The organism is Kribbella sp. NPDC048837 (assembly GCF_055586945.1).
On the sequence record NZ_JBVJHF010000005.1, the window covers coordinates 334,348 to 447,435 of the forward strand.

The window sequence follows — 113,088 nt, forward strand, 5'->3', positions numbered from 1 at the left end:
GCCGGCCCTCGACGGAGATAGGCCCAGATGATCAGGCCGTAGAAGACGGCCACCAGGGCGTTGCCGACCCAGCGCAGGGTGCCTGCTGCTCCGGGCCCGGTCGAATGAGTGAGGATGATGGCGTCCGCACACAGCATCAGGGTGGCCCCGGGCACCATGATCAGGCGGCCGGCGTCCAGCCGGCGGTGGGCGGGCTCGAGGATGGTCATGGTGGGCTACTTCCCGAAGAAGACGTGGACGATGCTGATCGCGCCCGGGCCGATGATGACGATGAACATCGACGGGAACAGGCAGAACACCAGCGGGAAGAGGATCTTGACCGGCACCTTCTGCGCCTTCTCCTCCGCACGCTGCCGGCGGCGCAGCCGCATCTCCTTGGCCTGCTCGCGCAGGACGTCCGCGATCGTGATGCCGAGCTCGCCGGCCTGCACGAGGGCCGACACGAACGAGCGCAGCTCGGGCACCGTCGTCCGCTCGGTCAGGGAGCGCAGCGCCTGCGAGCGGGACTTGCCGATCTGGATCTCCTGCAGCACCCGGGAGAACTCCTCGGCCAGCGGGCCGGTGGTGTTGCGCGCCACCTGCGCGAGCGCGGCGTCGAACCCGAGCCCGGCCTCGACGCAGACCGTGAGCATGTCCAGCGCATCGGGCAAGGCCTTCTGGATCTTCTCCTGGCGCTTCAGACCGGCGTTGTACAAGAGGATGTCGGGCAGGAAGAACCCCGCGGTCGCGGCGACGGCGGCCGCCACGACGAGCAGTCCGATCGTGCGTACGCCGTACAGCGCGCCGAGCCCACCGAGGATGAACAGGCCGAGCCCCTTCGCCGCCAGGATCCGGTCGGGAGTCCACCCCGACGGGTTGCCCGCCAGATCGAGTCGGCGCTGCAGCGTGGCGCCGATTCCCGTCGGGGACAGGCGCACCGCGAGGGAGCGTAGCCATCCGGGGAGGGACGCGAACGGATCGCGATTGGCCTCGACGTCGACCGGTGTGTGCCGCGTGTAGTGATTGTCGATCGTGGCGAGTGCTCTGGCCACTCCGCCGTCGGCGGGGCGCGCGACGATGCTGACGACCGCCAGCACGATGGCCAGGCCCAGCGCGGCGAGCCCGCCGATCAGGAACACGGTTGCGGTCATCTCACGCCTCCACCTTGATCAGGGCACGGATCCAGAACGACCCCACGACGATGAGCGCGGCACCGCCACCGACGAGCATCACGCCGATCGGTGTGGTGAACAGCGGACTCATGTACTCCGGTTTGCTGAACGTCAGCCAGGCACCGAGCACGATCGGCAGACCGACGATGATGTAGCCGGACAGCCGGCCCTCCGCACTGAGAGCCCGCACGTGCCGGCGGGTCTGTGCGCGTTCACGCATGGTGTCGACCGTGTTCCGCAGAACCTCGGCCAGGTTGCCGCCGACCTCCCGCTGGATCCTGGTGGCCATCACCACCCAGCGCAGGTCGTCGCACTCCATCCGGTCCGCGACGTGGTCGAGCCCGGTCTCGAGGTCGACGCCGATCCGGGTTTCCGCCAGCGCGCGGGAGAACTCGCCCGCGGCCGGTTGGGTGCCGTCCCGGACGACGGCGTCGACGGCCTGCGCGAGCGAGAACCCGGAGCGAAGCGATCCGACGATCAGCTGCAGCACATCCGGGAGCTGCTCGCCGAAGGCAGCGCGGCGACGCCCGATGCGGAAGCTGAGGTACACGCGCTGAACGAGCCACCCGGCAACGAGTCCGATCGGCACGCTCAGCAGCCCGTTGACACCGAGGAGCATCAGCGTGGTCACCAGCGCGGCCGCGCCGCACAAGACCAGTACCACCCACTCGGCCGGCTTGCGCTTCAGATCCGCGAGATCGAGTCGATGCGCGAGGCCTTGCTCGGCACCACTCGACCGCAGGACCTGGCCGACGAATCCGACCGCGGTCCGCGCGGCGGCGCCCCCGGAGTCGTTCGCAAGGTGCTCGTCGCGCCGAGGTCCGTAGTGGCCCATCTGCTGGAGTAGCCGGCGCGTCCTGTCCTCCCGGACACCCTGCCAGCGCAGGAGAACCACGGCGAGCAGCACCACCAGGAAGACGCTGCAGAGCAAGGCGAGAAGCTGCCAGGACCACACTGTCCGATGAGAGGTCGCGGACTGGCCGGTGTGCGTCGGCGTCGGGGTAGCTGTAGCCGGTGCGACGGCGGCGAAGGTCACCGCAGTCGTTGCGCTGACCGAGCCGATGGTGACGCGCAGCATGACGCGACGACCGGCCAGTGCCTCGGGCACAGTGACGTCGATCTTCGTCCGCGCGGTGAAGTTGCGTGCCACGGCCGCGAAGGCAGCCGTCAGCTGACCGGCGTTCTGGGCTGTCAGCGTTCGCCCGCCCGCGGCCGCCGCGATGTGCTGAGCGGCTGAGGCGTCACCGCTCCCGTACCGGAAGGCAACCACGTCAGCCGGGATGCGTTCGGCGGCAAGCCGGCCGGTCACCGACTCGAGCGATGCCTTGCTCGACGTGTCCACACCGTCGGACAGCACGATCAACCTGCGCTGAGCCGACGGGCCGAGCCGAGCGGCATCGAGTGCCGCGACTGCTGTCTGCACTGCGTCGTACAGAGCTGTGTCTCCGGTGGCCTCAACCTGCGCCAGTGCGGTGCGGATCTGAGTGCGGTTCGTGGTGGGCCGGACGACGAGTCGAGGCCGGTCCGAGAAGGTGAGCAAGCCCGCCTGTACGTCGTTCGGCAGATGTGCGAGGTAGCTCAGTGCGGCCTGACGCGCGGCAGTGATTCCCGAGCCGGCCATCGAGCCGCTGGTGTCCAGCACGATCACCACTGCGCGCGGTGGAGCCGCTGTCACCGTCGTACTGCCGACCGGTGTGACTTCTGCGGGCAGTACGGTGCGTCCGGCCACGACCCGGACTGTCGCGGAGCTCAGCGTCCCCGACACGTTGGCGGTGGTCAGAACGAAGCCGGCATGACCTGGGCTGACCTGCACAGAATCGATCCGCGCCGACGGACCGTCGGCCGCGTGTGCGACGGTCGGCAGAACCACCGCCAGACCCACCACGGCAGTGCCCAGCAGTGCGCGCAGTCGCGAGGTCCTCATCGCGGGACCTCTTCCAGGCCGAACATGCGCGGTGACACGTACACGCCCCGATCGGCGAGCCGGTCCGAGAACCCCGGGCGCAGGCCCGTGGCCCGCAGGCAGCCGCGGAACCAGCCGCGCTCGTTGACACCGGCGTGGAAGTCGAACAGAAACAGGTCCTGCAGGGTGATGACGTCACCCTCCATACCGGTCACCTCGGTGATGTGGGTGATCCGGCGCGTCCCGTCCTTGAGCCGGCTCTGGTGCACGATCAGGTCGATCGCGGACGACATCTGCTCACGGATCGCCCGCTGCGGCAGGTCGACGCCGGCCATCAGCACCATGGTTTCCAGGCGGGACAGCGAGTCCCGCGGTGCGTTGGAGTGCACGGTCGTGATGGAGCCGTCGTGGCCGGTGTTCATGGCCTGCAGCATGTCGAGCGCGGCGCCGTCGCGAACCTCGCCGATGATGATGCGGTCCGGGCGCATCCGCAGCGCGTTGCGGACGAGGTCCCGGATCGCGATCTCGCCCCGCTTCTCCACGTTGGACGGCCGGGACTCGAGGCGCAGCACGTGCTCCTGCCGCAGTTGCAGCTCGGCCGCGTCCTCGATCGTGACGATGCGCTCGTCGTCGGGCAGGAAGGACGACAGCACGTTCAGCGTCGTCGTCTTGCCGGAGCCGGTGCCACCGCCGATCAGGATGTTCAGCCGGCCCCGCACACAGGCGTGCAGCAGCTCGGCCACCGGCCCGGTCAGCGTGCCGAACGAGATCAGGTCGTCGACGGTGAACGGATCCGCGGCGAACTTCCGGATCGTCAGCAACGACCCGTCCAGCGCGATCGGCGGTACGACGGCGTTCACCCGGCTGCCGTCGGGCAGCCGGGCGTCGACCATCGGGCTCGCGTCGTCGACGCGCCGGCCGACCCGGGAGACGATCTTGTCGATGGTGCGGCGCAGGTGGCTCTCGTCCGTGAACGCCGCCTCGACGGCGACCAGGCGCCCCTCGCGTTCGACGTAGATCTGGTCGTGACCGTTGACCATGATCTCGGAGACCCCGGCGTCGCGCAGGTACGGCTCGAGCGGGCCGTGGCCGAGGATCTCGTCGGCGACCTCCTGGGCGACACGCGTCCGGTCGGCCGCGGTCATCGGGGTGTCGTCGCGCTGCAGCACTGCCTGCAGGGTCTGCGTGACCTGCTGCTCGAGCTCGCGCTGGTCGAGGTGGGCGTCGTACAGCTTGGGACCCAGCGTCTCCAGCAGTCCCTGGTGAACGCTGCGCTTCACGCCGGCGAACGGATCCGCGTTCCGCGCCGCACGGCGGGGTACGTCATCGGCCGTCCGCGGGCTCGGTGCGCCGGTGGGCACCGACCCGGCGGAACGCTGGGCGAGTCTCTCGGACAGGTCCATCATCGCCTCCCCGCACCACGTCGTGCGAACGCCTTGCTCCGCGCCGGCGCGGACTGGCTCAGCAGCCGTTCCCGGGCGAACCGGGTGATCGCCTGGCTGACCGGATGGGTCGGCGTACCGATCACGATCGGAGTGCCTTTGTTGATGGAGATGGGAACGCTGCGGCTGGACGGCACGTGGGCGTTGATGGCGCTTCGCACGACGCGCTCGACGTCGCTCGCGGACAGCCCGACCTTCGAGTCGGATCGGTTGACGATCACCGAGCGGATGTCGCGCGAGTAGGACAACAGGTCGAGCATGTCCAGCGCGATCCGCAGGTTCTTCATTGCCGGTGTATCCGGGGTGGTGAGCAGCACGTGATGGTCGGAGACATCCATCGCGGTGAGCACGTGCTCGCTGAACTGGGCCGGGGTGTCGACCACGACGTAGTCGTACATCCCGCGCAGTACGGCGAGCAGTTCGCCGACGAGCGTTGCCGGGATCTTCTCGGCGTCGCCGGGCGTGACCGGCGCCAGCAACATGTCCAGCCCGGGCCGGTACGGCGTCAGCAGCGAGGCGGCTCCGGTCGTGTCGAGGTGGCCGGCCATCGGCAGCGCGTCGCTGATGGTGCGTACGGGCTCGAGCTGGACGCAGATGGCCACGTCGCCGAAGGACAGATCGAGGTCCACGACGCACACCCGGGTGACCTCGTCGGCAGCCAGGGCCGCGGCGAGGTTGATCGCGATCGTGGTCTTGCCGCATCCGCCCTTGGCGGCGAACACGGTGATCACCTTGCCCTGGTGCGCCGGCTCCGGGTCGTCAGTGGCGCGCACGTGCCCGGACAGCTCCCAGGAGCGCTCGCACGCCGCGGCCAGTGCCGCGTTGTCCCCGGCAGTGACCACTTCCCGTACGCCGGCCCGCAGTGCATCGGTGAGCAGGGCGATGTCGACGTACTCGCGCACCAGGATCACACCGGTGGTCGGCCGTTCCAGCCGCAGGTGTGCGGCGAACCGCAACGCCTCGACGGTGTCGGCGTCCGGTCCCACCACGACCAGGTCCTCGGCAGGGTCGTTGCTCAGGGCATCGAGCGCGGCGCCGAGATCGTCGACGCGGCGGACGGTCCCGCCGAGGCTCGAGATCGCTTCGTCCGGCGACACGGCCGGCTGGCACAGGATGGTCATCGTCCTTGTCCTTGCTTCGACTTGGCCGGTGGGAACTGGGGTACGACGTGGTCGTCGGGCTTGATCTGCGCGGTCGGACCGAGCAGCGCCAGGTACGGCAGCCCGGTCTGGGTCAGCAGGATCAGGCGTTCGGCGTCGTCCTGGTTCACCGCGACCGTCACCAGCGTCAGGTCGTTCTGCGCGGCGTTGCCCTGGGAGAACGAGCTGTTGGTGGTCTTGGCATCGTCCTGCGCCGTGGCCGCCGAGGCCGGGCCGATCGCGATCACCCGCACCTTGGGCACGACGACCCGGGTGTTGCCGATCCCCTTGCCGAGTTGCTGCTTGTGCTGACCGGTGCAGTTCGGCTGCGCACTGACCTCGCCGGTCGAGCCGGCGACGACGGTGCCGAACACCGCGACCTGGGACCCGACCTGGACGTTGCCGGCGACCGCCTCCGGACCGCACAGCGTGATCGTGACCGCGACCTTGCCGTCGGGAATCGTCAGCCCACCGGTGGCCTGCTCGGCAGACACCAGCATCGACTTCCGCAGCAGCTGACCGGCGGCGAGATCGGACGAGGTGACGAACGACTCCTGGGCCGGGTCGATCTCCGTGATGGCATCCGACGACACCGAGGAGGCGGGCAGGGTTTCCTTGCGCAGCGACGGTTTCGCGTCGCGGGCCGTGGTTCCGGACGGGATCGCCTTGTCGGCGACGAGCACGGTCACCGGCTGCTGGCCGGCCACCGCGCGGGCGTCCGCACGATTGACGTAGACCAGCACGGCACCTGTTCCGAGGACGGCCAGCGCCACCGCCAGCACGATGGTCACAACTCGACGTTTCATTGCTCTCTCTCTTCCGCTGACGGGACTAGCCGGCGAGCCTGATGGCGGCCGCACCGAAGTAGGTGCCGCCCCCGATGGTGGTGGTCACAGGCACGAGGGCCTGGGTGAAGTGCCCGAAGATGCAGGACGGAGTCGTGCCCCCGTTCGGGCAGTCCGCCTTCGTGAACGGCGCGGGGATCGCGTCCTTGAGCGGATTCATGTTCGCGTAGCCGGTGAGGACGAACGCGGCCAGTCCGACCAGGTGGTACGTCGCACCGCTGCCCGACCCGGTGGTGGTGTCGAAGATCGGGATGAAGATCGGCGTCCCGTTCGCGACGTACGACGTCAACGCGTCCTGACACGCCTTGGAGAGGTTCTTGCCCGGGTCGCTGCCCGAGATGATGCCGCTCTGGGTGAGGTCGACCGCGGCGGTGCATCCGCCGATGTCGTTCAGCCAGCCGAACTCACCGGGCGCGCTCAGGCCGGCGCAGGTGGGAGCGCTCGGCGCGTCGCGGACGAAGATCCGGACGTCGACGCCGAACCTCGGCGGCGTACCGGCCGTCGCCTGGGTCCAGGCACACAGTGAGAGCGTCATCGCGAGCGAGTTCGCGGTCTGCAGGGCCGGTCCCCACATCGCCCGGGCGCAGGCGAGAACCGTGCTGCCCTGGTAGCTCGCGTTTCCGGCGAGCGCACGAGCGAACACCGGTGGCAGCAGCGAGGAGCCGCCTGTTGTCTTGGTGGCCGTGTGGACATCGACGTAGTTCGTGCCGGCCGACGGCGCGGCCGGGCAATCGACCATGGTTCCCGAGGACGCCGGGCAGCCTGGCAGGCCGTTCCGCGCGTCGTGGCCGCAGACTAGGGTCACGGCGGAGACGCCGTCCTTGGAGTTGAGGTTCGCGTAGGTGGCCGCCGTACCAGGTGTGCAGGAGGAGCCGGCGACGACGCAACTCTTGGCGACGGCGATCGAGCCGGCGTCGGCGCCGTTCTGCAGCTCGGCGCGCTCCTGGTACAACATGCCGACGTCGATGGTCAGCGCGGCCATCCCGAGCAGAACGCCAGTGGAGAACAGCATGCCGACCAGGACGCCGAAGGCACCTCGGTCGTCTCTGCCGAGCAGGCGCAGCATCGGCCGGACCAGCGGCGGGACTAGGTTTCGCATGGCATGACTCCCCGGGCGGTCAACGTGGTCTGGCCGCTCAGGCCGGAACCACCGAAGAGGCCGACGAGATAGCCGAGCCCCGGCGTGAACTGGAAGTTGTAGCTGGTTTGGACCGCGCCGTTGCTGGTCGGACCGGCTCCGGCCGGGCACGCCGACTGGATCGCGACGCCGACCGGACTCAACCCGGTCGCGGCAGCCTGGGTGCGGCCCGCGACGTTCGGCTGCCCGAGGGCGACCAGGCGAGCGCCCTCGCGGGCGGCCTGGGTCAGCGTCTGCTGTGCGTTGAGCATCCGGCCGAAGTCGACGATGCCCATCACGAGCAGCAGGAGCAGCGGAAGCAGCAGCGCGAACTCCACAGCCGTGGCGCCGCGGTCGTCGCCTCGTCTCGGATGCATGCGGTCTCTCCCGGTTTCAGATAGGTCAGAAGGCACCGATGACGCCCGCGTACAGCGCGGCGACCAGGGGGCCGAGGATGACGACAGTGGGAACAACGACGATCGCGATCAGCGTCACCAGCAGGCCGTACTCGACGAGATTCGCGCCGCGGTCGTCGTGTCGCAGCGAGTCGGTGAGGGCTCTGACGAACCGCACGAGCTCGAACATCGGAACTCCTACCTCCGCAGGTCAAAGGCAAGGAAAAGAAGAAGGGTGGAGCCTGGGCACTGGCGGCCCGGCCGGTCCGGCCGGGCCGCATCACCCCGCGATCGAACTGGATGGATCGGCAGATCGTCCGGGTGGTTCAGAGGTTGCCGGCGATACCGGTGAACAGCGCGACGATGGCCGGGCCCAGGATCAGCAGCGCGGGAACCACGACGACGGCGATCAGGGCCACCAGCAGGCCGTACTCGACCATGGTCGCGCCACGGTCGTCGCGGCGCGCCTGGTCGAGGCGGTTCTGCACTGAGGCGAGCAAGTTGCTGAACATGTGAAGCTCCTTCTGCTGTCGGCGGGACGGACCCACCGGGTTCTCGGTCGAACGGCGATCTGCCGATCGGTACCGAAACGGTGCGGCATCGTCGCCCCGGCGCGGCATCGGCCGACCGGTCAGAAAGCGGCGACCGATCGGCTGACACGGCCGACCGGCCGGCCGACAACCGGTGACGTGCTTGTCAGGCGATCGGACGACACCGTCGGCCGGTCGGTCCGGCTTCAGGTGCCGGTCGGTCAGTTCTGCCGTCGCGTGGTTCCTTCGCCCGAGCGGGCGCCGTTAGCTTGCGAGCATGGACGTCATTTGGGCAGTGGCCGGGGGAGCGATCGGCTTCGTCGCCGGCATGGCGCTACGCAGCACGGTGTTCCGGCTGTCGGTGGCGTCCGGCGAGTCCGCGCGTACCACTTGCTCGCGGTGTGCGGAACCGATCGGCGGACGCTTCGTGGTGCGATGCGCGCACTGTCGAGGGTGGCTCGGTGTGCCAGTCGTCCTCGAGCTGGTCACCGCGGTGGTGCTGGCCTTGCTGCTGTGGCGGTTCGCAGGTCTCCCGGAGGTGGCTCCGTTCGCCTTTGTCGGTGCGCTCGGCGTGGCGCTGGCAGCGATCGACATCGCCGTCCAGCGGTTGCCGGACCGACTGACCCTCCTGCTGTATCCAGGGCTGCTGGTCTTGTTCGGACTCACCGCGGTGATCGACGGGCACCCGGCGTACCTGCTCCGTGCGCTGCTCGGCGGACTGACGCTCGGCGGCGGCTATCTGGTGCTGGCGATCGCCAGCCGGGGGCAGCTCGGTGGCGGCGACGTCAAACTCGCCGGCGGCCTCGGCATCGCGCTCGGCTGGCTGGGCTGGCCGACCCTGCTCACCGGGGCCGCGCTGGGCTTCCTGCTGATGGCAGTGGTCACCCTCGCGCTGCTGATCGCCCGCCGGATCACCCTCCAGCACTCCATCAGCTTCGGCCCCTTCATGCTCGCCGGAGCCCTGCTGGCCGTTCTCGCCGGCTGAAGTGAATCTTTGTCACTTAGTAACCAAGCGTTCAAGTACTTCGGGTGGAAAGCACCTGGACGGATCTCGTAACGGACAGTAGGTGCGAGCCGATCACAGTGGCAGTAGGTGATCTCAAACCATCTCCAGCTGGGGGCTCACAGGAGATATAGCGCGGGGGACCGTTATGCGGAGCTCGATCAAAGTCGTCGTCATCGACGGTCACACACTGACCCGGTACGGGTTGATCCGGCTCGTCAGCGCCGATGCCGATATCACCATCGTCGGTGAATGCGCCTGCGCCGCCGAGGCGGAGGATCTCGTCGCGTCGGTCCGTCCGGACGTCGTGGTGCTGGACGTCGCGTTGCCCGACACCGACGGACTCCAGCTCGCCCGGGAGCTCCGCGACCGCCACACCGAGCTCGGCATCGTCGTACTCACCGCCCAGGCGCAGGACGACGTACTGTTCCGGGCGCTGGAGACCGGTGTCTCCGCCTTCGTCGACAAGACCGCCCCGAACGCCGAGGTTCTCGGGGCGATCCGTCATGCCGCGGTGGCGGCCGCGTCCTTCACCGCGACCGGCCTCGCGCATGCTCTGGCGCGCCGCACCCAGGTCACCAGTGGGCAGTTGATCGGCGGCATGGGCGGCACGGGTCTGGCGCTCAGCCCGCGCGAGTGCGAGGTGCTGTCGCTGCTGGCCACCGGCCTGTCCGTCCCCGCGATCGCCGTCTCGCTGTTCGTCAGCCTCTCGACGGCCAAGACCTACGTGTCCCGGGTGTACGAGAAGCTCGGCGCCACCAACCGCGCCAACGCGATCATGACCGGCCTCCGGCTGGGCCTGATCGATCCGGAGCTCAGCGTCCCGGCCTGACCCGCTGTGACGGGTGGCTCGCAGAGACGAGTCTTTGACGCGGCAGCAAGCATCATGAGGCGGGCTCAGCTGGATTTACGGGGTCGAGTTGAGCCGGCCGTTCGTGCTGCCGCGCCCGAAGACCCCGTCTCCGTCGCTTGCCGGAGCATCTCAACAGAAGCAGCAGCATGAACCTCCGCCTTCGGGCCACCGTGGCCGGGACCATCCGCCCTGCGCGCAGCCAGTTCCGGCATCCACTAGACGCCTTCTCGGCGACACCACTCTCGGAGAGTTACTCTCTGCCGGGACGCACGTACTTGGAAGTGCGTACCGCACGACGAGGAGACTCATGCCCACCCGCACCGCCGCACAGCTCCGCGAAGAGGCAGCCCGCGAGTACGACGCCTTCCTCGGCACCGGCCCCGCCCGGCAACTCCTCGACCGCATCATCGACAAATGGGTGACGCTGATCCTCACCGCCCTGGCCGACGGCCCCCAGCGGTACTCCGACCTCTCCCGCCGCACCGCCGGCGTCAGCCAGAAGATGCTCACTCAAACCCTGCGCTCCCTGGAACGCGACGGCCTCCTTACCCGCACAGTCACCCCGTCGGTCCCAGTCCGAGTCGACTACGAACTGACCCACCTCGGCGAGACGCTGATGCCACTGATCGCCGCCATCAAGTCCTGGGCCGAGTCCCACATGCCCGAAGTCACAGCAGCCCGAACCGCCCACGACAACGCAAGCGCGACCGCATGACCCCGCCGGACGGGCGTGAGCGCGTCGGTCTGAGCTCGTCGGACCAGGGGGACCGCATCGGTCTGGGTTCGTCGGACGAGGGGGAGCGCGTCGGTCTGGGTTCGTCGGACGAGGGGGACCGCGTCGGTCCGGGTTCGTCGGACCAGGGGGACCACGTCGGTCCGGGTTCGTCGGACCAGGAGGACCGCGTCGGTCTGGGCTCGTCGGACCAGGGGGACCACGTCGGTCCGGGTTCGTCGGACCAGGGGGAGCGCGGCAGCGGGGCGTCGTCGGATCGGCGGGTGGTGGTGCTCGTCGTACCTGCGTTGGGTACGTGGGCACCTCCCGGCCGTGACCCCGAGGCGTGGCGACTGGCGCTGGCCGAGGACACGTACGAGGTGCTCGCAGCTCTGGATCGCGTCGACGTGGCAGTCGCCGTGTCCGGTGGCTCCGACTCCACACTCGCCCAGGTCGGCGACCTGACCTGGCCCGGGACACCCGTCTACGCCGTCGACCCCAACCGCCCGGTGCTCGACGCGGTGGAACTCGCCGGCCCGGCCGCAGCAGTAGTCGCCGTCTCCCACGACGTACCCGACCTGCCCGGCCTCCTCATCGGCAAACTCTTCCGCGCCCTCAGTACTGCGGACATCGCCGTCACCCCCGCCGAAGACGGCTCGCTAGCGGCGATCGGCGTCAACCGCCCAACCGCCGACTGGGTGGCAACCCTCGCCCCCACCTTCGACACCCCACTGTCCGAACTGGAGTCCCACAAACCCCGCCGGCACGCGGTCGCGATCGGCCCAGGCTGGCACCGTCTGCAATCATCCGCTGACATAGCGCGACTGGATCCCGGCCTCGAGGGCTGGGACGCCACAAGATCCCTACTTCGTCGCTCCTGACCCGTCACCTTCCCGCTCCCCGCTCGTTCACCAAGCAGCGGGACACTCCTGGGGGGAGTCCGGACTGATCACCGATGCCGTTCAGGGGCGGCACGCGGCCCAGCCCACCCCCGCCAGGGGTCACCCCCACGGGTCGCACCCGGGGAAACCCCAGCCCCAACCCCACCCTGACGGGGCGAAGGGCACCATCCACGGCAACCGCACGGGATCTGCAGTTCAAAGCAAGGTATGTGGGGGATAGCAGCACAACACGGGGGATAGGCACCACCACGCGGCTAGTAATGCAACGGGGGCTTCACAGGGATCGCAACGCAACCGGGGCTCACGGGCATCGGCAGTACGACGGGGTTCCACGGGGGATCGCGATAAAACGGGGGATTCACGGGGGCAGCACAACGGGGAATCGCAACACCGCAGGCACGAGGGGATGCTGCGCGGCACGGGGGACGGATAACACCACGGGGATCACACGGGGATCGGTAGTAAAGGGGGACTTCCACCGGGGGATCGGCAACGCAACGGGGGCTCCACGGGGATCAGCGACACAACGGGGATTGCACGGGGGATCAGCAGTACGACGACACCCAGGGGGATCGGCAGTACGACGAGACCCACGGGGATCGGCAGTAGGACGGGGATTGCACGGGGATCAGCAACAGCACGGGGGGTCGCAGTACAACGGGGATCGGCAGTGCAGCAAGAGAGCGGGGGGCTGCGCCGCACGGGGATGGCGGTACAGCGGGGGATTGTGGGCAGGGGTAGGGAAGCACGAGGGCTCTTCTAGAGGCAGGTGGGCCGGCTGAATCAGCCGGCCCGCAGCTCAGCCACACCCGACCACCCCGAACTCCTCCCCGAAGAAGGACCTGCGAGCGCCGCACGACCGCGGGCGGCACGTGCTCCAGGTGCGCGGGACCCGAGCATGCGAGACCGCGGGAGCCCGGGACTTGTACCGCGCTCGTCTGTCATTACCGGCGGCACCCAGACCTGTGACGGCGCAGAACCTCAGACACGCGATCCTGCAGGTGTGCGGGCCCGCGAGTGTGCGGGACGGTGAGAGCCCGGGACTTGTACGGCGCCGTCGCCGAACGCCGCAACCACCTCGGCCAGCCCGTCGGTCCCCTTGGCCGCTGGACCGCGAATGTGCCGGCGGCACCCAGGCCCTGTGACTGCGCGGGAAACTCAGGCAAGCGGGTCCTGCAAAGCCCGGACCGCGAGTGCGTTCGCGGGGAGCCGGAGTATGTGACCAGCGCAGGACTGCAGGGGGTGCGAGTCCTGCGGGCGCGTGGGTGCTGGCCGCGCGGTTAGTTGGGGTGGATGCCGTACTTGATTAGTTCATTTTCGACCAGGTGGAGACCCTGTTGGCCGGGGAGGGCGTCGATTTTGGCGTCTACCTTGCGGACTTCGGCCAGGCCTTGGGCGCCGCCGTACAGGTAGTTGAGCATGTGCTTCACCTCGGCGGGCGGCATGATCGTCGAGCCGACGATGCCCCAACCTTTCGACAGGGCGAAGCGGGCGATCTTCTGTGCTTTCTTGCTGCGCAGCAAGCGGTCTCGCGCCTGACTGTTGTAGAACGCGACGTGCCGCGTCTCCTGCTTCGCGATCCGCTTGAGGATCTCGGTCAGTACCGGATGGCTCTCCGACTGGATCAGTCGCGTGTACGCCGAATGCGCGCACCACTCGTTGATCGCGCCCCACGCCATGTGGGTGGCGATGAAGTCCTCGCCGATGATGTTGGCGAGCAGTGACTGCCGGATCGGTGCCAGGCGGTCGCGCCAGCCGAGGCGGGAACGTACTGCGCGCGTGTGTTCGGGGCCGGTTGGGATGCCGTGCCGCTGGAGGATCTCGTCGAGCACCTCGCCGTGCCAGTACTCCTCGAGGTTCCACATCGTCAGGAAGACGGTCACCTCTGGATCGGCGTGGGACGGCGTGACGAGCAGATCGCGCAGGTAGCAGACGGTGTGGGTCTCCACGTCGCTCATGTAGCTGAGGCAACGAAGCGCGTCATCGGACAGTGGCTGGGTCTCGAACGAGGACATGTCGAGGTCATCCCAGCGGATGCGGATCGAAGTCTGGGCGTAGTGATCGATGTCGAAGCTCACGAACATCCTTCGGCGCACTAGGGCGACCGGATGGCCGCAATCCGACGGTGACAACGAGCGTACGACCATCCCCCGACCCACCGCCACGACTTCCGCAACAGCCAGCGGATGGCGGTTGCACGGGACCTGGTGCCGCACTGCCACCACGCGTAGGGGCTCGGGACTCAGCAGGTTGTGGACCAGGTGTTCGAAGGACTCGGGCGGTCAGGTTTGCCGGCTCGGGCAGTGAGGACAGCGCCTCGGTCGCCACGGCTGGGAGGGGTGATGAGGTGGGGAGCTCAGTCAACTGACGGCTTGGGGACGGTGGCGTGGTCGATCGTCTAGCCAGTGGGCAGCGGTGATGGCGTTCTCAGCCCCACCGGGTCGGGTGCAGACGGGCGGCCTAGCCGTGATGGTCGGGGGCTCGGCTCGACGGCCGAGGAGAGTCCGTGATGAGGAGGTCGCGTGCTCCGTCGCCCCGCAGGAGAGGCAGTGTGCGGCGCCAGCTATCGGGTCCGGGGAGCGGTTTTGAGGTGGCGGTGCGCTCGGTCGACTATCCGGCCGGAGGAGAGCGGTGGTGTGGCGTCCCCCAGTTAGCTGGCCGAGGGCAGGTAGTGCTCGGTCGACTACCGGGAACGGGATGCGGGGTGGGCGTGCTCTGGCAGGCAGCGGGTGGGGCGGTGGTGCCCCCTTGACTGCTCAATGGAGGGACGCGGGTGAGGGTAGGGCCTTGGTCAGCTAGCTGGTCGGGGAGTGGTGATGAGGTGGTGGGCTTGGGCGGCTAGTTGTTGGACGGTGGTGTCTGTGTCGGCTGGGAGGGCGTTGAGGGGGAACCAGGCTAGGGCGTGGGACTCGTCGCTGACGGTGTAGTTGGTTTCGGCGGTGGCGGTCACGAGGAACTGGACGTCTAGGTGGTAGGTGCCTGCGCAGCCGCCGGCGAGGATTTGGTGGCGGGAGAGTAGGAGTGGGGATGGGGTGATTGTCAGGTTGTTGAGGCCTGATTCCTCGGTGGATTCGCGGAGGGCTGCGCCGGCCAGGGTGGTGTCGCCGGGTTCGCAGTGGCCGCCTAGTTGGAGCCAGCGGCCTACTGTTTTGTGCAGGGTGAGTAGGGCTTGGGTGCCGGTTGCGTCTACGACTAGAGCGCTTGCTGTTATGTGCTCAGGTCGGCAGCTTCGCCACATGCCGTCCGCGTGCTGTGCCAGGTGCTGGAGATAGTGCTCGCGCAGCCTTTCCTGCTCAGGATCGGGCGCAGTCCAGCTCTCCAACGTCGTTACCGCATCCGCGTGAAGCATCCGCCAAGTCTCCACCATCCCGCTCGAGCTCAAGCAGGCCGCCCGAGCTCACCCGCGCAGTCCCGCCTGGAGTCACTCGCGGCCGTTCAGCTGGTACGGAGGTGCGCGGGTAGGCGACCCGGTAGGCGTCCGGTCTGGCCGGGCTGACCGTGGTCCGGCCGGGTACGCGGACGTACGAGCGCGCCGGCTCGGGCGTACGGCCGTCCACCTTGAGCCAGTTGCGTCCCGCAGAGTGGTGTACGGCGTGGTGGTGGCTGACCTGGGTGTGGACGTGGGTGCGGTCACCGCGTGATTCTTCGAGGAATCTCTCACAACCCACTCGAAGAGAAGAGCACTGCGATGACCGCATCACCCAGTATCGACCCTGCCGAGTTCCTGCACGAGCATCTCGAGCAGGCCAGCCCGGACCTGCTGCGGGAGTTGATGGAAGGCTTCATCAACACGCTGCTGTCCGCGGATGCCGACAGCGTGTGTGGTGCCGCGTTCGGGACACGTGACCCGGACCGGGTGAACTCCCGCAACGGGTATCGCCACCGTGAGCTGGACACGCGGGTCGGGACGTTGGATGTCGCGGTCCCGAAGCTGCGCGAAGGCAGCTACTTTCCCGACTGGCTGCTGGAGCGGCGCCGTCGTGCGGAAGCGGCTCTGACGTCGGTGGTGGCGACGTGTTACCTGCTCGGGGTGTCCACTCGGCGGATGGACCGACTCGTGCAGTCGCTGGGCATCACCGGGCTGTCCAGGTCGCAGGTGAGCGTGATGGCCAGGGATCTGGACGAGCTTGTCCGCGACTTCCGCGAACGACCCTTGGCCGAGGGTCCGTACACGTTCCTGGCTGCCGATGCGTTGACGATGAAGGTCCGCGAGGGTGGCCGGGTGATCAAGATCGCGGTCATGGTCGCCACCGGCGTCAACGCCGACGGGTTCCGCGAGATCCTCGGCGTCGCCACCAGTACCGCGGAATCCGGTGCCGGCTGGAACAGCTTCTTCAAAGATCTCGTCGCCCGCGGCCTGAACGGCGTCGCGTTGGTGACTTCCTACGCGCATGCCGGGCTAGTCGACGCGATCGGCGCGAACCTGCCCGGAGCCTCATGGCAGCGCTGCCGCACCACTACACCGCCAACCTCATGGCCACCTGCCCCAAGCACGCCTGGGGCGGGGTGAAGGCGATGCTGCACTCGGTGTTCGACCAAATCGACGCCGAGGCCGTCCAGGCGCAGTACGACAAACTCCTCGACCAGATCCAGACCACCCTGCCCGAGGTGCATGCCCACCTCGATGACGCCCGCGCCGACGTGCTCGCCTTCACCGCGTTCCCACGCGATGTCTGGCGCCAAATCTGGTCGAACAACCCCAACGAACGGCTGAACCGCGAGATCAGGCGCCGCACCGACGTCGTCGGAATCTTCCCCGATCGCGGCTCGATCATCCGCCTCGTCGGCGCCGTCCTGGCCGAACAACACGACGAATGGGCCGACGGACGCCGCTACCTCGGCCTCGAAGTACTCCACCGCAGCAGACTCACCCTCATCAACACCACCAACCCCGAGGAGGACACCCAGCCCGCCGGCGCAATCAGCGCCTAACCAGACAACGACGAATCACCAAACGTCGTACACCACTCCATAGGACTTGACCCCTGAGCCCACCACAGTCCGCCCGGGCTCACCCTGGTCCGCCCGGCATCACGGGGTCCACACGGTCCGCTCGGTGCTCGACCGGTCCGGCCGCGCTGGCCGTGGTCCGGTCGGCGCGCCGGTGCGACATGGTCCGCCCGGTACTCGACGGTCTGACCGGGCTGAACGTGGTCCAGTCGGCATGCCGGTTCGTGGGTGTACGACCAGGCCCGCCGGGGCGCGACTGGTGGCAGCTCGGGCGGTACTGCCATCCGCGCGAGCCCACGCCGCCTGCCGCAGCTCACCGCCGTCCATGTGGGCTCATCGCCGTCCGCGCGGGTTCCCCGCCGTCCGCGCGGGCTCATCGCGGTCCGCCCAAGCCAACCGCCGTCCGGCCGAGCCAACCGCCACCCGCCCGGAGTCGGCGTGGTTCGCACGGGGCGTGGGCTGTGGTCGGGCGGGTTGGGTGCTGGGGGCGGGTGGGTTGGGGGAGTTACTTGGTTGGGTTTTCGCCTTCGTCGTTGGGTGGGGGCTCGTTGGGGAGGAAGTCGGTGATGTCTATGTCGGCTAGTTCGCCGGCGTGTTGGGCGAAGCCGATGGGGTCGTCGAGGTCGGCGGCGCTGGGGAGGAGGTCGGGGTGGGACCAGAGCTCGTCGCGGCCTTCGATTCCTCGGGCGTCGCGGACTGCGGCCCAGAGGTTGGCTGCGTCGCGGAGGCGGCGGGGGCGTAGTTGGAGGCCGACGAGGGTGGCGAAGGTCTGCTCTGCGGGGCCGCCGGCTGCGCGGCGGCGTCGTACTGTCTCGGCGAGTTGGACGGCGGAGGGCATCCGGTCCTTGGTTGCTTGGCGTACGACGTCGTCGACCCAGCCCTCGACCAGTGCTAAGGCGGTCTCAAGGCGCACCAGGGCTGCCTTTTGCTGCTCGGAGTCCTCGGGCTCGAACAGGCCGCCTGCGAGTGCCTCCTGCATGGCCTCGGGATTCTGCGGGTCGATGTCGGCCATCGCGCGCTCGATCTTGCCGGTGTCGACCTCGATCCCGGCGGCGTAGTCGGCGACCGCTGCCAGCACGTGCTGCCGCAGCCACGGCACGCCCGCGTACAGGCGCTGGTGGGCGACCTCGCGGAGGGCCAGGTAGAGCCGCACGTCCTCGTCGGTCAGGCCGAGGCCCTCCGCGAACTTGGCGACGTTGTCCGGGAGCAGGATCGCCTGACCGGTCGGGCCGAGCGGCAGCCCGATGTCGGACGAGCTCACGACCTCGCCGGCGAGCTCACCCAGCGCCTGACCGACCTGCGCACCGAAGACGGACCCGCCCAGCTGCCGCAGCATGCCCGCCATCGGGCCTGCGAACTGCTGAGCCTCGGCCGGCAGGGCATTGCCCATCGCGCCGGCGACGTGCTCGGCGACCGGGTCGACGATCGTCTGCCACACCGGCAGCGTGTTCTCGACCCATTCGGCCCGGCTCCAGGCGGCGGAAGTGGCGGACACTTCGGGCAGCGTGGTCGCCTCGTCTAGCCAGTGCTCGGCCAGCCGGACGGCGTCCGACACCCGATCGGAGTCGGCAGGCGTGATGGAGCGGTCCCCGGCGGCGGAGACGGTCTTGCGGGCGATGTCCTTGGCCAGATCCCAGTTCACCGGCTTGCCGTCGGTCGAACCGCTCAGCAACTGCTGGACCTGGGCGAAGATCGCGTTCAGGTCCGGGGTGCCGCCCGCGCCGGCCGCACCCGAGAACTGCTGGAACATGGCCTCGAACGGAGTTCCCTTGAACGGGTTGTCCGGTTCGTCGCTCATCGGAGTGGGCCTTCCTGTGCGGTGGGGCGTACAACTCCAACGTACTGGTTCCACCGACCGGTTCCTCCCCGGGCGAACGCTTTACCGTTCCAGTTCGCCCCAGGCAGACCCGATCCCCGCCCGCAGGCCGCACAGATCGCGGGGTAGGTGACCAAAGCAACAGTCTCGCGGGGTGCGCGACGGGCCACGGACAGCAGTTTCGGGGTACGTCGGGTGGCCGAAATGGGAGGGGATGTGCGGATAAAGAGGTATGGGAGGGAGAATCGACGGGATGGGGGACGGTTCGAGGCAGGTCGACGAGGTCGGGGCGTGCTGGGAATGAGGGACGGATGAGCGACGCGATCAGGCTTCTGGACATCCGGGAGGACGTGCTGTCCAGCGACGAAGTGCTGGCCGCTGTCTCCGACCCGACCGCCGGTGGGACCGCACTCTTCATCGGCACCGTACGCAACCACGACCAGGCCAAGCCGGTCGATCGGCTCAGCTACGAGGCTCATCCGGACGCGCTGGAGCACCTGCGGAGGGTGGCGCAGCGTATCTGCGACGATCCTGCGGTGACCGCGCTGGCCGCGATCCACCGGACCGGGGACCTGAAGATCGGGGACGCCGCGGTGATCGTGGCGGTGGCCGCGTCGCACCGTGACGTCGCGTTCGCTGCCTGCCGCAGGCTGATCGACGATCTCAAGGCCGAGGTCCCGATTTGGAAACACCAGCACTTCACCGACGGTGCCAGCGAGTGGGTAGGCGCTCACTGACACGTACGCTGGGCGCATGAAGGTGGCCCGATGAAGGTTTTGGCGTGGCTGGCGTTCCCGCTGGTCGCCACGCTGCTGGCGATGTGCTGGGCGGCGTGGCGCGGGCGAAGCCGCGGTCCGCGCCGATCCGGTGGCGCCTTCGCCTCGGTCGAGGACTTCCGCCGTTTCAACGAGGCACTCGCCGCACCCGGTCCCAGCGCCACCCGTGAACGCCGCCGCGGCTTCGGCCGTCGCACCTCCGCGACCGTCCCGGGTGCGGCTCGCAGCCACACGTCCGATGACGAGCCCGCCCCGGTCACCGACGGATCGGGGACGGATCCGGGTGCTGGGACGTTGGATCCGGCACAGGCAGTCACCAGGAAGCTCGGTCCGGCCGAGATGTTCGGTTCCACCAAGATCGCAGGGCAGGGTTCGTGACACGTCGTACCGCCACATTGGTCACCTCGATCGTCGTGCTGGTCGTCTCGCTCGGCCTGCTCACCGTCTTCCCGGTGCCTTTCGTCTCGTTCAGCCCCGGGCCGGTCAAGGACACCCTGGGCTCGACGAAGAACAAACCGGTGATCGAGATCACCGGTCACGAGACCTTCCCGACGACCGGTCAGCTCGACCTGACCACCGTGTCGGTCACCTCGCCGGACCGTGAACTGACGCTCCCGCAGGCGATGCGGAACTGGCTCGACCCGCACCACGACCTGTTCCCGCGCGACATCATCTATCCGCCTGACCAGAGTGCCGACGAGGTCGAGCAGCAGAACACCGCCGAGATGACCGGCTCGCAGGACAGCGCGATCGCCGCCGCCCTGCAAGCGGCCAAGGTCCCGTTCCACGCCAAGGTCTCGACGGTGGCGAAGGACACGCCGGCAGACGGCAAGCTGAAGGCCGGCGACATCGTGCTGGCCGTCGACGGACAGACGGTGACGCAGGTCCCGCAGGTCGGAGAGCTCGTTCGAAGGCACAAGGTCGGCGAGAACGTCATTTTCCTGATCCGCCGCGGCAGCACCGAGCAGACCGTGCAGCTGAAGACCGCGGCCACGCCCGGCGAGGCCACCCGCCCGATGGTCGGTATCAGCATCGGCGTCGACTCGCCGGTCAAGGTGACGGTGAACCTCGGCCAGGACATCGGCGGCCCGAGCGCTGGTACGGCGTTCGCCCTGGCGATCTACGACAAGCTGACACCGGGCCCACTGCTGGACGGCAAGCACGTCGCAGGGACCGGGACGATCGACGCGCTCGGCCAGGTCGGGGCGATCGGTGGCATCCAGCAGAAGATCGCCGGAGCCAAGAACGACGGGGCCACGGTGTTCCTGGTTCCGGCTCCGAACTGCGAGGCGGCGTTGCACGCCGGCGTGAAGGGCATCCGGCTGGTGAAGATCACCACCTTGAGCGAGGCGATCAGCGCCCTGACGGCGGTCGCCAGCGGAAAGGGAGATGTCCCGGCATGCACACCGTGAGTTATCTGTACGCACTGGCCAGCCAAAGGGGAGATCTGCCCACATGGAATCCGTAGGCACTCTGCCTCCTGACGCGCTCAGTCGCGCGGTGGTCGAGATCGAGAAGCACGTGAGCAGCGCGGGCTGGGACCAGCCCGCGCAGTTGTTCGCGCTGGTCCCTACCCAGGAGCTGCTCCGCGCCGAGCCCCAGCTGGCCGCGCAGCTCGGCGCGGAGGACGCGTCCCAGCCGTTGACCCCGGTCGCCCAGGGCGAGCTGCCCGGCGGCCTCGAGGACGAACACCTGGCCGACGCGCTGGCCCAGATCGAATGGCCTGACGGTGTCACCGGATGTGCGCTCGCGATCGAGCGGATCGTACTGCCGGCCACGGCGGAAGCCGGTCTGTCGAGCGTCGAATCGGACGAGGAACTCGCCCGGATGGCCGGCAGCGACCCACGCCGCCACGAGGTCCGGATGGTCGCCGCGGTGCTCCGCGAAGGCGACCGGTTCGGTGCCGTCCGGCTGCGTTCCCACGACGAGGACAGCGCCGTACTGACCGGCACGGACTTGGTCCCCACGCTGTGCGAAGTACTGTCTTTGACATTCGAACCTTCTCTCGGCAGCCGGCCGGGCGAGGGTCCGGGGGTCGAAGGCATCAGTGACGACGAGGAGAACCGACCATGAGTGACGGCGTCTACGACATGCCGGAGGAGCCGCGGCGCACGCGGCGAACCTCCGGTGGTCGTCCCCGGGCCCTGCTGCCGACGATCGCCACGCTGATCGTCCTGCTGATCCTGTTCAGCGTCTTCACCGACGTCTGGACCCAGCGACTCTGGTACCGCTCGGTGGACCTCGGTTCCGTGTTCAGCACGGTGCTCGGGACCCGGGTGCTGCTGTTCCTGGTGGTCGGCCTGCTGATGGCGGCCGCGGTCGTCGCGAACATCGTGATCGCCTTCCGCACCCGACCGCGGGTCGCTCTGGCACCGTCGCCCAGCCCGGGCTTCGAGCGGTACGGCGATCTGCTCCAGCAGCGCGGCAAGATCGCCATCGGCGTGGTCGCGACCCTGATGCTGGTCTTCGGCGGATCGGCCGCCTCGGGGGAGTGGAAGGTCTTCCTTGCCTGGCGGAACCGGACGCCGTTCGGTGTCACCGACAAGCACTTCAACAAGGACATCTCGTTCTTCGTCTTCGACTACCCGTGGCTGCGCGTACTGCTCGGCTTCGGCTACTCGATCGTGCTGCTGTCGCTGGTCGCCGCGATCATCACCCATTACTTGTACGGCGGCTTCCGCCCGTCCGCAAAGGGTCAGAAGGCTTCCGGTGCGGCGCAGGTGCAGTTCTCGGTGCTGCTCGGTCTGCTCGTGCTGCTCAAGGCCTTCAGCTACTGGCTGGACCGCTTCGGTCTGACGACGTCGGACAGTCGATTGTTCACCGGTATCTCTTACACAGGTGACAACGCCGTCCTGCCGAGCAAGGAGATCCTTGCTGTCATCGCGGTGCTGTGTGCCGGCTTGTTCTTCGCCAATGTGGTCCGCCGGACCTGGCTGCTCCCGGGTGTGGGCACGGTCGTCCTGATCCTGTCGGCGATTCTGCTCGGCGCACTGTGGCCGGCCGCGCTGCAGCAGTTGCGCGTCCGTCCGAGCGAGCCGGTGCGTGAGGCGCCGTACATCACGAAGAACATCGAGGCGACGCGGCAAGCGTACGGCCTGGAGAAGACCCAGGTCATCAACTACGCGGCGACCACGACGGCCAAGCCGTCCGAGCTGCTCGCGGACACCGAGGTGCTGCCGGGTATCCGGCTGATCGACCCGACCGTGGTCGGCCCGACCTTCGAGCAGTTGCAGCAGGTCCGTGGCTTCTACTCGTTCCCGACCGATCTCGACGTCGACCGGTACAAGATCGGCGACAAGGTCAACGACACCGTGATCGCGGTCCGCGAGGTGCAGATCGACCGGCTGCCCGCCGGCCAGCGCAACTGGAACAACGACCACACCGTCTACACCCACGGCTACGGCGTCGTCGCCGCCAACGGCAACCAGCGCGCCGCCGACGGTACGCCGGTGTGGTCGGAGAAGGACCTGCCGCCCACCGGCCAGCTGGGCGACTACGAACCGCGGATCTACTTCGGCGAGCAGTCTCCGGACTATTCGATCGTCGGCGGCCCGAAGGGTGGCCAGGCGGTCGAGCTCGACACCCCTGAAGGCAAGAGCGGTGGCGACCCGACGCTGAACACCTACCAGGGCAAGGGCGGTGTCCCGGTCGGGAGCTTCTTCAACCGGTTGCTCTACGGGACCAAGTTCCGGGACGCGAACATCCTGCTGTCCAGCCGGGTGAACACCGACTCGAAGATCCTGTACGACCGCAGCCCGCGCGAGCGGGTCGAGAAGGCCGCGCCGTGGCTGACGCCGGACGGCGACCCGTACCCGGCGATCGTGGACGGCCAGGTCGTCTGGATCGTCGACGGCTACACGACCTCGGCGAACTACCCGTACTCCGAGAAGGTCGCCCTGGACGACAGCACCCGGGACACGACCACCGGCCGCGGCACCATCGCGCAGCAGCCGAGCGAGCAGATCAACTACATCCGCAACTCGGTCAAGGCCGTCGTCAACGCGTACGACGGATCCGTCGAGCTCTACGCCTGGGACGAGAGCGACCCGGTCCTGAAGACCTGGATGAAGGCTTTCCCCGGCACGGTGAAGCCCCGCTCGGACATCTCGCCCCAGTTGATGTCTCACCTGCGCTACCCGGAGGACATGTTCAAGGTCCAGCGCGACCTGCTGGCCAAGTACCACGTGACGGATGCCGGCACCTGGTACCAGAACAGCGACCTGTGGCGCGTTCCGGCCGACCCGACCGCGGTGTCGTCCGGCAGCGATTCGGCTGCTCAAATCAAACAGCCTCCCTTCTATCTCTCGTTGCGGATGCCGGGTCAGGCCGATCCGAAGTTCTCCCTGACGTCGGTGTACGTGCCGAACGCCGAACGTGAGAACCTCACGGCCTTCATGGCGGTCGACTCCGAGGCCTCGTCGCCGGACTACGGCCAGTTCCGGATCCTCCGATTGCCGGGGAACCTGCAGATACCCGGTCCGGGCCAGGTCTTCAACAAGTTCCAGACCGACGACGGCATCAGAACGGCGTTGTTGCCGATCAACCAGCCGACCAGCGGCGCAAGAGCCCAGTTCGGGAACTTGCTGACGCTGCCACTCGGCGGTGGTCTGCTCTACGTCCAGCCGGTGTACTCGGTCCGGACCAGTGGACCCGGTAGCTATCCGGTGCTCAGATACGTGCTGGTCTCGTTCGGTGATCGGGTCGCCTACGGCTCGACGCTGACCGAGGCGTTGAACAAGGTGTTCAACACCAGCGTCACCAACCCTGAGGAGCCGGGCGGTACGAAGCCGCCGACCACGCCGGTGAACCAGACGGTCAAGCAGGCGCTGGCCGAGGCGCAAGCTGCGTACACGGCCGCCCAGGCCGCACTGACGAGAGGCGACCTGGCGGGCTACCAGGAGCAGGTCAACAAGATGAAGTTGGCAATCGACCGGGCCGTCGCAGCCGGAGCTGCGGTCACGCCGACGCCGACGGGGACACCGACGACGACACCGTCGGGGACACCGACGACGACACCGTCCGAAACCACCGCACCGCCGTCAACCCCGTCGACCTCACCGTCGGGCTGATCCGCAGGTCGCTTCCCGGGGCGGCGACACCGACACCAGTCGGGGTCGCCGCCCCGTTCTGTTGCCCCCAGCACCGGGGCGACTAGTTGCCTACGGCATCAGGTGGTGATCTCCGGGTGGAAGCCGGCAGCCGTGTCGAGGAGGTCTTCGTCGGTGAAGCGGTCGTGGTCGATCGTCACCTCGGCCGCCACTCCCGGCGCGACGAAGTAGAACACCTCGTCCCCGGCGAACAGGCCGTCGTACCCACCGACCTTGACCGGGGTCAGCTCCCAGTTGCCCGGGTCCTTCTCCTCGTACTCGATCAGGAACGCCTTCAAAGCCTCGAGATCGGTCAGCTTCTCACCGCGGAGCGTCTTGACCGTCAGATCGACCTTGAACGCGCCCTCCGGATCCGGGCCGGTCTCCCAGACCCGGCTGTGGAAGCTCACGTCCTCCCACTCGTACTCGAAGTCGCTCGGCGCACCGATGCCGTCGGGGAGGTGGTCGATCGCGAAGCCGTCCAAGGTGCATGCCCTCTGCTCGGTCGATGGAGGTGTCACGGAGAACCCCGAGCGCGGCCCGGGCTCGCTCGCCGCGGCCGAGGTGGTCGCCAGGACGCCGAGTGAGGCGAGGACGACCGCACTCCCGATCACGATACGACGGGCCGACGGCACGACTCGGGAGCGAAGGGACGAACGCGACATGGCTGCCTCCTGGGAACCGCGACGTCCCGCCTGCTGCGAGACGCCTTCTTGCCCAAGAAGATGCAGCGATCACCCCGCCCCGCCGCCCACGAATTCGAACCTGTGGAAAAAGCTCAGTACCCGATCAGCCGGTGCAGCCGATGGAACGTCTGCTGGAACCCGAGCTTCGGCCACGTCCGCGACGACAGCAGGTTCGTCACCCGCCAGTCCGTCACCACGGACGTGTATCCGGTGTCCGCCGACCACTGCAGGACGGCCTCACCGAGCGCCCGCCCGGCACCGTGACCCCGAGCCGCCGGCAGTACGGCGGCGAACCCGAGGAACCCGGCGTTGTCCGGCTGCGCCAACCCACTGTGCGAGCTCGACTTCTCCAGCGAGCACCCGACCGACGACCCGATCACCTGACCGTTGTACTCGGCAACGAAGGTCGCATAGTCCTGGTCGTCGATCGACTCCTCCCAGTCGGCCACCGCCTCCTCCAGAGTGGGGATCTCCCCGGCAGAGAACACCGGCGAGAGCCCCTGGTGCTGCGGCAGCGCCAGATCCAGCTCAGCGAGTACGGCGATGTCGCCGCGGGCCGCACGCCGTACGACGAGATCGGATGGCGGCGGGAGCGGCGTAGTCGGCGCCGGCCGGATCGCGTGAGCATGCTGCGCACCGAATCCCAGCCGGAACCACGCGTCGATCAGCTCGGGGTCGTCCGGCACGAGCACGTAGTGCGCGATGCGGCCGTCGTCGACCCACTTGGTCGCTGCGGCGGCGTAGAGGTCGCGGATCTGTTCAGGCTCACGAACGGCGTGGCCCGCGGACTCCACCCAAATGTTCGGGCCCCACACAGGCGAAGGCTTGGGGGCAGCCAGCAAATAGCCGGTCACCTCGCCGCCCTCGCTCAGCACCGCACCGGAGGCGCTCTCGCTCTCCCACACGGCCGTCACCTCGACCAGCGCGAGCTGGTCGTCCTCATAGTCGGCTGGAAGCAGAGGGTGGCGCTTGCGATGCTCCTTGTGTCGCTGCGCAAGCAGATTGGCGGCCGCGGGCAGATCCGCCTCCTCGAACGGCCGGATGACGTGTCTGGACATACCCGGACGGTACGCCGACAGCCCCGCCCGTGACACGGGTTTTCACCGACCCGGAGCCACACCGGGACCCGATTTGGTTGCTCAGCCCCGATCCCCTAAACTAAAGACACAACGACGCGGGGTGGAGCAGCTCGGTAGCTCGCTGGGCTCATAACCCAGAGGTCGCAGGTTCAAATCCTGCCCCCGCTACGGAAGAAGGCCCGGACCATTGGTCCGGGCCTTCGTTTTTCCAGCGGAAGGAAGTCGCTGGGAATGGTTCCGGCGGATCCGTGTGAGGGTCGGGGCCTCGGGAGGTGCGGCGATACGCTTTCTGGTCAGGGTGGCGTCCGCGTCGGCCATGGCTGACGGGCTCGGCTGCGCCGCGGGGAGAACTTTCTTCGGGGCCTTGTCGATCCGCGGGCCGCTCGTTCGACCTGTGGGTGCGAGGGCCGAGAGGCGGCCCCGCCGGACGAGGAGAACGCGATGTCGCAGTACATGCTGATCATGCGGGGCACCGATGAGTCGAACGCGGCCATGATGGCCGACATCGAGGAGTTGATGGGCGCGACCCGCCGGTTCATCGAGGAGATGGCCAAGGCCGGCGTTTACGTCGCGGCCGAAGGGCTGGACGATCCGGCCCTGGGCGTCGTGGTGCACTTCGGCGACGAGGCTCCGGTGGTCACGGACGGACCGTACGGGGAGACGAAGGAACTGTTCGGGGGTTTCTTCCTGGTCGATGTCGCCTCGAAACAGGAGGCGGTCGAGTGGGCCAAGCGGGTCCCGGCGGTCCCGGGGGCCAAGGTCGAGGTCCGGCGGGTGCCCGGGGAGGACGAGGTCCCGCAGGACAGCGGGAAGTTCGTCAAGGACGAGGCCGTGCGCGAGAGCAGCGGCCGGATCTGATGGAAACGGCCGACGTCGAGGCCGTCTGGCGGATCGAGTCGGCGCGGATCGTGGCCGCGCTGACCCGGTTCACCGGCGATTTCGGGTTGGCCGAGGATGCGGCCCAGGAAGCGGTGGCCGAGGCACTGGTGTCGTGGCCGCTGGCCGCTCCGGCCAGTCCGTCCGGCTGGCTGATGGCCACGGCCCGGCGGCGGGCGATCGACGCGATCCGCCGCCGGACCGCCCTGAAGGACCGGTACGCCCTGCTGGCGGCGGACCCGGTGGTCGACGAGGAGATCGACCCCGACCGGATCGACGACGACATCCTGGCGCTGATGTTCATCAGCTGCCACCCGGTGCTCTCGCCCGAGGCCCGGGTGGCGCTGACCCTGCGCGTGGTCGGCGGCCTGTCCACCGAACAGATCGCCCGCGCGTTCCTGGTCCCGGTGCCGACCGTGCAGGCCCGCATCACCCGGGCGAAGAAGACGATCGCGGCGGCCGGGGTGCCGTTCGAGCTGCCGCCGGCCGATGAGCGCCGGGAACGGCTGGGCGGCGTGCTCAGCGTCGTCTACGTGATCTTCACCGAGGGGTCGACGGCCACGTCGGGTGACCGGCTGCTACAGCCCGGCGTCGCGTACGAGGCGATCCGGCTGGCCCGCACGCTGGCCGCGCTGCAGCCGGACGAGCCGGAGGTGCACGGTCTGCTCGCGTTGTGCGAGCTGACGGCCGCGCGCTTCCCGGCCCGCACCGGCCCGGACGGTTCGCCGATCCTGCTGATGGACCAGGACCGGCGGCGGTGGGACTTCTCGGCGGTCCGCCGCGGGCTGGCCGCGCTGACCAAGGCATCGGCTCGCGGGCTCGGCCCCTACGGACTGCAGGCTGCGATCGCCGCCGCGCATGCGTCCGCGCCGTCGGTGGAGGCGACCGACTGGGAGCGGATCGTGGTGCTGTACGAGGCGCTCGGCCGGGTCGCGCCCTCGCCGGTGGTCGAGCTCAACCGGGCCGTCGCCGTGGCCATGGCCTCCGGTCCGGCGCAAGCGCTGGCCATCGTGGACGAGTTGATCGCGTTGGACCGGCTCCCCGGTTCGCATCTGGTGCCGACCGTACGCGGTGAGCTGCTGGTCCGTCTCGGTCGGCGACCGGAGGCGCGCGCCGAGCTGGAGCTGGCGGCCCGGCTGTGCACCAACCAGCGCGAACGCTCGGTGTTGCTGCGCAAGGCGGCCGCGCTCGGCTGACGCCGGCGAATCCCCGAACGCGGACGGCCCAATCGTCCCGCAGGGGTGATGCGGTGATCCCAGTTCTGCGGAAACGTCGGCCGCGTATCCGGATTGCAGGGTGGGGACTCCGGCTCGTGCGACGAGCGGCGCCTGCGAAGGACAGGAGGGGCCCGACGGATCGACGCCCTCCGCCACATCTGACCGCTGGAGGTAGACCATGACTATCAATATCGATGAGCTCGGTCCGGTCGATTGGATCGTCGTCGAGTTCCCGGGGACCAAGCTGACCGGCGAGATCGCGCCGATCCTCACCGACTACGTCGACCGGGGCCTGATCCGGGTCCTCGACCTGCTGTTCCTGATGAAGGACGCGGACGGCAGCGTCGAGGCGTTCGAGGCGGCTGATCTGGAGGATTCCGAGATCGGGCAGCTGCGGGCGTTCGAGACCGAGATCGCGATGCTGCTCAGTGAGCAGGATGTCGCGGATCTCGCCGAGACCATCGAGCCCGGCAGCTCGGCCGCGGTGCTCGTCTGGGAGAACCTGTGGGCCGCGCCGTTCGGCTCGGCGGTGCGGCACGCCGGCGGTCAGCTGGTTGCGAGCGGACGCATCCCGATCCACGCGGTGATCGCCGCCATGGAGGCCGACGCGGCAGAGGCCCAAGAGACCACGTAGGCAGCGGCCGAAGACAAGTAGGCAGCGGCCGAAGAGACCAAGTAGACAGAGGAAGGAGCCTGACATGCCACTTGCAGCCCGACGCAGGCGCAGGACCGCAATGGCCGTGGGAGGTGCCGTGGTTGTCGCACATGGCATCAACCGCCGCCACGACCGCCGTGACGACCGGCGTGAGGACCGGCGTGACGACCGCCGCGACCGCCGCGACTGACCCTTTCGACCACGGCAGATAGCGACCAGTGGCGAAGGCCCGGACCTGATGGTTCGGGCCTTCGCTTGTCCTGGGGGAAAGTTGGGACCTGGGTCCCGTGTGGGTGGGGCTGGTCCGGGGTGACGCTCTGCTCGACAGTCAGTCGAGTCGAGGAGCAGATCATGACCGTCATCGTGGAAGACAGGCCGGCGGCGCAGACCGTGTTCGCCGGGAAGGTTCGGTGGGTGGCGGCGGCGCTGGTCATCGTGGGGGCGGCTCTACAGGTTGCGGAGTTCCTGCTCGAGCCGGGAGGGAGTGCCGGGTCCGCGGAGCGGATCTCGTGGTGGTTGGCGCATCCGGACCGGATCGCGCTCTCCAAGGGGGCCGGCATGCTGGCGGTTCCGTTCCTGATCGGTCAGTTCTTCGTGCTGGTGGCCATCGCGCGGCGGCACTCGCGCCGGATCTCGATCGCCGCGGCGGCGTGCCTCACCGCCGCGATGAGCGGGCTGGCCGCCATCCAGGGCGTCGAGATGGCGGCGCTGTGGGCGGCGCAAGCGGGGCATCGTGAGGTGGCGGTGAGCATTCTGGACGTCAGCAACCCGGGAATCCCCGGAGCGGTGCTGTTCGTGCTGTTCCTGGGTGGCGCGCTGTTCGGCACCGTGGCGCTGAACGTTGCCCTGTGGCGGTCGCCGTACGTGCCGCGGCTCGTCGTGGTCTTCGGTGTGGGCTTCGTGATCATGGACCTGGTGCTGGGCTGGGGCATCGCCGGTCACCTGTCGGCGCTCGCGGCCGGACTGGTGATGGCATGGGCGATCATCACCGGCTACGCCCGCCGTAATCGCCAACAGAGCGCACACTGACGTTGAGATGAGCGTTCGAAGGTGGCCTCTGGCCCCGGCGGTCTTCGCCGGGGCCACCGGCGCGCTCGCGATCACCACCTTGACCCTGGCACTGTCCGCTTACAGCACCGCGGGCGAGCTGATCGCGGACAATCGCGCCAATCAGTGGCTGGCCGGCCTGGCCTTCGGCATCGTCGGCGCACTGGTAGTGCGGGCTCAGCCGGGTAACCGGCTCGGTTGGGTGCTCGCGGCGTCCGGCCTGTGTGCTTCGCTCGGCTCGGCGGGTTCGGAGTACGCCAGGATCGCGCTCGACGCGACTCCGCTGCCGCTCGGTGGGTTGGCCGCGTGGCTGGCGGCGGTTCTCTGGCTGCCGCCGTTCCTGATCACTGTCGCCGCCGTACCGCTGATGTATCCCGAGGGTCGGCTGTCGTCGCGTCACTGGCTGTGGCCGGCGCGGATCGCTTTCGCGGCCGGTGTGCTCGCAGTGATCGCGTTCGGCACGAGCCAGGCGGCGGTCGACGACGCCGGCTTCCCGCAGTTCGACAACCCGATCGATCTGCCAGCCCCGGACCCCGTGCAACTCACAGTCGTGGCAGTCTGCCTATTCATAGTTCTGGCAGTCGGTGTGGCCGCGGCGCTGGCAGTCGTCGTACGGATGCGGCACGCGGACGCCGTACGCCGGCAGCAGTCCGCGTGGTTCGTCACCGCCATCGTGCTCGCCGGGCCGGCCGCGTTCGTACCAACGCCGCAGCTAGTCGACTTCGTCCTCAACGTCATCGCCGTCACCTGTCTCACGGTGGGCATCGTGCGCCACGGCTTGTTCGACATCGAGGTCGCACTGTCGCGGACCCTCGTGTACGCCGTACTGACGGCAATCGCCCTCGGCATCTACCTCGCCGCCGCGGCACTGCTCGGCTCCAAGTCCAGCGCCGGCCTCGTACCCGCACTGGTCGCAGCCGTCGCGGCGATGCTGCTCGCAGGAGCTCGCCAACGCCTGCAGACATTCGTCGACAAACTGATGTACGGCGACCGCCGCGACCCGATGTCCGCACTGACCACCCTGGGGGTCCGGCTAAGCGCCGCACTCGACACCGACGACGTGCTGCCGGTGACCGTCGAGGCTGTCCGGTCCGCCCTCAACCTCCCGTACGCCGAAGTCCGTCTCACCGGCGAGGACAGCCCGGCGTTCACCTCGGGAGCAGAGCAGGACCGGGTCGCCAGGTTCCCACTCAGCCATGCCGGCGAAGCGGTCGGAGTGCTGGTAGTGGGACTGCGACGCGGTGAGCAGGAACTGTCCCGGTCCGACCGTCGATTGCTTGAGGCCTTCGCCCGGCAGGCCGGTGTTGCTGCGCACGGAGTCCGGGTGACGAGGGAGCTGCGCCGTTCCCGCGAGCGGATCGTCTCCTCGCGGGAGGAGGAGCGCCGCCGGATCAGACGGGACCTGCACGACGGCGTCGGTCCGACCCTGGCCGGCATCACCCTCGGTCTGGAGACGGCCGGCCGAGTGGCCCGCCGCGACCCGGCCGGTGCGTCGTCCCTGCTCCAGGAACTGCGGACCGATGCCGCGGACTGTATTGACGAGGTACGCCGGATCGTTGCCGACCTTCGGCCACCCGCACTGGACGCCGGACTGACCACAGCCCTCCGGCACCGGGCCGATCTGCTCACCGAACGGTCCGGTGGTCGCCTCATGGTCACTGTCGCCGACCACGACGCAGCGTCCGACCTCCCGTCGGCGCTCGAGGTAGCGGCGTACCGGATCGCGACCGAGGCGATGACCAACACGCTCAGGCATGCGCACGCGAGCACTTGTGACGTGGATGTGCAGTACGACGGCCAACTGCTGGTGCTCCGGATCACCGACGACGGCAGCGGCGAACCACCGAGCTCGGTCGGGACTGGGTTGACCTCGATGCGGGAACGCGCCGAGGAGCTGGGCGGTGTCTGCACGGTCACCTTCCGCCCCGGCGCCGGCACAGCTGTCGCGGTGTCCCTGCCGTACCACGCGAGTACGCCGTGATCCGCGTACTGGTCGCCGACGATCACCCGGTCTTCCGTCGCGGACTGGTCGGCGTACTGACCGAGGAGCCGGGCATCGACGTCGTGGCCGAAGCGCCCGATGGTGACACCACGATCGCACTGGCCGCGGAGCTGCGCCCCGACGTCGTCCTGATGGATCTGCACATGGCAGGTACGGGCGGCATCGCCGCGACCCGGCGTCTCACCGCCGAGGTACCGGACGTCGCCGTACTCGTGCTGACCATGCTCGACGACGAGGAGTCGGTGCAGTCAGCTCTGCACGCGGGAGCCCGCGGCTATCTGGTGAAGGGTGCGTCCGGCGATCGCATCCTGGAGGCCGTACGCGCGGTGGCCGACGGAGAAGTCGTGTTCGGTGCGGACGTGGCCGGCCTGGTCCTCGGCCGGCTCACCGCGGAGCGCAAGACCATGCGAACCGGGCCGTTCCCGATGCTCACCGACCGGGAGGTCGAAGTACTGACGCTGATCGGGCTCGGCCGCTCCAACACCGAGATCGCGCGCCGCTTGGTGGTGTCGGACAAGACCGTCCGCAACCACATCACCAACATCTTCGCCAAGCTCGGTGTCGCCGATCGGTCCCAAGCCATCGTCCGCGCCCGCGACGCCGGCCTGTCCTGACCGACTAGCGCAACCACACCACGATCCCGGTGTGCCCGGTCAGCACACTCGCGACGCCGACCCGGACGGCAGCGGCGGCCCGCTCAGAGGTGAACGTCTTGGGGTCGAACGACGTGGACATGCCGAGGCCTTCGCCGCGGAACGATGCGCCGGCCCAGGTGGCGGCGGTGACGTTGGTGGTGGGCTCGGCCAGTTCGGCGCCGACGACGAGGAACTGCTGGTCCAGATGGCTCGCGGTGACGAGGGCCAGTGGATCGACCAAGGGGTTGCCGGCGCTGATGATCAGGTCGGGCTTGAGATTCATGGCCTCGGCGATCTTCCCGACGTAGTCGCCCGGGGCGTTGACGGTCTTGAGACTGACCTTCTCCGCGGACGCCCAGTCCCGCACGGCGGTCGCCAGGGTCTTCGTCTGCGCGTCGTCGCCGGCGGTCAGCAGGACGACCCGGTAGCCCTTGGAGGGACGGACTCCGTCCCACGAGCCGGGGCTCGGCGTGATCGTCGCCTCCGGGGACGGTGGCGCGGCGGGGTCCACGAAGCCCGGCCCGAGGGTGCCGACGGGGGTCGGCTCCGCGCGGGGGCGGGACCAGTCGTCGGTCGAGTTGCAGCCGGCCAGCACCAGGACGAGCGTGAGCACGCAGGCCGACCGAAGTCGCACGAGCACGGGGGATGATCCTTTGGCGAAAGGTAAGCAGGTCGTCCCCTTCATACCTGATACGTCACTGTCCACAGCCTCGGTACGCCCAGCGTTCGCCCGCGATCCGACAGGTGTTCACCGACCAGGTGCAGCGTGCGCAGCATGCAACACCTCGTGCGCCGTTGCGCATACCTCTTCGCCGTGGCGGCAGCACTTGTCCTGACCGCGGCACCTGCCAGTGCTCACGGCTTCAGCTCCACCGTGTTCGTCGACCTGACCGCGCCGGCGAAGGGACACGTGCGAGCCGAGCTCGGACTGGAGTACGACCTGCTGGTCGTGTCCGTGGCGGACTACGAGAAGGACGACTCGCTGTTCAAGCTGGGCACGGCGGCGTTCGACTCCGGAGACTCGGCCAAGCAGGCTGCCGCGCTGGCGGCCCACTCCGACTCGGTCATGAAGTACGTGACCCAGCGGTTCGGCATCACCGCCGGCAGCCAGGCCTGTACGGCGACGCAGGAAGGCGACTTCACCATCCAGCAGCGCGACGGCGTCCCGTACGCGTTCATGGTGCTGGACTACCAGTGCCCGGCAGCGGATGTGCATGAGGTCCGCAGTGGTCTGTTCCCGGACAGCGAGACCTACGTGCGCGGCACGAAGACGATCGTCACCTACGACCTCGACCTGCAGAAGGGCAGTAGTGCCCTCGACTCCGGGCACCCGTCGTTCTCCACGCACCAGTCGTTCGCCGAGCGGTTCTGGGAGTTCTTCCGGCTCGGAGCCGAGCACCTGCTCACCGGTCTCGACCACATCCTGTTCCTGCTCGCACTCATCGCGGGGTCACGCCGGTTGCGCGAGATCGTGCTGGCGGCAACGACTTTCACACTCGCCCACTCGGTCACCTTCATCCTCGCGGCGCTTGGCGTGGTCCACGTGTCGCCGTCGTTCATCGAGCCGGTCATCGCGCTGTCGATCGCAGTGGTCGCGTGCTGGCATCTCTGGCGGATCTGGCGGCGCGGACGGCTCGCGACCGACCTCGAGACGAGCGGTCGCAGTCACGTGAGCCTGGACCGGGCCGGCTGGACCCGATTGGGTGTCGTGTTCTGCTTCGGCCTCGTCCACGGTGTCGGCTTCGCCGGTGCGCTCGGGATCCAGCAGGCGTGGTCGTGGACGCTGCTGTGGTCCCTGCTGGTGTTCAACGTCGGCATCGAGACCGTGCAGCTCGGCCTCATCGCGATCACCTTCCCGCTGCTCATGCTGCTGAGGCGGAAAGCACCGTCCGTGGCGCTGTGGGTCACCGGGGTCATCGCCGCCGGAGTAACGGTCGCCGGACTGGTGTGGTTCGTACAGCGGCTCTAGTGCGACCGGTAAACCGGCGTTCACATTGATTCCACCACGCTGGTGGAGATTCTCCGATGGGCCTGTCCGGCCCGACTCGTCACCATTTACGGACGGACACTTGATGAAGCTCGTCAACTGGGCACGGACCAGTCTGGCCGCGTGCGTCACCGTGGCGGTCGTCGGTACCGCCACCGCGTTCGGAGGCGTGGGCGTCGCCCAGGCCGACGCCAACGCAACCCCTACCGGCATTGTTCTCGGCGTCGGCGCGAAAGAGTCGCAGCGCGTCGTGAGCTGGTACGCCCCGACCGGCACCGCACAGGTGGTGCAGGTTGCTCCCACCAACCGGCTGAGCCACGGCAAGTTCCCGTGGAACGCCACCACGTTCCCCGCCACGGTCGCGGCGAACAGCGTCAACGGCGGTTTCAACGGCCACGCGACCATCGACGGCCTGCGTGAGCACACGTCGTACTCGTACCGCGTCGGTACCGGCGGCAGCTGGTCGCCGACGTACTCGTTCAAGACGCAGGACTTCGACGGCAACTTCAACTTCCTGTTCTTCGGCGACCCGCAGATCGGTTCGTCCGGCGACGTCGCGAAGGACGGCGCCGGCTGGCTCGACACCCTGAACGTCGCGCTCGCCGCGAACCCGAAGACCGAGCTCCTGGTCTCCGGTGGCGACCAGGTCGAGACCGCGAACACCGAAGCGCAGTGGGACGCCTTCCTGGCGCCCGACAAGCTGCGGCAGTACCCGTGGGCCGCGACCATCGGCAACCACGACGTCGGTGGCAAGGCCTACGAACAGCACTTCTGGACCCCGAACACCGACCGCTCGGCGGGCTTCTACCGCGGCAACCCGAGCACGGAGTCCGGCGGCGACTACTGGTACCTCTACAAGGACGTGCTGTTCATCGACCTGAACAGCAACGCCTACGCCAACGGCGCGGACGCGGCGCACCTCGACTACGTGTCCAAGGTGATCAAGGCCCACGGATCCCAGGCGAAGTACACGGTGCTCGTGTACCACCACTCGATCTACTCGCCGGCCGACCACGCCAACGACGCCGACAACCAGGTACGCCGTCAGGACTTCCCGACCGCGTTCTCGAAGCTCGGCGTGGACCTGGTCCTGCAGGGTCACGACCACAGCTACTCGCGCAGCTACGTGATCAAGAACGGCAAGAAGGCCAACCCGGCCGAGCAGCCGGGCGCGGCCCAGGTCGTGCAGGGACCGGGCGGGGTCATCTACGTGACGGCCGACTCCGCGTCGGGTTCGAAGTACTACGACCTGACCGCTCCGGACACCACCAAGGACCCGAACTACGGTCCTGACCCGCTGAACCCGAAGAACCACTGGGCCAACTCGGTGGAGAACCAGGAGCACGTCCGCACCTACGTCAAGGTCGAGGTGCAGAAGGACAAGCTCGTCGTCGAGAACGTCCGCAGTGGCACGTGTGCGGCTCCGAACGCGGCCGTCGAGCGCGGCAACGTCTCGTGGTGCGGCCCGAACAGCGGCGCCAGCCCGGCCAAGCCGGTCGGCTCGCTGGTCGACAAGGTCACCATCCGCCCGTACAACGCCCACGGTCACGGGGGCTCGGAGCCGGGCCACCACGACTGGACGGTCAGCAAGAACCAGAAGGGTGTCACGACGCTCACCGATGTGAGCTGATCACCTGATCAAGGGGGTGGGCGTCAGGAGGCGCCCACCCCCTGCTCTGCACGACAGAAGAGGAAGTAATGCGCGGAGTATTCGCGGCAGTCTTGGTAGCGCTCAGCGTGATCGCCACTGGCGGCACCGCCCGAGCTGACGACGACGTTCCCTGGACGGTGAGCACCGCCGCCAACAGCTACGGCGCGGACCGGCCGAACTACAGCTACACCGTGAACCCGGGCGGACAGGTCGAGGACGGCCTCGTCGTCGCCAACAGCGGCAAGACACCGCTGACTCTGGCTGTGTACGCCGCCGACGGGTTCACCACTGACGCCGGCAAGCTCGACCTGCTCACCCAGGACGCGAAGTCGACGGGTGTCGGTACGTGGGTGCACACACCGCAGAGTCAGCTGACCGTGCAGCCAGGGCACTCCGCCCTGCTGCCGTTCACTCTGCAGGTCCCCGCAGATGCCACACCAGGTGACCACATGGGTGGCATCATCACATCGCTGGAGAACCACCGGCTGGCCATTCGCATCCGTGTCCGCGTGAGTGGTGAGCTCAAGCCGGCCATGTCGGTCGACGACGTACACCTGCGCTACTCCGGCAAGGGTGACGCGACCCTCACCTACACGATCCACAACACCGGCAACACCATGCTCGCGGCCAGGCCGTCGACCGCCGTCTCCGCCCTCTTCAAGAGCAAGGATGCGAGCACGGCCGCCGACACACCTCAGCTCCTGCCGGGGGAGACCTGGAAGGTCAGTACGACGGTCCACGGCGTCACACCGATCCTCCGGCTCACCGGCAAGGTCACTCTTCTCCCATTGCTCATGGACGCGGCCGGCTCGACCGCAACACTGGACACCGTCACGACCACCACGCACACCTGGACGTTCCCCTGGGTGCTGCTAGTACTCGTAGTTGTTCTCGCTGCGCTTGTCTTCGGTGCCTATCGGCTGATCAAGCGGACCTGAAGTGATCGCCTCTGCGGAGGGCGGTCTGCGGGTGGAACTGGCCGTTGACGGTCGTGTTCCGGAGGAAGACAGCGGACGTGGTCAGGCCTGGGTTGTACTGGCTGGCGTCGAGCTGAGGCCGGTTCTGGATCTGCAGGTGCAGGTGGGGTTCGTCGGTGTTTCCTGAGTTGCCGACCTGAGCGATGGGCTGGCCGGCGTGCACCCGGTCGCCTGCGGAGACCTGCAAGCTGTTCTGCCGCAGATGGGCGAGTACGACGAAGCGGCCGGCACCGATGTCGACGATCAGGACGTTGCCCTCGGGGTGATCGAGGTCAACGCTTCCGACCGGCTGGTCGGGGAGCGTGCTGATGGCTTCCGTGACCACACCGTCGCCTGGGGCCAGCACTGGCTCACCGAAGGCGTAGTAGTCGTCCAGGTTGCGTCCGGCACCGGTGTGAGTGCTGTTGTCGTGCACCTTGAGGATGTCGAGCGCGTCTCGCTGGTTCGCCGCGATGTGGTGGTAGTTCACCAGTTCGGCGTTTCCCCCGTGCCCGACGTACCACTCGCCTGTCAGCGGTGAGTCGATGGCGACACCGTCGCTCGCCGGGCGGAAGGTGATCGCGAGCTGGGCGGCGAGGAAGACGGAGCCGATGGCGACCAGTGCGTTGGTCGCCGCGAAGGTGCGGCGCCGGGGAATCAGGATCGCGGCTGCCGGCAGCACGATCATGCCGACGATGAAGATCGGGTAGGCATTCCCGAAGTCCGCCCGCAGTACGTCGTACGTCCCCGGCAGGATCGTCAGTGCGACGAGGGTCCAGAAAACCAGGTGGATGACGGACAGCCGACGGCCGGTGCCGGACCGCCGCTGCCGCAACCTCGACACGATCAGCACAGGCACCACCAGGTAGACCAGTGCGACCAGCCCAAGGAACGTGATGCCGCTGGTGAAGCACACCGCCCCGACGACAAAGCCCGTCACCGCAAGCTGCGCAGTACGTCGGGTGACGTCGAAGCGGGGCGCCGGTCCGTCCACCCGGGTCAACCCGAGCGGGAGAGCGATCACGGCGAGGGCGAGGACAAGCAGTCCGTTGAAAGCGATCTCCGGGCTGCCCGGTAACGCGACCAGGACCCGCGTCAACACCGGCACGAGCGCCAGCACCGCGCAACCAGCGACAACGACCACACCGATCGCGACGTTGCGCCGACCGAGTCCGACATAGCCGGTGTCCGTCGAGGTGAGCCACGCGAGCAGCAGCCCGATCACGCAGAGACCAACAGGCACAGGCGCGACGCCGAGATCCAACAACGCCATGGCAATCCCGACGCCCCCGAGGATGAGCGCCGTACGACCCCTGCGCCGTTGACGCGGGGCAAAACCAGTAGAGGTAGTCATACCCCGACCCTCACCGCCGCCCTGCCCCACCAGCCAGGGCACCACCTCCCAGATCCCACTCAGGACCTGACTCCCACCTCTCCGGGACAGGTCAGCGTCACCTGCAAACCCAGGTGGTCGGTGAGGTACCCCGAACCGCTCGGCATCGGCCGGCGGTCGGCAAAGAAGTTCACCACGTCCACCTCGGACGCCTCGAACGCACCGGCGATCGCCGTGTACCGCTCGCTCAGTTGGGAGCCGACCAGCGGGATACCCCGGGTGTTGAGCGAGGCGACGGTCAGTTGGTGACTCATGGCCCCAGTCTTACCGGCCCGGATCGAGCGCGGTAATACTGATCGGATGGGGGTAGCTGAGGCTCGACGGGCTTATGAGGCGCGCGCGTGGGGGCGGGCGTACGAGTTGTTTGCGGCGGCGGATGGGCTGGATGCCGAGGATTTGGATCGGTATGCGGTCACCGCGATGCTGCTGGGGCGGATGGAGGACTATCACGCCATTCGAGAGCGCGCGTACGACGAGTTGCTCCAGCGGGGCGACCTGCTGGGGGCGGCCGCGGCGGCGTTGTGGACCGGGATGCAGCGGACGTTCGTCGGTGAGGTGGCGACCGGCGGTGGCTGGATGGCTCGTGCGAAGGGGCTGGTCGAGGAGGACGGGACGGACTCGGTGCCGGCTGCCTACCTCAGGATGAGTCAGGCCTTCGCGGCGACCAGTCCGGAGCAGGCGGTCGCGATCAGTGCCGAGGCGGTTGCCGCGGGGCGCCGGCTCGGCAGCAGGGACCTGGTCGGGCTGGCGTTGCACCAGGAGGGTCTGTTCCTGCTCGAGGCCGGACAGGTGGCTGACGGTCTGGCGAAGCTGGACGAGGCCATGGTGGAGCTGAGCTCGGGTTCGCTCTCGCCGATGGTGACCGGGATCGTCTACTGCGGCGCGATCCTCGGCTGCTGGACGGCGTACGAGCTGCGGCGCGCTGAGGAGTGGACGACCGCGATGGCGCGGTGGTGCGAGGCCCAGCCGGACCTGGGCAACTTCACCGGCGAGTGCAAGGTACGCCGGGCCGAGCTGAAACAACTGCGTGGCGCCTGGACCGACGCCCGCACCGACCTGGCCGCGGTCAGCACGGCGGATGTCGACGTGTGGGCAGCCGGTTGCGCGGCGTACGTCCGTGGCGAGCTGGACCGGCTCCAAGGACGCTTCGATTCGGCTGAAGAGTGCTTCGCCGAGGCAAGCAGCCTCGGCTACGACCCCCAGCCCGGGCTGGCCCTGTTGCGTCTCGCCCAGGGCAGCACCGAGGCCGCCGCCGCGATGATCAAGCGCCGGCTGGCCGAGTCACAGGCCGACGCGAAACGCGTGGAGCTTCACCTGGCCGCGACCGAGATCCTGCTGGCGGTGGGTGACGTCGGGTCGGCCGCCGACGCTGCCGAGGGGCTGCGCGTCCTCGCGGACCGGTTGCGGACGACGCTCGTGGAGGCCTCGAGTGCGCAGGCGCAGGCGATGGTCCGGCTCGCCGAGCAGCGGCCGGATGCCGCCCTGCCCCCAGCACGGTCGGCGCTCCGGAAATGGGTCGAACTGCGAGCGCCGTACCAGGAGGGGCGTACTCGCCTGCTGATCGCGGACGCGTGCCGTGCGCTCGGTGACGACGAGTCCGCGGACCGGGAGACCGCTACCGCGCGAGCGACCTTCGAGAAGCTGGGTGCGTACACCGAGCCCACGGATCGGCTGCTCTCACCGCGCGAGATCGAAGTACTACGGCTTGTCGCCACCGGGGCCACGAATCGGGCGATCGCGGCCCAGTTGGTGCTGAGCGAACGGACCGTCGACCGGCACGTGAGCAACATCTTCACCAAGCTCGGCGTCTCGTCCCGGTCCGCGGCGACGGCGTACGGCTTCGAGCACAAGCTGGTCTGACGGGTACCCACAGACCCAGCCGACGCGGTTGGGTGATTTCGCCGACGCGGCACCCCAGCCGGGATTCCTACCTTCGAAGCACCATCGAAGGAGGAAAACCATGCAGTACGAAACAGTAGTGATCGGAGCCGGCCAGGCCGGTCTGTCGGCGGGCTACCACCTCGCCCAGCGCGGTGAGCCGTTCGTGATCCTGGACGCGGCCGATCGGGTCGGCGGATCGTGGCTCGAGCGGTGGGACTCGCTCGCGCTGTTCACCCCGGCCGGTCACAACGGGCTGCCCGGCGTCAAGTTCGGCGGCTCCTACCGATTCCCGTCGCGGGACGAGATGGTCGCCTACCTGGAGCGGTACGCCGAACGGTTCGAGCTGCCGATCCGGCTGGGAACCCACGTGGACGGGTTGTTCCGCGAGGGCGACGGCTTCCGCGTCACCGCCGGGGCGGAGTCGTTCGTCACCCGCAACGTGATCCTGGCGACCGGCTATCACCGGGTGCCGAAGACGCCGGCCTTCGCGAGTGAGCTGGCGGCCGACATCGTGCAACTGCACTCCGCCGACTACCGCAACCCCGGGCAGCTGCAGCCGGGCACCGTGCTGATCGTCGGCGCCGGGAACTCCGGGGCCGAGATCGGGGTCGACGTCGCCAAGGACCACAAGGTGCTGCTGTCCGGGCGCAACGTCGGCTACATCCCGATCGAGATCCGCAGTTGGCAGGGCAAGGTGTTCTTCCCGGTGATCTGGTGGGTGTGGGAGCACATCCTGACCGAGGACAAGAAGCCGGGCCGGAAGATCCAGGCCGAGTCCCTCGCCGGCCACAGCGAGTTCCTGATCCGGCAGAAGGAGAAGGATCTCGTTGCCGCCGGCATCGAACGGGTCGCCCGCGTCGAGGCCGTGGTGGACGGACGCCCGCAGACCGAGGACGGCGTACGCCTCGACGTCGCCAACGTCATCTGGTGCACCGGGTTCACCCCCGGCTTCAGCTGGATCGACCTGCCCGGCCTGGACTCGTCCGGACGCCTCGCCACCGAGCGCGGCGCGGTGATCGGCCAACCCGGCCTCTACGTCCTCGGCCAGCAGTTCGAGTACATGTTCAACTCCCACACCGTCGGCGGAGTCGGCAAGGACGCGGCGTACGTCGTCCGCCACCTGGCGCAGCGGACGACCCGGACCGAGACCCCCAGCGAGGTCTGAGCTATTTGACCTCGAGTTCGCCGAGTTCGGACCAGTCGTTCTGGTCGAGTTTGAAGTTGACGATGCGCGGGGTCTCGACCAGGTGCCGGGGGAGGTGTTGCTGGGCGGCCTTGAAGTGGTCCGACGTGACGTGGGCGGAGGCGGCGGCGTCGTCGGCGAAGGCTTCGACCAGGACGTACTCGGCGGCGTCGTCGAGGGAACGGGACCAGTCGAACCACAGGCAGCCCGGCTCGCTCCGGGTCGCCGCGGTGAAGTCCGCGGTGATGGACGACCAGTTCTCCGCATGCTCGGGCTTCACGCGGAACTTGGCGGTGATGAAGATCATGGGGCTAACCTCCGCTGAATCGATGGGACCGGGTCGATGCTATCGGTCACCGCGCCGGGGTCGTCGTCGCAATCTGAGATCAGCGCAGCGTGAACCCGGTACCCACGGGGTCCCGGGGGTCGAGGGTGAAGGTGGCGGTGCCGGTGCGGTAGGCGGCGCCGGCCACCTCGGTGACGACGCCCGCGGCGGTCTCCTCGACCACCCGGCCGACGAACGTGGTCCCGACGATGGAGTCGTGGTGCAACACCTGACCGGGACCCAGCCGGCCCTCGTCATGCAGCAACGCCAGCCGGGCCGACGTCCCCGAGCCGCAGGGGGAGCGGTCGGCCTCACCGTCGGCGAAGATGGCGATGTTCCGCTGGTGCGGATCACCGTCCACGGAGCCGAGGTCGTCGTACAGGATGGTCCCGTAGAGACCGCTCAGCCGGGGATCCGTGGGATGTACGGCCACCGGGTCGAGCGCCCACTTGATCTCACGCCCGATCGCGACGAGCCCGGCGTACGACGAGGGCTCGACCGAGAGCCCGACCGACGACGCCGGCACCGACGCGTAGAACGCCCCGCCGAAGCTGATGTCCGCCACCACCTCACCCCGCGACGTGGACACGGGCACACCCCGGGACACGACGTACGCCGGAACGTTGCGAAAGGCAACGCCCGTGACGGCGCCGCCGGAACAGGTGACCCGGGCAACGACCCGTCCGGACGGTACGTCGATCACCACGTCCGTGTCGCCGTCCGCGGCCGCCGGAACCAGCCCGGTCTCCACCGCCCACGTCCCGAGCGCGATCGTCCCGTGCCCGCACGCGGTCGAGTAGCCGTCCTTGTGCCAGAACAGCACGCCGAAGTCCGCGCCGTCATCGTTGCCTGGGACAACGAAACAGCCGTACATGTCCGCGTGTCCACGCGGTTCGTTCACCAGGAGCCGGCGAACCGCGTCGATCGCCTCGGACGACTGGGCGGTCACCCGCCGGTCGGGCACCGACGTCCCGGGGACCTCCACGGAAGTGACGATCCGGAAGGGCTCGCCGGCCGTGTGGTAGTCGACGACGCTCACCGCATTCACGGTCAGAACCCCAGCTGCTGTCGGAGCGACTCGAGCGTGTGCGCGGACTCCAGGGTCCGCTCGGTGTCCGCCGCCGCGACGGCCTGGGCCAGGGCGTCGGCGGTCACGATGGTGGTGAGCACCTCCGCGGTGATTCCGGTGACCGTGTTCGGCACGTGGACCGCGACCGTCACGTCACCGGCCAGCTGCTCGGCGATGATCTGCTCGCTGAGCAGGATGATGCCGGCCCCGACCGCGCGGGCCCGGTCGATCACGATCTCCGCGTCGATGAGGAGCCGGCCGGGCGCGATCACGATCACCACGTCGTCGGGCCCGACCGCGAGCAGGTCGTCGGCCAGGCGGAAGCCGGCCGTCTGGATGCACCGGCTGCGGAGTCCGAACCGGCGCAGCTTCAGCGTGAGGTGCTCCGCGGCGACGTAGTTGGCGCCGAACCCGTACGCCACCACCTCGCGCGCGTTCACTATCAGCCGGACGGCCTCCTGGAACGCGTCCATGGACATGTGCTGGTTGAGGAACTCGATCCGCTCGATCGCCTCGGTGATGACCCGGTCCCAGACGTGCTTGGGGTCGCCGCCGGTGGCTGCCAGCCGGCTCTGCAGTCTCTCTTCCCGGCGGCTCTGGTGCTGGAACGGCGAGGCGACGAGATCCTTCAGCTCGGCCAGGCCGGCGTACCCGAGGGACTGCAGGGTCCGGATGACCGTCGCGTTGCTGGTCTTGCTCGCCTGACCGAGCTCCTGCGCGGACAGGTAGAGCAGTCGCTCCGGCGAGATCTCCGACAGCGACCGGCAGACCGCGCGGGACGCGGGCGTGAACTCGTCCCAGTGCTCGCGGATGCGCCGGCGGAGATCGGCCAGCGCCGGATTCTTCGTAACCCCTGCTACCTCATCGGCCATCTGTGTATCATCCGTTCCCATCGCCGCTGTAACAAACCATCCAACAGAGCTGGTTCTGTAATACATCGTAAGGAAGCTCATGCGGGCCCCAGCATGCCTGCACCCCGATGCCGATCTCACCGAAGGACGTCCATGACTGATACCTCGGCCTTCTACCAGCGTGGCGCGACGCCGATCTTCGCGTCGCAGGCGGATCCCCGGCTGCACTACTGCCTGTACGTACCGCAGCGCCTGACCGATGACGACCGTGCGCCGCTGGTGGTGGTGCAGCACGGAACGGCCCGGTCGGCGACGAACTACCGCAACCAGCTGAAGGACTGGGCCGAGGACCAGGGCGTGGTGGTCCTGACGCCGATCTTCCCGGCCGGGCTGGTGGATCCGAACGACCTGCACAACTTCAAGTTCATCGAGTACCGGGGGATCCGGTTCGACCGGATGCTGCTGGCGATCGTGGACGAGGTCGCGTCTCGTTTCCCGGTGGCCGCCGAGCAGTTCTACCTGCACGGGTTCTCCGGCGGCGGGCAGTTCACGCATCGCTTCCTCTACCTGCATCCGGAGCGCCTGGCCGCCGTGTCGATCGGCGCGCCCGGGCGGATCACCCAGCTGGACGACACGTTGCCGTGGTGGCTGGGGACGAAGGGGTTCGAGGAGAAGTTCGGCCAGCCGATCGACTTCGACGCCCTCCGCCGGGTGCCGATCCAGCTCGTCGTCGGCACCGAGGACGTCGAGAGCTGGGAGATCATGAACCCCGGCGAGTCCAACTGGATGGACGGCGCCGAGCTCACCGGCAGCACCCGGATCGAACGCCTCCGGACGCTGGAGAAGAACTACCGGTCGCACGGTCTGGACATCACCTTCGACCTGGTCGAGGGCGCCGCCCACTCGGGCCGCAAGATCCTCCCGACGGTCGAACGCTTCTTCACAGACCAACTCAAGAACCGGTGAGCCCCAGGTAGGTCAGTACGGCGAGGACGCGGCGGTTGCTGGTGTCGTCGTCGGTCAGACCGAGCTTGCCGAACAGCGACGTGGTGTGCTTGCTGATCGCACTCTCGCTCAGGAACAGCCGTTGCCGGATCGCCTGGTTGGACAGGCCTTCGGCCATCAGGCCGAGTACGTCGTGCTCGCGCTCGGAGAGCCGGTCGAGTCGCTTGTTGGCCGTACCGCTGGAGAGCAGTTTGGAGATGACGGCCGGGTCCATGGCGGTCCCGCCGGCGGCTACGCGTTCCAGTGCGTCGATGAACTGATCGGCCTCGAAGACGCTCTCCTTGAGCAGGTAGCCGACGCCGCTGGCGCCGTCGGTCAGGAGCTCGCGCGCGTACAGCTGCTCGACGTGCTGGGACAGGATCAGCACCGGCAGGCCAGGCACCTCGCGGCGGGCGGCGAGGGCGGCTCGCAGGCCCTCGTCCGTCTGCGTCGGTGGCATCCGGACGTCGATCACCGAGACGTCCGGCCGCCACTTCAGCAGCGCGTCGAGTGTTTCGGGCCCGGTGGTCGCCGTCGCCACGACCTCGTTGCCGTAGGCCTCGATCAGGCGAACCATCCCGTCCCGCAGCAGGTAGAGGTCTTCGGCTACAAGGATTCGCATGGCACCGTCATCTTCGCACGCGTCGGGCCACCGGCCGGGCTGCTGATCTCCAGCGACCCGTCGAACGCCGCGAGCCGTCGGCGCAGCCCGCCGAGCCCGCCGGCCGCATTCGCCTCGGCGCCGCCCCGGCCGTCGTCCTCGACGGTGACCACGATGGCGGTGTCGTCGTGCGTGATCGTGATCCGGGCCTGGTCGGCCTGGGCGTGCTTCACCGCGTTGGTCAGCAGTTCGGCGATTCCGAAGTACATGGCGGACTCGATCGGCGGGTCCAGCCGCAGTTCACCGTCGGCGCTGACCTCCGTCTCCAGCGAGCTGTCCAGGGCCAACGCGCGTACGGCGTCCACCAGCCCGCGCTCGTTCAGCACCGGTGGGTTGATGCCGCGGACCAGTTCACGGAGCTCGGACAGCGAGGTGGCCGCGCCGACCCGGGCTTCCTTGAGCAGCGCCTTGGCCTGCGCCGGGTTGGTCTCCATCAGCTTCTCCGCCGTCGCCAGCGACAGCCCGAGCGCGACCAGCCGCGCCTGCGCTCCGTCGTGCAGATCCCGCTCGATCCGGCGGATCTCGGCGGCCTGCGCGATCGTCGCGTCCGCCCGCTGCGCGGTCAGCTCGTCGACTCGGTCCGACAGGGCCATCGCCGGCGTCGGGCGCAGGAACAGTACGGCGATCGGCCCGAACGCAAGCCACGCGTACGGCGCACTCGCCACCGCCACCGCCAGGCCGACGACTCCGAGCACGGGCATCGACCGCGCGAACCCGAGCACCGCTGCGGCAACCCCAGCCGGCGGAATCGCGGCGGCCGGCCCGGCCGTCACCGCCAAGATCGCGGCGAACCGCAGATCCCGCCAGTTCGCCGGATCCGTCCACCGCACCCGCATCGCCAGATCCTTCTCGGCGTCCCGGCGGCTGCGTTCGTACGAATGGCCGTTCCACCAGTAGCCGGTGGACAGCTGGGTCACCGGCCCGCGCTCCCGATAGCCGGCCGGGATCACCGTGCCGGTCCACCGGGCGACGAGCGTACGGACGATCCCGCAGACCGGCCGGACGAGCAGGACAGTGCCGACGCCGGCCCACACCAGCGGCGCGATCCAGGTCCACGGGTTCCGCCACCAGATCGCCACCAGTACGGCGGAAGCCCACACGGCCGGCACGATCAGGCTGATCGCCACGACGATGCACGCCCGGACGAACCCCACGCCGGCCCTCGCTACCCACGCCATCGAAAACCTCTTCCTCGTTACGGTTGGTGATTTCACTGTGCACCATCCCCACCGCGAAATCGGCCGGATCGACGCTGAAGTAGGGCTAGCCCCACCCCACTGTCCGTCCAGCCGCATATCGGGCCGCCGGCACTCTCCGTAGCGTCGGAGCCATGCCGAACAACACGCTTCCGGACACGTCAGCCGCCCCGATCACCACCGCCGCGTCGCGACTGTGGTTCGTCGACAACCTGCGGATCGTGCTGATCTCGCTGGTGATCCTGCACCACATCGCGTGCATCTACACCGGGCTCCCCGCCTGGTACTACACCGAGACGCCGACCAGTGGAGCCGCCGGGCTCGGCCTGTCGGTGTTCGTGATGCTCAACCAGGCCTGGTTCATGGGCGCGTTCTTCCTGCTGTCCGGGTACTTCTCGCCCGCGTCGTACGACCGCAAGGGACCGCGCGCCTTCCTCCGCGACCGGCTGATCCGGCTCGGGATCCCGTTGCTGGTGTTCTACTTCGTCCTCAACCCGATCCTGTACCTCGGCTCCGGCAGTTACCTGCGCACCATCGGTTCCGGGCCGCTGTGGTTCGTGCTCGCGTTGCTCGTGCTCGATGCGTCGTACGCCGGACTCCGTCAGCTGACCGGGTCACGGGTCCGCGATCCCAAGCCGCTCACGGTCCGCATGGTGCTCGCGTTCGTGGTGGCGCTCGCGGTGGCGACGTACGTGCTGCGGATCGTGATCCCGATGGGGTACGGCGTACCGGTGATCGACTTCCCGAGCGCGGACTACCTGCCGCAGTACGTCAGCTTCTTCGTCGTGGGGGCGGTGGCGTATCGGCGTGGGTGGTTCCAGACCACGTCCGCCAGGACGGGCAAGGTCGGACTCGGCCTGGCCGTCGGGGCCACTCTGGTGTTCCTCCCGCCCGCGATCGGCGACGGGAGCGGAGCGTGGGTCGGGCATGGTTCGCTGAGCTCACTCTTCTACGCGCTGTGGGACTCGACCTTCTCGGTCGGCCTCGTTCTCGCGCTGCTCACGTTCTTCCGGCGGAGGTTCAACACGCAGGGCCGGGTGCGCCGGTACCTGTCCGCTCACGTGTTCACCGTCTATGTCATCCACGCATTGCTGGTGACCGCGGCCGGCCGGGTGCTCGGGATGTTCGAGCTGCCGTCCCTGGTCAAGGTCGGGATCGCGGCGGTCGTGGTGCTGCCGGCCTGCTTCCTGCTCGCCGGACCGGTCCGGCGGCTACCCGGCGTACGGCGAGTGCTCTGAGACAGACGTCAGCCGCTGTGCCCGGCATGGGCAGCAGCGGCTGACGTTTGCTGTAGAGCGGCCTGGACGGGTGGGTCAGGCGGCTTGCGGCACGCGGTTGCGGTTCTTCGCGGCCCAGACGGCCCGGCGCAGTTTGGCCTTGTCCGGGTAGCCGGCCGTGCGGCCGATCTCGTACACGTCGTGGCTGCGCATGTTGACCATGCCGGCGACGTACCAGACCGGGCTGCCCTCGGACAGCATCGTGATGATCATGTTCTCGGTGGTTGCGGTGGTGTTCATCCTGACCCTCTCCTTTGGTCGCTCTTACTGGTACGTCGCACCAGGGGTGCCGGAATCGACACCACCGCGACAAGTTTTTTGGCTAGTTTTGGCGCGGTGACGATCACTCCGAGCGATCCGTACGCCGCCTACTCCGCCCTCCGCCTCTCCGGGCCGGTCCATCGCATCGCCGGACCCGACGGAAGTCCCTCCTGGCTCGTCACCCGGTACGACGACGTCCGCCGGGCCCTCGCCGACCCACGGCTGTCCGTCGACAAGCGGCATGCACTGCCCGGGAACTACCGCGGGCTGAGCCTCCCGCCCGCCCTCGACGCGAACCTGCTCAACCTGGACCCGCCCGACCACACCCGCATCCGGGCCCTCGTCGCCCGCGCCTTCACCCCGGCCCGCGTCGTCGCGCTGGCCGACCCGATCCGTCGTACGGCGCGCGCCCTGCTCGAACCCGTCGTCCGTGAGGGCCGGGCGGACCTGGTCGCGGACTACGCGGCACCCCTACCGATCACGGTGATCTGCGACTTGCTCGGCGTACCGGAGGACATCCGGACCGACTTCCGGGCCTGGACGGACACCATGCTCGCGCCAGCGGGCCCGGACGAGGCTCGATCGGCGATCGGCGCGATGCTGCGGTTCTTCGCGGAGCTGATCGCGAGCAAGCGGTCGGTGCCCGGCGACGATCTGGTCAGCGACCTGATCGCGGCGCGGGACGACGACGATCGGCTGACCGACGACGAGTTGACGTCACTGATCTTCCTGATCCTGTTCGCCGGTTACGAGAACGTCGTTCACCTGATCGGCAACGCGACGCTCGCACTGCTCGACGACCCGGCCCTCTGGGACCAGCTGCTCCGGGACCGGTCGCTCCTGCCCGGCGCCGTCGAGGAATTGATGCGGTACGACGGGCCCGCGCCGCTCGCGATCAGGCGGTTCCCGACGGAAGACGTGGAGATCGGTGGCGTGGTGATCCCGGCGGGGGAGACCGTGCTGCTCGGGCTGTCGTCGGCGAACCGGGATGCGAGCCGGTTCGCGGACCCGGACCGGGTGGACTTCGACCGCGTCGCCGGCGGGCATCTCGCACTCGGTCACGGCATCCACTACTGCCTCGGTGCGCCACTGGCCCGGCTCGAGATCGCGATCGCGCTCGAGGCGCTGCTCGACCACACCCCTGAGTTGGCCCTCGCCGTCCCGCGATCCGAGCTGCGCTGGCGCGACACGATCCGTACCCGCGGACTCCTCGAGCTCCCGGTGCTGACCAAAACAGAGCGCCCCGATCGATGACCGGGGCGCTTGTCCGTGTGGGTCCCGGGGGGAGTGGGACCACCACACGTTGGGGGGACTTTGACGTTAACAAGGCGAGGGGGTCATGCGCGAACCCAGCTCGTCGAAAGGCACCAAACCTGCGCTCAATGGCTGGTTCGCTTCCGGTACAACCAAGTCGCCAGCGTGACCGAGAACAGGAGTAGACCACAACACCACGCGAGTGCGATCCAGCCGTTGTTCCCCATCGGCGTCCCGATCAGAAGACTGCGCACGGTCTCGATCACCGGCGTGATCGGCTGGTGCTCACTGACCGGCCGTAACCACGACGGCATCGTCTCGGGCCGGACGAACGCGCTGCTCAGGTAGGGCAGGAAGAGCATGAAGAAACTCAGCGTGCTGGCCGATTCGACCGACTTCGCGATCACGCCGAGCCCGGCCGCGAGCCACGACAGCGCGAGGACGTAGAGCAACAGCAACCCGATCGTCGCGAGCCAGTCGAGCACGCCTCCGGCCGGCCGGAACCCCATCGCCAGCGAGGCGAGGATGACGATGGCTGTTGACGCGGCGTTCCGCGCGACACTCCCGGTGACATGGCCGGTCAGGACGGCGAAGCTGCGGATCGGCAGCGAGCGCAGCCGGTCGATCATCCCGCTGTGCATGTCGTCCGCGACCACCATCGCCGTCGACGCGGCGCCGTACCCGGTGGTGAGCAGCAGGATCCCGGGGACGACGTAGTTGATGTACTCCGTGCCGGTGCTGATCGCCCCGCCGAACACGTACACGAACAGCGCCATCATCAGCAGCGGCATCAGGATCGAGGCGAACAGCGTGTCGACGTTCCGCCGCGCGAGCCGGACGCTGCGATCCATCATCGTCACCGCGTCCGAGATTCCCTGGAATGACATGTCGGCTCCTAAGCGGTCAGCGCGAGGAAGACGTCGTCGAGCGTCGGCCGGTGTGACGACACGCGCTCCGGCTGCAGCCCGTTGTCCCTCAGGACGTCGAGCACGTGATGCAGGTGCGCCGCTGTACCGTCCGACGGAAGGCTCAGCACGTCCTGGCCGACGGTCCCATCGAGTACGCCGGTTGCCTTGAGCAACTCGGGTTCGGTGCGGAAGCGGAGCTCGATCCGTTCGCCGCCGATCTGCGCCTTGAGCGCATCAGCGGTGCCGGTGGCAACGATCCGGCCGTGGTCGAGTAGCACGATCCGGTCGGCCAGCCGGTCCGCCTCTTCCAGGTACTGCGTGGTCAGCAGGATCGTCGTACCGTCGCGGACCAGGTCGCCGATCGCGTCCCACATCGTCGACCGGCTGGCCGGATCGAGGCCGGTGGTCGGCTCGTCCAGGAAGATCACCCGCGGCCGCGCGATCAGGCTCATCGCCAGGTCGAGCCGCCGGCGCATCCCGCCGGAGTAGGTCTTCACCCGCCGGTCCATCGCGTCGGTCAGCCCGAACTGCTCCAGCAGCTCACCCGTCCGGCTTCGGGCCGCGGGTCTGCCCAGATGCATCAGGCGGCCGATCATCACGAGGTTCTCCCGGCCGGTCTGGTTCTCGTCGACCGCGGCGTACTGCCCGGTCAGGCTGATCACGCCGCGGACCTTGGCCGGCTCGCGGAGTACGTCGTACCCGGCGACGGTGGCCCGGCCGGCGTCAGGTCTGGTCAGCGTGGTCAGGATGCGCACGGTGGTGGTCTTGCCGGCGCCGTTCGGTCCGAGCAGGGCGAGCACCGAACCCTCGCGGACCCGCAGGTCGACGCCGGTCAGCACCTCGGTCGCGCCGAACGACTTCCGCAGTCCGGCTGCCTCGACGATCATGGTCCCCTCCTTACTGCGTATTGAGTACGCTAAATAGCGTAGCAGGTACGCAGTACGGCCTGGCAAGCCCTACACTGACCGGGTGGACGCGGGAGAGAAGGCCGAGCTGCCCGAGTTGCCGGCCGACGTGGCGCTGATGTGGCGCTTGCGGGAGTCGCCCCGGCGCGGGCCGAAGCCGTCGCTGACCCTCGACGACATCGTCCGGGCCGCGATCGAGATCGCCGACGAGGAGAACGACCTGGCCGCGGTCTCGATGGCCCGGGTCGCCGAGCGGCTGGGCAACTCGACGATGGCGCTCTACCGGCATGTGAAGAGCAAGGACGACCTGCTCGTGCTGATGTCGGACGCCGCGATCGAACGCCCCGACCCGACGCCGGCCGGGATCGACTGGCGGACCGGTCTGACGTTCTGGGCGGACAACGTGCTCACCGCGATCCGCAGACACCCGTGGTACGCGCGGATCCCGATCTCCGGCCCACCGGCCGGCCCGAACAACCTCGCCTGGTTCGACTCCGCCCTCGCCGCGCTGCAGGACACCGGCCTGCCGGAGGAGGCGAAGGTCGGCATCGTGATGGGCCTGATCACCTACGTCCAGGGCGAGGTCCGGATGGCCTTCGACCTGGCCCGCGGCTACAAGGACAACCCGGCGGCCTTCCAGCAGTTCGGCGCCACCCTGGCGCGGGTCGCGGACCCCAGGGTCTACCCGGCGGTCGCCCGCACCGTCGAAGCGGGCGTCTTCGACGAGGTCGGCAGCTTCGAGGAAGACAACGAGGCCGACTTCGACTTCGGCCTGCAGCTCTATCTGGACGGCGTGGCCGCCTTCATCGACCGCGTCTGTCAGTCCAGCTGAATGATCGCGTCGGCTGACGGCGCGGTGGCGGCGATGAGTCGGGCGTTGCGCTCGTCGGAGCCGAAGGCTCGTTCGCGGGCCTCCTCGGGGGAGCGGCCGTAGCGGCGGTGCCTGGCTTCCAGCCGTTCGTGCCGGAGTTGTTCGGGCACTTCGACGTACCAGCACTGGTCGAGGAGCGTGCGGATGGTTGCCCAGGGCAACTCGTCGAGGAGGAGGTAGTTGCCTTCGGTGATGATCAGCGTGACGTCCGGTGCGACTCCGATGCTCGCGGCAATCGAATCCTCCAGGCCGCGGTCGAACCGCGGTGCCCAGATCAGCTCGTGCGGGGTCTCCTTCAGCCTTTTGAGCAAAGCGACGAAGCCGTAGCCGTCGAACGTGTGCGGCGCCCCCTTCACGTCAGCCAGTCCCAGCTCCTCCAGGACGGACTGTGCCAGGTGATACCCGTCCATCGGCACGAGCGCGACCTTGTGCCCGTCGGCGGTGAGCTTTGCGGTGAGTTGCTCGGCGTACGTCGACTTGCCGGCCGCGGGTGCTCCGGTGATCCCGAGGATGGATCGCCGGCCGCGAGTGGCCAGGGCGACGGCACGGTCGTAGGCGGCGGCCGGGTCGAGTGTGAGCACCCGTCGATCCTAGGGTGTGCCGGTCGCGCGCAGGCCGAGGTCGCTCTCGTGCTGCTCGTGGACCAGGCGACGTGCGACGGATCCGGTGGCCTCGAGTTGGAGGGTGTGCGGTGCGTCCGGCAGGCGGAAGCCGAGCGCGGTCATCGTGTCGAGGCAGCGGGCGCTTCCCAGGATCGCCCAGCCTGTGCGTGCCGCCGGAGAGAGATCCAGGTCCTCGGCCAGGGCTAGCTCGTCGCCGATCCAGGCGCGGGTGCTGGTGTGCAGCGCGCCGCCGACCTCACCGTGCCGGCCGAGGACCAGCGACTCCCTGAGCTCGGCCGTGCATCCTGCTGCGAGGCGTACGGTCGTGGTCCGCGTGACGTCGGCATCCGCGGAGACGACGAACGGTTCGCCGTACCAGTGCAGGCTCGCGTTGTTTGTCAGCTGGATGTCGACGTCCCAGCGCGCGGACGCGCCGCGCATCCCGTAGGCGACGGTGCCGGCCGTTTCGATGATCTCCAGTCGCACCGGCCCGTCGGCTGCGACCTCGATCCGTACTTCGTCCCCGGCCAGCAGCAGTGCACCCGCGGCGACCAACGCGATCCGGACGGCGCCGGGCGGCGCGGGGAGGCGGCGCGGCGAAAGGTGATCGGTGCTCACCATGCACCGATCGCGGACCGGATCCGCGACCACGTCGATACGCGCGGACATGCTGTCGCGTTCTCAGCGTCCGTGGGCGTGGGTGTGCGTGATCAGTTCGCCGTTCTCACCGACGTGTGAGTGCGGTGCCATCGGCCCGGGGTCGACGGGCGTGTGATCGCCGCTGCGAACAGTGGCCGTCATCGACACCACCCAGTGTTTGAGCTGCGCGACGGATGCGGGGTCGGTGCGGGAGAGCGCGAGTACCGGCTTCCCGTCGCGTGCCGCCTCGGCGTCCTTCACCATCTGATCGACGTCGACCCCGACGTACTGCGCGAGGTCGGTCTTGTTGACGACGAGCAGGTCCGCCCGCGCGATCCCCGGCCCGCCTTTGCGTGCGACGTCGCCACCGCCGGCCACGTCGAGGACGAAGATCTGCGCGTCGACGAGGGCGGGGGAGAAGGTCGCGGTCAGGTTGTCGCCGCCGGACTCCACGAGGACGACGTCGAGCGGGGCGAAGTCGCGTTCGAGATCTTCGACGGCGATCAGGTTCGGGGTCACGTCGTCGCGGATCGCGGTGTGCGGGCAGGCGCCGGTCTCGACGGCGCGGATCCGCTCCGGATCGAGTACGCCGGCCGACCGCAGCAACCGTGCGTCCTCGTCGGTGTAGATGTCGTTGGTGATCACGCCGAGTCGCAGCTCGTCGGCCAGCTCGCGGCAGACGGTCGCGATCAGCGAGCTCTTCCCGGTGCCGACGGGACCTGCGACGCCGAGCCGGAAGGACCTGGGTGCGGTTTCAGGCATGGAACAACCTCACCTTCTCGGTGGAGTGGTTCTGCGCGAACAGGTCGACCAGCGGTGCGCCGTTCGCGGGAATCTTCTCGATCTCGGTGAGCGCCGCGACGTCCGTGACGAGCCGCTCGATGTCGTCGTGCAGTCCGATCAGCCAGCCCGCCGCGTCGGCCGGATCGACCGGCAGCAACTTGAGCGAGGCGGCGACGACCGTCTGCGCGTCGTCGTACGCCACCAACCGCGCAACCTGCTCCGCCGACAACCCGGTCACGGCCCCGATCACGCCAACCACAACCGGCCGGGCGACCTCACTATCTGCCGGCAGACAACCCACCACCTCCGGCCAAATCCGAGCCGCCAACCGCAAGTAGGCCCGCCCTTGCCGCCGCGAGGCCGCCCGCAACACTTGACTGGGTGTTCGCGCCGCCCAAGCTCCTTCAACCACCCCGACATCATGGGAGCTGGTGAGGGTGGTGTGGCGAGCCACCACCGCGACGGCGGCCTCGACGCGAGTGATCGACCGCAGGCGGTCGCGGGCGTAGGCGGCCACGTCGCCGAGCTGCTTGCCGTCAGCACCTAACCCGGCCCGGACCGCGGGCTCCAACCCAGCGGACTGCGTGTGCCCACCGGTCGGCAACCGCCCATCCGCGAGCATCAGCGCAACCACGTCCGGCGAGCTCATCAGAACATCGCATAGAGCTGGGCGAGCGGGAGAACCTCGGCCGGAGCCGGCTGGATCAGATCGCCGTCGACCTTGATCGCGAACGTCTCCGGATCGATGTCGATCGCCGGCAACGCACTGTTGTTCTTCATGTCCGCCTTGCCGATCTCCCGCGTCGGCCGTACGCCGAGCAGCTGCCGGCGCAACCGCAGTCGTTCCGCCAGCCCGTGCTCCAGCGCCGCCGGCGAGACGAACGTGAACGACAGATCCGCCCCGATCGCATCCCCGAACGCCGGCCGCATCAGCACCGGCTGCGGTGTCGGGATCGACGCGTTCGGATCACCCAGCGCCGCCCACGCGATCGCGCCGCCCTTGATCACCAGGCTCGGCCGTACCCCGAAGTACCGCGGATCCCACAGCGTCAGATCCGCCAGCTTCCCGGGCTCCACCGACCCGACCACCTGATCGATGCCATGGGCAACCGCCGGGTTGATGGTGTACTTCGCGACGTACCGCCGGACCCGCTCGTTGTCCGCCGGCAGGCCACCGTCGAGCGCGCCGCGCCGGTGCTTCATCACGTGCGCGACCTGCCAGGTCCGCGTGATCACCTCGCCGATCCGGCCCATCGCCTGCGCGTCGGACGACGTCACCGACAACGCGCCGAGGTCGTGCAGGATGTCCTCGGCCGCGATCGTGGTCGCCCGGATCCGCGACTCGGCGAAGGCGAGATCCTCCGGCACGTCCGGGCTGAGGTGGTGACACACCATCAGCATGTCGAGGTGCTCGGCGACGGTGTTGACGGTGTGCGGCAACGTCGGGTTCGTCGAGCCGGGGATGACGTGCGGGTACGACGCGATCGAGAGGATGTCCGGCGCGTGACCACCGCCCGCGCCTTCGACGTGGAACGCGTGGATCCCGCGACCGGCGATCGCGTTCAGCGTCGACTCGACGAAGCCGGCCTCGTTCAGGCTGTCCGCGTGGAGCGCGACCTGCAGACCCCACTCGTCCGCGGCCCGGAGCGCGGCGTCGATCGCGGCCGGCGTCGAACCCCAGTCCTCGTGCACCTTGTACCCGGCCGCACCCGCGAGCGCCTGCTCGGCGAGCGCCTCCGCGCTGACCGTGTTCCCCTTGCCCAGCAGCAGCACGTTGAGTGGGTACGCGTCCAAGCTCCGATGCATCTGCTCGAGGTGCCACGCGCCCGGCGTGACCGTGGTCGCCTTCGACCCTTCGCTCGGCCCGGTCCCGCCGCCGACGATCGTGGTGATCCCGGTCGCCACCGCTTCATGCAACTGCGACGGCGACAACAGATGCACGTGTGAGTCGATCGCCCCCGCGGTGAGGATCCGCCCCTCACCCGCGATCACATCCGTCGACGGCCCGATCCGCAGGTCCGGGTGGACGCCGTCCGCGATGTCCGGATTCCCCGCCCGCCCCAGCGCGACGATCCGCCCGTCCCGGATCCCGACATCGGCCCGCACGATGCCCCACCAGTCCACCACCAGCACGTTGGTGATGACAGTGTCGGGAGCCCCATCCGCCCGGGTCGCCGTACCCTGCCCCATCGACTCGCGAATGGACTTCCCCCCACCGAACACCACCTCCTCCCCACCGACGGTGAGGTCCTCCTCCACCTCGACCCAGAGGTCGGTATCACCCAACCGCACCTGATCCCCAGCAGTCGGCCCGTACAGGGCGGCATACGCAGCCCGCGAAATCTCAACCATCGCGCTTCACCTGAATCCCAGGCACGCGACGCAATCCCTTGAGCGCAACGAGCTGTACCTCGCGGGAGGCGCCCGGCTCGAAGCGCTGCGACGTACCTGATGGGATGTCCAGTCGGAAGCCCCGAGCGGCCGCGCGATCGAAGGACAGCGCAGTGTTCGCGTCCGGCAGGTGCAGGTGGGAGCCGATCTGGATCGGGCGGTCGCCCGTGTTCACGATCACCAGTCGCAAACGCTCACTGTCCGAACGATCTGTGTTCAGCTCGATCGTTCCCGGTCGGACGCGGATTTCACCTGGAGCATTCATGCGTCTCCTTCAGATGATCGGGTGGTGGATGGTCACGAGCTTGCGGCCGTCCGGGAAGGTCGCCTCCACTTGCACGTCGTGGAGTAGTTCGGCGACACCGGGCATGACCTGTTCCCGGGTGAGGACGGTGCGGCCGGTCTCCATCAGGTCGGTGACGCGGGCGCCTTCGCGGGCGCGTTCGATCACCCACGTGCTCAGTAGCGCCACGGCTTCGGGGTGGTTGAGCCGGACTCCCCGGGCCAGCCGGTCGCGGGCGACCATGCCGGCCACGGAGAGCAGCAGCTTCTCGACGTCGGAGGGTGTGAAGTTCACGGTGCGACCGGGAGGACGTGGTCGGACACCTTGTCGGTGCTCAGGCAGAGCGAGCAGACGGCCGCGTCGTGGGTCGCGCATGCGGTCATGTCCGGCCGCTCGTACTCCTGCCTGCACACGTGACACGTCAGCGCCGCGCCCGACGGGTTCCCGTGCTCGTCGTACATCGGCAGGTCCAACCCGTCGTCAGTACGGCGCAAGTAGTACTTGCCCCGCGTCACCACGGCCAGGATCGGCGGCAGTACGACGGCCAGCCCGATCGCGACGAGTGGTGAGTACGGCTTGATCGTGTCGCCGAGTCCACCGAAGAAGACCAGGATCGACACTCCCGCGGCCACCGCCATCGAGACGAAGCCGACCGGGTTGACGGCGTACAGCATGCCCCGCCGGAACTCGGGCGCCTTCGGCGACAGCTTCAGCAGGTACTTGTTGAAGACGATGTCGGAGGCAACGACCACGATCCACGCCATCCCGCAATTCGCGTAGAAGCCGAGGATGGTGTTGAGGAAGTCGAACATGTTCGCCTCCATCAGCACCAGCGCGATCACCAGGTTGAAGCCGAGGAACACCAGCCGCCCGGGGTAGTGCCGGGTCAGCCGGGTGTACGAGTTCGTCCAGGCGAGCGAACCGGAGTACGCGTTGGTGACGTTGATCTTCACCTGGCTGATCACGACCAGTACGACGGCCAGCGTCATCGCCAGCCACCCTGGCAGGAACCCGCGGTAGATCTCGAGGAACTGATGAACCGGCTGGTTCGCGATCGTGGTGCCGTCGGAGACCTGAGCGATGATGTAGACCGCCAGGAAGAGGCCGATCACCTGCTTGATCGCGCCGAAGATCACCCACCCCGGACCGGCCAGCAGCATCGCGGTCCACCACTTGCGTGAGTTCTCCGGCGTCTTCGGCGGCATGAAGCGCAGGTAGTCGATCTGCTCGGCGATCTGGGCGATCAGCGACAGGCACACACCGGCCGCCAGCAGCATCGAGCCGAGGTCCGCGTCCGGGCCGTAGTCGAAGAACGTCGACACCGAGTCCGGGTGCGAGACGACCAGGTAGACGAACGGCAGCACCATCAGGATCAGCCACAGCGGTGTCGTCCACACCTGCAAGGTCGACAACACCTTCATCCCGTAGATGACCAACGGGAAGATCACCAGCGTGGACACGGCGTACCCGAGCCACAGTGGCACGTGCAGCCCGAGCTCGAGACCCTGCGCCATGATCGAGCCCTCGAGGGCGAAGAAGATGAAGGTGAACGACGCGAAGATCACGTTCGTCACCACCGAGCCGTAGTACCCGAAGCCGCTGCCGCGGGTGATCAGGTCGAGGTCGATGTTGTACCGGGCCGCGTAGTACGCGAGCGGCAGGCCGGTCACGAAGATCACCACCGCGAAGATCCCGATGCCCCACAGCGCGTTCGTGGTGCCGTAGGAGATCCCGATGTTCGCGCCGATCGCGAAGTCGGCGAGGTAGGCGATGCCGCCGAGCGCCGAGACAGCGACGACGCCGGTCGACCACTTGCGATAACTGCGCGGCGCGAACCGGAGGGTGTAGTCCTCCAGCGTCTCCCGGGTCGCGGCCGTCTGGGTCGGTAGCTGCGCGGAGGGGTGGGCGGGGGTGCGGTCGTCGAGCGAGGGTTCAACAGTCATGGCGGAACTCCTGCGGCACCTTCGGGCGAGCGGTGCTCCGGCGGACCGGCGACGCTGCCGGCGGGGATGCACCCGAATGGAAGGAACCTAGGAACGCGGTGTTACCGCTGTGTTGCCGATCCGCTACGTTCGTGTATTTCCATCTGGAAGTAATCCCCGAGGTCGGCCTCGAGATCCCGCTGGGTGGCCGCGAGGCGGTCCGCGACGGTCGTGCCGACGGGGGACAGGGCGGTGACGATCCGCCGCTTGTCGTCCGGGTGGATGCGCCGCAGGACCAGACCGCGCTCGACCAGCTTGTCCACGTGCCGGGTCAGGCTCGCGGCCGGGAGTACGGCGGACTCGGCCAGAACCGACATCGGCTGACCGGGCTCCTCGTGCAGCGCCGACATGATCCGCCACTGCTCGATCGTCAGCCCGAACTCCTCGAGCAACGGCGCCAGACCGAGCTCGATCCGGCGCTCGGCCCGCTTGAGCAGCAGGAGCAGGCTGGTCGGCATCCGCACTCCTCCCGTCCTAAGGCCGCGTCTAGGTGCTGGGAAATATAGCCGTTCGCTCGAAGTTGCGCCTCCGGTGCGGTCACACTGTTCGAATCTGCGGTCTGAGGAGGTGACTGTGCGGCGTTCCGATGTGCTGTCGATCGCCTTCGTGGTGCCGCTGCAGGGCCCGACCGGGATCTATGGGCCCTCCTGTCTCGCCTGCGGACAGCTCGCCGTCGAGCAACTCAATGCGCGCAACGGCATCGCCGGTCGCCGGATCGAGCTCGTCCAGGTCGACGCCGGCCGATCACCCGAAGTCGTGGCCGAGGACGTGGGCCGGCTCGTCGACGCCGGCCGGGTGGACGCGGTCGCCGGCTGGCACATCTCCGCCGTCCGCGTCGCGCTCACCCGACGCATCGGCGGCCGGGTCGTCTACGCCTTCGCCGCGATGCACGAAGGCAGCGACGACACCCCGGGTGTCTTCATGCTCGGCGAGCGCCCGGTCAACCAGTTGCTGCCGGCAACCCACTGGCTCCGCGAACATCACGGAGCCCGTCGATGGGTGGTCGTCGGCAACGACTATGTCTATCCGCGCGTGACCGGCTCGGTCGCCCAGGAGGCCTTACAGGGAACGGGATCCGAGGTCGTCGAGTCGGCGTACGTTGCGCTCGGCACCGAGAACTTCAGCCCGGTCATCAATGAGCTGAAGGCAACCAGGGCCGACGGGGTGATCATGCTCCTGATGGGCCAGGACGCGGTCCACTTCAATCGCCAGTTCGCCCGCGCCGGCCTGAGTGAGAACCTGCTCCGCCTCAGCCCGGCGATCGAGGAGAACACGCTCCTCGGCGCCGGTCCGAGTGCCAACGACGGTGTCTACGCGGCCGCGGCGTACTTCGACGGCCTGCAGACCGTGGAGAGCGGCGAGTTCGCCCGGCAGTACTACGCGCGTTTCGGCCGCTTCGCTCCGGCCCTCAACGCGGTGGGCGAGTCCTGCTACGAGGCCATCCGGTTCCTCGCCCGCCTCGGTGAGGTCAGCGGCTCGATCGCGATGTCCTCGGTGGCCGCCCTGCCCACCGGCCACTTCTACGACAGCCCCCGCGGCCTGCTCCGCCTCGACGGCAACCTGGTCGACCAGGACGTCTACCTGGCCGCCGCCGACGGACTCGAGTTCAAGGTCCAGGAGCAGATCGCCCACACTGCTTAGGCCAGGTAGCCGTCGGAGCGGATCAGGATCTCGTCGCCGTCCGCCGCGTGGTAGTGGGCGAAGGCTTCCGGGGAGGTGTACGTCGTCCCGATGTCGACGGTGTGCGGGTGGGTCGAGGGGGTGGTGGGGGAGAAGCGCAGCAGGGTCTCGTGCGGTCCGCGGAAGAGCTCGAACAGCCGGACTTTGTTGCCAGCGGCATCGGTGAGCGGAGCGTCCGGAGCGCGGTCGCCGGACGTGATCGGACGGGTGTCCGACGGGTCGCGGTAGGAGACGTCGAGCTGGCGGGTGTTCTCGCCGCGCTCCATCGCGGCCTCGTCGCCGTCGACGTGCTTCTGCAGCAGGTCCTCGCTGATCCCGAGCACGCGTTCGGCGTTCGTGCGGCGCTCGGTCTCGTACGTCGCCAGCACCTCCTCGCGCCCGTCCGCGAGCTTCCAGCCGAGGTTGTACGCGTCCTGGACGCCGGTGTTCAGGCCTTGGCCACCGGTCGGCGGGTGCACGTGCGCCGCATCGCCGGCGATGAAGACCCGGCCGACCCGGAACCGCTCGGCCAGCCGGACGTTCGGCCGCCAGACCGTCGACCAGGTCAGGTCGCGGAGCTTCGCCGTACCCGGACCGGCGTACCGATCGACGAGCTCCTGCAGGGCCTCGATCGACGTGTCGGCCTCGTTGGTGTCGAGCGGAGCGCCGAACTGGAACTGGTCGCCACCCGAGAGCGGTGTCATCGCGATCCCGGCCATCGGGTTCTCCTTGGTCGCGAACCAGTAGCCGAACTCGTGGTCCAGCCCGTCGGCCGCGACATCGCCGAGCAGCGTCCGGATCGACTCGTCCGTGGTCCCCTCGAACGCGATCCCGAGGTGCTTGCGGACGAAGCTCCGGCCGCCGTCCGCGCCGACCAGGTAGGTGGCCTCGACCGTCTCGCCGGTGGAGAGCTCGGCGGTCACCGAGTCGTCGTCCTGGGTGAACCCGACGATCGCGGTGTCGAGCTCGACGCCTACGCCGTACTCCGCAAGCTTGTCGCGCAGGATCTTCTCGGTGCGCGACTGACCGAGCATCCGGGCGTTCGGGTACGGGATGTCCGGGGTGGGCTCGACGGGCTCGGCCATCCGGCGCTCGTCGACCAGCGTGCCGTCGAGGGAGATCTTCATCAGCGGGATCGCGATGCTCTGCTGCAGGACGTCGTCGACCACACCGAGGTCCTCGAACACCTCCAGCGTCCGCGGCTGCAGCCCGTCGCCCCGCGATCCGTTGAAGAACTCCGTCGCCTTGTCGATCACGCGGACGGCGACACCCCGCCGGGCGAGGTCGATCGCCAGCGTCAGGCCGGTCGGCCCGGCACCTGCAATCAAGACGTTCATACTGGTCTCCTTGGGTGAATTATGATTCACTGAATTTAGATTCAGTGTGAACCTGGCTAGGGTTCGCTGTCAAGGAGGTTCCTGGTGACGGACGCGGTGAGCCGCCGGCAGCGGGCGGCCGGGACCGAGGTGGCGCTGAAGCAGGCCGCCCGGGAGGTGTTCGCCGAGCGCGGATACCTGAACACGAAGATCACCGACATCACCGCGGCCGCGGGCCGCGCGACGGGGTCGTTCTACAACCACTTCGCGAGCAAGGAGGAGCTGCTCGAGGCGCTCCTGAAGGACATGCTCCTGGAGGCGGACGAGGCGGTGCACGACGACGCCGGCCACGACGCGGACTTCAGCAAGGTGTCAGCGGTCCGCTGGCACGTGGCGGCGTTCTGGCGGTTCTACCAGGCGCACCTGCCGGAGATGATCGCGGTGAAACAGGCCGCGATGGTCGACCCGGAGCTCGGTCCCCGGCTGCAGCAGATCATGGCCGACGACGACCAGCACATGATCGAGCACTTCTCCCGCCTGCCGAACCCGCCGGCCGATCCGCTGGTGCAGATCTCCGCCATGAACGCGCTGATGGAGGGCTTCGCCTACACCTGGCTCGTGGTGAACCCGCCCAACGGCCAGACGATCACCGACGACCAGGCCATCGACGCCCTCACCAACCTCATCCACCACGGCCTGACCGGCGGTGCGCGCTAGCTCGTCCTGTGCACAATGGGAGGATCTGTGGGCCCTGTTGGGGAGGCATCGTGGCCGACATCGAATCCGTGCAGCCCAAGATCCCGCTCGGTCACAAGGTGCGGGCCGCACTCGGCGCTCTGCTCGCGCTGCTGGTAGTTCTGACCGGTGTCGCGATCGTCCTCGTCGTCAGCCTGAGCCGGGACGAGTCCCGGGTGAAGGAGGACGTCCCGTTCGCGACGGCGATCGCCTCGGCGTCTCTGGACGCGAAGAGCGTCGCCAACGACCAGCGCGGCTTCCTGCTGACCGGCGACCCGATGTACCTGCGCGAGGCCGACCAGAGCGTGGCCGCCGTACGCCGGGAGCTCGCGACCGCGGTGCGAGTAGCGACCACGGACGAGCAACGCCGGGCGGCGAATGCGTCCAGTGCCGGCTTCGAGCGCTGGTGGACCGCCACGCGCGCCGAGTTCGCGAGCTACCAGGCCGGTGACAAGCAAGCAGCCATCGCCGCGTCGGTGGGACCGGACCGAGCCCTGCGCAAGCAGTACGAGGAGTCGCTGCAGCAGACTCGGAGTCTTGGTCAGACCACACTGCAGTCCGCCACCGGCTGGCTGCCCAGCTCGGCGACGAGAGCCGTCGTGATCCTGGTCGGCAGCCTGCTCGCGGCGTTGCTGGCCGGCTCGGTGATCGCGTACTGGCTGGTCCGGCAGATCGCCACGCCGATCTTCAAGCTCGCGGCGATCCTGACTGCCGACCCACTCTGACCCGGGCTACTCGTCCGGCGGGGGTGGCTCCTCGGCGCCTTCGCGTTCGTCGCGGGCGGCCCACTCCATCAGGGTGTCGAGGGAGTAGACGTTGTCGTCGATGGTCTCGTGCAGGTCGCCCAGCTCGGCGAAGCGTTGGGGAACCGTGGCGATGGTGAACGCGCGCGGCTCGACGTCGTCCACCTCGTCCCAGCGGATCGGGGTCGAGACGGTGCCCTCGGGGTTGCCGCGGACCGAGTACGCGGCCGCGATCGTGTGGTCGCGGGCGTTCTGGTTGAAATCGACGAACAGCTTCTTCGGGTCCCGGTCCTTGCGCCACCACGTCGTCGTCACGTCATCGGGTGCACGCCGCTCGACTTCCCGCGCGAACGCCAGGGCAGCCCGGCGTACGTCGGAGAATCCGTACGTCGGCTCGACGCGGACGTAGATGTGGATCCCCGAACCGCCGGACGTCTTCGGATAGCCGACCGCACCCAGGTCGTCGAGGACCTCGTGAGCGACGTGCGCGACCCGGCGGACCCGGTCGAACGGGCAGTCCGGCATCGGGTCGAGGTCGATCCGCCACTCGTCGGGCTTCTCGGTGTCGGCACGCCGCGAGTTCCACGGGTGGAACTCGACCGTCGACATCTGCACCGCCCAGGCGACGTGCGCGATCTCGGTGACGCACAGCTCGTCGGCGGTCCGGTTGTAGCGCGGGAACTTCACCCGCACGGTCTCCATCCACGGCGGCGCTCCATGCGGCAACCGCTTCTGGTGCACCTTCTCGCCGGACACGCCCTCCGGGAACCGGTGCAGCATGCACGGCCGCTCCCGCAAGGCGCGCACGATCCCGTCGCCGACGGACAGGTAGTACTTGACCAGGTCCAGCTTGGTCTCGCCGCGGGCAGGAAAGTACACGCGGTCCGGATTGGAGATCCGCACCGTCCGGTCGCCGACCTCCAGCTCGATCGCCGGAGACTTCGCCTTCCCCTTGGACTCAGCCATGCCCTCAACCTAGCGGCGCCCAGGGACAAACCGCACTAAGCCAGTCTGGTCAGCCAGTTGCGGGTGTCGGGGGTGCGGCCGTACTGCAGGTCGAGCAGGGCGCTGCGGATCGACCGGGTGACCGGGCCGACGCCATAGTCGACCGAGTGGTCGCCGATGGTGAGATCGCCGTCGGGCCAGGCGACCCGGCCGATCGGGGTGATGACCGCGGCCGTGCCGGACGCGAACACCTCGGTGATCTCGCCGCTGCGCACGCCGTCCTTCCACTCGTCCGCGGAGATCAGCCGCTCCTCGACGGTGTGCCCGAGATCCTTCGCGAGCTCGACGACCGAGGCCCGGGTGACCCCTTCCAGGATGGAACCGGTCAGCTCCGGGGTCGCGATCCGGCCGTCGGCGTACACGAAGAACATGTTCATGCTGCCGATCTCCTCGAGCCACTTGTGCTCGACGGCGTCGACGAAGGCGACCTGCTCGCAGCCGTTCGCGACCGCCTCGGCCAGTCCGGCGAGGCTGGCAGCGTAGTTCCCACCGCACTTGGCCGCACCGGTCCCACCGGGCGTCGCGCGAATGGTCGAGGTCGTCAGCCAGATGGAGACCGGCTTGGGGCCGGTGTCGAAGTACGGACCCGCGGGCGAGGCGATGACCCCGAACAGCACCTCCCGCGCCGGCCGCACGCTCAGCGCGGCCTCGGTGGCGATCATGTACGGGCGCAAGTACAGACTGGTCTCGCCGTCCTCGGCCGACGGCACCCACGGCTCGTCCACGGTCACCAACGCACGTAGGGCCGCGATGAACGCGTCCTCCGGGACCTGTGGCAGCGCGAGCCGCTCAGCGCTCGCGGTGAAGCGGGCCGCGTTTCGATCCGGCCGGAACGCCCAGACGGATCCATCCGCGTGCCGATACGCCTTGAGGCCCTCGAAGATCTCCTGCGAGTAGTGCAGGACGGCGGCGGCCGGGCTGACCGTGAGCGGCGCGTACGCCGTCACCTTCGCATCATGCCATCCACTCTCGGGCGTCCAGTTCGCCACCACCATGTGGTCCGTGAACGCCTGCCCGAACGCCGGCTTGGCCAGCACCTCCGCCCGAGCCTCCGCACTGGCCGGATCACTCCGCAACTCGACCGCGAAGTCCCACGCGTCTGTCACCGTCGTCTCAGCTGTCACCCTGCGCACGCTACTCCCGACACTCACCCGACCACGACCCGCCGCCCACACTCCGGCCGTTCAGGTACGCCCGGCGCTCCAGAAGCACCTGCAAATCCCGTACGCCGGGCAGCCCGGGCGCACGCTCTCGCACGGCGGACAGCACCCGGTCGGCGTCGTCGTACAAGTAAGAGGTGTGCCACTCGCCCGGAAGCTCGACCAGGACTCGCATCGCCAGCGCCAGCGCGGCAGCGACCTCTCCCTCCAGTGCCAGGCACTCCGCCTGCGCGACCTGCAGTCGTGCTCGCTCACCCAGGTTGCCGTCGGGACACAGCTCCAGCGCACGCCCCAGCAGCAGGCATCCGGCCGTCCCGTAGCCCAGGCTCGTGCACACTCTGCCTTCCAGGGCATGCACCTGGTACGTCGGCAGGTCGGTTGCCGAGGGCAACGCATCGGAACAGCTCAGCAACCGTTGCAGAGCCCGGTGTGCCTCGACAGCGTCGCCCAGTGCGGCGAGGACGCGTGCACGCACCGCATGAGCCCGGAGAACAGCGCTGGTGTGCTGAGCAAGCGCCAACGCTTCGTCGGCCATCTCCAGCAGCTGCGGCAGGGGCCGTCGCTCCGTCAACCCGCTGACCGCTTCGGCGGCGCGCACCTCACTCCGGAGCCGGCCCTCACCCGACTCGTCCGCGACCGCTCGGGCGGCCCACCACCAGCGCCCCGCGCCGCGCGACTCCCCGAACCCGGTCAGTGTCTCGGAGATCAGCACACACAGCCGCGTAGCCCGGGCCGCTTCCGGCCCGCGGGCCTGGAGCAATCGCAGCTCGCTCACCAGCTCGGGCAGCAGTCGAGCCGGCGGAACACTCTCCGGATCTGCGCACTCGTCGACTTCGCCGTACCCACTGGTCAGCTGGTGCCACGCGGCGCTCAGCGGATCAAGGGGGACCGGCTCGATCGGAGGGCGCTTGCGGTGCGCCTGCGTGTAGGCGTCGGTCAGCCGGCTGCCGGTGCCGAGCTCGCGGTCGCAGAGGCGCGCCAGATCGGCGGATCCCGGGCGTTGGCCGCGCTCCACCTGCGACAGGTAACTGTGGTCGTACCCGACGCGGCCTGCCAGTTGCCGCAGGCTCAAGCCGGCCGCCTGCCGGCACTGCCGCAACTGCGTGCCGAACCCCGTTCCGAAAGCTGTCCCGAAGGTTGTCTCGGCCACAGGATCACCCCCGTTCGCGCTCCGAGCCCTCCGGCCCGCTCACTGGTCCGCCTGGTGGTTGCGGTGCGTGTCGACGACGGTACGAGCCCCCACCGACAAAACCAGCCCAAGCGGGGCAGTCAGGGGTGTGGGCTGTTCGCACAGCCCACAGACCACACCTGTTGTGCACAGCGCGCGCTGGGCGAAGGTGCAGAGGTGAACACGATGCAGCGACAGGCTCGCCTCTTCCGTCTGGTCCGCCACACCGACCCCTCCGGCGTCCACGCAACCGGCACCCTGGCCGAAGGCGTGGAGTGGTCGGACGGCACCGTTGCGCTGCGGTGGCGCGGCCCGTGGCCGAGCACGTCGACCTGGGACGGCGGCGTCGACTCAGTGCTCGCAGCCCACGGCCCCACCGGCCGCACCCAGATCCACTGGCTCCCCAACGCGCCCGCGGTCGTGAGCAGGACGTCGGCACCGGCGAGAGCAGCAGGACGCGTGACGACCGTCTGGCTGCCGGCGCCCGGCGCGGACGGCCTGTGCTCCCGCTGCGGCCGGCCCTGGCCATGCCTCAGTTGCGGACCGTAGCCACCTGGGTCGAGTGAGGTGAGACAACGCTGTCAGGCGTTCGCTGATCCGGTTTAGTGTTAGGGGATTTGCTCAGGTGCGGGAGGGGTGGTGTCGAGTGGCGGACGGTGCGGTTGTGGATCCGCTGGACGAGTTGGACGCACAGCTGGCGCGGCTGCGGAATGTGGCGGACGAGCTGCGCGGGGCGCGCGGGCGGCCGGTGCTGGAGGGAAACCAGGTCGAGCTGATCGAGGACGGTCCGACCCTGCTGCGCGCGTACGAGGAGTTGCAGAAGAGCTCGCGGTACGAGGTGCGGGTGCTGGATCGCCCGCCGTATGTGACGCCGCCCTCGGCGCAGCAGAAGCTGGAGCTGGACCGGCTCGCCGACGGCGTCGGGTATCGGGCGATCTACGGGACCGAGATCTTCGAGTCCGAGGACATCCTGGGCGTGTTGCCGGAGCTGCAGGCGGCCGGCGAGGTGGGCCGGGTGCTGGCTCAGGTGCCGATGAAGATGGCGGTGGGGGACGACCACACCGCGCTGATCGGGCTGACGAAGCGGGCGCCGGCCGAGTCCAACCTGCTGATCAGATCGTCCGGATTGCTCGACGGGCTGATCGCGACGTTCGAGATGTTATGGGCGTTGGCGATCCCGATGCCGGCCCTGCTGGCCAACGGGGATGTCCCGGCCCTGCGGGCGCCGGACCGGGACATCTTGCTGTTGCTGGCCGGCGGGGCGACCGACGACATGATCAGCCGCCGGCTGCGGATCAGCCCCCGGACGACCCAGCGCCGGGTCCGCGCACTGATGGAGTCCCTCGGTGCGCAGACCCGGTTCCAGGCAGGTGTTCAGGCCGCCCGGCGCCGCTGGATCTAGTTGATCGTCACCACCGTCCCGGCCCGGTTCGGGAACTCGACGAAGCCGGTGGAGCGCTTGTCCGTCGGCAGGCCCGACCAGGACGCGGTGACCTGGAACGGTTTGAAGGCCGCCGGTGCCACCGGTGGGCTGACCTGCAGCGCACGACCCGACGTGGACGTCACCACGTTGGTCTGCATCGTGTACTGCGTGGTGTCAGCGCCCGGCGGGTTGGACAGGGTGATCGCCAGCACGCCCCACACACCGAGCGTCGGTGCCGGGACGGTCGCCGACGCCTGGTTGGAGCCGTCGCCCACGAAGGACAGCAGCTGCATCTGACCGTTCACGACCTTGTAGAGCACCAGCCAGATGCTGCCGGCCGGGTCCACGGTCTTGATGTTCCACTGCACGGCCTTGGTCTGCGCGGTCACTGTGACCGGGTAGTTCGGCAGATCCGCGTCCGCGGCACCGGCCGGGACCGCACCCGGTACGAGCGGAGCCGACACGACGCCGTACGAACGGATCGGAGCGCCTGCCGCGCCGGACGTCGCCTCGAAGGAGACGCTGCCGGCGGCGCCGGAGCCGGTGACGTTCGCCGGTGCCAGCACCGACGTCGGGACCACGGCGATCGGGCTGCGGACGCTCTTGCCGGCGCCCTGCCAGGTCAGCCAGCCGCTGGTGGTGTCACCCGACGCCGCGGTGTCCAGCGTGAGCTTCACCTTGAAGGTCTTGGTCTGACCGGCCGCGGTGAAGTTGAGGATGGACGGCGTCACCACGGCCTTCATGCCCGGCACCGAGACAGTCGCCCGGTACAGCCCCGGCGTCACCGCGGTCACCCGCCGGGTGATCGTCTGCGTGCCGAGCAGTTGGCCGACCGCGATGGACGGAGCGTTGTAGTCACTCGGGTCGATCGCCGGTGCGCCGGTTCCGGTGTCGACACCGCTGCCCTCCAAGTAGCCCAGCCAGTCCGCATCACCCGAGTCGTAGACCAGTCCGGGGTCCAGCATCTTCGACGGCTGCACCTCACCGGCACCGCGGTCGAACGGGTTGCTGTCGACGGCACCAGTAGAGGTCAGTACGTCGCCGGCAGTCGTCATCAGCGCCGACTTGACCGCCATCGGCGACCAGTCCGGGTGCTTCGCCAAGTACAACGCCGCCAGGCCGGCCACATGCGGTGCGGCCATCGACGTACCCGAGTAGAAGGCGTAGCTCTGGCCGGCGTTCGTCGGCGGTGCGACCGCTGCCAGCACGTTCACGCCGGGCGCCGCGAGGTCCGGCTTCAACAGGTCACCGTTGCTCGCGGTCGACGGCCCACGCGACGAGAAGTCGGCCATCTGCGGGTAAGGATCGCCCACGCCGGTGGTGTTGCCCGGCAGGAGCTCCGCGGTCCCGCCACCGCCGGCCGCATAGGCCTTGACGGACAGGGCACCCGGCACGTTGAGGTGTACAGTCGGTACGACGTGGGAGTCGCCGAGCGCGTCCTGGTCGAACAGGTTGAGTAGCACCATCCCCACACCGCCGGCCCGCTTCACCTCGGCGGACTTGTCGACCCGGGCACCCACGCCGCGCTCACACACGACGATCTTGCCCGCGGTCTTGGCCGCATCGAGCGTGCCGGGCAGACATCCCAGCGCATCGGTGTCGCTTGCCGCCGCGGTCTTCACGGCCGGCCCGTTGACCAGCGGGTGTGAACCGGTCTCGGCGGCGATGCTCGTGCTGATCCCGGCGTACTTCTGCCCGTTACCCAGCACGACAGTCCCCGCGTACGGCGCTACCGTGCTCGCGCCGACCGTGGTCACCCAGGGAGAGGTGTTGTCGAGCGTGGACGCGTCCGGACCGGAGTTACCGCCCGCCGCGGACACGAAGATGCCGGCCGACGCCGCGGACATGAAGGCGAGCTGGACCGGGTCGGTGTGCGCGGACTCGAAGATCGAGCCGACCGAGTAGTTGATGACGTCGACGCCATCGGCCACGGCCTGGTCGATCGCGGCCAGGATGTCCGACGTGAAGCCGCCGGAGTTCTGGCCGTCCTTGCCTTCCCAGAGCGCCTTGTACACGGCGATCTTGGCGGCCGGTGCGACGCCCGAGACGGTGCCGAAGCCGATACCGCCCACCGAGACGTCGACACCCGGGTTGCCCGCGGCGGTCGAGGCCGTGTGCGAGCCATGGCCCTCACCGTCACGAGGGGAGACGTAGTCCGCTCGTGCTTCCGGCGGGACGAAGCCGAGCCAGCCGTCACCGAAGTACTTGGCGCTGATCAGCTTGGTGTTGCACAGGTCCGCGGTGAACTGCTCACCCGCCTCGCAGCTGCCGGTGAACGTGTCGCCGTCGGCTTTCTGCATGACAGTGGTGTCGCCGGAGCGGTACGGCCGGTAGGGGTCCGCTGCGGTCGGGGGCGTCGTGCCGAGCGCCGGTCCGGCGAACGACGCGCTCTCCGGCCAGATGCCGGTGTCGACGACGCCGACCACGACACCCTTGCCGGCTGACGCCGTACCACCGAGTGCGTTCCAGACTCCGGTCTTGCCGGAGAGCTTGAGGAAGTCGGTCGACTTGCGGTCGTCCAGAGCGACGCGCAGCTGGTCAGGGACGACCGAAACCACGCCCGGCGTCTTGCTGAGCTCGTTGACCTGCTTGGAGGTCAGTGAGGCCGTAAAGGCGTTCAGTGCGGTCGAGTAGTCGTGCGAAACCTTGGCGCCGACGTGCGCCGCGACCTGTGCGTGCTTCGAGCTCAGGAAGCTGCGGTAGCGCTTGGCGTCGGTGCTGTTGACCTCGACCTTGCGACCGGCAGCGGGCTTGGTCGCCTTGAGACCGGTCAAGCCACCTTGGTACGTCGCGACGGGCTTGTCGGCCAGTGTGACGACGTACCGGCCCGGTGCGAACGTGGGCAGACCCATCGAGGTTTTCGCCGACTCGGCCGGTGGCTGTGCGGAGCCTGGTGGAGCCACCAGGGCGGTGGTGATCAGCACAGCGCCGGCGAGCAGTGCGGCCCTCCGGCGCAGGTTGGGATGGTTCACGTGATGCCTCCACGGGGGACGGTGGGTCCCAGTAGTCCTGACCGCGGCTGTAGCCCCGGTCGCCCGCCCCCGAGCCCGGACGTCGAAGAGCCTGCCAATCCGGCGCTCCGGGTACACGGTTTTGGCTTCTACTGGCCGCTGGCGAAAACCTGCCATCGGCGGCGTCGGGTTCCTGACAGAGTCGGGTTTCCGACCGCTGTGACGCATTGACCTGTAGTTATGGAGGGTCTCTACTTAATCGCTATGCGATGGCTTGCGGTTGTCTTCGGGGTCCTGTTGGCCGGCATCACGGTGCCCGCGCAGGCCGCCAACATCCTGACCAATCCGGGGTTCGAGTCGGGCTCGCTGAGCGGCTGGAGCTGCTCGGGTGGCTCTGTCGTCACCAGTCCGGTTCGAACGGGTGGCTATGCGCTCAACGGAGGCGTGACCAGCTCGGACTTCGCGCAGTGCAGTCAGACGGTCGGCGTGCAGCCGAATACGTCGTACACGCTGTCTGCGTGGGTGCGCGGGTCCTACGTGTATCTGGGAGTCACCGGCGGCTCGTCCACCTGGACGCCGTCTGCCGCCAGCTACACGCAGTTGAGTCTGTCCTTTACTACTGGGGCGAGTCAGACGTCCGCACAGATCTATGTGCATGGCTGGTACGGCCAACCGGCGTACCAGGCCGATGACTTCAGTCTCGACGGCCCGGGCGGTACTCCGGGAGCTCCGAGCGTTCCTGGTACGCCGAGTGTCACCGGTACGACGAACTCCGCCATCTCGCTGAGCTGGCCGGCATCGACGGGCACAGTCACCGGCTATCGCGTGTACGAGGGGGCGAGCGTCGTACAGACCGTCACTGGTACGACGGCGACCGTCAGTGGACTCGCGGCGTGCAGCAGTCACACGTACTCGGTGGCGGCGTACAACAGCGTCGGTGAGTCGGCCAAGTCGTCGGCAACGACGGGTACGACGGGCGGCTGCACCAGCACGGGATTGCCGAAGCACGCGCTGATCGGCTACCTGCATGCGAGTTTCGCGAACGGATCCGGGTACGTGCGGATGGCCGACGTACCGGCCGAGTGGAACATCATCAATCTGGCCTTCGGAGAGCCGACCAGCGTCACGTCCGGAGACATCCGGTTCAACCGCTGCGCGGCGAGCGAATGTCCGAACGTGGAGAGCGATGCGGACTTCATCGCGGCGATCCGGGCCAAGCAGGCGGCCGGGAAGAAGGTGCTGATCTCGATCGGCGGTGCGAACGGGCAGGTGCAGCTCACCACCACGGCGGCCCGGGACGCGTTCGTCAGCTCGGTCAGCACGATCATCGACCGGTACGGGCTGGACGGGCTGGACATCGACTTCGAGGGACACTCGCTGTACCTGAACGCCGGTGACACCGACTTCCGCAACCCGACCACTCCGGTGATCGTCAACCTGATCTCGGCGTTGAAGACGCTGAAGGCGAAGTACGGCGCGAAGTTCGTGCTGACGATGGCGCCGGAGACGTTCTTCGTCCAGGTCGGCTACCAGTTCTACGGCGGCGCCGGTGGCGGCGACAACCGGACCGGGTCGTACCTGCCGGTGATTCACGCGATGCGTGACGCCCTCACCGTGCTGCACGTCCAGGACTACAACTCGGGACCCGTGATGGGGCTGGACAACCAGTACCACACCATGGGCGGCGCCGACTTCCACATCGCGATGACCGACATGGTGAAAGCCGGATTCCCGGTGGCGAACACCGGTCAGGCGTTCCCCGGACTGCGGGACGACCAGATCGGATTCGGACTACCGGCGGCGGTCAGTGCCGGCAACGGCTACACCGCCCCGGCAGCCGTGCATCAGGCGCTCGACTGCTTGGTGAAGGGGCAGAACTGCGGTGGTTACAGCCTGCGCGGCGGTACGTCGCCGGCGTTCCGCGGGCTGATGACGTGGTCGATCAACTGGGACCGGTACTACAACTGGGAGTTCCAGAACAGCCACGCGCCGTACCTCGCAGCCCTGCCCTGAGACCCGCGGTCCGCGGGCGCCACAGCGCCCGCGGATCGCCGGTCGAACCGATCCGGTCCGCGCCCAGCCCCCGCGGACCGGATCAGGGCTGTGGATTACCGATCCCGCTTTGTGGCTTCGCGCTGGTATGAAGGAGGCATGACAGCGTCAACGACCCGCCCGGTGATCCTCACCGTGGACGACGACCCCGGCGTTTCCCGGTCGATCGCCCGTGACCTCCGCCGTCGGTACGGCGAGGAGCACCGCATCGTCCGGGCGGAGAATCCGGCCCAGGCGCTGGACGCCCTGAAGGAGCTGAAGCTCCGCGGCGAGCCGGTCGCCCTGCTGCTGGCCGACTACCGGATGCCCCAGATGTCCGGCATCGAGTTCCTCGAGGCCGCGATGGACCTGTTCCCGCTCGCCCGCCGCGTGCTGCTGACGGCGTACGCCGATACCGACGCGGCGATCCAGGCGATCAACGTGGTCGACCTCGACCACTACTTGCTCAAACCGTGGAACCCGCCGGAGGAGAAGCTCTACCCGGTGGTCGACGCGATGCTCGACCTGTGGAAGGAGACCCCGGAGCCGTCCACCGACGAGACCAAGGTGATCGGTCACCGCTGGTCGGCGCCCTCGTTCGCGGCCCGTGACTTCCTGGCGCGGAACGCGGTGCCCTACCGCTGGTTCGGCGTCGACGACGACGAGAGCCAGCGACTGCTCGCCGCGGCGGGCATCGACGGGTCCACCCTGCCGGTGGTGATCACTCCGGACGGGACGGTGATGGTCGCGCCGAGCGAGGCCGAACTGGCCGACAAGGTCGGGCTGCTGACCGCCCCGACCCAGGACTTCTACGACCTCGTCGTGGTCGGCGGAGGCCCGGCCGGCCTCGGCGCCGCGGTGTACGGCGCCAGCGAGGGACTGCGGACCGTGCTGGTCGAGCAGTTGGCCACCGGCGGCCAGGCCGGCCAGTCCAGCCGGATCGAGAACTACCTGGGCTTCCCGGACGGTGTCTCCGGTGCACAGCTCACGGACCGGGCCCGGCGGCAGGCGATCCGGTTCGGGGCTGAGCTGCTGACCGCTCGTCAGGTGGTCGGGCTGGAGACCCTCGGCAACGCACGGCGGTTGATGTTCTCGGACGGCAGCGAGATCTCGTCGCACTCGGTGATCCTGGCGACCGGGGTGTCCTACCGGACCCTCGAGGCGCCGGGGGTCGACGACCTGTGCGGCCGCGGGATCTACTACGGATCGGCGACCACCGAGGGTCCGGCCTGCGCCGGCCAGGAGGTCTACATCATCGGCGGGGCGAACTCGGCCGGCCAGGCCGCGGTCTATTTCTCCAGGCATGCCAAACGCGTGCATATGCTGGTGAGAGGACCATCGCTCACCGCGACGATGTCGTCGTACCTGATCGACCAGATCAACGACATCGACAACATCGAGGTGCACACCTGCACGCAGGTCGTTTCCTGTAAGGGCTCGGAGCACCTCGAGGTGGTGACCCTGCTGAACAGCCAGACCGGCGAGAGCCGCGAAGTGAGCACGGAGTGGATGTTCGTGTTCATCGGAGCGGCGCCCCGGACGGACTGGCTGCCGACCGACCTGCTCCGCGACGAGCGCGGCTTCGTGCTCACCGGTCCGGACCTGCACGGCAAACCGCTGGGCTGGCCGCTGGACCGGGAGCCGTACCACCTGGAGACGAGCATGCCGGGCGTGTTCGCCGCCGGCGACGTCCGCGCGGAGTCGGTGAAGCGGGTCGCCTCCGCGGTCGGCGACGGAGCGATGGCCGTGACACTGGTGCACCGATACCTGGAGATGCTCTGATGACTGACCACACCGAGGAAGAGCGCCGGCTGACTCCGGACGAGCTGCGCACGCTGTTCCTCTTCGAGAGCCTGACGGACGAGCAGTTGGAGTGGCTCGCCGGGGTCGGGTACGTCGAGTCCTGGCACGACGGGATCGTGTTCAACGAGGGCGACGAGGCGACCTGCTGCTACGTCCTGCTCTCCGGTGAGATCCGGCTCTGCAAGCTCTCGCACGGTGAACTGGTCGAGATCAACCGGACCGGCCAGCGCGGGGTCTACTCCGGTGCGTTCAACGCCTTCTTCGGCGCCAACGACCACAAGTCGTACACCGCGACGATGCAGGTGACGCAACCGTCGGAGTTCTTCGTCATCGGCGCGGACACGATGGCGACGATGATGAACACCTGGTTCCCGATGGCGGTGCACCTGATCGAGGGCTTCGTGATGGGCATGCGGCGGACCAACGAGACGCTGGGCGAGCGCGAGCGGTTGCTTGCCCTCGGCTCCTTGTCGGCCGGCCTCACCCACGAGCTGAACAACCCGGCCGCCGCGGCGGTCCGGGCCGCGGCCACGCTGCGGCAACGCGTCTCCGGGATGCGGTCCAAGCTGGCGATGCTCGCCGACGGCACGCTGGACGCGACCAAGCTGCACCAGATCGTCGCGCTGCAGGACGACGCGGTCGAGCGGCTGGAGAAGAACAAGGACAAGGACATCTCCCCGATGGAGTTGTCCGACGCCGAGGACTCGTTGACCGACTGGCTCGACGACCACGACGTCCAGGCCAGCTGGGACGTCGCGCCGGTGCTGGCCGCGGCCGGCCTGGACGTGCCGTGGATGGAGGAGGTGCTGACCGCGGTCGGCCCGAAGTACCTCGAGGGCGCGGTCCGCTGGCTGATGTACACGATCGACACCGAGTCCCTGATGAACGAGATCGACGACTCGGTCACGCGCATCTCGACCCTCGTCGGCGCCGCGAAGCAGTACTCCCAGATCGACAGAGCGCCGTACCAGATCGTCGATCTGCGGGAGCTGCTGAAGTCGACGCTTGTGATGATGTCGGGCAAGTTGCAGGGGCTCGAGGTGGTGAAGGACTTCGATCCCGAGCTGCCGCCGATCCCGGCGTACGCCGCCGAGCTCAACCAGGTGTGGACGAACATCATCGACAACGCGGTCAGCGCGATGGGCGGATCCGGCACGCTGACGATCCGGACCAAGCGGGACGGCGCCTACGCGGTCGTCGAGATCGGCGACACCGGTCCGGGGATCCCGGCGGAGATCCGGCGCCGCATCTTCGAGCCGTTCTTCACCACCAAGCCGATCGGCGAGGGGACCGGCCTCGGCCTCGACATCTCGTGGCGCATCGTGGTGAAGAAGCACCACGGTGACCTCCGGGTCGAGTCCGAGCCGGGCGACACCCGCTTCAAGATCGTCCTCCCGCTGGACCCGGAGAAGGAGCTGGAGTCCGACCCGGCGCTGCTTTCGTAGCTCAGGGCAACCAATCGAGGATGGTGGTGACGGCCTCGGGGTCGACGTGCTGGGCGGTTTGGTAATCAGCCAGGGTCGACGGCTCGGAGCCCGGGAAGAACAGGTGGTTGTCGGCGGCCAGGACCTTGATGGTCGCGGCGGGGACGCCGTCGCGCCAGGCGGGGAGGTCGTCGGCGGCCGTCACCTGGTAGTCGCGGCCGCCCTGGAGGATCAGGATCGGTACGTCGAGTTTCGCGGCCGTGGCGACGGCGTCGTACGCGCGGAGGTCGAGCCAGTAGGAGCCCGGCATACCGAACGGGAGGTCCGCGGGCGGGGTGTCCGGTGAGAGGTCCGGGCTGTCGACGACGGCGGCCTGGCGTTCGAACAGCTCGATCGTCCCCGGTGGAACGGCTTCCGGGTTCGTGGTGCTGAGGTAGGTCATCACGCGGACGGCGGCGTGGTGCATGGGCTGGGTGTCGCCGGCCATGATGACGAGTCCGGCGACGAGGGGTTCCTCGGCCGCGATCTTCGGTGCGACCTTGCCGCCCATGCTGTGACCGATCAGGAACACGTGATCGACGTACTGCTTCAGGCTGTGTACGGCGGCGATCGCGTGCGGGACGTACTCCGCCGTCATGGTGTAACCCGGCTCGGTCATCACCTCGGGCCGGTTGGCGGAGAGCTTGTCGAAGCGCAGGACGGTGATGCCCTGGCTGGCGAGTCCCCAGGCCAGATCCTTGAGCGGCTTGTCGGGGCCGCTGGTCTCGTCGCGGTCGAAGGGGCCGCCGCCGGCCAGCAGTACGACGCCGCTTCCGGTGGGGTGCGCAGGCAGTGTCACGGTTCCCGGCACCACCCGGCCGCCGGCATCGAGGGTGATCTCTTCCTCGGTGAAGCGGGCGGGATCGGCGTACGGCGGAGGAGTCCAGTCGGTCATCGACTCACCTTTCTCAGTGTTTGAGAAAGGTAGCATGGCGTGAGATCGTTGCGCCATGGGTCCCTTGGAGCTGCTCGGGCATCCGGTCCGGCTGCGCGTCGTCCATGCGTTGCGGGGTGGGCGCGAGCTGACGACGGGCGAGCTCGGTGAGCGGATCGCGGATGTCTCGAAGGCGACGCTGTACCGGCATGTCGAGCTGCTGGCCGAGGGCGGGATCCTCGAGGTCGCCGAGGAGCGCAGGGTGCGGGGCGCGGTCGAGCGGCGGTTCCGGCTGCGGCAGGAGCGGGCGTCGATCAGTGCTGAGCAGGTGGAGCAGCTCACAGTGGACGATCATCGGCGAGGTTTCGCCGCGGCGATGGCAGCGCTGGTGGCTGAGTTCAACGCGTACCTCGATCACGAGGGTGCTGACCCGATCGGTGATCTTGTCGGCTATCGGCAGCATGGGGTCTGGTTGAGCCGGGAGGAGTTGGAGCAGTTGATCGAGGGGATGCGGGCGGCGATCCTCCCGGCGCTGGCCAACGAGGCGACGCCTGACCGGAAGCGGTATCTGCTCAGTCCGATCCTGTTCCCGGTGGAGGACTCCTGACGTGGTCACACTTTGTCGCTCGGATGCGTCAACAGGACGTAGCCGAGATGACGAGGAGACAATGATGCGGACGAGTGAGCAGGCCGTCGTGCGGTTCCACACGTACGTCGTGGAGCCCAAGAATCTCGAGGAGTTTCTGATCCGCCGGGCCGCGGTGATCGATCTGATCCGGGCCGCTCATCCGGGGCTGGTCTCGACCCGGCTGGTTCGGCTCGAGGACGACAGCTACACGGATACGTGGCAGTGGGAGTCGATGGCGGCGATGGCGGCGGCCTTCCCGCTGGCGAAGAGCCCCGAGGCCGCCGCAGCCTGGTCCCTCACCTCCGACTCCTCCGCCGTCAACGGCGAGGTCATAGCCGACCGCTAGCTCCCAAGGTGGGTGTGGTCGGGAGCAAGGTCTCGGCAAGGCGTCGGCCGGGTGTCGGGGGAGGTGGGGCTCGGGGTCGCGGGTGTCGGGGCAGGTGGGGCTTGGGGTCGCGCGTGTCGCGGCGGGCGGGGCTCGGGGTGGCTGGGGGTGGTGGGCCGGTGTCGGGGCAGGCGGGGGCGGTCAGGGGATGGGTTGGGTGGCTTCTAGGTCGGCGATGGCTTCGCGGGTGGCGGTGGTGAAGGTCCAGAAGAGGCGCAGGGTGGTGTGTTTGCGGTCCTCTCGGGTGTTGATGCGGAACATGGCCCGGCGCAGCGGGGTGGTGAGCTCGAGTTGGGCGCCGGCGCCGAGGAGGGTGCGGTTGGCGATGTTGGTGGGCTGGTCGCCGTTGAGGTCGGGGACGGAGACGGCGTCGACGGCGCGGATGCCGGCCGCGTCGAGCCTGGTCAGCAGGTGGGTCTTGAAAGGCTCGCTGAGACCGCCGACGAGGACCGCCCGGGTGCCGTCCGGGAGTTCGGCCTGGGACGTCGTGCACCCATGGAGACCGATGGCGTTGAGTGAGCCGGCGGTGATGGCCCGGGCCACGTGGTCGTCGCAGCCCGTGGACGTGACATGGAGTTCGCTGTTGCCGGCACCCCGCAGGCCCTCGAACATCCAGTAGTCGTGGACCGGCCCGCCAACCGGCCTCGGGTTGAGGTCGGCCGGGTGATACCCGGCGATCGCCACGCACAACTCCGACGTACCCGCCTCGATGCCACCTCCGTGGGGAGCCAGGATCGCCGTGTGCTGGACACCGAACCGCTCGGTGAGCTCGTCGTCGAACCACCCATGCCGCCGGTACCGCCGCGCGTAGTCGACGCCCTCCGTCAGCTCGGTGTCGGCGTACAGCTCGGTGTTGGTCGAGAAGCTTCGCGAAGTCTCCACGCCGATCTCCCTCCCACCCACTCTGAACCTAGCGCGGCCGCGCGTACTTAAGAACAGGAGGTAGTCCGGGTTTTCGGCGCAGAGCCGAGGGGATTGACGCTCAGCCGGGGATATACGTAGACGACTACGTCCCGTTCTTGGGTACGGCGATCAGCGGAGTGCGGTGCCGTGGGTGTGGGTGAGGAGGTGCAGGTCGTCGCGGGTGGGGAGGGATTCCCAGTCGCCGAGCGCGGTGACGCAGAAGGCGCCGGAGGTGGTCGCGCGCTCGAGGCGGGCCTCGGGGGTGAGGTTGTCGAGGGTGGCGGACAGGTAGCCGGAGACGAAGGCGTCGCCCGCGCCGATGCTGTCGACGACGGTGACCGGGAGGGCCGGGCGGTGGATGGTGCCGTCGGAGGAGTGGACCCAGGCGCCCTTGCCGCCGGCGGTGACGACGACCTGGTCGACGGTGCTGTGGGCGAGGAGCTCGGTCACCGGGTCGGCGGCATCGGTGAGGAGATCGAGTTCGTCGTCGGACGCGAAGACGGTCTGGACATGGGGGAGCAGTTCGCGGAGAGCGGTCGCGGCGTCGGGGCGGGACCAGAGGCGAGCGCGGTAGTTGACGTCGAGTGAGACCTGCACGCCGGCGGCGGACGCCGTGCGTACGGCGGCCAGCGTCGCGGCCCGGGCGGTGTCCGAGAGGGCCGGGGTGATGCCGGTGACGTGGAGCAGGCGTGGTTGCGTGGCGTCGATCGCCGCGACGCACTCGTCGGCGGTGAGGGTCGAGCCGGCCGAACCGCGGCGGTGGTAGCTGACCCGGGTGATGTCGTGCGACGGCTGGTCGAACGCGATGAACCCGGTGAACGACGCGTCCGAGAACCGCAACCGGCTGGTGTCCACGCCCTCGGCGCGAAGCGTCCGCCGGATCAGGCGGCCGGGCTCGTCGTTGCCGACAGCACCTATCCAGGCGGCCTGGTGGCCGAGCCTGGACAGGCCGATGGCGACGTTGGTCTCCGAGCCGGCGATCGACAGGTGCGCGTCACCGCCGAGCCGCATCGGGCGGGCGGTGCGCAACGAGACCATCGTCTCGCCGAGGGTGAGCAGGTCGGTCATCAAGGAGCTCCGAAAGGTTCAGACGCCGAGGGTGCTGCGGAAGGTGGCGGCGCGCGCGGCCAGCTCGGCCTGCGATCCGCCCGTACCGGCGTCGCCCTGCAGCGGAGAGCCGACACCGACGGCCAGCGCGCCCGCAGCCAGGTACTCCGGGGCGGTGGCGGCGTCGACCCCGCCGACGGCGATGAGCGGCGCATCGGGGAGTGGGGCGCGGAGCTCGCGGAAGTAGCCGGGGCCGTAGACCTTCGCCGGGAAGATCTTCACCGCGGTGGCGCCCAGGTCCAGGGCGGCCACGACCTCGGTGGGGGTGAGTGCGCCGCAGAGCAGCGGGAGGCCGAGCTCGACGCTGCGGTGGGCGCCGCGGGTGATGGCGGGCGTGACGACGAAGCCGGCGCGTGCCGCGGCGACCTCGTCGGCCTGGGCGGCGGTGATGACGGTGCCGGCGCCGATCAGGATGCCGGGGTCGTACTCCGAGCGGGCCTTGGCGATCGCGTCCACCGCGCCGGGCGTGGTGAGGGAGACCTCGAGTGCGGTGATCCCGGCCTCGACCAGGGTGTGGATGCACTCCAGCGCGCGGTCGGGTCCATCGGCGCGGATGATCGCGAGCATCTTGCGGTCGCGGAGTTCGGCAAGCAGGTCCATGGTCTCCAACCTAGGGGATCGATTCAGACATAGGACGTCCCATGAGCTCTGTTCTGGACGGTCTGATTGTGGCTAAATAACGGAGAGAACAACCCGCCCCGTTGTTTACTTTCAGTTCATCTGGAGGCATCCGCCCATGCCCAAACGCCTTCCACTGCTCATCGCCGTCGCCCTGGCCGCCGCCGGGCTGACCGTCCCGGCCGTACCCGCGCAGGCCGCCATCACCCAGACCGTGCTCTTCAACAAGGGTGACGCCGGCTACGGCTGCTATCGCATCCCGGCCATCGTGAAGACCAAGGCCGGCACCCTGCTCGCCTTCGCCGAGGCGCGGCGCACCTGGTGCGCGGACTCCCAGGAGATCGACCTGGTGATGCGTCGCTCCGAGGACGACGGCCGGACCTGGTCGGCGGCGCAGACCGTCCTGTCCGGCACCGACACCGACCCCAACGCGGTCGCGACCCGTGGCAACCCCGCGCCGATCGTGGACTACGAGACCGGTCGCATCGTGCTGCTCACCACGATGGACCCGGGTACGACGACCCGCCCGAGAACGCCGTACGTGCAGTTCAGCGACGACGACGGGAAGACCTGGAGCACGGCCGAGAACATCGGTGACCAGATCGACGATCCGGCGTGGGGCTGGTACGCGACCGGGCCGGTGCACGGCATCCAGTTGACCCGCGGTACGCACGCCGGCCGGTTGGTGGCCGGGACCAACTACGACAATGGCGCCGGTCTGAACGCGGGCCAGCTCGTCTACAGCGACGACCACGGCGAGACCTGGCACAAGGGCGCGACCGATCTGCGCTCCGATGCGACGCCTCAGGAGATCAGCGTCGTCGAGAAGGTTGACGGCGGCATCTATGCCGGTGCCCGCAACAACGCCGGCGGTGCCGGAGCCAGCCGGATGTTCGCGGTCAGCAACGACGGTGGTGAGACCTACGCGGCGCCGTACGCAACTGTCGCCGGACTGACCACGCCGACCGTGCAGAGCTCGCTGCAGCGGCTGCGGGCGGTCGATCAGGGGGACAAGTACAACCGGATCCTGTTCGCGGCTCCGGCCGATCCGGAGCGGCGTCGGTACATGACGATCCGGTCCAGCTTCGACGAGGGCAAGACCTGGCAGTCCGTTGCCGACGGCACCCGAATCACCAGCGACTGGTCCGGATACTCCGACATGGCCATCCTCGACACCGGCGAGATCGGGCTGCTGTACGAGGGCGGGTCGGTCGACGCGCGGGACCAGATCCGGTTCGCCCGCTTGACCGAGACCGATATCGGTCACCCGGATGCGCCGCTGGGTACGACGACGCCGGACGTCTCCGGCTACGGCAACAACAGCTACCTCCGCGGCGGGACAACCTCGGTCGCGGGGAAGTTCGGTCAGGCCCGCGACCTGGACGGATCCGACGACGCGATCCAGCTGCCGTTCGCCGAGTCGCTCGCGGTCGGCGCCGGTGACTTCACCGCGATGGCGTGGATCAAGTACGGCGCGAGTACGGCGAACCAGGTGATCTTCTGGGGCTACGGGATCAACGAGTTCTCGCAGTTCTGGCTGCGCGCCGAGCCGGCGGACGGCCGCATCCGCGGGCTGATCACCACCGGCGGAAACACGGCGGCCGTCGCAACCACCAAGGCCTACAACGACAACGCCTGGCACCACGTCGCCCTGCAACGCAAGGCGGGCACGCTGTCGATCTGGGTCGACGGAACGGAAGCCGCCAGCGTCACCGCACCGACCGGATCGGTCAGCCCCGGTCGCCCGTTCAAGATGTACGTCGGTCAGCGGCTGGACGGCGCGCATCACTTCGACGGGTCGATGGACGAGGTCCGCCTCTACAAACGAGCGCTCACCGCAACCGAAATCAACAGCATCCGCACCACGAACAGCACGACGGTGCCGAACGTCGTACTCGACCTGCCGCTCGGGTGACATCAGACCGGCCTGGCGGAGAGGGTCAGCCGCCAGGCCAGTTCACCGCTGGCCGGCACCACCGCGGCATCCTCCGGCCCCGCCTCGGCGAGGTCGAACACCCGGCCCAGCATCGGCTCCACACCGAGACTCCGGTACGGCGCGTCGTCCGGGAAGCCGCCCTGGTTGCGCCAGAACGCCGTGGAGACTGGTTGCCCAGGGCAACTCAAAGTCATCGTGAGCTCGGCGCCCCGGTCGCGGACCGAGACCGACGGGCAGTCGACCAGAACCCCGCCGACCGCAGTGCCGTCGGAGGGGCCGTAGGTGGTCAGATCAAGTGGTGTCGGCCAGGCGGTCGTGACCCAGGGTTCGCCGTCAGGCCAGGCCCAGGGGAGCAACGGTGCGGCCTCCGGGTAGAGGCAGCAGGTAGTTCCGCCAGGTGCCGCGATGGTGGCGCCGACGGCGCAGTCCAGGAGCGCATGGGCGGCCCAGACGAAGCGGAATCCGGCCGGCGCCTCCAGCCGGTAGTCGACGGCGACCGTGTCCGTGCCGGAGGTGATCGCGCGGGTCAGGGTCGCGTCGCCATAGGTGACCGCGCCGTCCCACGGCTGGTTCCAGAGACCGCCATGGTCAGGTGTTCCGCGAACGGTGGGGAAGCATTCGTCGACCCCACCGGCGTCGATGAACGCCGTCATGCCGGTGCGAGGACCCGTCACCAGAGCCGGGCCTGGCCAGAGCCATTCCCGGTTGGCCAGTTGGAGCGAGGTCCAGCGGCCGCCGTCGACGAGGTCTACGGTCACCATTCGGCGAAGGAGCCGTCCTCGTGGGCCCAGACCGGGTTGCGCCAGGCGTGGCCGGTCTTGTCGGCGGCGCGGACGGCGTCCTCGTCGATCGTGATTCCCAAGCCAGGCAGGGGATTCCACTCGGCGTGCCCGTTGACCCAGGCGAACGGCGCCGGGTCCGCGACGTACGACGTGAGGTCGCTGGTCAGGTTGTAGTGGATGCCGCGACTCTGCTCCTGGATCAGGAAGTTCGGCGTCGCGAACGACACCTGCAGGCTCGCCGCCAGCGAGATCGGCCCGAGTGGACAGTGCGGCGCCAGCATCGCGCCATGCGTGTCGGCCAGTACGGCGATCCGCCGCAACTCGGAGATCCCGCCCGCGTGCGATACGTCGGGCTGGACGACCGCGACGCCGGCGTCGAGGGGCGCCACGAACTCGGCGCGATGGTAGAGCCGCTCGCCCAGCGCGACCGGAACCGTCGAGGTGCTGACCACCTCCGACAGGTGGGTCATGTGCTCGGGCAGCACCGGTTCCTCGACGAAGAACGGCTGCAGGTCCTCGACGGCGTGCAGGATCCGCCGCGCGCCGGCAACTCCGACCCGGCCGTGCAGGTCGATCGCCACGTCGCGGTCGTCGCCGAGGGCCTCCCGGGCGGCGGCCAACCGCGCGACGATGTCGTTGATCTCGGCAAGAGACGGCGACGGCTGGATCCTGCCGCTCCCGTTCATCTTCACCGCGGTCATCCCCGCGGCGACCTGTTCGGCGACGGCGTCCCCGACCTCGGACGGCTCGTCGCCACCCACCCACGAGTACACGCGCACCCGATCGCGGACCCGTCCGCCGAGCAGCGCCGCGACGGGAGCGCCGTACACCTTGCCGGCGATGTCCCAGAGCGCGTGGTCCAGCCCGGCGACGGCGCTACTCAGCACCGGCCCGCCGCGGTAGAAGCCGCCCTTGGTCAGCACCTGCCAGTGCCGCTCGATCTGCAACGGGTCCTGGCCGATCAGGTACTCCGACAGGACGTCGATCGCGGTCCGGACGAGCTCGGCCCGGCCCTCGACCACGGGCTCGCCCCAGCCGACGACGCCGTCGCTCGTCTCGATCCGGCAGAACAGCCAGCGCGGTGGGACCAGGAACGTCTCGATCCGCTCGATCTTCACCGGCGCCGTCCACGGGAGGAACCGCGAACCTCGGTCAGGTCCTCCGCGGCCTTGGCCAGCAGCTCCCGCATCGCCTGCTCGGCGGCGACGGAGTCGTGCGCCCGGATGGCGTCGAGCACGCGCCGGTGGCTCGGTATCGGGTCGTCCGACGGCTTCACCTTGTGCACCAGCCGGTCGCGATCGGCGAGCCCGGTCTCCATGATCACTTCCATCTTCGTCAGCAGTTCGTTGCCCGTTGCCGCCAGCAACGCCCGGTGGAACGCGAGGTCCGCGGCCGCCGCGGCGAGGTTGTCACCCGCGGACTCCATCGCCGCGAGCGCCTCGTCGAGTGCCGCGAGGTCCGCGTCGTCGGATCGCAGCGCGGCCAGCCGGGCCGCGGCCGGTTCGACGATCCCGCGCACCTCGTGCAGCTCCTCGAGCAACTCGGGCCGGGCGTCGGCGTCCTTGAAATGCCAGCGGATCATGTCCGCGTCGAGCAGGTTCCAGTCCGAGCGCGGGCGGACGAACGTGCCGCGCTTCTGTCGCGCGTCGACCAGGCCCTTCGCGGTCAGGACCTTCAACGCCTCCCGGACCGCGGTCAGGCTGACCCCGAGGTCGGACTGCAGCTCGGTCACGTTGATGGTCGCGCCCTCCGGGATCTGCCCGGACAAGATGCGATCGGCCATCACCTCCACGATCTGCCCGTGCAGTCCCCGCGACACCCCGCGCTGGATCCCCGTCACACCGTTCTCCCTCATGCCGAGTCCTTCGCCGCGGACCATCCGCCGTCGACCACCAGGCTGGCAGCGGTCACGTACGACGCCTCAGCCGACAACAAGAACGCCACTACCTGAGCCACCTCGTCCGGCTGCCCGAGCCGCCCGATCGCCGTCGCCCGGGCACTCTGCTCCCGGCCGTCGGCGTCGACGCGGTCCCACATCGCGGTCTCGATCGGGCCCGGAAGCACGGTGTTCACCCGGATCGAGCCGCCGTACTCGACCGCCAACTGGCGACCGAGGGCGACCAGCGCGCCCTTCGTCGCCGCGTACGCCGGATGCCCGGGCAGACCGGCGAGAGCGTGCACCGACGACATCAGTACGACGGACCCCGCGCCCGCCGCCAGGTCGTCGTACAGCGCCTGGAACCCGAGGAACGCGGCGGTCAGGTTGACGTCGAGCTGTCGTTGCCAAGACCGCGGCGACAGCTCGTGGGCCGGTTTCACGTCGGCGAAGCCGGCGTTGCTGACGAGCCCGTCGATCGGGCCGAGCTCGTCGCGACCTCGGGACCGCACCTGGTCCCAGGTGTCCGGCGCGGAGACGTCCCCCAGTACGGCGATGGTCCGGCCCGGGACCTCCGGACACGGCTGGACGTCGACCTGCACCACGGACGCACCCTCGGCGAGGCAGCGCTCGACACACGCCGCGCCGATCCCCGACGCCGCGCCGGTCACCACGATCACCCGCCCAGCCAGCCGCACCCGCCACTCCTCCCACGCCGCTCCCACCCAAGCACGTGCGGCGAAGCGTTCCAACGATGAACGAGGCACCAGTTGACCGTGACGCCACTGCCACGTCAAGCGATTTGCTCGTAATTTACGAATTAATATTGACACCCGGGGCGGCTCGCCGCAAGATCGTCGGCAACAAGGACCACTCACTCGGCCGGTATGACCGTCGAGGCGATCTCAGGAGTTGGCATGACGGGTCTGGCAGCAGATCGGCGGACATTCCTCAAGGGACTCGGACTTCTCGGGGCGGCGGCCCTGGTGCCCGGGTGCGCGACCTCGACGAAGAGTCCGGGCAGCGGCAGCGCGGCCACTGGTGAGCTCTCGCTGCAGTCGAACCTCTCCAGCGAGCAGGCGAAGGCCGCGATGGAGAAGCTCGTTGCTGCGTACAACAAAACCGGCGGTTCCCAGGTCAAGCTGAACACGGTCGCGGCGGAGATCTTCCGCACCCAGCTGCCGACGTACCTGACCTCGGCGAACCCGCCGGACGTCTACACCTGGTACGCCGGCTCGGTCGCGGACTCGTACGCGAAGAAGGACCTGCTGCTCGACGTGTCGAGCGTGTGGGACAGCATGACGAACTACCCGAAGTCGATGCAGACGCTGTCCACCAGCAGCGCCGGGCAGAAGATCTTCGTGCCGACCAGCTACTACTGGTGGGGCATGTTCTACCGCAAGTCGAACTTCGCCAAGTGGGGCGTGACCCCGCCGAAGACCTGGGACGAGTTCCTGGCGGTCTGCAAGACGATCCAGAGCAAGGGTGTCCCGCCGATCGGGATCGGGCTCGGCGACACCCCGTGGGTGGCGTCGGCGTGGTTCGACTACCTGAACATCCGGATCAACGGGGCGCCGTTCCACCGGCAGTTGCTCGCCGGCGAGGGCCGCTTCGACGACCCGAAGGTGAAGGCGGTCTTCACCAAGTGGCGCGAGGCGCTGCCGTACTTCGACCCGAAGGGCAAGTCGTTCCCGTTCCAGGAGGCGACGTCGGCGCTGCTGGCCGGCAAGACCGGGATGTTCCTGATCGGGACTTTCTTCGCCGACTCCGCGCCGAAGGACGCACTGGACGACATCGACTTCTTCCAGTTCCCGATCATCGATCCCGCCGTACCGGTGGCCGAGGAGGCGCCGACGGACGGGTACTTCGCGTCGAAGAAGGCGAAGGACCCCGAGGGTGTGAAGAAGTTCATGACCTGGCTGGCGACGCCGGAGGCGCAGGAGATCTACGTGCAGAGCTCGTCCGGTACGGCGATCCCCGCGAACCCGGACGGGAAGTCCGCCGACACCCCGCTGGTGAACAAGGGCAAGGCGATGATCGAGAGCGCGGCCGAGCTGACCCAGTTCTTCAACCGCGACTCCAGTGACGCGCTCCAGCCGACCGCTGACGCCGCCCTCACCAAGTTCCTCGACAAGCCGGACCAGATCGACCAGATCCTCAAGGACTGGCAAGCCGCCGCAGACAAGGTCTTCAAGGCGTGACTTCCACTTTGACAGAGACAGCCCCCGGCCGGTCCGCGCCACGGACCGGCGGGGGTGCGTCCCGGCGTACCAGGAACTCGGGACCGCGGCGGGTGTCGCCGTTGATCCTGGCGTTCGTCCTTGTGCCGTTCCTCATTGAAGCGGTGTGGGTGTTCTGGCCTGCTTTGCAAGGGTTCTGGTTGGCGTTGACCAGTTGGGACGGGTTGTCGGCGCCTCGGTTCGTCGGGTTCGGCAACTTCCGGGACATGGTGTCGGATCCGATCTTCCGGACTGCCTTGAAGAACACGGCGATCTGGCTGGTGCTGTTCGGCGGGTTGAGTGTGGTCGGTGGGTTCGGGATGGCGTTGCTGCTCCAGCGGGAGCGGCGGGGCGTCGGGATCTACCGGGCCGCGCTGTTCACCCCGGTCGTGTTCTCGCTCGTCGTCACCGCGCTGATCTGGCGCGTGTTCTACCAGCCGGACGGCCTGGTCGACACCGTGTTCCGATCCGTTGGCCTGGGCAACTTCATCCGGCCGTGGCTCGCCGACCCCGACACCGCCCTGTACGCCGTGATCGTGCCGGCGCTGTGGCGTCAGATCGGGTACGTGATGGTGCTGTACCTGGCCGGCCTGAAGGCGGTCGACCCGGCCCTGTACGAGGCCGCGAAGGTGGACGGCGCCTCGGCCTGGCAGCGCACGCGCTTCGTCACGATCCCGCAGCTCAAGGGCGTGAACTCCGTCGTCCTGTCGGTGATCGTGATCGACTCGCTGCGATCCTTCGACATCGTCTGGTCGATGACGAGGGGCGGTCCGTACCACTCGTCCGAGCTGCTCAGCACGTACATGTACTCGACCGCGTTCCAATCCACGCAACTGGGCTACGCGTCCGCGCTGGCCGTGGTGATCTTCGTCCTCGCGCTGGCCGTGATCCTCGGCTACCTGATCCGTGCCTTCCGGGAGGAGACATGAACCGGCTCAAGACGTCGGGCTACCACCTGGCGATGGGGCTCGTCTCGTTCCTGTGGATCGCGCCGATCCTGTGGGTGATCGTGATCTCGTTCCGCAGCTTCGACGACGTCGCCGCGAACGGGCTCGGGTCGTTGCCGCACTCGTTCACGTTCTCGACGTACAAGTCGGCGTGGGAGGACGCGGACGAGTTCCGGGCCTTGATCAACAGTCTGCTGGTGACGATCCCGGCGGTGATCCTCAGTCTCGGGCTGGCGTCGATCGCGGCGTACGGGCTGGCGCGGTACAGCATCCCGTTCCGGCGGACCGTGCTGCTGCTCATGCTGATGGGGAACCTGCTGCCGCCGCAGATCCTGCTGATCCCGATCTCGCGGTTCGTGGAACTGATCGGGTACTACGACACTCTCATCGCACTCATCGCCGTCCATGTCGGCTTCGGGCTGGGGTTCTACACGTTCGTGCTGCACGGGTTCATGCGGGATCTGCCGCGGGAGATCCAGGAGGCGGCGACGATCGACGGGGCCGGGCCAGGGCGGATCTACTCGAGTGTGATCCTGCCGCTGACGCGGCCGGCTCTGGCCGCGCTCGGTGCGTTGTCCTTCACGTGGATCTTCAACGACCTGCTGTGGTCGATCACGGTGATCCGCTCCGGCGAGAAGATGCCCGTCACGCCGGCATTGCTCGGCCTCCAGGGTCTCTTCGTCTCGTCCTGGAACGTGATCGCCGCCGGCACGGTCATCGCGGCCGTCCCGACGGTCGCCGTCTTCCTCCGCTTCCAGAAACACTTCGTCGGCGGCCTCGCGATCGGGGCGGTCAAGTGAAAACCTGGACCCTCCGCGGTACGACGACGTCGTACGTCGTCGGCGTACCCGATCACGGCCAGTGGGCCCAACTGGTTGCCTGGGGCCCCCACGCGGTCGCCGAAGGTCCGTCGGTCATAGCCCCGGAAGGCACCGAACACTTCCTCCCACGAGCCGACGTAGAACCCCTCGAGTACGCCGTTCGCGGCGTCCGCTACGCGGCACCCGTGGACCTGGTGGTGAGCGGCCCGGACGGCGTGGACGAACTGCGCCCGCAGTTCGTCCACGCAACCGCCGGGGATCAGCTGGAGCTGACCTTCGTGGACGAGCTGCGAGCAACTCGCCTCGTCCTGCACTACCGGATGGCCGGGGATGCGGTGGAGCGGTGGGTCTCCGTGCACAACGACGGGGACGACGAGCTCACCTTGCACCGCCACGACTCGGCCGGGTTCACCGTGCCCGTGGGCAACACCGTCAAGTACTTGTGGGGTGAGTGGAACAGCGAGTTCCAGCAGTCACAGGTGACGTTGGAGCGCGGGCGGTTCACGATCGGGAGTGCACAGGGGATCACCGGGCACTCGTACTCACCGTTCCTCGCGACCGACGGCGACCTGGCGTACGGCGTACAGCTGGCGTGGTCCGGGTCGTGGGAGATGACCGCGGACGTGGACACCACCGGTCAGCTGCGGATCCAGGCCGGGCGGGTGTCGTCGAGTCTCGGGATCAAGCTCGGGCCGGGGGAGACATGGGTCTCGCCGAAGGCGGTCGGAGCTTGTAGTGCGGAGGGATCCGACGGGCTGGCGCGGGTCTTCCACGACTACGAACGCGCGCTGTCGAGGAACCTCACCCCGAAGGTGCTGTACAACTCCTGGTTCGCCACCGAGTTCGACATCCGCGCCGACCACCAGCTCGAGCTGGCGCGGCGTGCGGCGAGCATCGGCGTCGAGACGTTCGTGGTGGACGACGGCTGGTTCGTCGGACGCTCGGACGACGCCGGCGGGCTCGGGGACTGGCACGTCGACCCAGCCAAGTTCCCGGACGGCCTCGACACCTTCATCGGGCAACTCAAAGACATCGGGCTCGACTTCGGCCTGTGGGTCGAGCCGGAGTCGGTGAGCCCGTCCTCCGAGCTGGCCGCGAAGCACCCGGAGTGGATCCTGCGCACCCCCGGCCGCGATCCGATCCTGATCCGCAACCAGCTGCTCCTCGACCTGAGCCGTGACGACGTCGCCGACTTCATCTGGACCACGCTCGACCGACTGCTGTCGTCGTACCGGATCACCTACCTGAAATGGGATGCCAACCGGCCGCGGCTCGACAGTGGCGACCAGCGCAGAGATCTGGACGGGCGCGTGGTCGCCAACCTGTACGCGATCCTCGACCGGCTCCGCGCCCAGCACGCGGACGTGTACGTCGAAGGGTGCGCGGGTGGCGGCGCTCGCGTCGACCTCGGGATGGCGGCGCGGGTCGACACGCTCTGGCCCAGCGACAATACGGCCCCGTTGGATCGGCTCAGGATCCAGCGCGGCTTCCGGACCGGCTTCGCGCCCCACCTGATGAGCTCGTGGGTCACCGATGCCGTCGGCACCCATGACGGGCGCGACCGGTCCCTCGACTTCCGCTTCCACGTCGCGATGTCCGGCGTTCTGGGCATCGGTGCGGACCTCTCGCGCTGGACCGACGACCAGCTCGCGACCGCCGCGCGACACATCGAGCAGTACCAGGGCATCCGCGATGTGGTTGCCAACAGCAAGGTCTACGGACTCGAGGCCGGCCTGCAGTACGTCGGTACGACGCGGTCCGTGGTGTTCCTGTGGGAGACGGGTGACGGCAACGTGCGCGGGACGTTGCCGACCAGGCCGCGACGTGTGCCGCTCGTCCAGCTGGATCCCGCGACGAACTACCGGGTGGGAGACGAGGTCCACCCGGGCAGCTATCTGCTGCAGGTCGGCGTCCGCTGGGACGGCTCGGCCGATTCGAACTGCCTGGTCGTCGAAGCACTCGACTGACCGCTCCGCTCAACGGCAGCAAAGGACAACAGATGAAGCGACTCCTCGGTGGGGTGATCGCGGCGGTCCTGGTGACCGCTTCACTCGCCACCACCACAACCTCAGCCACGGCCACTCCGGCCGCGGCGCCCGTGCTCAGCCCCACGCCGTACATGGGCTGGAACACCTACTACGGCCTCGGCGGTGACTTCACCGAGGACACGATCAAGTCGGTCGCCGACTCGCTGGTGAGCCGCGGGCTGGCCAAGGCCGGCTACGACATCGTCTGGCTCGACGGTGGCTGGCAGGCCGACCAGTCGCGCAGCGCGGCCGGTGACCTGGTCCCCAACCCGGCCAAGTTCCCGAACGGCCTCAAGCCGCTCGTCGACTACATCCACAGCAAGGGCCTGAAGGCCGGCATCTACACCGACGCGGGCCCGTACATCCCGGGCAAGTGCGGCCTCGGCAGCGGCGGCTACTACCAGCGCGACGCCGATCAGTTCGCCGCGTGGGGCTTCGACGCAGTCAAGGTCGACTACCTGTGCGGTATCGCGGCCGACCTCGACCCGAAGACGGTGTTCACCGAGTTCGCGCAGGCGCTGCGGAACAACGCGAGCCACCGGCCGATGATCTTCAACCTCTGCAACCCGGTCACCTCGCCGGACTGGGGCAACTACCCGGAATCGCAGCAGTCGATCAACTCCTGGACTTATGCGCCGGGGATCGCCCAGTCGTGGCGTACGTACACCGATGTCGGCTTCCAGGGCGACATCAAGTTCAAGGACGTCCTGCGGAACTACGACGCGAACGCGCGGCACCCTGAGGTGGTCAAGCCGGGGGCGTTCGGCGACCCCGACTACCTCGCGCCCGAGCTCGGGATGACCGACGAGGAGTTCCGGACGCAGTTCACGCTGTGGGCGGTCGCCGCGGCTCCGCTCGTGGTGGGCAGCGACATCCGCAAGCTCAGTGCGACGACGGTCGGCATGCTGACCGATCCCGACGTACTCGCGATCAACCAAGACCGGGCCGCGGTTCAGGCTGTCCGGGTCGGTGCCGCGGGGACGACGGAGACGTGGGTGAAGCGGCTCGCGGACGGTAGCCGTGCGGTGGTGCTGCTCAACCGTGGTGACAGTGCGAAGACGCTGACCACGACGGCGGCCGCGGTCGGTCTGCAGGGATCGCGGTTCACGCTGAAGAACGCGTGGACCGACAAGGTGACCGAGAGCGCCGGCGTGATCAGTGCGGCTGTTCCGGCGCACGGTACGGCGCTGTTCCGGGTGCAGCCGGCGACCGGCGTACCGGGGATCCCGCATGTCACGGCGGGAATTCCGCAGGTGACGAAGGTTGGCACGGACGCGCAGCCCGAGGGTGTTGCACCGGTGGTTGCCGGGGGCGACGAGCTGACGGTGCAGGTTGCCGTTCGCAACGATGGGCTGCTGCCGGTGCTCGAGCCGGCGGTGACGGTTGCCGGTGGCACCGGGTGGACGGTCAAGCCGTTGTCGAAGGCGCCGGTTTTGCTGGCCGGGGGCCAGCAGGCTGTGTTCGGGTTCACCGTGCAGCTGCCTGCTGGGGCCGCACCCGGATCCGCGAGTCTTACCGCGTCGACGTCGTACCAGACGATCGGGTACGGCGTGCAGCGGCAGACGACCGTGTCACCGGTGGTGGTCGCGCCGGCGCCGCCGGACGGGACTGTTCCGCTCTCGCACCACGAGTGGATCAGCGCGACCAGTGGCTGGATGTCGCCGACGATCGACGAGAGTGTCGGCGGTGGGAACCCGATCAAGCTCGTCGGGCAGACGTACCCGACCGGCATCGGCGTCGCGTCGCCGTCGCTGATCCGCTACTACCTGGGGAAGTCCTGCACCCGGCTGACCGGGACCGTCGGGATCGACGACGTGGTCAGCAACGTCGGGCCTGATGGTGGGACCTCGACGTTCCAGGTGGTCGGTGACGGCAAGGTGCTGTTCGACAGCGGCGTCGTCGACCGCTTCACCCCGAAGCAGGTCGATGTGGACCTGACCGGAGTACGCGTCCTCGACCTCATCGTCGGCGACGCCGGCGACGGTGGCTACAACGACCGAGCCGACTGGGCAGCCCCAACGGCTACCTGCTGATCTCCGGGGTGGGTGGGAGAGCCTGACCGGTCTCCCACCCACGCTGGTGGCGGCGGCTATTTCCAGGCGACGTTCGATGAGCGGAACCAGGTCCAGCCGCGGCGTTGCCAGGGGGCTGACTGGTGGGCCAGTCGGGCGGCGTAGTTGGGCCAGTTGGTGGGGGATTGGGGAGACCAGGACCTCTCCGCGGCTCCGGCGAGGCGGGGGAGGAGCATGAACTGGAGGTCGGACTCCGTGGGGATGGTTTCGCACCAGATGGCTGCTTCTACGCCGGCCACCTGAGCATCCGACTCGACGCCGGGAGTGTTGTCGACCGGGTCCCAGGAGATGCTGTCTCGGATGGAGGCGGGCGCGTAGAACGGGAGGCCGACGTGTTTGCGGGTCTCCTCCTGGGCGGGGTCGGACGACGTGTCGGCGTGGGGGCGGTCGAAGTAGAGCCAGGTGCTGGCTGAGACCAGGAGCCGGGCGCCTTGGGCGAGGGCCTTCGGGGCGTCGTGTTTGGCTTTCTGCAGGCCCTCGATCAGGATCGGGAGCAGGTCCTCGGGAGGCATCGTCGCGCCGGCGGGGGCGTCGTTCATCGAGTCGAGGTCCATGTCGAGCCAGTACTGCACGACGTCGGCGGGGTCGATGGTGGCGCGGGCAGTCTCCTGCCAGCCGACGACGCGCTTCCCGCGGGCGCGGACGAGTGCGGCGGCTCGCTCGACGAAGGCGGCGTGGTCCTCGTCGGACATGCCCCAGGCCTCGTCGCCGCCGATGTGTACGTACGCACTCTGCGGGAACTGCGGGATGACGGCATCCAGCACGTCCTCGACGAAAGCCCACGTCTCAGGCCGAGCCGGATCGAGCGTGCTGAGCTGCAGACTGGCTCCGTTGCCGAGTTCGATGGTGCGGATCTCCGCAGGCGCGAGCTCGGGGTAGCTGCGGAACACGGACGCGGTGTGGCCGGGCATGTCGATCTCCGGAACCACAGTGACGAACCGCTCGGCGGCGTACGCGATGAGCTCGGCCAACTCGGCCTGGCTGTAGAACCCACCAGGACGATCGTTGATCGCACCACTGGCGCCGACTTCGGTGAGCGCCGGCCGGGACGGGACCTCGAACCGCCAGCCCTGGTCGTCGGTGAGGTGTAGGTGCAGCACGTTGAGCTTGTACAGCGAGCACATGTCGATGACCCGCCGGATCGCGTCAGGGCCGTAGAAGGTACGAACGACGTCCAGCGAGAGCCCGCGCCAGGCGAACCGGGGCCCGTCGACGATGCGGGCCACCGGCAACGTTGCCGTGCCGTCGGCCACCTGGGCCGTGATCAGCTGACGCAGCGAGGTGAGCCCACGATGCACCGCCTCGGCGGTCGGTCCCCAGACCCGGACCCCCGTGCTGGTGATCTCGAGTCCATACCGTTCGTCGGCGTCAGCACGACCGTCGGCCCGCAGACCCGCCGCGGGCGCGACGTCGTCAAGGCCGGCGGTGTCGATCAGCACCGTGATACCGGCCCCCGAGGGCGCCAGCGATAGGCCGGCATCGAGCCGGACGTCGTCGGCGAACAGCGTGGCAAGGCCGGCCAGCTCGGCCGACTGGACGACGACCCCGACAGTCTCGTCAACGACGAACGTGCCGTCGTCACCGAACGTCCGGGCGGGGGCAGGAATCAGCGGGAGATTCATCCCCTGAGTCTGCGGCACGAGAGGCCCTCGGCGGCAGACCGAGCGCGGTCGGATTCTTTCCGACTTTGCCGACTCGCCGTTTGGTAGTGACATCGCGTTCCTCGTCGGGCAGGCTCATCCTGTCGGGAACTGCTTGTTTGGAGACTAAAGGAGACATTTGTGCGCAACGCCCGCCGCCCCCGCGCCCTCGCCGCCGGTCTCGCGGCCCTACTGACGACAAGCCTGGCCCCAGCCATCGCGCAGGCCGCCAACCCCTCCCAGCCGGACCACACGACCGCCTCGGTGCCGGTGCAGCTGGTGTCGATCACCGATTTCCACGGGTACCTGCGTCCACCCTCGCCGGCCGACGGCGGAACCATCGCCGGGCCCGATGGCACCACCCAGGTCGTCGGCGGAGCGGCGTACCTGGCCACCCACCTGAAGACCATCCGGGCCGGCCGGCAGAACTCGATCTTCTTCGCCGACGGCGACAACTTCTCCGGCTGGCCGTTCGAGGTGGACGCGCACGCGGACGAGCCGACGATCGAGGTGCTGAACGCGCTCGGCGTGGAGTTCTCCAGCGTCGGCAACCACGAGCTGGACGTGTCGAAGAGCTTCCTGGTCGACCACATGACCAAGGGCAGGTGCTTCGGCACGGTCGGCGTCGACAGCTGCTTCACCGACTCGACCGGCCGCCGCTTCCACGGCGCGGACTTCGAGTTCCAGTCGGCCAACATCGTCGATGCCAGAGGCCGTACGATCGTCGCCCCGTACACGATCCGCTGGGTCCGGGACCGCGGCCGCTCCTACCCGATCGGCTTCATCGGGATGACCGTGCCGGACACGCCCACCGGCTCCACGTCGTACCAGCCGGACCTGACCGCGCTGGACCCGGTCGGGTCCGCGAACCGGGCCGCGGCCGAGCTCACCAAGCGCGGGGTGAAGGCGATCGTGCTCAACATGCACGACGGCGGCACCGACGCGTCGGCGACGTACGACAACTGCGTCAACCCGACCGGTCCCGCGATCGACCTGGCCCGCACGGTGACGCCGCAGATCGACGCGATCGTCACCGGGCACTGGCACGCCGCGTTCAACTGCAGCATCCCGGACCCGGACGGCAACCCGCGCCCGGTCGTCGAGGCCGCGAACCACGGCCGGCTGATCAACGAGATCAACCTCCAGCTCGACGGCCGGACCGGTGAGGTACTGCGCGACCAGACGACGTCGACCAACCACGCCGTCACCCGCGACGTCACCCCGGACCCGAAGATCCAGGGGATCGTCGACTACTGGGCGGCCGCCGGGGAGCGCAAGTACGCCGAACCCGTCGCGACCATCACCGGCGACTTCACCCGGACCGCCAACGCCCACGGCGAAAGCACGCTGGCAGATCTGGCCGCCGACGTACACCTGTGGACCGCCCGGCAGAACGGCGGACGCGCGGACCTCGGCGTCATCGCGGCCAAGCCCGCTACCGGCTCCACCGCCCTGCGCGGTGACCTCCTGGTTGCCAACAGCAACAAGCCGGGCGACGCCGACGGCCGGGTCCTGCTCGGTGAGTCGTGGGATGCGTACGGCTACGGCAACCCGATCCTGACCGTCAGCCTCACCGGCGCCCAGCTGGACGCCGTCCTCGAGCAGCAGTGGCAGACGCAGACCAACGGCACCGTGAAGTTCGCCCCGCTGGCCCTGTCCGGCAACGTCACCTACGCCTTCGACGCCAGCCGGCCGGTCGGCGACCGCATCGCCCCCGCCGACGTCACCATCGACGGAGCCGCCCTCGACCCGGCCAAGACCTATCGAGTCGCCGCTCTCGCGTACACCGTCATCGGCGCCGACGGCTACTCGGCGTTCAAGAGCTACACCGACCCGGTCCGCAACAACACCGACCACGAGACCTTCGCTGCGTACCTCAAGGCCCACAAGACCTTGACGCCGGCACCGCTCGACCGCGTGACGCAGAAGGGCTGACCCGGCATAGTCGATGTGTGGTGCTTGCGTTCGACGGTGATCTTGAGTTCGACCCGGCCCTGTTCGAGGTACGCCGGGGTGGCGTCGCGGTGCCGTTGGAGCCGCAGGCCTTCGATGTCCTGGCGTATCTCGTCTCGCACCGTGATCGGGTGGTTCCGAAAGAGGAACTGATGGACGGGATCTGGGGCGGCCGTTTCGTCAGCGAGACGGCCGTCACCAGCCGGATCAAGCAGATCCGGCGGGCGCTCGGCGACGACGGCCACAGTCAGCGGATGATCAAGACCCTGCACGGCCGGGGCTACCGGTTCGTCGCGCCGGTCGAGGCGCGGGCGGTGCTGCGGGCGACCGAGCCGATCCGCTACACCGTCAGCGACGGCCTGCACATCGCCTACCAGGTGACCGGTGGCGGCCCGCTCGACATCGTGCTGATCTCCGGTTTCGTCTCGCACCTCGAGCTCGACTGGGGCGATCCCCGGCACGCACATTTCCTGCATCGGCTGGGGTCGTTCGGTCGGCTGATCCGGTTCGACAAGCGCGGCACCGGGATGTCCGACCGTCCGTCAGGTCTGCCGGACATCGAGACGCGGATGCACGACGTACTGTCCGTGATGGATGCCGTCGGCTCCCAGCGGGCGGTGCTCGTCGGGTACTCCGAGGGTGGCCCGATGGCGATCATGTGCGCGGCGGCCCACCCCGAACGCGTCGCCGGGCTCGTGCTGTACGGCACCTGGGCGAAGCGGATCTGGTCCGAGGACTATCCGTGGGCGCAGAAGCAGGAGGTGCGAGAGGCCTACACCAACCTGCTCGTGGACAAGTGGGACTGGGAGGCCGACATGCGGATGCGCTGCCCGTCGGCCGACGTACCGATGCAGCGGTGGTGGGCGCAGCGCATGCGCGCGTCCGCGACGCCCTCCACCGTACGGGCGTTGATGGACATGAACTCGCTCGTCGACATCCGGGACGCGCTGCCGGCGGTCCGGGTTCCGACGCTGGTGCTGCACCGGGTCGGCGATGCGCTCATCGACGTCGGCGGATCGCGGTACCTCGCCGAGCACATCCCCGGCGCACGGCTGGAGCTGCTCGACGGCGACGACCATTTCGTGACCGGTGACCCGGACCAGATCCTCGACCCGATCGAGCGCTTCGTGCGCGACCTGCCCGGGCCGACCGGTCGTGCGGTCGCGCTGGCTGCCGTCGCCGTGCCGGCCGGCCCCGGAGCCGGCGACCTCACCGCTGGTCTGGTCGCGGCCAGGGGACGCCGGCGCTCCGGTCCGGGCGGGCGACCGGTGGTGCTGTTCGACGGTCCGGCGACCGCCGTCCGTGCCGGGCTCGCCCAGGTCCACAGCACCGACAAGCTCGGCATCGCGATCGCGGAGGTGCCCGGTGACGAGGCCGAGCTCGACGCGTACGGCGTACAGGTCGCGATCGCACTGGCCGACCAGGCGGCGCCGGGATCGTTGTGGCTGACGTCGGCGGTGCGCGATCTGCTCGCCGGCTCTGGTGTCGTGACCGAGTTCGCCGGCGAGCAGGTGATCGGTGGCGCGGAACCACAGGCGGTATTCCGCGCCCTCTGATCAGGCGGTGGCGACGTCGATCGACACCGGGACGCCGTGCGTGATGACGTCGTACACCGCCGAGCGGTTGCGCGACTGCGCGACCAGGGCGGCCAGCTTCTCCGCCTCGGCGTCGCCCTTGACGTGGAAGACGACGCGGATCGCTTCGTACCCGTTGCGGACGTCCGGGTCGAGGCCGAGGATGCCGAGCAGGTTGATGTCGCCTTCGACGGTCGAGGTGACCTCTTCGAGGTCGATCCCGCGGGCCGCGGCGATGTTCGCCAGGCCGCTGGTCAGGCAGGCGGCCAGTGCGAGCAGCAGGTGCTCGGCCGGCGTCGGGCCGTTGTCGCCGCCGACGAGTACCGGCGGGTGGTCGGCGTCGAAGGTGAAGTCCGCCGGGCGCGTGTTCTCCTGGCCGGCTCCGTAGAACCCGCTGATCGTGCCGCGGTTGTGGGTGCCGCTGATCCACCGGTTGGTGGCGCGGAACTGGAACCGGGCGATCTCCGGCTGGGCCTTGACGGCGTCGAGGGTCGCGAACAACGTGGCGGTGTCGACTCCGTTGCGGCGGCCGTCGGTCGTGGTTGCGGTCATGATGCTCTTCCCTTCAAGCGGCGAGAGTTGCGGTGATTCCGGGAAACGAGGCCAACGCGTCGGCCTCCCGTTCGAGTGCGTCGCTGAGCCGGAGTTGCAGCTCGACGAAGCGGTTCGGCGGTGGGAAGGCGGTCAGTGCGCGGGTCAGGTCGAAGACCTCGCGGGCCATCACGTCCCGCATCCGCTGGTACGACGTCATCGCGGCCGGCTCAGCCGTGGCATCGTCGAGGCTGCGGCTGATGGCGGTGGCCAGCAGCTCTGCGTCGCGGAACGCGTCGGTGATGCCGTGCCCGGTGATCGGATCCCGGTGGTAGCCGGCGTCGCCGACGAGCGCCCACCCCGGGCCGTGTGCCTGGCGACGGTAGTTCGGCAGGTTCGCGGTGCCGCGCAGCCGCGTGGTGATGCGGCCGGCGCGGACCCGGCGGCCGAGGTCGGGCACCAGGAGTTCGAGTTCGGTGACGAACGCCGCGCTGCGTGCGGAGCCCGCCGTACGGATCGGTTCGAGCAGCGGGGTCGGGCGGATCAGCCAGACACACGCCGTACCGTCATGCGTCGGGAAGACGCCGGCGAGCGCGTCGGGCGCGATGTGGAACTCGTAGGTGTCCGAGCGGAGACCGGTCACGTAGGTGTAGAAGACCGCGCACGGTGAGGTGTGCTGCTCGAGTGTCTCGGCGCCGAAGTAGCCCGCCATGCGGGATCCGCGGCCGTCCGCGCCGACGACCATGCGGGCCGGCAGTTCGACCCGGTCGCCGTTCGCGGACCGGCCGGCGATGCCGGCGACCCGGCCGTCCTCCGATCGCAGCAGACCGGTCGCGGTCACCTCGGTCCGGAGCGCCGCGCCCGCGTCGAGCGCCGCGTCGACGAGCAGACCGTCGAGCACGTGACGACGGGGTGCGACCAGCAGGTCGACGCCGGCGCGGCACTTGATCCGCCGTACCTTCGACTCGCCCTCGATGTCGAACCGCACCTGCGTGACCGGCGGCGCACCACTGGCCAGGACCCGATCGAGCAGTCCCCACCGGGACAGCTGGACGACTCCACCCCGGATGAGTCCGTGCGTCGACACCGTGTCACTCGGCAGTCCCGCTTTGTCGACCATCAGTACGTCGCGCCCCGCCTCGGCCAGCAACATCGCAGTCGCCGCCCCGGCGCACCGCGCCCCAACCACCACCACGTCGTACATCTCAGCCCCCATCTCCGATAAGGCGACTCTGCTGCGGCTGCACCACCGGAAGCTTGGAGACAAGGTGGAGGATCCGATCTCCACAATTCCTCCACATTTCCATCGCCCGGCCGCCAAGCGGCCGCGCGCGATCCCGCGGACCTTGGGAGCATGGCAACACTTGTCGACAGCCGGCCGCAGTTGCTGGCGTTGCGGGACGCGGCCTCGGTCGCGATAGGCCTGGCCGCGTTCGGCGTGACTCTCGGGGTCACGGTCTCGGCGCTCGGCTTCGGCACGCTGCCCGGCCTGGTCGGTGCGCCCGTGGTGTACGCCGGAAGTGCGCAACTGACCGCGGTGACACTGATCCATCAGGGTGCGGGGCTGGCTGTGGTCGTGGGGTCGGCCGCGGTCGTGAATGCGCGCCTGCTGTTGTACAGCGCGTCGCTGTCACCGCGGTTCAGCGGACAGCCGGCCTGGTTCCGGTGGCTGGCGCCGCATTTCGTCATCGACCAGACCTATCTTCTGGCGAACGCCCGGCCCGATCTCGGCCCGCGCGCGTTCCGGCGCTACTGGGGCTGTCTGGGATTCTTCGTGCTGGTCGTCTGGTCGGCGTCCGTCGCGACCGGCCTGGTCGTCGGGCCCGCGTTGCCGGAGATGCCGCATCTTGCGTTCGTCGGCACCGCGATGTTCCTGGGCATGCTGGCGCCCCGACTGACGAACCGGCCGGCCGTGGCCGCGGCGGTGACCGGAGGATCGGTGGCCGCGGTCGTCGGCCTGGTCCGGCCGGAGCTCGGCATCGTGGTGGGAGCGATGGCGGGAGTTCTGGCCGGATCGGCGGTACGGCGGTGACCGCGATGGTGGCCATGGTCGCGCTGGGGGCGGTCAGCTGGGTACTGCGGATCGCCTTCATCACCCTGCTGCCGGCCGACCGGTTGCCGGCCCGGCTGCGGGACGGACTCGAGTACCTCGCACCCGCCGTACTCGCGGCGATCGTGGCGGTGGAGCTCGTCGGACTGGCTCGTGATGCCGAGCCGTTGGACGCGATGGCCTTGGCGGCGGCCGGCGCCGCGATCGGCGTGGTCGCCTATCGCACCCGCAATCTGTCCATCGCCTGCGCCCTCGGCGCCGGAGTCGTCATCATCCTGGACTTCCTGACAACGTGAGCAGTTCGTTCGGCTGACCGACGGGCCGGGGGGTGCGGTGCCGGCGGCTGGGACGGGGCCGCCGGCACCGGGTCAGTGGTTGCGGTGTTGTTCGGCGAGGTGCTTGAGGTAGTGGGCGCTCTGTTTCGGGGTGCGGGTCTGGGTGTCGTAGTCGACGCGGATGATGCCGAAGCGTTTGGCGTAGCCGTAGGCCCATTCGAAGTTGTCCATCAGGGACCAGGCCAGGTAGCCGCGGATGTCGGCGCCCTGCCGGATGGCGTCGGCGACGGCGGTGAGGTGCGAGGCGAAGTAGGCCGTACGGTCGGTGTCGGCGACGAACCCGGTGGCGTCGGGGACGTCCTCGAAGGCGGAGCCGTTCTCGGTGATGACCATCGGGAGGCCGGGGTAGTCGCGGGCGATGCCGACGAGCAGGTCGGTGAAGCCTTCGGGGACGATCTCCCAGTCCATCGCGGTCCGCGGCTTGTCCAGCGGGACGGTCCGGCTGACCGGCAGTCCGTCCGCGTCCACGGTGCTGCCGTCCTCGGAGTATCCGGTGAACTTCTGGCTGAAGTAGTAGTTCACCCCGAGCACGTCGATCGGCGCGGAGATCATCTCCAGATCGCCTTCGAGCACGGGCAGTTCGACACCCTCGCGGGCCAGGTCCGCGACGACATCCGCGGGGTAGCGGCCGTGCACCAGTGGATCGAGGTAGATCCGCCGGCCCATCCCGTCCGCCCGCCGCGCCGCGTCGACGTCCGGCTCCGCGTCCGACGCCGGGTACGCCGTTGCCACGTTCAACGTGATCCCGATGTCCAGCTTCCGTGGCGACGCCTCACGCATCCGCTGGGTCGCCAATCCGTGCCCGAGCAGCAGGTGGTGCACCGCCGCGAGAGCCGCCGGGTACTCGCGTCGGCCGGGCGCGTGAGCGCCGTACGCGTACCCGAGCATCGCCGAGCACCACGGCTCGTTCAGCGTGGTCCAGGTGTCGACCCGATCCTTCAGCGCGTCGAACACCAGCATCGAGTAGTCCGCGAACCGGTACGCCGTGTCCCGCACCGGCCAGCCGCCCGCGTCCTCCAGCTCCTGCGGCAGGTCCCAGTGGTACAGCGTCACCCACGGGTCGATGCCCTGGGCAAGCAGTTCGTCGACGAGCCGGTCGTAGAACGCGATCCCGGCCGGGTTCACCGGACCCTTGCCGCGCGGCTGCACCCGCGGCCACGCGACCGAGAACCGGTACGTGTCGAGCCCGAGTTCCTTGATCAGGGCAACGTCGGCCGGCATCCGGTAGTAGTGGTCGCAGGCCACGTCCCCGGTGTCGCCGTTGTCGATCGCGCCGGGCACGCGGCAGTAGGTGTCCCAGATCGACGGAGTCCGGCCGTCGGCCTGGACGGCGCCCTCGATCTGGTACGCCGACGTCGCGACGCCCCACCGGAACCCGGTCGGCAGGCTCGCAACCAGATCGGCGTCCCCCGAGACGGAGATTGTGCTCATACTCACCCTTCAGAGATGTAGGCCGGAGCCCGGCCGGGCAGCCAGCAGGCGACGGACCGGCTGGGATCGTTGCGTGCCGACGGGATCCCGAGCAGCGGGACCTCCGCCGAGCAGCGGTCGAACGCTTGCGGGCACCGCGGGTGGAACGAGCACCCGGACGGCATCCCGCGCAGGTCGGGCGGCGAACCCGGGATCCCGGCCAGCTCCTTGCGGGCACCACGCAAGGCCGGGAAGGACTTGAGCAGGCCCTCGCTGTAGGGGTGCAGCGAGTCCTTGTACAGGTCGGCCGACCGCGCTTCTTCCACGATCCGGCCGCCGTACATGATCGCGATCCGGTCGGAGAACTCGACCAGCAACGACAGGTCGTGCGTGATGAACAGGACCGAGAACCCGAGCCGCTCACGCAGCTCGACCAGCTGGGCCAGGATCTGCCGCTGCATCACCACGTCGAGCGCGGTGGTCGGCTCGTCCATGATCACGATCTGCGGCTCGAGGACGAGCGCCATCCCGATCATCACGCGCTGCCGCATCCCGCCGGACAACTGGTGTGGGTACGCGTCCATCCGATCGGCCGAGATGCCGACCAGCTTGAGCATCTCCTGGGCCCGGGCGACCCGAGCCTGCGGGCTGAGCTGGGGCTCGTGCGCCTTGATCACGTCGAGCATCTGGGTCGAGACCTTGTGGACCGGGTTCAGCGAGTTCATCGCGCCCTGGAAGACGATCGACGTCTCGGCCCAGCGGAACCTGCGCAACTCCGGGTCGGTCAGCGCCATCACGTCGTACGCGTCGCCGCCCGGCGGGTGGTAGACGACCGAGCCGCCGCTGATCACGCCGGGTGGCGGCAGCAGTCGGGTCACGCCGTACGCCAGCGTCGACTTCCCGCTGCCGCTCTCGCCGGCCAGGCCGAGCACTTCGCCGCGATGCAGCGTCAGCGTGACGTCGCGGACCGCCTGGACCGCCTCGTCGCCGAGGCCGTAGTCGACGTGGAAGTTCTTGATCTCCAGCACGGGCTCTTTCATGCCGCGTCCTCCTTCCGGCGTACGACGGGAGTCACCGGCGTGGCCTTGTCACCCAGGACCGGGGTGAACCCGACCCGCATCCGGACCGAGTGACCGTCCTTGGTCTTGACCCGGGTGTGACCGCTGCTGCGCAACCGCGGGCTGACGAACTCGTCGATCCCGAAGTTGATCAGCGACAACGCCGTCCCGAGGATCGCGATCGCGAGGCCGGCCGGGACGAACCACCACCAGGCTCCCTGAGCCAGGGCCTGCTGGCTTTGCGCCCAGAACAGGATCGTGCCCCAGTTCCACTCCGAGATCGTCGAGATCCCGATGAAGGCCAGGGTGATCTCGGACATCACCGCGAAGATCACCGTGCCGACGAAACCGGAGGCGATGATCGCGGTCAGGTTCGGCATGATCTCGGCGGTGATGATCCGCCAGGTGCTCTCACCCGTCGCCCGCGCGGCCTCCACGTAGTCGCGCCGCCGCAACGACAACGTCTGGGCCCGCAGCACCCGCGCGCCCCAGGCCCACGAGGTGAAACCGATGACCAGGGCAACCATGAGGTCGCCGGCCGAGGGGATCGTCGAGGCGACGATGATGATCAGCGGCAGCGCCGGGATCACCAGGAACACGTTCGACAGCGCGGACAGGCTCTCGTCCGCGGCGCCGCCTAGGAAGCCGGCGCTGACGCCGATCAGGATCGACAGCGCGGTCGCCACGATGCCGGCCAGCAGGCCGACGAACATCACGCCGCGGGTGCCGACCAGGACCTGGCTGAAGATGTCCTGCCCGAGGTGCGTGGTCCCGAACCAGTGCTTGCCGGACGGCGGCTGGATCAGGTCGCTGCTGCGCGCGGACGGGTCGTACGGCGCGATCCACGGGCCGATGATCGCGATCAGGCAGAAGAATCCGAGCACGATCAGGCCGGTCGCGGCCTTGGGGTTGGCGACGAACCGCAACCGGCGCCGCTTGGCCGGTGCCGCGGCGACCTCGGGACCTTCCGGCGTGACCGCGGTGATGGTGCTGGCTGGCGCTGACACGGTGATCAGCCCTCCTTCCGGGTACGCGGGTCGAGCAGCAGATACGCGATGTCGGCCATCAGGTTCGCCACCAGGACGGACAGCGTGATCACCAGGAACACGCCCTGCATCAGCGGGTAGTCCTTCGCGCCGACGGCCTGGAAGAGGTTGTAGCCGATGCCCGGGTAGGAGAAGACGATCTCCACCAGCAGCGTCCCGCCGACGATGAAGCCGAGCGACAGCGCGAAGCCGGACACGTTCGGCAGCAACGCGTTGCGGGCCGCGTAGCTGACCATCACCCGGCGCTCGGGCAGGCCCTTGGCGTGGGCCACGGTGATGTAGTCCTCGGACGCGACCGTCACCATCATGTTCCGCATGCTGAGGATCCAGCCGCTCACCGACGAGATCAGGATCGTCACCGCCGGCAGCAGACTGTGCTGGATGGCGCTGCCGATGAACTCACCGTTCCAGGACGGCACCAGGCCCGGTTCGTACCCGCCCGACGACGGGAAGATGCTGTTCGGTCCGGCCAGCAGGGTGATCGCCAGCAGACCGAGCCAGAAGTACGGGATCGACGACAGGAAGGTTGTCACCGGCAACAGTCCGTCCAGCCACGAGCCGCGTCGCCAGCCCGCCAGCACGCCGAGCGACGTACCGATCAGGAAGCTGGCGAACGTCGTGATGCCGACCAGCGCGATCGTCCACGGCAGGCTCTGCCGGAGGATCTCCGAGACCGGAGTGGGGAAGAAGGTGAACGACAACCCGAGGTCGCCGTGGAACACCTGGCCCCAGTAGTCGACGTACTGACTCCACAGCGACGCGTTCTTGTCCAGGCCGAACAGCACGTACAGCGAGTTGATCGCCTCGGTGCTCATCTGGCCCTGGAACTTGTTGATCAGCGAGGTGACCGGGTCACCCGGGATCAGCCGCGGGATGAAGAAGTTGATGGTCAGCGCGGCCCACGCGGTGAAGAGATAGAAGGCGATGCGCTGCAGCAGGAACTTCACTTCGCCGCTCCTTCCTCGTAGAGCCAGCACGCGGCCCAGTGCCCATGATTCGTGGGCAGCTCGAAGCGGGGCGGGAGGTCGGTCGAGCACTTCGGCATCGCGTGCACGCAGCGGGGGTGGAAACGACACCCTGTCGGCGGCGCGATCAGGCTCGGCGGCTCGCCACTGCCCTGGTCCTCGGGCGCTCGTGGATCGCCGACGCGATCGAGGCGGTCCGGGTCCGGGGCGCTCTCGATCAGCAGGCGGGTGTAGGGATGGGCCGGGGTCTGCGTGACGGTTTCGGAGTCGCCGCCCTCGACGATGCGACCGGCGTACATCACGAGCGTCTCGTCCGCGAAGTACCGGGCCGACGCGATGTCGTGGGTGATGTAGAGGATGGCGAGGTTGAGCCGTTCCTTCAGGTCACGCAGCAGATTGAGGACGCCGAGCCGGATCGACACGTCGAGCATCGACACGGGCTCGTCGGCGAGCAGTGCCTCGGGATCCGCGCCGAGCGCGCGGGCGATCGACACCCGCTGCCGCTGACCGCCGGACAGTTCGTGCGGGAACTTGTCGAGGTAGCGCTCCGGCGGGGTGAGCTGCACCTGGACCAGCAGGTCGCGGAGGTTCTGCTCGAGATCGCCCGCCCGGCCGTGGATCTTCAGCGAGCGGGTCAGGTGGTACCGCACGGTGTGCGTCGGGTTCAGCGAGGCGAACGGGTCCTGGAAGATCATCTGCACCCGGCGGCAGTACGCGCGGAACCGGCGGCCGCCGCGGACCGTGATGGACTCGCCGTGCAAGCGGATGTCACCGGACGTCCGCCCGTACAACTGGGCCAGCAGCCGGGCGACGGTGGACTTGCCCGAGCCGGACTCGCCGACCAGCGCGGTCACCCGGCCCCGCCGGAGCGTGAGCCGGAGGTCGTCCACCGCGTGCACGACCTTGCGATCGCGGGTGAGCAGGTCGCGGACGCCGCGCCGGACCGGGAAATGCTTGGTGAGGCCATCGGCCTCGAGAACCACCTCGGTGTCGGTCACCGTCATGGATTCGGGTCTCCTGTCGTGGCACCGCGGGCGCCGGACCAGGTGGCCCGGCGCCCGCGGTCCGGCGTCACTGGCTGCCGGCGGGCTTCAGGTTCAGGACGATCTGCAGAGCGTTCTGCTGGGTCGGCTGCGCCGGCCCGTACTGGTTCTGCTCGTCGGGCCAGCCGACCCAGTTCTTCGTGCTGTAGAGACCGCCGACGTTGGACGCCGAGGTGGGGATCACCGGCATCTGCTCGACCATGATCTTCTGCAGCGTGTTCAGCGCCGTGGTCCGGGCGGCGTCGTCGGTGGCGTTGGCGTACTGGTCCAGCGCCGTGGTCGCCTCCGGGCTGTTGAACCGGCCGTAGTTGCCGCTCACGCCGCCCTTGCCGACCGGCTTCAGGATCTTGCCGTCCATGATGTTCTGGTAGATGTCGAACGGCGTCGCGCCGCCGTTGGTCCAGTGCATCGCGGCGTCGAAGTTGCCCTCGTCGATGTTCTTGAACCACGCGTCCTGGTTGGCCTTGTCGACGGTGGCCTTGATCCCGATCGTGGACAGGTTGTCCTTGATGATCTCCAGGTCGGTGATGTAGTCGGACCATCCGGCCGGGTCGGTCAGCGTGATCGTCACCGGCTTGCCGGTCGGGTCCTTCAGGACGTCGCCCTCGAGCTTGAAGCCGGCGTCGGTCAGCTCCTTCTTCGCCGCGTCGACGTCGACGGAGTGCTTCTTGTCCTTGTACTCCGGCGCGATGAACGACTCACCGGCCGGGGTCGGGATACCGGTGACGGACTCGACCTTCGGGTAGAAGTAGCCGGCCTCACCCTGCTGGAAGATGTCGTCGCGGTTGATCACCTTGTCCATCGCCCGCCGCAGCGCCGGGTTGTCGAACGGCTTGCGGGTGGTGTTGATCCACAGGCCGTGGATGCCGAGGTTCGCCGGGAACCAGAGTTTGTGGTGCTCGGGATCCTTGTCCTGGTAGACGGCCTTCACGTTCGGGACGAAGACGAAGCTCCACTCCGACGCGCCGTTGGCCAGCGCGGTGGTCTGCGCGTTGTTGTCGTTGTACGACGTGTACCGCAGCTCCTTGACCTTCGGCAGGTCCTGCCAGTACGAGTCCCGCAGCGTCAGCGTGGTGGTCTGCGGCGTGAACGACTTGACCGTGTACGGACCGGTGCCGATCGGGTTCTTCAGCGTGTCCTGGGTCGGGTCCTTCAGCGTCGACCACTGGTGCTTCGGGACCACGAAGACGGTCAGGATCTTGTTCTGGTTGGTGAACTGCGACCGGGTGAAGGTCAGGTCGACCTTGTTGCCGGACGCGGTGATGGTGCCGTACGGGATCGCGTCCTGGTTCAGGCCCTCGTGGTCCTTGCGCAGCTGGAACGAGTAGGCCACGTCGTCGGCCGTCATCGGCTGGCCGTCGGACCACTTCACGCCGTCGCGGATCGTGAACGACAGCTTGGTGAAGTTCGCGTCCCACTTCCACTCGGTGGCCAGCCAGGGCTTGCCCGGCTCGGTCGGCTTGATGCCGTTGATCATCACCAGCGGCTCGAAGATCATCCAGCGGTAGCCCAGCGAGGCGCCCGAGGAGGAGCCGAGGAACGGGTTGTGGTTCTCGGTCTGTGGGCCGTTGGGCATGCCGACGTTCAGCACGGTGGCCGCGGTGCCGGACGAGTTGCCGGCGTTGTTCCCGTCCCCGCTACTACAGGCAGCCAGAGTGGCTGCCGCGAGCAGGCCCGTCAGGGCCAGCGCGACAGTGCGTCGTGCTCGCATCGGTTCCTCCTGTGTATCTGTTGGCGGATGCTCACGCCTGAGCCGCGTGAGCAGGTGCATCGTGGCGTGAGAACGCTCTCATGGGAAGAGCGGACGCCTTAACGGATCGATCTCGAGGGGGTACGCCGGCGGCGGGACAGGGGCAGCTGCCCCGCCACCGGAGCCTTCAGTGGGACCGGGATTTCGGGGCGGGTCTGGTCCTCGGAGCGGCTTTAGGGGCGGTTGAACTGCGGACGATCAGTGTCGTCGGCAGCACTTGGGGGTCCTCCGGCAGCGGGGTGCCGCCGAAGTAGCCCATCAGCATCCGGGCCGCCGCCTGGCCCATCTGGCGCATCGGCTGATGCACAGTGGTCAGGGGCGGCTCGGTGTGCTCGGCGTACGGGATGTCGTCGAACCCGACCACCGACACGTCGTTCGGCACGTTCCGCCCGGTCTCCCGGACGGCCTGGATGGCACCGCCCGCGGACAGATCGTTGTGGGCGAAGATCGCGTCGAACTCCAGTCGCTGGTCGAGCGCGTGCTGGACGCCGCGGCGTCCGCTCTCGTGGGTGAAATCGCCTTCGAACACGAGCCTCGGGTCGAGCTCGATACCGGCCTCGGCGTAGATGTCGCGGAAGCCGTCCAGACGTTCGTGGGTGCAGCCGAACCGTTCGACGCCGGTGATCACCAGTGGCCGGCGCCGGCCGAGCTCGAGCAGGTGCCGGGCGGCGGACTCGCCGCCGGCGTAGTTGGTCGTGGCCACGGACGGGAACTGCGGGCGCTTGGCCCGGTCGTCGATCAGGACGACCGGCAGGCCGCGCGCGTGGAGTTGCTCGATGTAGGTGAGCGTGCCCTCCGGCTCGATCACCAGCAGGCCGTCGAACGACTGGGCCGAGACCTGCGAGGCGAACTGGTGCATCGACTCCTCACCCCGGTTGAAGGTGAACAGCAGCAGTCCGTAGCCCTCGCTCTCGACCACGTCGACGGCGCCCTGCAGCACCTCGCCCATCCAGGGCCAGGTGAGCGACGGGACCAGCATGCCGACGATCCGGGTCCGGCCCCGGGCCAGGCCGACCGCGCGGGCGCTCGGCACGTACCCGAGCTCGGCGATCACCTGGCGGACCCGCTCGGCGGTGCGCAGGTCGAGCTCGCCCTTGCCGTTGAGCACGCGGGAGACCGTCGTCTTGCTGACGCCGGCACGCGCGGCCACATCGGCGATGGTGATCGACACTGCACTGCTCCCCTCGGGCGGGTGGGGCTCCGGCGGAACGCCGGAACCGGTTTCGGAAGCGGTTCCGTAGAGTGAAGCCGAGTGGACAAGGGGTCGTCAATCACGGGCCGGTAACGAATCGCGGCTTAGTTCACAACTTGGAGGAAGGGTCCTCTTCCGGTCGCACGGGGGACGTGATGAACTCTGGGCGAGCGGCCTGCCTGGGGCCGGACCAGGTTGGGGCAGAGGGCATGGATGTTCGGCGGACCACTGTGCGCGACATGCGGCGGTCCAACCGGTCGGTCATCCTGTCCAGCATCTACCGCGACGGTCCGCTGAGCCGCCAGGAGCTGAGCGTCCGGACCTCGCTGAGCGCCGCGAGTGTCAGCAACCTGGTCGGTGAACTCATCGCCGAAGGCGTGGTCGAGGAGGCCGGATCGGTCGAGTCCGAAGGCGGCAGGCCGCGCGTCCTGCTCCGGGTGTCACCGACCTTCCGGTACGTCGTCGGCGCCGAGGTCGGCGAGACCCGGGTCCGGGTCGAGCTGTTCGACCTGGCCATGAACGTGCTGGCCACCGTCGATCATCCGATCGAGGAACCGCAGCCGTCGCTCGTGGTGAAGCACGTGCTGGAAGGCCTCGCGAGCGTGATCGCGTCGGCCGGTGTGCGGCCGGACCGGGTCCTCGGGCTCGGCGTCGCGGTGGCCGGGATCGTCGAGGGCGATGCCGTCGTGCACGCGCAGACGCTCGGCTGGGACGCCGTACCGATCGGGCAGATGCTTGCCGAGGGCACCGATATCCCGATCCAGGTGGACAACGGCGCGAACACGCTCGGCCAGGCGGAGATGTGGTACGGCGCCGGCCGCGGAGCCACCGACGCGGTGGTCGCACTGGTCGGATCCGGCGTCGGCGCGGCGCTGGTCACCGCCGGCTCCAGCTACCGCGGAACTCGAAGCAGTGCGGGGGAATGGGGCCACATGACGATCGCGTACGGCGGTCGCCAGTGCCGCTGCGGCGCGGTCGGTTGCCTGGAGGCGTACGTCGGCGCCGAGGGCGTGCTCGACCGCTATCGCCAGGCGGGTGGGTCCGAGCTGTCCGCCGACGAGGAGACGGCGTTCAGCGAGTTGCTCGAGGCCGCGAGCAGTTCGGAGGTCGCGGCAACGGTCGTGAACGACACGATCGGGTATCTCGCCGCGGGCTTCGCCAATCTGGTCAACCTGGTCAACCCCGAACGCATCGTCCTCGGCGGTTGGGCCGGCCTGCTGCTGGGCGAGCGATACCTGCCGCAGTTGCGTGAAGAGGTCGGCAAGCACGCCCTGCGGCAGCCGTACCAGCAGGTCTCGATCGTCCTGTGTGCACTGGGCCGCGACGCCGTTGCTCTCGGCGCCGCGACCCTTCCGGTGTTCCGGTTGCTTCGCGATGGAGGCGTGCTACCTCCGCCGCGTTAGACGTTCCACTTCTGGTTCGCGCCGCCCGTGCAGGTCCAGGTCTGCAGTGGTGTCGAGTTCGCGGAGTTGTTGCCGGTGACATCGAGACACTTGTTCGCCTGTGGATTCACCAGGTCACGGGCCGCGGTGTAGGTCCACTTCTGGGCGCCGGATCCGTTGCAGGTCCAGAGCTGGACTTTCGCACCGTCAGCAAGGGATCCGGCGTTGACGTCGAGGCACTTGCCCAGGGCCCGGATCGTCCCGTCACCGGGCCGGGTCCACTGCTGGGCGTTCGTACCGTTGCAGTCGTAGAGCTGGACCGGCGTACCGTCCGCGGTGTTCGCGGCCGCCACGTCGACGCACTTGCCGGCCAGTCCGGTGATCTGGGAACCGCCGGAGCTGGAGCCGAGGGTGGAGACGCGGACGTAGTCGACCGTCATCGTCTGCGGCATCACCGTCGAGCCGTCGGGATAGCCGGGCCAGTAGCCGCCGACCGCGACGTTCATGATCATGAAGAACGGGTGGTTGTAGACCCAGGTCTTGCCGTTCAGGTCGGCCGGTGTGCGGCGCTGGTACTGGACGCCGTCGACGAACCAGGTGATCGCGTTCGGCTCCCAGTCGACCCGGTAGGTGTGGAATCCGTTCCGGAACGGCTGCCCGTCCGGAGAGTTGTACGCCGCGCCGATGCCGGCGGCACCGGAGTAGCCCGGGCCGTGGATGGTGCCGTGCACGGTGTTCGGCTCGCGGCCGATGTTCTCCATGATGTCGATCTCGCCGTCGTCCGGCCAGTTGCCGCCACCCAGCATCCAGAACGCGGGCCAGACCCCTTGCGTGCCGGGGATCTTGATCCGGGCCTCGAACCGGCCGTAGGTCTGGGTGAATGTCTGCGCGGTGAGCAGCCGGGCCGAGGTGTACTGGCACGGGCCGTAGTGACACTGGAAGCCGCCGTTCTCCTGGCGGGCGGTGATCACCAGGTTGCCCTGGCCGTCGAGGGCGGAGTTGCGGGTGCTGTTGGTGTAGTACTGCCGTTCGTCGTTGCCCCAGCCGGAGCCGCCGATGTCGTAGCGCCACTTGGCGGGGTCGGGGGCCTGGCCGGCCGGGCCGTCGAAGTTGTCCTCCCAGATCGTCGCGGCCGCCGCGGCGGGCGCCTGTTGACGGGCCTGGGCGGGAGCTTGCAGGAGGGTGGTGCCGACCACCGCGGCACCGATCGCGACCAGCGTCGCAATGCGGGAACGCCTCATGGATGCCTCATTTCTCACGGGGGGCGTCGGGAGTCCGGGCTCGGCCGCAGCCTGCTGTGAGAACGCTTTCACGTCAAGGCCGGGACTAAATAAAAGACCTGAAAAAAGTCTCGGCACGGCGTTGACACGACGGTTCACCGATGGTTACCTCTTGG

At 68.7% G+C, this 113,088-nt stretch carries 104 protein-coding genes, 1 tRNA gene and 1 pseudogene (1 of these 106 only partly in view); 47 read left to right on the plus strand and 59 right to left on the minus strand.

What is annotated here, in order from left to right; all coding sequences use genetic code 11:
• From ACZ6O0_RS25035 to ACZ6O0_RS25080, 10 genes are all read right to left on the minus strand, one after another.
• Positions 1-209, minus strand: the start of a protein-coding gene (locus ACZ6O0_RS25035; protein ID WP_465767392.1) for a methyltransferase family protein. It extends 445 nt beyond the left edge of the window; the window shows 209 of its 654 coding nt (coding positions 1-209); its start codon is at positions 207-209; its stop codon lies off the left edge, out of view.
• 6 nt (positions 210-215) lie between these two features.
• Positions 216-1,130, minus strand: coding sequence for a type II secretion system F family protein (locus tag ACZ6O0_RS25040; RefSeq protein ID WP_465767393.1), 915 nt, complete (start codon positions 1,128-1,130; stop codon positions 216-218).
• Position 1,131: 1 nt separating this feature from the next.
• A complete protein-coding gene (locus tag ACZ6O0_RS25045; protein WP_465767394.1) occupies positions 1,132-3,075 on the minus strand; it encodes a VWA domain-containing protein in 1,944 nt (647 codons plus the stop codon).
• Complete coding sequence (locus ACZ6O0_RS25050; RefSeq protein ID WP_465767395.1) at positions 3,072-4,457, minus strand: CpaF family protein; 1,386 nt, start codon at positions 4,455-4,457, stop codon at positions 3,072-3,074. Before ACZ6O0_RS25050 ends, ACZ6O0_RS25045 begins: the two co-directional genes overlap by 4 nt.
• A complete protein-coding gene (locus tag ACZ6O0_RS25055) occupies positions 4,457-5,617 on the minus strand; it encodes an AAA family ATPase (RefSeq protein ID WP_465767396.1) in 1,161 nt (386 codons plus the stop codon). The genes ACZ6O0_RS25050 and ACZ6O0_RS25055 overlap by 1 nt, the downstream gene beginning before the upstream one ends.
• Positions 5,614-6,441, minus strand: coding sequence for a Flp pilus assembly protein CpaB (gene cpaB, locus ACZ6O0_RS25060; protein ID WP_465767397.1), 828 nt, complete (start codon positions 6,439-6,441; stop codon positions 5,614-5,616). The genes ACZ6O0_RS25055 and cpaB overlap by 4 nt, the downstream gene beginning before the upstream one ends.
• Positions 6,442-6,466: 25 nt before the next feature.
• Positions 6,467-7,579, minus strand: a complete 1,113-nt coding sequence (locus ACZ6O0_RS25065) for a pilus assembly protein TadG-related protein (protein WP_465767398.1) — start codon at positions 7,577-7,579, stop codon at positions 6,467-6,469.
• A complete protein-coding gene (locus ACZ6O0_RS25070; protein ID WP_465767399.1) occupies positions 7,567-7,974 on the minus strand; it encodes a TadE/TadG family type IV pilus assembly protein in 408 nt (135 codons plus the stop codon). Before ACZ6O0_RS25070 ends, ACZ6O0_RS25065 begins: the two co-directional genes overlap by 13 nt.
• A 25-nt stretch (positions 7,975-7,999) precedes the next feature.
• Positions 8,000-8,182: a Flp family type IVb pilin gene (locus ACZ6O0_RS25075; protein ID WP_465767400.1), complete on the minus strand. Its 183-nt coding sequence runs from the start codon at positions 8,180-8,182 to the stop codon at positions 8,000-8,002.
• A 136-nt stretch (positions 8,183-8,318) separates the two neighbouring features.
• Positions 8,319-8,504 (minus strand): Flp family type IVb pilin, encoded by a 186-nt coding sequence (locus tag ACZ6O0_RS25080; protein ID WP_465767401.1) that lies wholly within the window; start codon positions 8,502-8,504, stop codon positions 8,319-8,321.
• 295 nt (positions 8,505-8,799) lie between these two features.
• On the opposite strand from ACZ6O0_RS25080, the gene ACZ6O0_RS25085 reads away from it, so the two are divergent.
• The 4 genes from ACZ6O0_RS25085 to ACZ6O0_RS25100 all read left to right on the plus strand — a co-directional run bounded on the left by ACZ6O0_RS25085 (position 8,800) and on the right by ACZ6O0_RS25100 (position 11,971).
• Complete coding sequence (locus tag ACZ6O0_RS25085; protein WP_465767402.1) at positions 8,800-9,507, plus strand: prepilin peptidase; 708 nt, start codon at positions 8,800-8,802, stop codon at positions 9,505-9,507.
• 166 nt (positions 9,508-9,673) lie between these two features.
• Positions 9,674-10,357 carry a response regulator transcription factor gene (locus tag ACZ6O0_RS25090; RefSeq protein ID WP_465767403.1) on the plus strand — a complete coding sequence of 228 codons (684 nt, stop codon included), beginning with the start codon at positions 9,674-9,676 and terminating at the stop codon, positions 10,355-10,357.
• Positions 10,358-10,685: 328 nt separating this feature from the next.
• Entirely contained in the window at positions 10,686-11,093 is a 408-nt protein-coding gene (locus tag ACZ6O0_RS25095) for a winged helix-turn-helix transcriptional regulator (protein WP_465767404.1), read from the plus strand.
• Positions 11,090-11,971: a DUF2064 domain-containing protein gene (locus tag ACZ6O0_RS25100; protein ID WP_465767405.1), complete on the plus strand. Its 882-nt coding sequence runs from the start codon at positions 11,090-11,092 to the stop codon at positions 11,969-11,971. Before ACZ6O0_RS25095 ends, ACZ6O0_RS25100 begins: the two co-directional genes overlap by 4 nt.
• 1,301 nt (positions 11,972-13,272) lie before the next feature.
• On the opposite strand, the gene ACZ6O0_RS25105 is transcribed toward ACZ6O0_RS25100, so the two are convergent.
• Both ACZ6O0_RS25105 and ACZ6O0_RS25110 read right to left on the minus strand, forming a co-directional pair.
• Positions 13,273-14,208: a ferritin-like domain-containing protein gene (locus ACZ6O0_RS25105; RefSeq protein ID WP_465767406.1), complete on the minus strand. Its 936-nt coding sequence runs from the start codon at positions 14,206-14,208 to the stop codon at positions 13,273-13,275.
• A gap of 575 nt (positions 14,209-14,783) precedes the next feature.
• Positions 14,784-15,341, minus strand: a complete 558-nt coding sequence (locus ACZ6O0_RS25110; RefSeq protein ID WP_465767407.1) for an NUDIX hydrolase — start codon at positions 15,339-15,341, stop codon at positions 14,784-14,786.
• Positions 15,342-15,680: 339 nt separating this feature from the next.
• On the opposite strand from ACZ6O0_RS25110, the pseudogene ACZ6O0_RS25115 reads away from it, so the two are divergent.
• Positions 15,681-16,924, plus strand: a pseudogene (locus tag ACZ6O0_RS25115) (IS256 family transposase).
• Between the two features lie 523 nt (positions 16,925-17,447).
• On the opposite strand, the gene ACZ6O0_RS25120 reads toward ACZ6O0_RS25115, so the two are convergent.
• On the minus strand, positions 17,448-18,740 hold the full coding sequence (locus ACZ6O0_RS25120; RefSeq protein WP_465767408.1) for a zinc-dependent metalloprotease: 1,293 nt from the start codon (positions 18,738-18,740) through the stop codon (positions 17,448-17,450).
• A gap of 329 nt (positions 18,741-19,069) precedes the next feature.
• Between ACZ6O0_RS25120 and ACZ6O0_RS25125 the strand changes: the two genes are divergently transcribed.
• The 5 genes from ACZ6O0_RS25125 to ACZ6O0_RS25145 all read left to right on the plus strand — a co-directional run bounded on the left by ACZ6O0_RS25125 (position 19,070) and on the right by ACZ6O0_RS25145 (position 24,603).
• A complete protein-coding gene (locus ACZ6O0_RS25125; RefSeq protein ID WP_465767409.1) occupies positions 19,070-19,495 on the plus strand; it encodes a molybdenum cofactor biosynthesis protein MoaE in 426 nt (141 codons plus the stop codon).
• A 30-nt stretch (positions 19,496-19,525) separates the two neighbouring features.
• Entirely contained in the window at positions 19,526-19,912 is a 387-nt protein-coding gene (locus ACZ6O0_RS25130) for a hypothetical protein (protein WP_465767410.1), read from the plus strand.
• On the plus strand, positions 19,909-20,946 hold the full coding sequence (locus ACZ6O0_RS25135) for a YlbL family protein (RefSeq protein WP_465767411.1): 1,038 nt from the start codon (positions 19,909-19,911) through the stop codon (positions 20,944-20,946). Before ACZ6O0_RS25130 ends, ACZ6O0_RS25135 begins: the two co-directional genes overlap by 4 nt.
• A gap of 88 nt (positions 20,947-21,034) precedes the next feature.
• Positions 21,035-21,607: a PPA1309 family protein gene (locus ACZ6O0_RS25140; protein ID WP_465767412.1), complete on the plus strand. Its 573-nt coding sequence runs from the start codon at positions 21,035-21,037 to the stop codon at positions 21,605-21,607.
• Positions 21,604-24,603 carry a UPF0182 family membrane protein gene (locus ACZ6O0_RS25145; protein WP_465767413.1) on the plus strand — a complete coding sequence of 1,000 codons (3,000 nt, stop codon included), beginning with the start codon at positions 21,604-21,606 and terminating at the stop codon, positions 24,601-24,603. Before ACZ6O0_RS25140 ends, ACZ6O0_RS25145 begins: the two co-directional genes overlap by 4 nt.
• Positions 24,604-24,701: 98 nt before the next feature.
• On the opposite strand, the gene ACZ6O0_RS25150 is transcribed toward ACZ6O0_RS25145, so the two are convergent.
• Both ACZ6O0_RS25150 and ACZ6O0_RS25155 read right to left on the minus strand, forming a co-directional pair.
• A complete protein-coding gene (locus ACZ6O0_RS25150; protein WP_465767414.1) occupies positions 24,702-25,286 on the minus strand; it encodes a hypothetical protein in 585 nt (194 codons plus the stop codon).
• 113 nt (positions 25,287-25,399) lie between these two features.
• Positions 25,400-26,365 carry a GNAT family N-acetyltransferase gene (locus ACZ6O0_RS25155; protein WP_465767415.1) on the minus strand — a complete coding sequence of 322 codons (966 nt, stop codon included), beginning with the start codon at positions 26,363-26,365 and terminating at the stop codon, positions 25,400-25,402.
• 115 nt (positions 26,366-26,480) lie between these two features.
• Between ACZ6O0_RS25155 and ACZ6O0_RS25160 the strand changes: the two genes are divergently transcribed.
• From ACZ6O0_RS25160 to ACZ6O0_RS25190, 7 genes are all read left to right on the plus strand, one after another.
• Positions 26,481-26,554, plus strand: a tRNA-Met gene (locus tag ACZ6O0_RS25160).
• Between the two features lie 273 nt (positions 26,555-26,827).
• Positions 26,828-27,244, plus strand: coding sequence for a YciI family protein (locus ACZ6O0_RS25165; protein WP_465767416.1), 417 nt, complete (start codon positions 26,828-26,830; stop codon positions 27,242-27,244).
• Complete coding sequence (locus ACZ6O0_RS25170; RefSeq protein WP_465767417.1) at positions 27,244-28,458, plus strand: RNA polymerase sigma factor; 1,215 nt, start codon at positions 27,244-27,246, stop codon at positions 28,456-28,458. The genes ACZ6O0_RS25165 and ACZ6O0_RS25170 overlap by 1 nt, the downstream gene beginning before the upstream one ends.
• A 199-nt stretch (positions 28,459-28,657) precedes the next feature.
• Complete coding sequence (locus tag ACZ6O0_RS25175; RefSeq protein ID WP_465767418.1) at positions 28,658-29,113, plus strand: DUF6325 family protein; 456 nt, start codon at positions 28,658-28,660, stop codon at positions 29,111-29,113.
• 372 nt (positions 29,114-29,485) lie between these two features.
• Positions 29,486-30,163, plus strand: a complete 678-nt coding sequence (locus ACZ6O0_RS25180) for a hypothetical protein (RefSeq protein ID WP_465767419.1) — start codon at positions 29,486-29,488, stop codon at positions 30,161-30,163.
• Between the two features lie 7 nt (positions 30,164-30,170).
• Positions 30,171-32,162 (plus strand): sensor histidine kinase, encoded by a 1,992-nt coding sequence (locus tag ACZ6O0_RS25185; RefSeq protein ID WP_465767420.1) that lies wholly within the window; start codon positions 30,171-30,173, stop codon positions 32,160-32,162.
• The gene (locus tag ACZ6O0_RS25190; protein ID WP_465767421.1) at positions 32,159-32,797 is read left to right on the plus strand and encodes a response regulator transcription factor; all 639 of its coding nucleotides are present in this window, start codon (positions 32,159-32,161) and stop codon (positions 32,795-32,797) included. The genes ACZ6O0_RS25185 and ACZ6O0_RS25190 overlap by 4 nt, the downstream gene beginning before the upstream one ends.
• 4 nt (positions 32,798-32,801) lie before the next feature.
• Here the strand turns inward: ACZ6O0_RS25190 and ACZ6O0_RS25195 are convergent, their stop codons facing one another.
• Entirely contained in the window at positions 32,802-33,458 is a 657-nt protein-coding gene (locus tag ACZ6O0_RS25195) for a hypothetical protein (protein WP_465767422.1), read from the minus strand.
• Positions 33,459-33,593: 135 nt separating this feature from the next.
• Between ACZ6O0_RS25195 and ACZ6O0_RS25200 the strand changes: the two genes are divergently transcribed.
• The 3 genes from ACZ6O0_RS25200 to ACZ6O0_RS25210 all read left to right on the plus strand — a co-directional run bounded on the left by ACZ6O0_RS25200 (position 33,594) and on the right by ACZ6O0_RS25210 (position 37,394).
• Complete coding sequence (locus tag ACZ6O0_RS25200) at positions 33,594-34,787, plus strand: HupE/UreJ family protein (RefSeq protein ID WP_465767423.1); 1,194 nt, start codon at positions 33,594-33,596, stop codon at positions 34,785-34,787.
• A gap of 103 nt (positions 34,788-34,890) precedes the next feature.
• Positions 34,891-36,435, plus strand: coding sequence for a purple acid phosphatase family protein (locus ACZ6O0_RS25205; protein WP_465767424.1), 1,545 nt, complete (start codon positions 34,891-34,893; stop codon positions 36,433-36,435).
• A gap of 68 nt (positions 36,436-36,503) precedes the next feature.
• Positions 36,504-37,394 (plus strand): COG1470 family protein, encoded by an 891-nt coding sequence (locus ACZ6O0_RS25210; RefSeq protein ID WP_465767425.1) that lies wholly within the window; start codon positions 36,504-36,506, stop codon positions 37,392-37,394.
• On the opposite strand, the gene ACZ6O0_RS25215 is transcribed toward ACZ6O0_RS25210, so the two are convergent.
• Both ACZ6O0_RS25215 and ACZ6O0_RS25220 read right to left on the minus strand, forming a co-directional pair.
• Positions 37,381-38,685 (minus strand): M23 family metallopeptidase, encoded by a 1,305-nt coding sequence (locus tag ACZ6O0_RS25215; protein WP_465767426.1) that lies wholly within the window; start codon positions 38,683-38,685, stop codon positions 37,381-37,383. The genes ACZ6O0_RS25210 and ACZ6O0_RS25215 overlap by 14 nt on opposite strands.
• A gap of 140 nt (positions 38,686-38,825) precedes the next feature.
• Positions 38,826-39,059 carry a hypothetical protein gene (locus tag ACZ6O0_RS25220; protein ID WP_465767427.1) on the minus strand — a complete coding sequence of 78 codons (234 nt, stop codon included), beginning with the start codon at positions 39,057-39,059 and terminating at the stop codon, positions 38,826-38,828.
• Positions 39,060-39,105: 46 nt separating this feature from the next.
• Between ACZ6O0_RS25220 and ACZ6O0_RS25225 the strand changes: the two genes are divergently transcribed.
• Both ACZ6O0_RS25225 and ACZ6O0_RS25230 read left to right on the plus strand, forming a co-directional pair.
• Positions 39,106-40,665 carry a LuxR C-terminal-related transcriptional regulator gene (locus ACZ6O0_RS25225; RefSeq protein ID WP_465767428.1) on the plus strand — a complete coding sequence of 520 codons (1,560 nt, stop codon included), beginning with the start codon at positions 39,106-39,108 and terminating at the stop codon, positions 40,663-40,665.
• 100 nt (positions 40,666-40,765) lie between these two features.
• Complete coding sequence (locus ACZ6O0_RS25230) at positions 40,766-41,851, plus strand: flavin-containing monooxygenase (protein ID WP_465767429.1); 1,086 nt, start codon at positions 40,766-40,768, stop codon at positions 41,849-41,851.
• Between the two features lies 1 nt (position 41,852).
• Here the strand turns inward: ACZ6O0_RS25230 and ACZ6O0_RS25235 are convergent, their stop codons facing one another.
• The 3 genes from ACZ6O0_RS25235 to ACZ6O0_RS25245 all read right to left on the minus strand — a co-directional run bounded on the left by ACZ6O0_RS25235 (position 41,853) and on the right by ACZ6O0_RS25245 (position 44,135).
• The gene (locus tag ACZ6O0_RS25235) at positions 41,853-42,176 is read right to left on the minus strand and encodes a putative quinol monooxygenase (protein WP_465767430.1); all 324 of its coding nucleotides are present in this window, start codon (positions 42,174-42,176) and stop codon (positions 41,853-41,855) included.
• Positions 42,177-42,255: 79 nt separating this feature from the next.
• Positions 42,256-43,242 carry a proline racemase family protein gene (locus tag ACZ6O0_RS25240; RefSeq protein WP_465767431.1) on the minus strand — a complete coding sequence of 329 codons (987 nt, stop codon included), beginning with the start codon at positions 43,240-43,242 and terminating at the stop codon, positions 42,256-42,258.
• Positions 43,243-43,244: 2 nt separating this feature from the next.
• Positions 43,245-44,135 (minus strand): MurR/RpiR family transcriptional regulator, encoded by an 891-nt coding sequence (locus ACZ6O0_RS25245; RefSeq protein ID WP_465767432.1) that lies wholly within the window; start codon positions 44,133-44,135, stop codon positions 43,245-43,247.
• Positions 44,136-44,267: 132 nt separating this feature from the next.
• Between ACZ6O0_RS25245 and ACZ6O0_RS25250 the strand changes: the two genes are divergently transcribed.
• Positions 44,268-45,080 carry an alpha/beta hydrolase family protein gene (locus ACZ6O0_RS25250; protein WP_465767433.1) on the plus strand — a complete coding sequence of 271 codons (813 nt, stop codon included), beginning with the start codon at positions 44,268-44,270 and terminating at the stop codon, positions 45,078-45,080.
• On the opposite strand, the gene ACZ6O0_RS25255 is transcribed toward ACZ6O0_RS25250, so the two are convergent.
• Both ACZ6O0_RS25255 and ACZ6O0_RS25260 read right to left on the minus strand, forming a co-directional pair.
• Positions 45,067-45,720, minus strand: coding sequence for a response regulator transcription factor (locus tag ACZ6O0_RS25255; RefSeq protein ID WP_465767434.1), 654 nt, complete (start codon positions 45,718-45,720; stop codon positions 45,067-45,069). The genes ACZ6O0_RS25250 and ACZ6O0_RS25255 overlap by 14 nt on opposite strands.
• Entirely contained in the window at positions 45,705-46,937 is a 1,233-nt protein-coding gene (locus ACZ6O0_RS25260) for a sensor histidine kinase (protein ID WP_465767435.1), read from the minus strand. Before ACZ6O0_RS25260 ends, ACZ6O0_RS25255 begins: the two co-directional genes overlap by 16 nt.
• 152 nt (positions 46,938-47,089) lie before the next feature.
• Between ACZ6O0_RS25260 and ACZ6O0_RS25265 the strand changes: the two genes are divergently transcribed.
• The gene (locus ACZ6O0_RS25265) at positions 47,090-48,193 is read left to right on the plus strand and encodes an acyltransferase family protein (protein WP_465767436.1); all 1,104 of its coding nucleotides are present in this window, start codon (positions 47,090-47,092) and stop codon (positions 48,191-48,193) included.
• Between the two features lie 75 nt (positions 48,194-48,268).
• On the opposite strand, the gene ACZ6O0_RS25270 is transcribed toward ACZ6O0_RS25265, so the two are convergent.
• Entirely contained in the window at positions 48,269-48,472 is a 204-nt protein-coding gene (locus tag ACZ6O0_RS25270) for a hypothetical protein (RefSeq protein ID WP_465767437.1), read from the minus strand.
• A gap of 96 nt (positions 48,473-48,568) precedes the next feature.
• Here ACZ6O0_RS25270 and ACZ6O0_RS25275 point away from each other — a divergent pair, with 96 nt between their 5' ends.
• Entirely contained in the window at positions 48,569-49,747 is a 1,179-nt protein-coding gene (locus tag ACZ6O0_RS25275) for a cytochrome P450 family protein (protein ID WP_465767438.1), read from the plus strand.
• Positions 49,748-49,872: 125 nt separating this feature from the next.
• On the opposite strand, the gene ACZ6O0_RS25280 is transcribed toward ACZ6O0_RS25275, so the two are convergent.
• Together ACZ6O0_RS25280 and ACZ6O0_RS25285 are read right to left on the minus strand one after the other, a co-directional pair.
• A complete protein-coding gene (locus ACZ6O0_RS25280) occupies positions 49,873-50,634 on the minus strand; it encodes an ABC transporter permease (RefSeq protein ID WP_465767439.1) in 762 nt (253 codons plus the stop codon).
• Positions 50,635-50,642: 8 nt separating this feature from the next.
• Entirely contained in the window at positions 50,643-51,542 is a 900-nt protein-coding gene (locus tag ACZ6O0_RS25285) for an ATP-binding cassette domain-containing protein (protein ID WP_465767440.1), read from the minus strand.
• Between the two features lie 82 nt (positions 51,543-51,624).
• Here ACZ6O0_RS25285 and ACZ6O0_RS25290 point away from each other — a divergent pair, with 82 nt between their 5' ends.
• Positions 51,625-52,392 carry a TetR/AcrR family transcriptional regulator gene (locus ACZ6O0_RS25290; RefSeq protein ID WP_465767441.1) on the plus strand — a complete coding sequence of 256 codons (768 nt, stop codon included), beginning with the start codon at positions 51,625-51,627 and terminating at the stop codon, positions 52,390-52,392.
• On the opposite strand, the gene ACZ6O0_RS25295 is transcribed toward ACZ6O0_RS25290, so the two are convergent.
• The 9 genes from ACZ6O0_RS25295 to ACZ6O0_RS25335 all read right to left on the minus strand — a co-directional run bounded on the left by ACZ6O0_RS25295 (position 52,380) and on the right by ACZ6O0_RS25335 (position 59,569).
• Positions 52,380-53,012, minus strand: a complete 633-nt coding sequence (locus ACZ6O0_RS25295) for a nucleoside/nucleotide kinase family protein (protein WP_465767442.1) — start codon at positions 53,010-53,012, stop codon at positions 52,380-52,382. The genes ACZ6O0_RS25290 and ACZ6O0_RS25295 overlap by 13 nt on opposite strands.
• 9 nt (positions 53,013-53,021) lie before the next feature.
• Positions 53,022-53,702: an urease accessory protein UreD gene (locus ACZ6O0_RS25300; RefSeq protein WP_465767443.1), complete on the minus strand. Its 681-nt coding sequence runs from the start codon at positions 53,700-53,702 to the stop codon at positions 53,022-53,024.
• Between the two features lie 12 nt (positions 53,703-53,714).
• Positions 53,715-54,434 (minus strand): urease accessory protein UreG, encoded by a 720-nt coding sequence (ureG, locus tag ACZ6O0_RS25305; protein WP_465767444.1) that lies wholly within the window; start codon positions 54,432-54,434, stop codon positions 53,715-53,717.
• Complete coding sequence (locus ACZ6O0_RS25310) at positions 54,427-55,104, minus strand: urease accessory protein UreF (RefSeq protein ID WP_465767445.1); 678 nt, start codon at positions 55,102-55,104, stop codon at positions 54,427-54,429. The genes ureG and ACZ6O0_RS25310 overlap by 8 nt, the downstream gene beginning before the upstream one ends.
• Positions 55,104-56,807 carry an urease subunit alpha gene (locus ACZ6O0_RS25315; RefSeq protein ID WP_465767446.1) on the minus strand — a complete coding sequence of 568 codons (1,704 nt, stop codon included), beginning with the start codon at positions 56,805-56,807 and terminating at the stop codon, positions 55,104-55,106. The genes ACZ6O0_RS25310 and ACZ6O0_RS25315 overlap by 1 nt, the downstream gene beginning before the upstream one ends.
• Positions 56,800-57,111, minus strand: a complete 312-nt coding sequence (gene ureB / locus ACZ6O0_RS25320) for an urease subunit beta (RefSeq protein WP_465767447.1) — start codon at positions 57,109-57,111, stop codon at positions 56,800-56,802. Before ureB ends, ACZ6O0_RS25315 begins: the two co-directional genes overlap by 8 nt.
• Before the next feature lie 9 nt (positions 57,112-57,120).
• Positions 57,121-57,423, minus strand: a complete 303-nt coding sequence (locus ACZ6O0_RS25325) for an urease subunit gamma (RefSeq protein ID WP_465767448.1) — start codon at positions 57,421-57,423, stop codon at positions 57,121-57,123.
• Positions 57,420-59,072, minus strand: a complete 1,653-nt coding sequence (locus tag ACZ6O0_RS25330) for a purine-cytosine permease family protein (RefSeq protein WP_465767449.1) — start codon at positions 59,070-59,072, stop codon at positions 57,420-57,422. Before ACZ6O0_RS25330 ends, ACZ6O0_RS25325 begins: the two co-directional genes overlap by 4 nt.
• A 101-nt stretch (positions 59,073-59,173) precedes the next feature.
• Positions 59,174-59,569 (minus strand): MarR family winged helix-turn-helix transcriptional regulator, encoded by a 396-nt coding sequence (locus tag ACZ6O0_RS25335; protein ID WP_465767450.1) that lies wholly within the window; start codon positions 59,567-59,569, stop codon positions 59,174-59,176.
• Positions 59,570-59,684: 115 nt separating this feature from the next.
• Here ACZ6O0_RS25335 and ACZ6O0_RS25340 point away from each other — a divergent pair, with 115 nt between their 5' ends.
• The gene (locus ACZ6O0_RS25340) at positions 59,685-60,752 is read left to right on the plus strand and encodes a substrate-binding domain-containing protein (protein ID WP_465767451.1); all 1,068 of its coding nucleotides are present in this window, start codon (positions 59,685-59,687) and stop codon (positions 60,750-60,752) included.
• Here the strand turns inward: ACZ6O0_RS25340 and ACZ6O0_RS25345 are convergent.
• A complete protein-coding gene (locus ACZ6O0_RS25345; protein ID WP_465767452.1) occupies positions 60,749-62,107 on the minus strand; it encodes an FAD-dependent monooxygenase in 1,359 nt (452 codons plus the stop codon). The genes ACZ6O0_RS25340 and ACZ6O0_RS25345 overlap by 4 nt on opposite strands.
• 84 nt (positions 62,108-62,191) lie before the next feature.
• On the opposite strand from ACZ6O0_RS25345, the gene ACZ6O0_RS25350 reads away from it, so the two are divergent.
• Both ACZ6O0_RS25350 and ACZ6O0_RS25355 read left to right on the plus strand, forming a co-directional pair.
• Entirely contained in the window at positions 62,192-62,803 is a 612-nt protein-coding gene (locus tag ACZ6O0_RS25350) for a TetR/AcrR family transcriptional regulator (RefSeq protein ID WP_465767453.1), read from the plus strand.
• A 50-nt stretch (positions 62,804-62,853) separates the two neighbouring features.
• On the plus strand, positions 62,854-63,546 hold the full coding sequence (locus tag ACZ6O0_RS25355; protein WP_465767454.1) for a CHASE3 domain-containing protein: 693 nt from the start codon (positions 62,854-62,856) through the stop codon (positions 63,544-63,546).
• Positions 63,547-63,552: 6 nt separating this feature from the next.
• On the opposite strand, the gene ligD is transcribed toward ACZ6O0_RS25355, so the two are convergent.
• From ligD to ACZ6O0_RS25370, 3 genes are read right to left on the minus strand one after another with little or no spacing between them, the layout of a single operon-like run.
• Positions 63,553-64,530 carry a non-homologous end-joining DNA ligase gene (ligD, locus tag ACZ6O0_RS25360; protein ID WP_465767455.1) on the minus strand — a complete coding sequence of 326 codons (978 nt, stop codon included), beginning with the start codon at positions 64,528-64,530 and terminating at the stop codon, positions 63,553-63,555.
• A 35-nt stretch (positions 64,531-64,565) separates the two neighbouring features.
• On the minus strand, positions 64,566-65,702 hold the full coding sequence (locus ACZ6O0_RS25365; protein ID WP_465767456.1) for a branched-chain amino acid aminotransferase: 1,137 nt from the start codon (positions 65,700-65,702) through the stop codon (positions 64,566-64,568).
• Position 65,703: 1 nt separating this feature from the next.
• Positions 65,704-66,879, minus strand: coding sequence for a helix-turn-helix domain-containing protein (locus tag ACZ6O0_RS25370; protein WP_465767457.1), 1,176 nt, complete (start codon positions 66,877-66,879; stop codon positions 65,704-65,706).
• Positions 66,880-67,083: 204 nt separating this feature from the next.
• Between ACZ6O0_RS25370 and ACZ6O0_RS25375 the strand changes: the two genes are divergently transcribed.
• Together ACZ6O0_RS25375 and ACZ6O0_RS25380 are read left to right on the plus strand one after the other, a co-directional pair.
• Positions 67,084-67,446, plus strand: a complete 363-nt coding sequence (locus ACZ6O0_RS25375) for a hypothetical protein (RefSeq protein ID WP_465767458.1) — start codon at positions 67,084-67,086, stop codon at positions 67,444-67,446.
• 97 nt (positions 67,447-67,543) lie between these two features.
• Entirely contained in the window at positions 67,544-68,299 is a 756-nt protein-coding gene (locus tag ACZ6O0_RS25380) for a helix-turn-helix transcriptional regulator (protein WP_465767459.1), read from the plus strand.
• On the opposite strand, the gene ACZ6O0_RS25385 is transcribed toward ACZ6O0_RS25380, so the two are convergent.
• Positions 68,296-71,292, minus strand: a complete 2,997-nt coding sequence (locus ACZ6O0_RS25385; RefSeq protein WP_465767460.1) for a S8 family peptidase — start codon at positions 71,290-71,292, stop codon at positions 68,296-68,298. The two genes, ACZ6O0_RS25380 and ACZ6O0_RS25385, sit on opposite strands and share 4 nt — an antisense overlap.
• A 243-nt stretch (positions 71,293-71,535) precedes the next feature.
• On the opposite strand from ACZ6O0_RS25385, the gene ACZ6O0_RS25390 reads away from it, so the two are divergent.
• The 3 genes from ACZ6O0_RS25390 (at position 71,536) to ACZ6O0_RS25400 (ending at position 76,550) form a co-directional block, all read left to right on the plus strand.
• Complete coding sequence (locus ACZ6O0_RS25390) at positions 71,536-73,284, plus strand: chitinase (RefSeq protein WP_465767461.1); 1,749 nt, start codon at positions 71,536-71,538, stop codon at positions 73,282-73,284.
• Between the two features lie 138 nt (positions 73,285-73,422).
• A complete protein-coding gene (locus ACZ6O0_RS25395; protein WP_465767462.1) occupies positions 73,423-75,084 on the plus strand; it encodes an FAD-dependent oxidoreductase in 1,662 nt (553 codons plus the stop codon).
• Positions 75,084-76,550: an ATP-binding protein gene (locus ACZ6O0_RS25400; protein WP_465767463.1), complete on the plus strand. Its 1,467-nt coding sequence runs from the start codon at positions 75,084-75,086 to the stop codon at positions 76,548-76,550. Before ACZ6O0_RS25395 ends, ACZ6O0_RS25400 begins: the two co-directional genes overlap by 1 nt.
• Before the next feature lies 1 nt (position 76,551).
• On the opposite strand, the gene ACZ6O0_RS25405 is transcribed toward ACZ6O0_RS25400, so the two are convergent.
• Entirely contained in the window at positions 76,552-77,463 is a 912-nt protein-coding gene (locus tag ACZ6O0_RS25405; protein WP_465767464.1) for an alpha/beta hydrolase family protein, read from the minus strand.
• 55 nt (positions 77,464-77,518) lie between these two features.
• Between ACZ6O0_RS25405 and ACZ6O0_RS25410 the strand changes: the two genes are divergently transcribed.
• Positions 77,519-78,049, plus strand: a complete 531-nt coding sequence (locus ACZ6O0_RS25410; RefSeq protein ID WP_465767465.1) for a helix-turn-helix domain-containing protein — start codon at positions 77,519-77,521, stop codon at positions 78,047-78,049.
• A gap of 64 nt (positions 78,050-78,113) precedes the next feature.
• Positions 78,114-78,416, plus strand: coding sequence for a hypothetical protein (locus ACZ6O0_RS25415; RefSeq protein ID WP_465767466.1), 303 nt, complete (start codon positions 78,114-78,116; stop codon positions 78,414-78,416).
• A 180-nt stretch (positions 78,417-78,596) separates the two neighbouring features.
• Here ACZ6O0_RS25415 and ACZ6O0_RS25420 read toward each other — a convergent pair whose 3' ends face one another.
• The 3 genes from ACZ6O0_RS25420 to ACZ6O0_RS25430 all read right to left on the minus strand — a co-directional run bounded on the left by ACZ6O0_RS25420 (position 78,597) and on the right by ACZ6O0_RS25430 (position 81,065).
• Positions 78,597-79,337 carry a poly-gamma-glutamate hydrolase family protein gene (locus ACZ6O0_RS25420; protein ID WP_465767467.1) on the minus strand — a complete coding sequence of 247 codons (741 nt, stop codon included), beginning with the start codon at positions 79,335-79,337 and terminating at the stop codon, positions 78,597-78,599.
• Between the two features lie 150 nt (positions 79,338-79,487).
• Complete coding sequence (locus ACZ6O0_RS25425) at positions 79,488-80,426, minus strand: sugar kinase (protein ID WP_465767468.1); 939 nt, start codon at positions 80,424-80,426, stop codon at positions 79,488-79,490.
• A gap of 18 nt (positions 80,427-80,444) precedes the next feature.
• Positions 80,445-81,065 carry a bifunctional 4-hydroxy-2-oxoglutarate aldolase/2-dehydro-3-deoxy-phosphogluconate aldolase gene (locus tag ACZ6O0_RS25430; RefSeq protein ID WP_465767469.1) on the minus strand — a complete coding sequence of 207 codons (621 nt, stop codon included), beginning with the start codon at positions 81,063-81,065 and terminating at the stop codon, positions 80,445-80,447.
• A gap of 136 nt (positions 81,066-81,201) precedes the next feature.
• Here ACZ6O0_RS25430 and ACZ6O0_RS25435 point away from each other — a divergent pair, with 136 nt between their 5' ends.
• Positions 81,202-82,998, plus strand: a complete 1,797-nt coding sequence (locus tag ACZ6O0_RS25435) for an exo-alpha-sialidase (protein ID WP_465767470.1) — start codon at positions 81,202-81,204, stop codon at positions 82,996-82,998.
• Positions 82,999-83,000: 2 nt separating this feature from the next.
• On the opposite strand, the gene ACZ6O0_RS25440 is transcribed toward ACZ6O0_RS25435, so the two are convergent.
• Genes ACZ6O0_RS25440 through ACZ6O0_RS25455 form a run of 4 tightly spaced genes read right to left on the minus strand, consistent with a single transcriptional unit; the run spans position 83,001 to position 86,375 of the window.
• Positions 83,001-83,780 carry a hypothetical protein gene (locus tag ACZ6O0_RS25440; protein WP_465767471.1) on the minus strand — a complete coding sequence of 260 codons (780 nt, stop codon included), beginning with the start codon at positions 83,778-83,780 and terminating at the stop codon, positions 83,001-83,003.
• A complete protein-coding gene (dgoD, locus tag ACZ6O0_RS25445; protein ID WP_465767472.1) occupies positions 83,774-84,919 on the minus strand; it encodes a galactonate dehydratase in 1,146 nt (381 codons plus the stop codon). The genes ACZ6O0_RS25440 and dgoD overlap by 7 nt, the downstream gene beginning before the upstream one ends.
• Complete coding sequence (locus ACZ6O0_RS25450) at positions 84,916-85,656, minus strand: FadR/GntR family transcriptional regulator (protein ID WP_465767473.1); 741 nt, start codon at positions 85,654-85,656, stop codon at positions 84,916-84,918. Before ACZ6O0_RS25450 ends, dgoD begins: the two co-directional genes overlap by 4 nt.
• Entirely contained in the window at positions 85,653-86,375 is a 723-nt protein-coding gene (locus tag ACZ6O0_RS25455; RefSeq protein WP_465767474.1) for an SDR family NAD(P)-dependent oxidoreductase, read from the minus strand. Before ACZ6O0_RS25455 ends, ACZ6O0_RS25450 begins: the two co-directional genes overlap by 4 nt.
• 219 nt (positions 86,376-86,594) lie before the next feature.
• On the opposite strand from ACZ6O0_RS25455, the gene ACZ6O0_RS25460 reads away from it, so the two are divergent.
• The 5 genes from ACZ6O0_RS25460 (at position 86,595) to ACZ6O0_RS25480 (ending at position 93,724) form a co-directional block, all read left to right on the plus strand.
• Positions 86,595-87,878, plus strand: a complete 1,284-nt coding sequence (locus ACZ6O0_RS25460) for an ABC transporter substrate-binding protein (RefSeq protein ID WP_465767475.1) — start codon at positions 86,595-86,597, stop codon at positions 87,876-87,878.
• Positions 87,879-88,057: 179 nt separating this feature from the next.
• Positions 88,058-88,825 (plus strand): carbohydrate ABC transporter permease, encoded by a 768-nt coding sequence (locus ACZ6O0_RS25465; RefSeq protein WP_465767476.1) that lies wholly within the window; start codon positions 88,058-88,060, stop codon positions 88,823-88,825.
• A complete protein-coding gene (locus ACZ6O0_RS25470) occupies positions 88,822-89,643 on the plus strand; it encodes a carbohydrate ABC transporter permease (protein WP_465767477.1) in 822 nt (273 codons plus the stop codon). Before ACZ6O0_RS25465 ends, ACZ6O0_RS25470 begins: the two co-directional genes overlap by 4 nt.
• On the plus strand, positions 89,640-91,631 hold the full coding sequence (locus ACZ6O0_RS25475; protein ID WP_465767478.1) for an alpha-galactosidase: 1,992 nt from the start codon (positions 89,640-89,642) through the stop codon (positions 91,629-91,631). Before ACZ6O0_RS25470 ends, ACZ6O0_RS25475 begins: the two co-directional genes overlap by 4 nt.
• A 32-nt stretch (positions 91,632-91,663) precedes the next feature.
• Positions 91,664-93,724 carry an NPCBM/NEW2 domain-containing protein gene (locus tag ACZ6O0_RS25480; protein ID WP_465767479.1) on the plus strand — a complete coding sequence of 687 codons (2,061 nt, stop codon included), beginning with the start codon at positions 91,664-91,666 and terminating at the stop codon, positions 93,722-93,724.
• Positions 93,725-93,780: 56 nt separating this feature from the next.
• On the opposite strand, the gene ACZ6O0_RS25485 is transcribed toward ACZ6O0_RS25480, so the two are convergent.
• Positions 93,781-95,385: a beta-N-acetylhexosaminidase gene (locus ACZ6O0_RS25485; RefSeq protein WP_465767480.1), complete on the minus strand. Its 1,605-nt coding sequence runs from the start codon at positions 95,383-95,385 to the stop codon at positions 93,781-93,783.
• 159 nt (positions 95,386-95,544) lie between these two features.
• Between ACZ6O0_RS25485 and ACZ6O0_RS25490 the strand changes: the two genes are divergently transcribed.
• Together ACZ6O0_RS25490 and ACZ6O0_RS25495 are read left to right on the plus strand one after the other, a co-directional pair.
• Entirely contained in the window at positions 95,545-97,338 is a 1,794-nt protein-coding gene (locus tag ACZ6O0_RS25490) for a bifunctional metallophosphatase/5'-nucleotidase (RefSeq protein ID WP_465767481.1), read from the plus strand.
• Between the two features lie 17 nt (positions 97,339-97,355).
• A complete protein-coding gene (locus tag ACZ6O0_RS25495) occupies positions 97,356-98,912 on the plus strand; it encodes an alpha/beta hydrolase (protein ID WP_465767482.1) in 1,557 nt (518 codons plus the stop codon).
• On the opposite strand, the gene ACZ6O0_RS25500 is transcribed toward ACZ6O0_RS25495, so the two are convergent.
• Complete coding sequence (locus ACZ6O0_RS25500; RefSeq protein ID WP_465767483.1) at positions 98,913-99,482, minus strand: OsmC family protein; 570 nt, start codon at positions 99,480-99,482, stop codon at positions 98,913-98,915. It abuts the gene before it with no gap.
• A gap of 13 nt (positions 99,483-99,495) precedes the next feature.
• Entirely contained in the window at positions 99,496-100,677 is a 1,182-nt protein-coding gene (locus tag ACZ6O0_RS25505; RefSeq protein ID WP_465767484.1) for an NAD(P)/FAD-dependent oxidoreductase, read from the minus strand.
• 138 nt (positions 100,678-100,815) lie between these two features.
• Here ACZ6O0_RS25505 and ACZ6O0_RS25510 point away from each other — a divergent pair, with 138 nt between their 5' ends.
• A complete protein-coding gene (locus ACZ6O0_RS25510) occupies positions 100,816-101,493 on the plus strand; it encodes an AzlC family ABC transporter permease (protein WP_465767485.1) in 678 nt (225 codons plus the stop codon).
• A gap of 5 nt (positions 101,494-101,498) precedes the next feature.
• Positions 101,499-101,807 carry an AzlD domain-containing protein gene (locus ACZ6O0_RS25515; protein ID WP_465767687.1) on the plus strand — a complete coding sequence of 103 codons (309 nt, stop codon included), beginning with the start codon at positions 101,499-101,501 and terminating at the stop codon, positions 101,805-101,807.
• Between the two features lie 72 nt (positions 101,808-101,879).
• Here ACZ6O0_RS25515 and ACZ6O0_RS25520 read toward each other — a convergent pair whose 3' ends face one another.
• The 7 genes from ACZ6O0_RS25520 to ACZ6O0_RS25550 all read right to left on the minus strand — a co-directional run bounded on the left by ACZ6O0_RS25520 (position 101,880) and on the right by ACZ6O0_RS25550 (position 110,289).
• Positions 101,880-103,277, minus strand: coding sequence for a GH1 family beta-glucosidase (locus ACZ6O0_RS25520; protein ID WP_465767486.1), 1,398 nt, complete (start codon positions 103,275-103,277; stop codon positions 101,880-101,882).
• A gap of 2 nt (positions 103,278-103,279) precedes the next feature.
• On the minus strand, positions 103,280-104,296 hold the full coding sequence (locus ACZ6O0_RS25525; protein ID WP_465767487.1) for an ABC transporter ATP-binding protein: 1,017 nt from the start codon (positions 104,294-104,296) through the stop codon (positions 103,280-103,282).
• The gene (locus tag ACZ6O0_RS25530; protein WP_465767488.1) at positions 104,293-105,321 is read right to left on the minus strand and encodes an ABC transporter permease; all 1,029 of its coding nucleotides are present in this window, start codon (positions 105,319-105,321) and stop codon (positions 104,293-104,295) included. The genes ACZ6O0_RS25525 and ACZ6O0_RS25530 overlap by 4 nt, the downstream gene beginning before the upstream one ends.
• Positions 105,322-105,326: 5 nt before the next feature.
• Positions 105,327-106,307, minus strand: a complete 981-nt coding sequence (locus ACZ6O0_RS25535) for an ABC transporter permease (RefSeq protein ID WP_465767489.1) — start codon at positions 106,305-106,307, stop codon at positions 105,327-105,329.
• A complete protein-coding gene (locus tag ACZ6O0_RS25540) occupies positions 106,304-107,329 on the minus strand; it encodes an ABC transporter ATP-binding protein (RefSeq protein ID WP_465767490.1) in 1,026 nt (341 codons plus the stop codon). Before ACZ6O0_RS25540 ends, ACZ6O0_RS25535 begins: the two co-directional genes overlap by 4 nt.
• A gap of 67 nt (positions 107,330-107,396) precedes the next feature.
• Positions 107,397-109,079 carry an ABC transporter substrate-binding protein gene (locus ACZ6O0_RS25545; protein ID WP_465767491.1) on the minus strand — a complete coding sequence of 561 codons (1,683 nt, stop codon included), beginning with the start codon at positions 109,077-109,079 and terminating at the stop codon, positions 107,397-107,399.
• Between the two features lie 166 nt (positions 109,080-109,245).
• Entirely contained in the window at positions 109,246-110,289 is a 1,044-nt protein-coding gene (locus tag ACZ6O0_RS25550) for a LacI family DNA-binding transcriptional regulator (protein ID WP_465767492.1), read from the minus strand.
• A 260-nt stretch (positions 110,290-110,549) separates the two neighbouring features.
• Here ACZ6O0_RS25550 and ACZ6O0_RS25555 point away from each other — a divergent pair, with 260 nt between their 5' ends.
• The gene (locus ACZ6O0_RS25555) at positions 110,550-111,713 is read left to right on the plus strand and encodes an ROK family transcriptional regulator (protein WP_465767493.1); all 1,164 of its coding nucleotides are present in this window, start codon (positions 110,550-110,552) and stop codon (positions 111,711-111,713) included.
• On the opposite strand, the gene ACZ6O0_RS25560 is transcribed toward ACZ6O0_RS25555, so the two are convergent.
• On the minus strand, positions 111,710-112,933 hold the full coding sequence (locus tag ACZ6O0_RS25560) for a ricin-type beta-trefoil lectin domain protein (protein ID WP_465767494.1): 1,224 nt from the start codon (positions 112,931-112,933) through the stop codon (positions 111,710-111,712). The two genes, ACZ6O0_RS25555 and ACZ6O0_RS25560, sit on opposite strands and share 4 nt — an antisense overlap.
• Between the last annotated feature and the right edge of the window lie 155 nt (positions 112,934-113,088).

Coding starts and splice junctions, on each gene's coding strand:
- ACZ6O0_RS25040 (WP_465767393.1), bottom strand. CDS start 1,130: ATGACCGCAACCGTGTTCCTGATCGGCGGGCTCGCCGCGCTGGGCCTG.
- ACZ6O0_RS25045 (WP_465767394.1), bottom strand. CDS start 3,075: ATGAGGACCTCGCGACTGCGCGCACTGCTGGGCACTGCCGTGGTGGGT.
- ACZ6O0_RS25050 (WP_465767395.1), bottom strand. CDS start 4,457: ATGGACCTGTCCGAGAGACTCGCCCAGCGTTCCGCCGGGTCGGTGCCC.
- ACZ6O0_RS25055 (WP_465767396.1), bottom strand. CDS start 5,617: ATGACCATCCTGTGCCAGCCGGCCGTGTCGCCGGACGAAGCGATCTCG.
- cpaB (WP_465767397.1), bottom strand. CDS start 6,441: ATGAAACGTCGAGTTGTGACCATCGTGCTGGCGGTGGCGCTGGCCGTC.
- ACZ6O0_RS25065 (WP_465767398.1), bottom strand. CDS start 7,579: ATGCGAAACCTAGTCCCGCCGCTGGTCCGGCCGATGCTGCGCCTGCTC.
- ACZ6O0_RS25070 (WP_465767399.1), bottom strand. CDS start 7,974: ATGCATCCGAGACGAGGCGACGACCGCGGCGCCACGGCTGTGGAGTTC.
- ACZ6O0_RS25075 (WP_465767400.1), bottom strand. CDS start 8,182: ATGTTCGAGCTCGTGCGGTTCGTCAGAGCCCTCACCGACTCGCTGCGA.
- ACZ6O0_RS25080 (WP_465767401.1), bottom strand. CDS start 8,504: ATGTTCAGCAACTTGCTCGCCTCAGTGCAGAACCGCCTCGACCAGGCG.
- ACZ6O0_RS25085 (WP_465767402.1), top strand. CDS start 8,800: ATGGACGTCATTTGGGCAGTGGCCGGGGGAGCGATCGGCTTCGTCGCC.
- ACZ6O0_RS25090 (WP_465767403.1), top strand. CDS start 9,674: ATGCGGAGCTCGATCAAAGTCGTCGTCATCGACGGTCACACACTGACC.
- ACZ6O0_RS25095 (WP_465767404.1), top strand. CDS start 10,686: ATGCCCACCCGCACCGCCGCACAGCTCCGCGAAGAGGCAGCCCGCGAG.
- ACZ6O0_RS25100 (WP_465767405.1), top strand. CDS start 11,090: ATGACCCCGCCGGACGGGCGTGAGCGCGTCGGTCTGAGCTCGTCGGAC.
- ACZ6O0_RS25110 (WP_465767407.1), bottom strand. CDS start 15,341: ATGCTTCACGCGGATGCGGTAACGACGTTGGAGAGCTGGACTGCGCCC.
- ACZ6O0_RS25120 (WP_465767408.1), bottom strand. CDS start 18,740: ATGAGCGACGAACCGGACAACCCGTTCAAGGGAACTCCGTTCGAGGCC.
- ACZ6O0_RS25125 (WP_465767409.1), top strand. CDS start 19,070: ATGAGCGACGCGATCAGGCTTCTGGACATCCGGGAGGACGTGCTGTCC.
- ACZ6O0_RS25130 (WP_465767410.1), top strand. CDS start 19,526: ATGAAGGTTTTGGCGTGGCTGGCGTTCCCGCTGGTCGCCACGCTGCTG.
- ACZ6O0_RS25145 (WP_465767413.1), top strand. CDS start 21,604: ATGAGTGACGGCGTCTACGACATGCCGGAGGAGCCGCGGCGCACGCGG.
- ACZ6O0_RS25150 (WP_465767414.1), bottom strand. CDS start 25,286: ATGTCGCGTTCGTCCCTTCGCTCCCGAGTCGTGCCGTCGGCCCGTCGT.
- ACZ6O0_RS25155 (WP_465767415.1), bottom strand. CDS start 26,365: ATGTCCAGACACGTCATCCGGCCGTTCGAGGAGGCGGATCTGCCCGCG.
- ACZ6O0_RS25165 (WP_465767416.1), top strand. CDS start 26,828: ATGTCGCAGTACATGCTGATCATGCGGGGCACCGATGAGTCGAACGCG.
- ACZ6O0_RS25170 (WP_465767417.1), top strand. CDS start 27,244: ATGGAAACGGCCGACGTCGAGGCCGTCTGGCGGATCGAGTCGGCGCGG.
- ACZ6O0_RS25175 (WP_465767418.1), top strand. CDS start 28,658: ATGACTATCAATATCGATGAGCTCGGTCCGGTCGATTGGATCGTCGTC.
- ACZ6O0_RS25180 (WP_465767419.1), top strand. CDS start 29,486: ATGACCGTCATCGTGGAAGACAGGCCGGCGGCGCAGACCGTGTTCGCC.
- ACZ6O0_RS25185 (WP_465767420.1), top strand. CDS start 30,171: ATGAGCGTTCGAAGGTGGCCTCTGGCCCCGGCGGTCTTCGCCGGGGCC.
- ACZ6O0_RS25200 (WP_465767423.1), top strand. CDS start 33,594: ATGCAACACCTCGTGCGCCGTTGCGCATACCTCTTCGCCGTGGCGGCA.
- ACZ6O0_RS25205 (WP_465767424.1), top strand. CDS start 34,891: ATGAAGCTCGTCAACTGGGCACGGACCAGTCTGGCCGCGTGCGTCACC.
- ACZ6O0_RS25210 (WP_465767425.1), top strand. CDS start 36,504: ATGCGCGGAGTATTCGCGGCAGTCTTGGTAGCGCTCAGCGTGATCGCC.
- ACZ6O0_RS25215 (WP_465767426.1), bottom strand. CDS start 38,685: ATGGCGTTGTTGGATCTCGGCGTCGCGCCTGTGCCTGTTGGTCTCTGC.
- ACZ6O0_RS25220 (WP_465767427.1), bottom strand. CDS start 39,059: ATGAGTCACCAACTGACCGTCGCCTCGCTCAACACCCGGGGTATCCCG.
- ACZ6O0_RS25225 (WP_465767428.1), top strand. CDS start 39,106: ATGGGGGTAGCTGAGGCTCGACGGGCTTATGAGGCGCGCGCGTGGGGG.
- ACZ6O0_RS25230 (WP_465767429.1), top strand. CDS start 40,766: ATGCAGTACGAAACAGTAGTGATCGGAGCCGGCCAGGCCGGTCTGTCG.
- ACZ6O0_RS25235 (WP_465767430.1), bottom strand. CDS start 42,176: ATGATCTTCATCACCGCCAAGTTCCGCGTGAAGCCCGAGCATGCGGAG.
- ACZ6O0_RS25245 (WP_465767432.1), bottom strand. CDS start 44,135: ATGGCCGATGAGGTAGCAGGGGTTACGAAGAATCCGGCGCTGGCCGAT.
- ACZ6O0_RS25250 (WP_465767433.1), top strand. CDS start 44,268: ATGACTGATACCTCGGCCTTCTACCAGCGTGGCGCGACGCCGATCTTC.
- ACZ6O0_RS25255 (WP_465767434.1), bottom strand. CDS start 45,720: ATGCGAATCCTTGTAGCCGAAGACCTCTACCTGCTGCGGGACGGGATG.
- ACZ6O0_RS25260 (WP_465767435.1), bottom strand. CDS start 46,937: ATGGCGTGGGTAGCGAGGGCCGGCGTGGGGTTCGTCCGGGCGTGCATC.
- ACZ6O0_RS25265 (WP_465767436.1), top strand. CDS start 47,090: ATGCCGAACAACACGCTTCCGGACACGTCAGCCGCCCCGATCACCACC.
- ACZ6O0_RS25270 (WP_465767437.1), bottom strand. CDS start 48,472: ATGAACACCACCGCAACCACCGAGAACATGATCATCACGATGCTGTCC.
- ACZ6O0_RS25280 (WP_465767439.1), bottom strand. CDS start 50,634: ATGTCATTCCAGGGAATCTCGGACGCGGTGACGATGATGGATCGCAGC.
- ACZ6O0_RS25285 (WP_465767440.1), bottom strand. CDS start 51,542: ATGATCGTCGAGGCAGCCGGACTGCGGAAGTCGTTCGGCGCGACCGAG.
- ACZ6O0_RS25300 (WP_465767443.1), bottom strand. CDS start 53,702: ATGTCCGCGCGTATCGACGTGGTCGCGGATCCGGTCCGCGATCGGTGC.
- ureG (WP_465767444.1), bottom strand. CDS start 54,434: ATGCCTGAAACCGCACCCAGGTCCTTCCGGCTCGGCGTCGCAGGTCCC.
- ACZ6O0_RS25310 (WP_465767445.1), bottom strand. CDS start 55,104: ATGAGCTCGCCGGACGTGGTTGCGCTGATGCTCGCGGATGGGCGGTTG.
- ACZ6O0_RS25315 (WP_465767446.1), bottom strand. CDS start 56,807: ATGGTTGAGATTTCGCGGGCTGCGTATGCCGCCCTGTACGGGCCGACT.
- ureB (WP_465767447.1), bottom strand. CDS start 57,111: ATGAATGCTCCAGGTGAAATCCGCGTCCGACCGGGAACGATCGAGCTG.
- ACZ6O0_RS25330 (WP_465767449.1), bottom strand. CDS start 59,072: ATGACTGTTGAACCCTCGCTCGACGACCGCACCCCCGCCCACCCCTCC.
- ACZ6O0_RS25335 (WP_465767450.1), bottom strand. CDS start 59,569: ATGCCGACCAGCCTGCTCCTGCTGCTCAAGCGGGCCGAGCGCCGGATC.
- ACZ6O0_RS25345 (WP_465767452.1), bottom strand. CDS start 62,107: ATGAACGTCTTGATTGCAGGTGCCGGGCCGACCGGCCTGACGCTGGCG.
- ligD (WP_465767455.1), bottom strand. CDS start 64,530: ATGGCTGAGTCCAAGGGGAAGGCGAAGTCTCCGGCGATCGAGCTGGAG.
- ACZ6O0_RS25375 (WP_465767458.1), top strand. CDS start 67,084: ATGCAGCGACAGGCTCGCCTCTTCCGTCTGGTCCGCCACACCGACCCC.
- ACZ6O0_RS25390 (WP_465767461.1), top strand. CDS start 71,536: ATGCGATGGCTTGCGGTTGTCTTCGGGGTCCTGTTGGCCGGCATCACG.
- ACZ6O0_RS25395 (WP_465767462.1), top strand. CDS start 73,423: ATGACAGCGTCAACGACCCGCCCGGTGATCCTCACCGTGGACGACGAC.
- ACZ6O0_RS25400 (WP_465767463.1), top strand. CDS start 75,084: ATGACTGACCACACCGAGGAAGAGCGCCGGCTGACTCCGGACGAGCTG.
- ACZ6O0_RS25405 (WP_465767464.1), bottom strand. CDS start 77,463: ATGACCGACTGGACTCCTCCGCCGTACGCCGATCCCGCCCGCTTCACC.
- ACZ6O0_RS25410 (WP_465767465.1), top strand. CDS start 77,519: ATGGGTCCCTTGGAGCTGCTCGGGCATCCGGTCCGGCTGCGCGTCGTC.
- ACZ6O0_RS25415 (WP_465767466.1), top strand. CDS start 78,114: ATGCGGACGAGTGAGCAGGCCGTCGTGCGGTTCCACACGTACGTCGTG.
- ACZ6O0_RS25425 (WP_465767468.1), bottom strand. CDS start 80,426: ATGACCGACCTGCTCACCCTCGGCGAGACGATGGTCTCGTTGCGCACC.
- ACZ6O0_RS25430 (WP_465767469.1), bottom strand. CDS start 81,065: ATGGACCTGCTTGCCGAACTCCGCGACCGCAAGATGCTCGCGATCATC.
- ACZ6O0_RS25435 (WP_465767470.1), top strand. CDS start 81,202: ATGCCCAAACGCCTTCCACTGCTCATCGCCGTCGCCCTGGCCGCCGCC.
- ACZ6O0_RS25440 (WP_465767471.1), bottom strand. CDS start 83,780: ATGGTGACCGTAGACCTCGTCGACGGCGGCCGCTGGACCTCGCTCCAA.
- ACZ6O0_RS25450 (WP_465767473.1), bottom strand. CDS start 85,656: ATGAGGGAGAACGGTGTGACGGGGATCCAGCGCGGGGTGTCGCGGGGA.
- ACZ6O0_RS25460 (WP_465767475.1), top strand. CDS start 86,595: ATGACGGGTCTGGCAGCAGATCGGCGGACATTCCTCAAGGGACTCGGA.
- ACZ6O0_RS25470 (WP_465767477.1), top strand. CDS start 88,822: ATGAACCGGCTCAAGACGTCGGGCTACCACCTGGCGATGGGGCTCGTC.
- ACZ6O0_RS25480 (WP_465767479.1), top strand. CDS start 91,664: ATGAAGCGACTCCTCGGTGGGGTGATCGCGGCGGTCCTGGTGACCGCT.
- ACZ6O0_RS25485 (WP_465767480.1), bottom strand. CDS start 95,385: ATGAATCTCCCGCTGATTCCTGCCCCCGCCCGGACGTTCGGTGACGAC.
- ACZ6O0_RS25500 (WP_465767483.1), bottom strand. CDS start 99,482: ATGACCGCAACCACGACCGACGGCCGCCGCAACGGAGTCGACACCGCC.
- ACZ6O0_RS25505 (WP_465767484.1), bottom strand. CDS start 100,677: ATGGGGGCTGAGATGTACGACGTGGTGGTGGTTGGGGCGCGGTGCGCC.
- ACZ6O0_RS25510 (WP_465767485.1), top strand. CDS start 100,816: ATGGCAACACTTGTCGACAGCCGGCCGCAGTTGCTGGCGTTGCGGGAC.
- ACZ6O0_RS25515 (WP_465767687.1), top strand. CDS start 101,499: ATGGTGGCCATGGTCGCGCTGGGGGCGGTCAGCTGGGTACTGCGGATC.
- ACZ6O0_RS25520 (WP_465767486.1), bottom strand. CDS start 103,277: ATGAGCACAATCTCCGTCTCGGGGGACGCCGATCTGGTTGCGAGCCTG.
- ACZ6O0_RS25525 (WP_465767487.1), bottom strand. CDS start 104,296: ATGAAAGAGCCCGTGCTGGAGATCAAGAACTTCCACGTCGACTACGGC.
- ACZ6O0_RS25540 (WP_465767490.1), bottom strand. CDS start 107,329: ATGACGGTGACCGACACCGAGGTGGTTCTCGAGGCCGATGGCCTCACC.
- ACZ6O0_RS25545 (WP_465767491.1), bottom strand. CDS start 109,079: ATGCGAGCACGACGCACTGTCGCGCTGGCCCTGACGGGCCTGCTCGCG.
- ACZ6O0_RS25555 (WP_465767493.1), top strand. CDS start 110,550: ATGCGGCGGTCCAACCGGTCGGTCATCCTGTCCAGCATCTACCGCGAC.
- ACZ6O0_RS25560 (WP_465767494.1), bottom strand. CDS start 112,933: ATGAGGCGTTCCCGCATTGCGACGCTGGTCGCGATCGGTGCCGCGGTG.